A 114805-nucleotide genomic window follows, 5' to 3' on the forward strand; every position below is an offset into this window, starting at 1 on the left:
GTCGATCTATCCCCGAGCCTCGTCGGACAAGGCAAATCAGGCTTCGGAAGCCGCTGAACAGCAAGCTTCTATCGAGGAAATCCGAGCCAGCCTGCGCGAATTCCGCGAAGCCGTTCGCGAACTCACCGAAAGCCGATCGCACCGCCGCTATTTCTGAGCGCCGAATAAAAGCCATCGGTTTCGAGTTAACGGCATAAGACGGCGCTTTGACGGGATTGCCCGGCCGGATTTTCGTGAAAATGCCGCCCGAAGAAGAATGATGTCGAAGGTGCTTCATGGCCGAGTTGATTGACGGAAAACGCATCGCCGAAGACGTGGTGCAGCGTGTCAAGGCCTTGACTGTCGAGCTGATGGAAAAGGGTGCGCGGAAGCCGGGTCTCGCCGTGGTCATCGTCGGCGAGGATCCGGCGAGCCAGGTTTACGTCGCCTCCAAATCCCGCACCGCCAAGGAATGCGGCTTTCATTCGGTCCAGCACACGCTGCCGGCCGAGATCTCCGAACAGGAGCTGCTTGATATCATCGGCGAGCTCAACGCCGATCCGGCCATCAACGGCATCCTGGTGCAGCTGCCGCTGCCTGGCCATATCGATGCCGGCAAGGTTATCCAGACCATCGCGCCGCAAAAGGATGTCGACGGCTTCCACTTCATCAATGTCGGCAAGCTCGGCACCGGCGAACTGGAGACGGCGTTCGTGCCTTGCACACCGGCCGGCTCGATGCTGCTGATCGAGCGCGTGCGCGGCAAGGATCTTTCCGGACTCAATGCGGTGGTCGTCGGCCGCTCCAACATTGTCGGCAAGCCGATGGCCAATCTTTTGCTCGCCGCCAACTGCACCGTCACCATCGCGCACAGCCGCACGAAGGACCTGGCTGCACTGGCGCGCACCGCCGACATTCTCGTTGCCGCTGTCGGAAGACCTGAAATGGTCAGGGGTGATTGGGTCAAATCCGGTGCTACCGTCATCGACGTCGGCATCAACCGCATCGCGGCGCCCGAAAAGGGCGAGGGCAAGACCCGCCTGGTCGGTGACGTCGCCTATGCGGAAGCGGCGAAGACGGCCGGCGCCATCACGCCGGTGCCTGGCGGCGTCGGACCGATGACCATTGCCATGCTGATGGCCAACACGCTAGCTTCTGCCTATCTCGCGGCCGGGTTGAAACGGCCCTCCTTCTGATCCTGGAAAGCGCAGCTTTGCCGAACCTCACTGTTCCCTCAGAGCGGCCGGTCACGAACGATCCCGTTCAAGGCGGCCGGCAGTTCGGGTTCCTGCTGGTCGACAAGTTTTCCATGTTCTCGCTGGCCGCCGCAATCGACACGTTCCGGTCGGCGAACCGGCTGCTCGGCCGCGACTTCTATGGCTGGACGACGGTGTCGGCCGACGGCGATGCCGTCATGGCCTCCAACGGCCTGCCGCTCAAGATCGACTACGCTGTCGCCGATCTGCCGCCGGTCGATATCCTTTTCGTCTCGGTCGGGCTGACGACGGAGTTTCCCGGCAAGAGCAAGGTGCTGGCAGCGCTGCGCAGCTGGGGCCGACGCGGCAACGCGCTCGGCGCGCTCTCGGTCGGCTCCTATCTGCTCGCCGAGGCAGGCCAGCTCGAAGGCTATCGCTGCACCATCCACTGGGAAAACCGCGCCGGCTTCGTAGAGCGGTTTCCCGACATCAACTGCACCGGCAATGTCTTCGAGATCGACCGCAAGCGCTACACCTGCGCCGGCGGCACCACCTCCATCGACCTGATGCTGGAGATCGTGCGCGGCGATTTCGGCTCGAGCCTCGCCAACGGCGTCGCCAACCAGTTCCAGCACGAGCGCATCCGCTCCGCCGGCGATCGCCAGCGCGTCGGCCCTGAGCGCGACCTGACCGGCAAATCGGAAAAGCTGCGGCGCATCGTCGAGCTGATGGCCGATCATCTCGACGAGCCGCTGTCGGCGGTGCAACTCGCCAAGTCGGCGGGTCTGTCGGTGCGCCAGGTCGAGCGCCTGTTCCTGCGTCACCTCACAGTGACGCCCGGTCGCTATTATATGCGGCTCAGGCTTGAGCGCGCGCGCGAATTGCTGCGCCAGACCAACATGCCGATCCTCGACGTGGCGATCGCCACCGGCTTCACCTCACACTCATATTTTGCCCAGAGCTATCGGCTGCAGTTCGGCCGGCCGCCTTCCGAAGAGCGGCGCACGACGTATTGAGGAGTTTGGCTCAAGGGCCGACCTCCCACACCCTGCGTCCGGGCTTGTGTCCTAGTGCCGCGTCAAATAGCTTCCCGGAACTGACGGTGACTGACTGGGGGAGATTTTCATGGCGGGACTTGCACGGAGCCTCGCCGCGGCGATCCTCCTGTTGTGGATGACGACGCCCGGCCTTGCCGCCGACCGTGTCGTCATCGTTCTCGACGCTTCCGGCTCCATGTGGGCGCAGATCGACGGCAAGCTCAAGCTCGAAATTGCCCGCGAATCGCTCCGAACCGTGCTGCAGTCGGTCCCCGCCGACAAGGAAATCGGCTTCATGGCCTATGGTCATCGCGAGAAGGGCAGTTGCGAGGACATCGAGCTCATCGTGCCGCCGCAGGCCGGCTCGGCAGGTGCTGTTTCCGCTGCCGCCGACAGCCTGAAATTCATCGGCAAGACGCCGCTGACATCAGCCGTCAAGCAGGCGGCCGAGGCGCTGAAATACACCGAGGACAAGGCCACCGTCATCCTGATCACCGACGGGCTCGAGACCTGCAATGGCGACCCGTGCGCGCTCGGCAAGGAGCTGAAGGCTGCCGGCGTCGACTTCACCGTCGACGTCGTCGGCTTCGGCCTGACCGCGGACGAGGGCAGGCAGGTCGCTTGCCTCGCCGACAACACCGGCGGCAAATACATCCAGGCGTCCGACGAGCAAGCGCTACAGAACGCATTGGTCGAAACTATCGCCGCCGCGCCTGCACCGGCGCCCGAACCAGCGCCTGCGCCGCAACCGGCGCCGGCTCTCGAGCCGGAAAAGCCAGAGTTCAACTTCGTGCCGACCGTGGTGCTAGCCGAGGGTGGCGATCCCGTCACCGACGGCAATTCCTGGGAGATCTACAAGGCGAGCTCCGACGGCACGCGCGGCGATTACGTCACCACCGAATACGGCGCCTACAAGGGCAATCTGGAACCCGACGACTACATAATTGTCGCACGCGATGGCGAGGCCAGGACCGAACAGAAGCTCAAGGTCGAGGCGGGGCAGGTCTATAAGCCTCTCTTCGCGCTGAATGCCGGCACGCTCATCATTCACCCGCGGCCAAGTGAGGGAGCGGATGTGGCCGATGGCGCAGCTGTCGTGATCGCCTATCCGGGCGTCGATACGCCCCCGACTTATTATGGCGACACGAAAGTCGTGTTGCCGGCCGGCGACCAGAAAGTGACGGTCACGATTGGGCAGGGCGAGGTTACCGAAACCATCTCGCTCACGGCCGGCAGGGTCATCGACAAGGATATCATCGTCGGCGTCGGCCACGTCGTCGCCAACGCCTACTATGTCGCCGGCGGCGACAAGGCCGACGGTTCGGGCATCGGCTTCAAGGTGTTCAAGGCAAAAAAGAAGATCAACGGAACGAGGGAAGAGGTGACTTATGCCTATGGTCCCGACAGCAAGTTCGATCTGCCGCCCGATGACTATGTGTTGATGGCGACGGTCGACCTCGCCGTCGCCGAGCAGCCGTTCAGCGTCAAGGCCGGTGAGAACCAGGATCTGAAAATCGCCATCAATGCCGGCGTGCTGGCGATCACCGCGCCAGGGGCCTCGAAGATCGAGATATTCGATCCGAAAAAGGACATCAACGGCAACCGCAAATCGCTCGGTTACGCCTATGACGAGAAGTATCAGGCGGCGCTGCCGGCCGGCGACTATGCAGTCGTCTCGGAGAAGTTGGACAACAGCTCAAGGGAAAGCACAGTGACGATCAAGGCCGGCGAGCGAACCGAGCTGACGGTGCAGTAGGGACGTAATTCGACGCCGGCAAAAGGGCGGCCCGCCAGCCACGGCATTGCGCCGCCCTTTTTTCACTGCAGTGCGAGTTCCGCCACGTTGTTTCCGAAGGCGCTGGCGCCGTGATCGGCACGGCCGACCATTTGCCGGAACCCAGCGAAAAGCTCGCGGCCGAAGCCGAATTCATTGGCGATAAGATCGCTGTCCGCCGCCCGTCGCAGTGCGAAATCGCCGGCCGGCACCAGCACTTCCAGCGTTCCGGCCTCGGCGTCGAGCCTGATGATATCGCCCTCATGGATCCTGGCGATCGGCCCGTCCTCGACCGCTTCCGGCGTCACGTGGATGGCCGCCGGCACCTTGCCGCTCGCGCCCGACATGCGCCCGTCAGTGACCAGCGCCACATGCTGGCCGCGATCCTGCAGGACGCCAAGCACGGTGGTCAGCCTGTGCAGCTCCGGCATGCCATTGGCTTTCGGCCCCTGGAAGCGGATGACGGCGATGAAATCGCCTGTCAATGTGCCTGCCTTGAACGCCTCGTTGAGCCCTTGCTGGCTGTCGAAAACCTTCGCCGGCGCCTCGATGATGCGCCGCTCCGGTTTCACGGCGGAAGTCTTGATGACGGCGTGGCCGAGATTGCCCGAGAGCATTTTCAGTCCGCCCGTCGGCTGGAACGCCTTCTTGAACGGCGCCAGCACCTTCTCGTCGCCGCTTTCGCGGGGTGAGGCCTCGCGCACCACGCCGCCATCGGCGCCGAGCTTTGCTTCGACCGCATAAGGACGCAGCCCTTCGCCCCAGACCGTCTGGACGTCCTCATGCAGGATGCCTTCGTCGAGCAGTTCGCGGATCAGGAAGCCGAGCCCGCCGGCCGCATGGAAATGGTTCACGTCGGCAAGGCCGTTCGGATAGACCCGCGCCAGCAGCGGCACGGCTTCCGAAAGGTCCGAAATATCCTGCCAGGTGATGGCGATGCCGGCCGCGGCCGCCATGGCGAGCAGATGGATGGTGTGATTGGTCGATCCGCCGGTGGCGTGCAGGCCGACGATGCCGTTGACGATCGAGCGCTCGTCGATCATCCGGCCGACCGGCGTGTAGGCGTTGCCGAGCGCGGTGATCGCCAGCGCCCGCTTCGTCGCCTCTCGGGTCAGCGCGTCGCGCAACGGCGTGCCGGGGTTGACGAAGGAGGCGCCCGGCGTGTGCAGGCCCATGATCTCCATCAGCATCTGGTTGGAGTTCGCCGTGCCGTAGAAGGTGCAGGTTCCTGGTCCGTGATAGGATTTGGACTCGGCCTCGAGCAGTTCTTCCCTTCCTGCCTTGCCTTCGGCATAGAGCTGGCGCACTTTGGCCTTCTCGTCATTGGGCAGGCCCGTCGTCATCGGCCCGGCTGGGATGAACACCGCCGGCAGATGGCCGAAAGTCAGGGCTGCGATTACCAGCCCCGGCACGATCTTGTCGCAGACGCCGAGATAGACGGCCGCGTCGAACATGTTGTGCGACAGGCCGATCGCCGCGGCCATGGCGATCACGTCGCGCGAGAACAGCGACAGCTCCATGCCGGGCTGGCCCTGCGTGACGCCGTCGCACATCGCCGGCACGCCGCCGGCGACTTGGGCAATGCCGCCGGCCTCGCGCGCCGCGTCCTTGATCAGCGCCGGAAAGGTCTCGAAAGGCTGATGCGCCGACAGCATGTCGTTATAGGAGGTGATGATGCCGAGGTTCGGCACTCGGTCGCCGCCAAGTGCCACCTTCTCCGAAGGGCTGCAGACGGCAAAGCCATGGGCGAGGTTGCCGCAGGAAAGCACGGCCCGGTTGGCAGTGCGGTTCGAGGCCTCGGCGATGCGGCCGAGATAGGCCTCGCGACCAGGTCTGGAGCGTTGGCGGATGCGCTCGGTGATGGCTTCGATGTCGCGTCTCGCGGTCATGACGTCGGTCCTTTCAGGCGAGGTCCCGCAAACACCTTCCGGCTATCTGCCGGGACCCTCGGCAAGTTGAAATCAGGGTGCCCAGAAAACCTCTACGGGCCTCTCGGCTGCGTCGAGCACGGCGCGAATGGGCTTTTGTGTTGCCGATGCCATCGCGCTCTCGAATGTCTTGCGCTTGTCCTCGCCCTCGATATGCAGTGCGATGAAGCCGGCTTCGACGATCCGCGCCAGCGACAGCGTCAGGCGCGGCTCGTCGGCGCTTGCCGCGTGAACCGGGAGCACGACCCTTTCCGAGGACGGATCGAGCAGTTTTTCCAGATTGTCGGCGTCAGGAAAGAACGATGCGGTATGGCCATCGGTTCCCATGCCAAGCACGACTACATCGAGCGGCCAGGGCAGCGACCGCAACATCCTGCTATCGGACTCCGACGTATCGCCAACGCTTGCTACCTCTTCGTAGAGCGGCACGAAACGTGCGGCTGCAGCCGCGTTTTGCAAGAGATTAGCGGCGACCAGCCCGGCGTTGGAGCGCGGAGAGGAGGCCGGCACGCAACGCTCGTCGACCAGCGTCACCGTCACCTTGTTCCAGGCGATCGGGATATTCGAAAGCGATGCGAAAAATCTCGCCGGCGTCGTGCCGCCGGAAACAGCGAGCAGCCCTGTGCCGCGCTCAGCGATTGCATTGGTCAGGCGGCCTGCGACGTGGCCGGCAAGTGCTGCCGCCAGGTCCTGGCGTCCGGCAAACGCGTGCCAGTTGTAGGCGGCGCTGTTCAATTGCTCTCGTGCCATGTCCGCCCGTCGCGTTCGATCAGCGCAATCGAGGCCGAGGGGCCCCATGTGCCGGCCGTGTAGCCCTGTGCCTCTTGCCTTCCGCTTTCCCAGGCATCCTGGATCGGGTCGATCCATTTCCACGCCGCCTCGACCTCGTCGCGGCGCATGAACAGCGTCTGGTTGCCGCGGATCACATCCATGATCAGGCGCTCATAGGCATCGGGCGCGCGGCCGTCGAAGGATTGCGCGAAGCTCATGTCGAGCGGGATCTGGCGCAGCCGCATGCCGCCCGGCCCCGGATCCTTGATCATGATGAACTGCTTGACACCTTCGTCGGGCTGCAGCCTGATGACCAGCTGGTTGGCGGAGATCGGTCCGGCGCTGTCGCCGAAGATCGAGTGCGGGATCGGCTTGAATTCGATGACGATCTCCGAGACGCGGGTCGCCAGCCGCTTGCCCGTCCTGAGGTAGAACGGCACGCCAGCCCAGCGCCAGTTGCCGATTTCGGCCTTGAGCGCAACGAATGTCTCGGTGTTGCTGTTCTTGCCGAGCTCCTCGACATAGCCTTTCACCGGCCCGCCGGCCGAGGCCCCGGCACGGTACTGCCCGCGCACCGTGTGCTTGGGCGCTTCGTTGCCGTTGATGCGTTTCAGCGCGCGCAACACTTTCAGCTTTTCGTCGCGCACGGCATCGGCATCCATCGACGACGGTGCCTCCATGGCGACGAGACAGAGAAGCTGCAGCATGTGGTTCTGCACCATGTCGCGCAACGCGCCGGCCTTGTCGTAATAGGTGACGCGATCCTCGAGGCCGACCGTCTCGGCGACGGTGATCTGGACATGGTCGACATTGGCGGAATTCCACAGCGGCTCGTAGAGCGCGTTGGCAAAGCGCAGCGCCATCAGATTCTGCACCGTCTCCTTGCCGAGATAGTGGTCGATGCGGAAGATCTGGCTTTCATGGAAATCATCGCCGACCAGATCGTTGAGCGCGCGCGCCGAGGCGAGATCGCGCCCGATCGGTTTCTCCAGCACGATGCGCGAGTTCGGCGTGATCAGCCCGTTCTCTTTCAGCTTGTGCGAGATGTCGCCGAACAGCGCCGGCGCGACTGCCAGGTAGAAGGCGCGGATGCATTCGCTTTCGCCGATCGCCTTCTTCAATTTGTCGAAGCCCGCGCCAGTGGTCGCATCGGCCGAGACGTAGGAAAGCCGGGCAAGGAACGTCTTCAGCTCCGCGGCGTCGATATCGGCCGGTCTCACATGGTCGGAAATCGCCTGCCTGGCGAAATCCCGAAATTCCTCGTCGGTCATTTTCGAGCGCGACGTGCCGATGATGCGCGTCGGTTCGGAAAACTGATGGTCGCGCTGGCGATGGTAGAGCGACGGCAAAAGCTTGCGTTCCGACAGATCGCCGGTGCCGCCGAAAATGATGAAGTCGAAAGGGTCGACGGGAATGATCTGGCTGGTCATGGTCTGTCCGCTTTGACGCCGGTCGCTGTGACGCGGCTGATATAATCTAATCGATTTAGATTTTCCAGTGCCACGGCGTCACACTCCAAGGCCAATCGGCCTTTGCCGATTGGTCCTGATGTGTGCCCTTGACACTGGCGCAACCCGGACGCTTGTCGGCGAGGTGGTTCCGGGAGGCCTTCGCAGATGCAGCATAAAGCGGGACCGAGCTGAAAGCCAAAGGAGAAATCGAGAGTATATTGATCTTTCGGCCGCCATCGCCGGCGGTTGGCCGAGCCATCGTCTTCAATCATGAGTGAGAAAACCATGCGCCTGGAAAACAAAGTTGCCATCATCACCGGTGCCGCGTCAGGTTTCGGCGAAGGCATGGCCAAGCGTTTTGCCGAAGAGGGCGCGAGCGTCGTTGTCGCCGACCTCAACGCCAAGGGCGCCGAACGCGTCGCCAACGAGATCGGCCGCGCGGCGATCTGGACCCAGACCGACGTCTCGTTGCGTTCCGAGTTCGACGAGATGGTCCATGCGGCAAAGAGTGCCTTCGGCCGCATCGACATCATGGTCAACAATGCCGGCTACACCCATCGCAACGGCGACATGCTGGATGTCGACGAGACGACCTTCGACCTGATCACGGCTGTCAACATGAAGGCGATCTACCACGCCGCTCTGGCGGTCGTGCCGATCATGGATCGGCAGGGCGGCGGCGTCATCCTGACCACGGCCTCGACGGCCGGCATCAGGCCGCGGCCCGGCCTTACCTGGTACAACGCGTCGAAGGGCTGGGCGATCACCGCGACCAAGTCGATGGCGGTGGAGCTCGCGCCCAAGAACATCCGCGTCAACTGCCTGTGTCCGGTCGCCGGCGAGACCGGCATGCTGGGAAAATTCATGGGCGCCGACACGCCGGAAATCCGCGAGAAATTTCGCGCGTCGATCCCGCTTGGCCGGCTTTCGACGCCGCTCGACATAGCCAACGCGGCGCTCTGGCTGGCGTCGGACGAGGCGGCTTTCATCACCGGCGTGGCGTTGGAGGTCGATGGTGGACGTTGCATCTGAGCCGTCCGGCCATATCGGGCTTCAACTTGCCTGGCTTCAATTGACTTGACCATCCAGCGAAAGGCATAAGACGGCAATAGGGTGGGGGTTTGGTGGCGCGATGAACGCTAGATTGCGGAAAGTTCGCGAAGACCTGGGGCAACGTCTCAGAGTCTATAAAGCAAGACGCGCTCGGGCAAAAAGCAGCGCGACTTTCATCGGCATTACTGGCAGTTCGGGTAAGTCGACGGCAGCTAGTTTGCTCGGACACATACTGGCCAGCCATGGCTCAGTCTATGCACAGGTTCTCGCCAACACGATCAAGTCGCTGGTAAGCACACTTTACAAGCGCATGAAGACTGATGGTGAGGTCGACTACGTCGTTTTCGAAGCCGGAGCCCATGGGCCCGATACGCTCAAGCCGATGGCGGATATGTTGCAGCCGCATGTGGCTGTGGTCACCATGGTGCGCCTCGAACATTTTACAGCTTTCAGGACCCTGGAGAACGTCGCCGGGGAAAAGCGCGCATTGGTCGATGCGCTGCAGCCGGGCGGCTTCGCTCTGCTCAATGCGGATGATCCCCATGTGATCGGCATGGCTTCCGCCACTCCGCATCGCGTCGTCACTTTCGGCCTGTCGGAACAGGCCGACTACCGCGTGACTAATGTCCATGCCGCCTATCCGGATAGGCTGGAGCTGGCCGTCCATTGGCGTGGCGGCGTGCTAGAGCTGAAGACGCCGTTCCCAGCCGAACATTTTTGGCTGCCGACCGCCGCAGCAGTCAGCGTAGCGCTGGAGCTTGGCGTTCCTCCCGAAAAAGTGGCGGCAAGGGTGGCGACATTTCAGCCGCTGCCAAATCGATGCCAGGTGCTCGTCACCAATGGCGGTCCGCAATTCATCGTCGACGCCGCCAAGTCGCCCTGGCATTCGATCAATCTTGCGTTCGACATGATGGCCAAGGCCACTGTCGAGCGGAAGCGCATCGTTCTGGGGCAGATTTCAGACTATGCAGGCTCGACCAGAAAGTACCATTACGCCTACAAGACCGCGCGGGAAATCGCAGACCAGGTCATCTATGTCGGCGACAATGCGCATCGCTCGGGAGCCGGGCAAGACGATCGTGACGCCGGCCGCTTTCACGAATTGCGTATGCCCAAGGAGGTCTCGGACCACATCAAGCGGACGGCCGTCGCCGGTGAGCTCATTTTACTCAAGAGCTCGTCCCGTCTTCACCTAGAGAGGATCGCGCTGGCCTGGAAGCACGACGTCAAATGCTGGGTTCCCGTCTGCGGCAAGCGGGAAGGCTGCGATACGTGCGGTCTGTTCGAAGTGCCGTTCGAAGAGCATCGCAGCCATGTCAGGGAACGCAGGCATGCCAGACGATGGCAACGCTTTCGGCGTCTGCTCGGCCGCCAACCATAGTACGGAAGCCATCTGAACCCGACCAGCCCTAGAGCAATTCCAGGAAAAGTGTGAAACGGTTTTCCGTCCGGAATTGCGCAAAAACAAAGAGATAGAGCGGTTCGGCGTTTCGTAAAACGATGAACCGCTCTAAGCGCCAGTCTTGATAAAGCTCTTGTAGATCCAGCCGCGTTTGCCGTTGTAGACGATCTGGCACCATTTCTTGCAGCCCATCACCTGAACCGAGGTCTTGGCGGGAACGGTGACTATGGGGGCCGCATTCTTCTTCGGTCCGGTGCGCATGGTGACGGCCCTTAGTATGCGTCCGGTGTCTGCCGCGCTCACTTTCTTGGCCTCGACCTTGGCTTGGGTGCCATCGTTCTGCGTCGCCGCCGGCAATTGCGGCTTAGCAGTGGGAATGGCGGCGGTTTGCGCACCGTCCGGCGCCGTCTTGTTGGGAGCCGCGACTTTGGCAAGCAATGCTGCGGCTTTGTTTTTCGCTGCCGGATCGGCGAATGCCGCCGCAGTGGACGGCTTGTCTGCCGTTGGTTCGACTTGGCCCGCCATCTGGCCGGATGCGGTCTTCTGCCTCGATCCTGTCCAGCGAGGATCATTGGGCGCCAGCGCCGGTATCTCGGCCTCAGCCGCAACCACCGCCGGCGAAACCGCATCGGCCTTGCCCGTGGCCGGCTGCACCGCGGCGACCGTCGAGGCAGCAGCCGGCACGATCTTCGTCGTTTTTACCGGAACGCTTGGAACGATCTGCTCGGGGCTCGCGACAGCTTGTCTCTCATTGGCCGGCAATGCCAGCCATAGCGCCACCGCGGCCACGCCAAGCAGCGCTGCTGTGCCAAGCGCGGCGATTACCAGATGCAAGTTCGACCGGACTTTCTGCCAAAACCTGGGCCTCATGTCGTAGCCAAACTGCATCGCAAAGCGCCGTCGTTCCGGCGCGCCGAAACTGAAGGGCTCTCTCACTCTTGCAACCTCCATTTGCGGGCCGACGTTCAATCGGAAAACCGGCGTTAGATCGGTCCCAAAACCAAAAGCGGGCAGGCCCGCAAATTCCCCCGTTTAACTGCCCACGGCCCTCATCTTTTGCCTGCGATTGTGGCATCACTGCGCCCTTGCACGGGATTCTGCATGTTCGCGAGGGATTCTGCAACCTGTGGTTAGATCCGGTGTAACCTGTGGTTAGATCCGGTCCCTCAAGGCATACCAATTGAGCGCAAGAAAGAGCAGGGGTGCGCGGAAGCGACGGCCACCGGGAAAGGCCGGGATTTTTAGATCCTCTATCAGCCTCAGCCGGTCCCGGTTGCCGGCAACGGTTTCGGCATAGAGCTTGCCGAAAAAGTTCGACAGCATGACGCCGTGGCCGGAATAGCCGCCCACCGAGATCACATTGGGCATCACCTCGCGCACAAAGGGTTTTCTCGGCATCGTGATGCCGACATAGCCGCCCCAGCCATGGGAGATCTCGACATCCCTGAGGTCAGGGTAAAGCTCGGCGATCTGCCGGCGGATGTGGACATGGATGTCTTTCGGATCGTTGACGGCGTAGATCTCGCGCCCGCCGAACAGCAGCCGCCCATCCGTCGATTTGCGGAAGTAGCGCACGACGAAGCGGGAATCATCGACCGCCTCACCGCCCGGCAGCACTTTTGTGTCGGCCCCGAGCGGCACCGTCGCGCCGATGAAGGAGCCGATCGGCATGATGTGCGCGGCACTGATCGGCTCGAGCGTGCCGCCATGGGCGTTGACGCCGATCAGACATTTCTCGGCCGATATCGTGCCTTTCGGCGTCGTCACTTTCACCTTGCCGCCAAGGGACGCGATGCCGGTCGCCGGCGTCTGCTCGAACAGCTGCGCGCCCGCCTGCGCCGCCACCTTTGCCGTGCCGATCGCCAGCTTCAGCGGATGGATGTGCCCTGTGCCGGTGTCACGGGTGCCGCCGAAGTAGCGCGTCGAGCCCAACCGCTCCGCCGTCTCCCTCGCGTCCATGAAGGTGATGTGCGGATAGCCGAAGCGGTTCGCCATGATCTCGGCATGCGCCTTATAGTCGTCGACATAGCGCTGCTTGTGCGCCACCGACATCTGGCCGGGCATGTAGTCGATCTCGATCTTGTTGACGGCGGCGAATTCGAGGAGATGCGCCTTGGCCTCTTCGGCCAGGTCGAACAGCGCCTTGGCACGGGAAAAGCCGTATTCCGCTTCCAGTTCCTCGGCCCAGGCGCGCTGGCCGGTGCCGAGCTGGCCGCCATTGCGGCCCGATGCGCCGTCGCCGAAACGATGCGCTTCGATCAGCACGACATTGCTGCCGGCCTTGGCGAGGTGCGCCGCCGCCGACAGGCCGGTGAAGCCGCCGCCGACGATGACGACATCGCATGTCCGATCGCCGTCGAGCGCCGGATATTCGGGCCGTGGGCCGGCCGTGTCCTCGTACCAGGAGCGGCCGGGGGAGATTGGGGATTGGTAGGGCATGATGACCGAGTAGGGGAGTAGGGGAGTAGGGCAGTAGGGCAGTAGGGCAGTAGGGCAGTAGGGCAGTAGGGCAGTAGGGCAGTAGGGCAGTAGGGCAGTAGGGCAGTAGGGCAGTAGGGCAGTAGGGCAGTAGGGCAGTAGGGAAGCTATTCGGCTGACAGTTTGCGGATTAGAAGTCGAAGAAGCTTTCCCACACTTTCGGTGCTCGCCAACAATGAAGCCGCCGTCGCATTCGGTGCGATACCGATACGCTCAGCGATCATAAGCTGAGTTTCTAGTTCTTTCAGTGATCCTTGAGCAATACGGAGAAATTGTTGATAGGAGCCTCGGACCTCTCTGCCATAGCCTTCCGCTATGTTCGCCGGCACCGAGCTTGCGGCGCGCCGCACTTGGCTGGTCAGTCCATAAAGTTACTCTTTCGGCCAGGATTTCGTCGCGCCGTAAACCGCCACCGCAAGGTCCATTGCCTGCTGCCAAACAATTAGATCCTTGTAGGAACCCGTTTTCTCAGCCATTTCCCCTACTCCCCTATTCCCCTACTCCCCTAAACATTTAGCAGCAGATACTCCCGCTCCCACGGGCTGATCACTTCCATGAAGGTCTCGAATTCCGCCCGCTTGATCGCCGCATAGGTCGCGGCAAACGACTTGCCGAGCAGCGCGCAGAGTTCCTCGTCGGCTTCCAATAGGTCGACGGCTTCGAGCAGGCTGCGCGGCAGGTCGATCTCGGCATCGTTGGCGGTGGTGAGGACAGGCGGCTCGGCCTTGATCTTGTTGGTCATGCCGATCAGCCCGCAGGCGAGCGATGCGGCCAGCGCCAGATAGGGATTGGCGTCGGAAGAGGGGATGCGGTTCTCGACGCGCCTGGCCGCCGGGTCGGAACGCGGAACGCGGAAGGCGGTGGTGCGGTTGTCGTAGCCCCATTTGTTGTTGACCGGCGCCGAAGCCGACTGGGTCAGCCGGCGGTAGGAATTGACATAGGGCGCAAACATCACCAGCGCGTTCGGCACGTGTTTCTGCATGCCGCCGATGAAATGAAAGAAGGCCTCGGTTTCCGAGCCGTCCTCGGCAGAAAAGACATTCCTGCCAGTTTTCTTGTCGATGATCGACTGGTGGATATGCATGGCCGACCCAGGCTGCCCCTGGATCGGCTTGGCCATGAAGGTAGCATAGATATCGTGCTTCAGCGCTGCCTCGCGGATGGTGCGCTTGAACATGAACACCTGGTCGGCGAGCTCGATCGGATCGCCATGGCGCAGATTGATCTCGAGCTGGCCGGCGCCTTCCTCGTGGATCAGCGTATCGATTTCCAGGCCCTGGCTTTCGGAGAAATGATAGATGTCGTCGATCAGTTCGTCGAACTCGTTGACGCCGGCGATCGAATAGCCGGCGCCGCCGCCGATCGCTCGTCCCGAACGCCCGACCGGCGGCGTCAGCGGGTAGTCCGGATCGGGATTCTTGCGCACGAGGTAGAACTCGATCTCGGGCGCCACCACCGGCTTCAGCCCGCGCTTGTCGTAAGCTGCAAGCACGCGCTTCAGCACGTTGCGCGGCGTGAACTCGACCGAGCGGCCGTCCTGGTGGACGAGGTCGCAGATGACCGCCGCCGTAGGGTCCTCTTCCCACGGCACCACGGTCAGTGTCGAAAGATCCGGCATCAGCTTGAGGTCACCGTCGTCCTCCGGATAGTGGAAGCCGTTGCCGTCCTCCGGATAGCCGCCGGAGATCGTCGTCATGAACACCGCCGAGGGCAGCGCCAGCGAGGTGTTTGAGGTGAATTTCTTCGACGGCATCATCTTGCCGCGCGCAACACCCGCCTGATCGGGCGTGATGCACTCGATATCCTCGATGCCGCGCCACTCCAGCCAGGCGCTGACTTCCTTCCAGTTCTTCACGCCGCGCTGATTTTTCACGAAGGCAGGCGTGCGGATACGTCCTCCGCGGCTCGACGGACGGACTTCCTTTTTTGCAGGCGGCATCATTCACCAGATTGGGTTGCGGATTTTGGAGTATAGCCGTGGGCGGTGATGGAAGGGAAGGGGAGCCGGCCCTGCGTTCGTCTGGCAGTTGAAAACCGCTCCGAGCAGCTTAGGTTCGACGCAAATTAAATGACCTCGGTGAAGACGTCGAATGCAGAACAATCATGAATTGACCACTATCGGCTTCGATGCCGACGATACGCTCTGGCAGAACGAGCAGTTCTTCCGCATCACCGAGAGGCGCTTTGCCGCGCTGCTCGCCGATCATGCCGAGGAGGGGCACATCTCGGCAAGATTGTTGGAGGCGGAGAAGCGCAACCTCGCCGTCTACGGCTTCGGCATCAAGGGGTTTACCCTGTCGATGATCGAAACGGCGATCGAGATTACCGGGGGCCGGGCGCCAGCCTCGGTCATCGCCGAAATTCTTGCCGCAGGCCGCGAGATGCTCGGCCATCCGATCGAGCCGCTGCCCCATGCGCGCGAAACCGTGGAAAAGCTGGCGAGCGCATATCGCCTGGTGCTGATCACCAAGGGCGACCTCTTCGATCAGGAGCGCAAGCTGGCGCAATCGGGCCTTGGCGACCTGTTCGACGCCGTCGAGATCGTCAGCGACAAGAGCCCTGCCACTTATACCAGGATCTTCGGCCGCCATGGTGATGGCGCGGAAAAAAGCATGATGGTCGGCAATTCGCTCAAGTCGGATGTGGTGCCGGCCATCGAGGCGGGCAGTTGGGGCATCCACGTGCCGCATGAATTGACCTGGGTGCTGGAACATGTCGAGCCGCCGGTCACCGCGCCTCGCTTCCGCCAGATAGCCGATCTCTCGGAACTGCCCCGGCTGATCGAAAACATCGGGAAAGCCGGCTGATCGTCATGGCGTCGGGCCGGGTGCTGGCTAGTTACGTCCGAGTTCGACCAGGCGGTCGATCACCGGCTGCAGTCGTTCGGTCGTGATCGGTTTGACGACCACCGCATCGACGACGCTCGACAGACCGAGGCTCTCTGGTGTGCCGTTCTTGGTCGAAAGCAGGATCACCGAGGGGAGCGACTTGCCAGAAGTGCGTCGCAGCGCGTCGATACCCGACATCAGCGCGTCGCAGTCCTTGTTGTCCGCGCCGCCGTCGAGGACGACAGCTCCGGGAATGAGCGATCGCAACGTCGTTGCTGCCGTCTCGGGCGATTCCGAGATCGGCTTGAGCCCGGATCGTTCGACGATTTTCGAAACCACCACCCGGTTGACCGGCGACTTTCCGACGACGAGCACGCGGGTGAAATCCGTGAGCATCTCGGGATCCACATTCCGGCTCACCAAACTCAGGTGGTTTACAGTCTTGGTATCGCGATTCACGGGGCGCATGAGCGGGGCGGGCACTCGACTGGTTTCAATGCAGGGTTGAAACTTTAGAGACAATTGCCGTGAGATCGCTGCCTATGTCAAGCTGAAATGGCGAACATCGAGAATATCGCAAGAAACGTTAAAATTTAAAGCAAGTTCTGTTTTTTGCCCGTATGCAAACTGGCCGTGCAAACGCAAATCACCTGCGCAGAGACTGCGCAGGTGATTCCGGATCCACAATAGGCTTTGCTTGGACTTCGGTCAGCCGTGGCTCCGCTGCGTGACGATCACCGGGATCAGCAGATCGCCCCAGTTGCCGTCGCCGCCATGGTGCCGTGCCGAGCGCACGAGCTCAACCGACACACCGGCCTCGACCGCCTTCATCACCGACTGGTTGAGCCTGTGCAGGTCGTTCGCAAGCATGCGGATGGTTGCTTGCTGGTCGACGCTCATGGTGGTGGCCTGTTCTTCGGCCCGTTCCTTGACGCGGCTTATCGATGCCATTGGTCTTCTCCTTCTGCGTATTTATACCCCTTCGGGGGCGTTCCTCTGTTCGTTGCGTTCCTGCTATTCCGCCGCCGGTTTGAACTGGGCGTGCTCGGTCGATTCATGCATGGCCGTGGTTGAAGACCGGCCACCGGTGATCGCCATCGACACGGCGTCGAAATAGCCGGTGCCGACTTCGCGCTGGTGCTTGGTCGCGGTGTAGCCGTGGGCTTCCGCCGCGAATTCAGCCTCCTGCAACTCGGAATAAGCCGCCATCTGCCGCGCCTTGTAGCCGCGGGCGAGTTCGAACATGCCGAAATTGAGCTGGTGGAAGCCGGCCAGCGTGATGAACTGGAACTTGTAGCCCATGGCGCCGAGCTCCCTCTGGAACTTGGCGATCGTGGCGTCGTCGAGGTTTTTCTTCCAGTTGAACGACGGCGAGCAATTATAGGCGAGAAGTTTGCCGGGATGATGCCTGTGCACGCCCTCGGCGAACTTCTTGGCCTGCGCCAGATCGGGCTTGGAGGTCTCGCACCAGATCAGGTCGGCGTAGGGCGCGTAGGCGACGGCCCGCGCAATGCAAGGCTCGATGCCGTTCCTGACTTGATAGAAGCCCTCCACCGTGCGGCCGGCGCCATAGTCGACGAAGGGCTGGTCGCGCTCGTCGATGTCGGAGGTGAGCAGCTTTGCCGCTTCCGCATCGGTGCGCGCGACGACCAGCGTCGGCGTGCCCATGACGTCGGCAGCAAGCCGCGCGGCGTTGAGGTTGCGGATGTGTGCGGCGGTCGGGATCAGCACCTTGCCGCCGAGATGGCCGCATTTCTTTTCCGACGCCAGTTGGTCCTCGTAGTGGACGCCGGCGGCACCCGCCTCGATGAAGGCTTTCATGATCTCGAAGGCATTGAGCGGCCCGCCGAAACCGGCTTCCGCATCGGCGACAACAGGCGCGAACCAGGTGTCGACCGAAAGCCCCTTGCCTTCGGAGGTCTCGATCTGGTCCGCACGCTGCAGCGTGCGGTTGATGCGCTTGACCAGTTCGGGCGCGGCATTGGCGGGATAAAGCGACTGGTCCGGATACATGGCGGAGGCGGTGTTGGCGTCGGCGGCGACCTGCCATCCAGACAGGTAGATCGCCTTCAGCCCGGCCCGGACCTGCTGCATCGCCTGGTTGCCCGACATGGCGCCGAGCGCGTTGACAAAGTCCTCCTCGTGGATGAGCTGCCAAAGCCGGTTGGCGCCCATTTCGGCGAGGCTCTGCCGGATCTGGACCGAACCGCGCAGTCGCTTCACATCGTCTGGCGAATAGGGCCGCTCGATGCCGTCGAAGCGGCCTTCCGGCGCCGAGGGGACGAGGTTGTAAAAATCGGTCATTGGTCGCTCCGGATAATCGTTACTGGGATAGAGAACGCCGCCTCATGCAGATTTCGCGCCGTTTTGGTGTGACAGCATTTACATTTCGGCGCGAAACAGGCGAGAGAAACCGTAGATTTGGCTGAGGAATAAGAGAAAACCTGTGTTGCGTTTGACAGCCAGGCGCTGTAAATTTGTTATGATTGTAAAGACCGGCGTGACATCGCCGTGCAGAAGCAATGTAAATTTCTGTCAAGGACAGTCGAGTGGCCGATCAAAAGATCTTCGCCGGGCCGCGCATCCGCCGTATCCGCAGCGCCAAGGGCCTGACCCAGACGGCGATGGCCGAAGGGCTCGGCATCTCGCCGTCCTATCTCAATCTCATCGAGCGTAACCAACGGCCGCTGACGGTCCAGCTGATCCTAAAGCTGGCATCTGTCTACAAGGTCGACCCGCATGAATTGCAGGGCGAGGCGAGGGGGTCGGTCGCCGCCCTGAAGGAAGTGTTTTCAGACCCGCTGCTGGTCGGCGAATTGCCTGGTGACCAGGAGCTGATCGAGCTTGCCGAGGCAGCGCCCAACGCTTCCGCCGCGGTGATAAAACTGTTTCGCGCCTATCGCGAGCAGGCCGAGCGCCTTTCCGACCTCAACGAGCTTCTCGCGCGTGAGGGCAAAGCGACGGCACTCTCCGGCGCCCGCTTGCCGATTGACGAGGTGCACGAGATTTTCGAGCGCCGGCCGAACCATTTTGCCGCGCTCGAAGAGGAGGCCGAGGCATTCACGTCGGTGCTCGATCCCGGCGACGATCTGCTCGGTGCGCTCAAGGCCTGGCTAAAGCGCGAATACGGCATCGTGGTCAAGGTGCTGCCGGTCGCCACCATGCCGAACTGGCGCCGCCGTTACGACCGCCACTCGCAGCGTCTGTTTCTGTCCGAGCGCCTGTCGCCGTTCGACCAGTTGCGCGAGGTGGCGATGGAGGCCTGCCTGATCCGCATGACGGTCGCGGTGGCAGGCGAGATCCAGGCGCTGAAGCTGACCACGGATGAGGCCCGCCGGCTCGCCCGCTTCGAGCTTGGCCGCTACGCCGCCCACGCGCTGATGATGCCCTACCAGTCCTTCCATGCGGCCGCGACCCGCGCGCGGTACGACATCGACGTGCTGCGCTCGCGCTTCGGCGTCTCCTTCGAGCAGGCGGCGAACCGCCTGACCATGCTGCAGCGGCCGGGCACGCCGGGCGTCCCGTTCTTCATGCTCGAGGTCGACAGTGCCGGCAACCGCTTCCGTAAGGCGGGCAGCCAGGGTTTTCCCCAGAGCCGCTTCGGCGGCGGCTGTCCGAAGCTCCCCGTGCATGCCGCCTTTACCCAGCCCGGCCAGGTCTTCGTCGAGGCGGTGGAAATGCCCGATGGCGCCGAGTTCCTCTGCGTCGCCCGCACGCTCGAAGGGCCGCAAGGCTCGTTTTCGGAGCGCCCGCGCCGTACCGCGCTTCTGCTCGGCTGCGACATCGGCTTTCGTGACGAGATCGTCTACGGCACGGCACTGCCGGGGCCAGCCGCCGCAACGACAGGAAAAGCCGGACAGGGCATCAATCCGGCCACACCGATAGGCCCGGCCTGCCGGCTGTGTGAGCGCATCGGCTGCCTCGCCCGCGCCGAGCCGCCGGTGACGCGCCCGCTCGGCCTCGACGAAATGGTGACCGGGCTGAGCGCCTTCGATTTCCAGTGAGGCCCCAGACAACCGACTGCCGCCTTTGCCACAACCGTCGCCGCCCGGTGGACCACGCTCCGCTGCTGCCTTTGCGCTACGCGAATGAAGCACGCTCTTGTCGTCCGTTGCGCATCGTGCCGCCCTGAAATCGTCGACAGTCGCGCCAATGACCGATACCGCATCATCACCGATTGCAGTCTCGCCGCGCGAGGAGCGCGTCGGCTTCCTGTTGATATTTCTGTCGGCGCTGATGTGGAGTTTCGGCGGCGCCATCGCCCGCTTCATCGAAGCGGGCGACAGCTGGACGGTGGTGTTCTGGCGCTCGGTCTGGGCCGCCGCCTTCCTGGTCTGCTTCATGATCTGGCGCGACGGCTGGCACGGCACGGTGAAGCTGTTCCGCGGCATGGGCCTGCCCGGCCTTGCCGTGGCGTTCTGCTTCGCCACTGCATCGACTTGCTTTGTCGTGGCGCTTGCCTACACCACCGTCGCCAACATCCTTTTGATGCAGGCCGGCGTGCCGCTGCTGGCGGCGCTGTTTGCGTGGGTGCTGTTTCGCGAACGGGTCGGCATGGCGACCTGGGTAGCGATTGCAGCCGTCATTGCCGGCGTTGCCATCATGGTATCGGAATCGCTCGATGGCGCCGTGTCGCCCATCGGCGACGGCTTGGCGCTGCTCATCGCGGTGATGTTTTCGATCGCCACCGTCATCACGCGGCGCTTTGCCCATGTGCGCATGACGCCAGCGACCTGCCTCGGCACGATGCTTGCCGCCGCATTCGCGGCGTCCCAGGCATCGCAATTCGGCGTTTCCAGCAGCGACATGGGCTTCCTGTTTGCGTTCGGCGTGGTCAATCTGGGTCTCGGCCTTGCCTTCTTCGCCACCGGCGCCCGGCTTGTTCCGGCGGCGGTCGCGGCACTCCTCGGCACCTTCGAGCCGATCCTCGGCCCGATCTGGGTCTGGCTCATCCATTCCGAGGTGCCGTCGGGACGCACCATCGTAGGCGGCGCGGTGGTGGTCACGGCGCTGCTCGTCCATATCGGCCTCGAATTCAAGCGTCAGGCGCGGCCCGTGCGGCCGGGTGTCACCGGCATGCCGTCGCCTAATTGATGCAGCGCACGCGCCAAAGCGAGATGAGCCATTGACAACGCCGCAGCCGCGCGGGCAGGCTGCCAATACGGCAACAACAAGACAGGCGTATCTTGCCAAGTCTCCCCTCCGGCCCGATCGAGACCGGACAACATCGTCGTATCCCTGCCCGCGTCGTGGCGAGAGCCTCTGACGGCGCCAGAACGCCATCCGGATCACGACATGGGAACGGGAGCCTTGGCCGCTGCACATCGAACCATCAAGGTGTCGGCGGTTCGTGCTTGTCGCTTGCCGGAAAGCCCAATAATCTGAAGCAAATGTCCAGCCGCGCAGCCCCGCGACGAGCTGGCGATGGAACACTCATCAAAGGAGAGACTCAATGACCCGCAAAGCGTTCTGGCTTTCGGCGACCTCGGCATTTCTGACGCTTTTCACCCTCGGCGCTCATGCCCAGGACCGTGTCGTCAACGTCTATAACTGGTCGGATTACATCGACAGCTCGATTATCGAGGATTTCACCAAGGAAACGGGCATCAAGGTCACCTACGACACGTTCGATTCCAATGAGCTCCTGGAGACGAAACTGCTTGCCGGCGGCAGCGGCTACGACGTTGTCGTGCCGACCGCCAATTTCCTCGCACGCCAGATCCAGGCAAGTGTGTTCCAGAAGCTCGACAAGTCGAAGCTGCCCAACATTTCCAACATGTGGGACATCGTCTCGGAGCGCACAGCCAAGTACGATCCGGGCAACGAATATTCGATCAACTACATGTGGGGCACGGTCGGCCTCGGCTATAACGTCAAGAAAGTGCAGGAAGCGCTCGGGACCGACAAGATCGACAGCTGGGACGTGTTCTTCAATCCGGAAAAACTGGCCAAGCTGAAGGATTGCGGCGTCTATGTCCTCGACTCCCCGAGCGACATCCTCCCAAACGCCTTCAAATATCTGGGCATCGATCCCGAGACCACGTCGCTGGACGATTTCGCCAAGGCGGAAGAACTGATGCTTAAGATCAGGCCTTACATCCGCAAGTTCCACTCGTCGGAATATATCAACGCACTGGCCAATGGCGACATCTGCCTGGCAGTTGGCTGGTCGGGCGACGTGTTCCAGGCGCGCGACCGTGCGACCGAGGCCAACCATGGCGTCGAGATCAGCTATTCCGTGCCGAAGGAAGGTGCCGAAATGTGGTTCGACCAGATGGCAATCCCGGCCGATGCGCCGCATGTCGCCGAGGCGCATGAATTCCTGAACTACATGATGAAGCCGGAAGTGATCGCCAAGTCGAGCAACTATGTCTTCTACGCCAACGGCAACAAGGCATCGCAGCAGTTCATCAGCAAGGAGATACTCGAGGACCCGGCGATCTACCCGGACGAGGCGACGCTGGCGAAGCTGTTCACCATCTCCCCTTACGATTCCAAGACCCAGCGCGTGGTCACCCGCACCTGGACCAGGATCGTCACCGGGCAATAAGAGACGATCAAGGACCCCGGCACAGCGTGCCGGGGTCAAATCTTTTTTGGGGATAGAACCAGGACGGAGTGGGACATGAAATCGCTTGGCAGCATCCGCAGGGATTTCGCGCCATGGAACGATCCGAACGCCAAGCCATACATCCAGTTCGACAAGGTCACCAAGAAGTTCGGTGACTTCACCGCCGTCAATAATTTGTCGCTGACCATATTCGAGCGCGAGTTCTTTGCCCTGCTCGGGGCGTCGGGTTGCGGAAAATCGACGCTTCTGCGGATGCTCGCCGGCTTCGAGGAGCCGACCGCCGGCCGCATTCTGCTCGATGGCCAGGATCTGCGCGGCATCCCGCCATACCGGCGGCCGGTCAATATGATGTTCCAGTCCTACGCGTTGTTCCCGCATATGACGGTCGAGAACAACATCGCTTTCGGCCTCAAGCAGGACGGCATGCCGAAGCCCGAGATCGCGGCGCGCGTTGGAGAGATGCTGAAGCTGGTCAAGCTCGAGCAGTTTGCCAAGCGCAAGCCGCACCAATTGTCCGGCGGCCAGCGCCAGCGCGTCGCGCTTGCCCGCTCGGTCGCCAAAAGGCCGAAGGTGCTTCTGCTCGACGAGCCGCTTGGCGCGCTGGACAAGAAGCTGCGCGAGGAAACACAGTTCGAGCTGATGGATCTGCAGCAGTCACTCGGCCTCACCTTCGTCGTCGTCACCCACGACCAGGAAGAGGCGATGACCATGGCCGACCGCATTGCCATCATCGACAAGGGCGAGGTGATGCAGGTGGCGACGCCGGCGGAGGTCTACGAGGCGCCGGGTTCCCGCTTCGTCGCTGGGTTTGTCGGCAACGTCAACATGTTCGAAGGCAAGATCGCGCGTGGCGAGGCCGGCGCGGCAAGCATCGACGCCGGCAACGGCATCACCATCCGGACCGAGAATGCCGGCGATGCCGCCACCGGCGCGGCCGTCGCTTTCGCGATCAGGCCGGAGAAGATCAAGATATCGTCGAAGAAGCCGGCCGGAGCCGTCAACGCCATCGAAGGCGAGGTCTACGATATCGCCTATCTCGGCGACATGACCGTCTATCACGTCAGGCTCGACGACGGCCACGTGGTGCGGGCAAGCACGATGAACGCGGCCCGCATCACCGAGGATCCGCTGAGCTGGAACGACCGTGCCTGGGTGTCGTTCCGGCCGGACGCCGGCGTTGTGCTGACGCGATAGGGGACGGTCATGTCGAATGCCGCTGTCACCGCCGCAGCAACCTCTCAGGCCACCGATGCTGGCAAATCCGCCTTGGCCAGATTGAGTGCCGCCTTCATTGGCCGTCTCGTCATCATCATCCCGTATCTCTGGCTGGTGTTCTTCTTCCTCATTCCCTTCGTCATCGTCTTCAAGATTTCGCTGTCGCAGACGGCAATCGCCATACCGCCCTACACGCCGGTGCTTGACTTCGGCGACGGCCTTTCCGGTTTTCTCGCCCAGCTGAAACAGCTCAGCATCGAGAACTACACATGGCTGACGCAAGATGCGCTGTACTTCAATGCCTATGTGACGAGTGTCATCGTCGCCGCCATCTCGACGGTGCTGACATTGCTTGTGGGCTACCCGATCGCCTATGGCATGGCCCGCGCGCCGGCGACGCTTCGTCCGACTTTGCTGATGCTGGTGATCCTGCCCTTCTGGACCTCGTTCCTGATCCGCGTCTACGCCTGGATCGGCATTCTCAAGCCCGAGGGGCTGCTCAATCAGCTGCTGCTCGCCACCGGCGTCATCAGCCAGCCGCTCATCGTCCTCAACACCTACACGGCGATCTTCATCGGCATCGTCTATTCCTATCTGCCGTTCATGGTGCTGCCGCTCTATTCGTCCTTGGAAAAGATGGATTACTCGCTGATCGAAGCGGCCAAGGATCTTGGCTGCCCGCCGACCAGCGCGTTCTGGAAGATCACCTTTCCGCTGTCGGTGCCCGGCGTCATCGCCGGCTGCCTCCTGGTGTTCATCCCCGCCGTCGGCGAGTTCGTCATTCCCGACCTGCTCGGCGGATCGCAGACGCTGATGATCGGCAAGACGCTGTGGAACGAGTTCTTCGCCAATCGCGACTGGCCGGTGTCGTCGGCGGTCGCGGTCATCCTGCTGTTGCTGCTGATCGTGCCGATCATGCTCTTCCAGCGGGCGCAGGCCCGCGCCCAGGAACAAGACAAATGAACCCGACCTGGAGCCGTTTCAACATCACCTCGATCGTGCTGGGCTTTGCCTTTCTTTACCTGCCGATTGTCCTGCTCATCGTCTTCTCCTTCAACGAGTCGAAACTGGTCACCGTCTGGGGCGGTTTCTCGACCAAATGGTACGTCGCGCTGTTCCACAACCAGGGCCTCATGGACGCCACCTGGGTAACGGCCCGCGTCGCCGTCATCTCGGCCACCGTGGCAACCGTGCTCGGCACACTGGCGGCTCTCACCTTGACACGCTACACGCGCTTCAAGGGCCGGATGCTGTTTTCCGGCATGGTCTTTGCGCCGCTGGTCATGCCGGAAGTCATCACCGGCCTGTCGCTGCTGCTGCTCTTCGTCGCCGTCGGTCTCGACCGCGGCTTCCTCACCGTCACGCTTGCCCACATCACCCTGACGATGTGCTTCGTCGCCGTCGTCGTGCAGTCGCGCCTGGTCACCTTCGACCGCTCGCTGGAAGAAGCCGCGATGGATCTTGGCGCGCCGCCGGTGAAGACCTTCTTTCAGATCACTCTGCCCGTCATCATGCCTGCGATCGTGTCGGGCTGGATGCTGGCGTTCACATTGTCACTCGACGATCTGGTCATCGCCAGCTTCACCTCAGGGCCTGGCGCCACCACGCTGCCGATGAAGATCTACAGCCAGGTTCGTCTCGGTGTGACGCCGGAGATCAACGCCGCCTGCACCATCCTGATCGCGGTCGTGGCGGTTGGGGTCATCATCGCCTCGCTCGCCAACAAGCGTCGCGAGGTGCAGCGCCAGCGCGACGAGCAGGCCGCTCAGCGGGGGTGACGAAAGAAGCGGCAACCCAGAAAAAGCCGGCAGGACGCACTTCCGACGACGACCGCAGCAGCCTCGTTGCCTATTCTCCGGAAACCCCGCGGCTTATCGGCGAAATGAACGGCGTGCTCCACGTTCCGCCGACGAAGAACGAAGATTGGTTGGGACCCTGGTTGTTTGTCTGCGTGGCTGGCTGGTCCGCCTGAATGATGCCGCCGGACAGCGCCAGCCCGCGCCCGGCGTAGGAGGCGATGCCGGAAAGCCAGACCTTGTACTTCGCCGAATTCGCTTCGGCCTTGTCGATCCTCGCCACACCGTTCGAAATGCTCGCCTTGAGTTCGGCCCCGTCGATCGGCAGCGTTCCGTCGGAGACATCGTCGAGCGCGAAGAACCCGCCCTGTTCGTTGTGCTTGAGAAACGCCGGCAGGTCGAGCCGGCTCAAGGCGCCCTGGCCGAATTTCGCCGAAACCGAGCCGTCGGCGTTTTCGAAAATGGAATCCCAGGTTCTGCCCGGGCCCTTGAGGATGACCGAAACGGTTCCCCTGCCGATCGGCACCAGCCGCGTCATTCCGGCTGCGGTGCCAAAAGCGCCGCCATCGACATCGGAGGCGAGCAGCCTGATCTCGACCTGCGTGCCCCCCGGCTTGCGGTCGAAACGAAGACTGCTCTGGATGTTGCCGCCAAAGGCCGATGCATCGGAAATATCGAAGACGGCAAGACCGTCCTTGACCTGGGCGGTGGCGGCGACGTCGGCAAGCTGGATGGTGCCTGCGGTGGCCTGCGCTGCCGACAACCTGAGATCGAGATCGATCCGGTCGGCGACGCTTATGTCGATTTCGCCGGGACCAGCGCCGTCCGCAGGCGCCAAGGGTGTGAAGGCGGAGAGAAACGATCGCAAGTCGAGCGTGTCGAAGGCGAGCGTGCCGGCGATCACCGGCCGCGCCTCGCCAAAGGAGAAGTCCAGCGCACCCATCCCTGGATTGTCGTCCAGAGCGATCTCGGTGTTTTCGAGTTTAATGCGGCCGGAGGTCGCGGTGACCTTGCTGGAAACGGAAACCGAGCCGATTGCCGCGCCCGGCGCGATGCCGGCCCGCGACCATTCGAGCACGCGCCTGAGCGAGGGCGCGGCAAATTTCGCCTGGCCGTCGAAATAGGCGTTCTCGGACATGCTGGCCACGCCGTCGAACGAAAAACTGGCAGGGGCCGCCTTGAAGGAAAGCGTCATCGGCGCAGCACCGCCCCCAAACAGCACCAGCGGGTTCGACGAAGCGGCGTCCACGGCGACGCTTTCGCCGCGCCAGATCCCGGTCGCCGACAGCGTCGCATTGCTGTTCATTGCGGCCCAGTTCGCCTGTCCGCTCAGGCTGCTCAGTATCTCAGTGTCCTTGCCATCGACGGAGGTCACCACGCGGCCGTTCCTGAACTCCACGGTGCCGAACGGATCTGCCGGCAGCTTGCTCAAGTCCGGCTTGGCTGGATTGGCGCTGACCACGGCGCGAGCGGTGTCGATGGAACGCGTGATGCGCCCGCCCGACGGCAAGGCGGGCAGGAAAAGCCCATTTGCTGCGCGTTGAACCCTGATCGTCGGCCGGATCAGCCGCGCCGTCGAGAACACCACGTCGCCACGCAATGCCGCCATGGCCGAGAGATTGACCTCGACCCGTTCGGCTTCGATCACAGGCGGCGCGTCGGTCTCTGTCCACTGCGAGAGCGTCACGTCGGCCAGGATGGCTCGAAAATTCGGCCAGACCTCGATCCGCGGCGCGCCGTCAATGGTGACCCTGAAACCGCTCCACGCACTCATTTCCCAGGCGATGCGATCGCGCACGATGCGGGTCGAGGCGACGAGCGGCAGCGCGGCGACGGCCAGCGCGATGACGAGCACGGCAACGCCGATCGCCCATATTCCGCGCCGGATCAAAGATGATGACATGTCGCCCCGTATGCTTCCGTTCCGACAAAATCGCCCGACGGGTGTAACCCACGGCTGACGCATTTCAAGTCTTTATGGCCCAGCGATGGCATTTGCGCACATCCACATCGCTCGGCCGAACAAAATCTTGCTCTGCTGACCTGCGATATGCATAAGCGACGGTGACCGCGGGAGGATTGATCATGGCTGGCGAAGCACCGCTCTGGGCACCGACGAAAGACCAGGTCGACGCGGCGCCGATGACCGCCTTTAAGACGGCCGCCGCGGCTGGAACCGGCAAGGTTTTTTCATCCTATGCCGATCTACACCGCTGGTCGATCGACGATCGCGAGGCATTCTGGAGCCTGGTCTGGGATTTTTGCGGGATCGTGGGCGACAAGGGCACCAGCGGGGGCGAGCGCGTGCTCGTCGATGGCGATAAGATGCCCGGCGCCGCGTTTTTTCCCGACGCGAAGCTGAACTTCGCCGAGAACCTCCTGAAGAAGACCGGCCCCAGTGACGCTATCGTCTTTCGCGGCGAGGACAAGGTCGAGCGCCGGCTCTCCTGGAATGAGCTGCATGCGCTGACCTCGCGGCTGCAGCAGCTTTTCCTGTCGCTTGGGGTGAAAAAGGGCGACCGCATCGCCGCCATGATGCCCAACATGCCGGAGACCGTCGCCGCCCTGCTGGCGACAGCCTCGATTGGCGCGGTCTGGTCGTCCTGCTCTCCAGATTTCGGCGAACAGGGCGTGCTGGACCGGTTCGGCCAGATCGAGCCTGTCGTCTTCATCGCGCCCGACGGCTATTGGTACAATGGCAAGGCGATCGAGGTCGCCGACAAGATCGCGGCCGTTGCGGCAAAGCTTCCCACCGTCCGCAAGGTCCTGATCGTCGACTATCTCGGCACTTCGAGCGATGTCGCGGCGACCGTCGAGAAGGCTGCGGCGCTGGACGAGGCACTCTCATCCTTCGCGGCCAAGGCGGTCGCTTTCGAACGGTTGCCGTTCGCGCATCCGCTCTACATCCTGTTTTCTTCCGGAACGACCGGCATCCCTAAATGCATCGTCCATTCGGCCGGCGGAACGCTGATCCAGCATGTCAAGGAAGAGCGGCTTCATGCCGGCCTGCTCGACGGCGACCGCTTCTTCTATTTCACCACCTGCGGCTGGATGATGTGGAACTGGCTGGTGTCCGGCCTCGCGTCGGGCGCAACCCTTCTGCTTTATGATGGCTCGCCCTTCTACCCCGACGGCAATGTGCTGTTCGATTTTGCCGACGCCGAGAAGATGACCTATTTCGGCACCTCGGCCAAATTCATCGATTCCGTGCGCAAGGCCGGCCTCAAACCGATCCGCACGCATGATCTTTCCACCGTGCGCACGATCTCCTCCACCGGCTCGCCATTGTCGCCGGAAGATTTTCGCTTCGTCTATGAGGGCATTAAGCACGACGTGCATCTCGCCTCGATCTCCGGCGGCACCGACATCGTATCCTGTTTCGTGCTCGGCGTGCCGACGGAACCGGTGTGGACCGGAGAGATCCAGGGACCCGGTCTCGGTCTCGCCGTCGATGTCTGGGATGACGATGGCCGCCCGCTCAGGCAGGAGAAGGGTGAGCTCGTCTGCACCAAGGCGTTTCCTGCTATGCCAATCGGTTTCTGGAACGATCCCGAAGGCAAGAAATACCACGCAGCCTATTTCGAGCGCTTCGACAATATCTGGTGCCACGGCGACTTCGCCGAATGGACCGCCCATGGCGGCCTGATCATCCATGGTCGCTCCGACGCGACGCTCAATCCGGGCGGTGTGCGGATCGGCACGGCGGAGATCTACAATCAGGTCGAGCAGATGCCGGAAATCCTGGAAGCGCTGTGCATCGGCCAGGATTTCGACAATGACGTGCGCGTTGTGCTGTTCGTGCGGCTGGCTGCCGGCGTTGAGCTCGACGCCGAGCTGGAAAAACGTATCCGGGCGAAAATCCGCAGCGGGGCGAGCCCGCGCCACGTTCCCGCCAGGATCGTCGCCGTCGCCGACATCCCACGCACCAAATCGGGCAAGATCACCGAACTCGCGGTGCGCGACATGGTGCATGGCCGCGCCGTCAAGAACAAGGAGGCGCTGGCCAATCCAGAAGCGCTCGAGCTGTTCCGCGATTTGCCGCAGCTTGCCGACTAAGCAAACAGAGCGGCGCCGCCATTCGGCTTGATAGGTGCTGGTCGAGCATGGTTAACGAAATATCTCGCTCGAATTTACCTAGATTTCATGAGTGGTACACATTGGTAAATTTTCGGCGACGCCGGTAAGGTTTTGTTAAGGGCCGGCACCGATAGTCGTGCGTAACTTGAGGGAGAAATCCCGTTCCTCGAAATCCCCAGAGGATCTGAATTCGCTCAAGCCCCCGTTGTAACAGCAATCCCATCATTCAAGGCGTCCTGTTGGACGCCTTTTCTTTTAGATCAATCCGCGAGCACGCGGGTCGACGGAAAAGCGACTTCGACCAGAGTGCCCTCGCCGGGCGTCGAATTGATGGTGAATCGAGCGCGGTTCGCCTCGACCATGGCCTTGGTCAGCGGCAGCCCGAGACCGGTGCCGTCGCCGCGCCCGCGCTTCAGCGCGTTGATCTGCTTGAACGGCTTCAGCGCTTGCTCGATCTCGGACTGGCTCATGCCGATGCCGGTGTCGCGCACCCGCATCACGACGTCGCCGGAGATCTCATAGGCGGTCGACACGATTACCTGGCCGCCGGCCTGCGTGTAGCGGATGGCATTCGACAGGATGTTCAGCGCGATCTGGCGCACGCTGCGCAGGTCGGCCACCACTTCCGGCAGCCGTGAGGCGAAACTGGAGCGGATGATGACACGTTCGCGGTTGGCTTGCGGCTGCATCATCGCCACCGTCTCGGCCAGCGTGTCGTTGAGCGACACCGCCTCATAGGCCATCTCCTGCTGGCCGGCCTCGATCTTCGAGATGTCGAGCAGGTCGTTGACCAGGTCGAGCACGTGGTTGCCCGACCGGTTGATGTCGCGCAGATAGTCGCGGTAGCGGTCATTGGCGACCGGTCCGAATTTCTCGTCGACCATCAGCTCGGAAAACCCGATGATGGCGTTGAGCGGCGTGCGGATCTCGTGGCTGATGCGGGCGAGGAAGTCGGTCTTCTGCGAGGAGGCGCGCTCGGCCACGGCGCGCGCCTGGGTCAGATCCTCTTCGGCCCGCTTCCACTGGGTGATGTCGCGCACCACCGCGCAGAACCCGCTGTCGTTGGGCAGCCTGCCGATGGTCATGAACAGCGGAATGAAACGCCCCTGTGCCTCGCGTCCGATCACCTCGCGGCCGTCATTCATCACGCTCGCCACGCCGGGCTCGGACAGTCCGTCGAGATAGTCGCGCGCCGCGCGCTGGCTTTCGATCGCAAACAGCGAAAAGAAGGGTTTGCCGGTCACCTCATCGCTGTCAAAACCGAACAGCGCTTCCGCCGGGCGGCTGATCGAGCGGATCGTTCCGTCACGGCCGATCAGCACGACGCCGTCGGTCGCGGTGTCGATGATGGTGCGCATCTCGGCGATGCGCGCCTTGAGCTCGGAAACATCAGGCTGCGTCTGGTCGTCGGCGCCACCCTGCGGAATAGCCGCTGCCTCGTCGTCGCCGGAACGGCGCACGACCAGCATCAGCGCCTTGCCGCCACGCCACGGTACCGAGCGCAGAATAGCCTCGATCGGGAACTCCTGACCGTCATGTGTCTTCAACCGCAGCGCGTGATCGGTGCCATCGGAGGCGCTGTCGTCATAAGGATCGGCAAACAGCGCGCCGAGGCCACCTGCATCCTCCAGATCGTCGAGCGTGTCATAGCCGGTCAGGCTGAGGAATTCCTCATTCGCATAGTGAAGATCGTCACCGGAATGGATGAGCAGGGGCACCGGCAGCTTGCCGAGAATCGAAATGTCCGCAGCGTTGTTGTCGTCTGCGGTCGAAAAAGCCGATGGCACGAACCCTTCGAGCTTGAGCGACGGCACCTGCAGGCGCGGCCGCTCGACGGGCGCCGGCTCCATGTCACCGGCATGGCCGATGTCATCGGCTGACGAATGGGTTTCATCGTCATCGGACCGCGCCCAGTCTTCGCTGTCTTCTGCGTCACGGAAATCGGCAGCCGTCATGCTGTCGTCGTCTTCGGCGGCGATCGATCGACTGTCCGAGTCAGCGATTTCCTGCGTCGCCCTGTCCGGCTCTGCAACCGGCGCACCGCCGCTGTTGTCGGCGACATTATCCCGGTCGGCATAGTCGAGCAGCGAGCCTGAGATGTCGCGCACGGTTGATTCCGGCTGCTCGCCTTCGAGCCTTGCGACATCCTTCTCGTCTTCGCCATCGGTTTCGGTCGGTTCCGCCGCAGCCGGTTCTGCCGGCTTTGCAGCGTCGGGCTGTTCGGTCGGCGGATTGTCCTTCTTGAGCCGCTCGCCGATTTCACGGAATGCACTGCGTTCCAGCGTCGACAGGCCTTTGTCATTGGCCGGCTGCCTGTGCTCGGCCAACCGGATCACCTTGTCGGCAAAGCGCCGCTCCGGCTTCGGCACGATGGTCAGCGCCGGCACCTCGCCCTTGAATGGGTCGGTGTCCTCAGGCGTTTCGGCGACTTCCGGCTCGACGGCTGCGGGGGTTTCGGCATTAGGGACAAGCGCCATGCCGATCGCTTCCGGATCGACCACCGCATCGCTGGAGCGGGCCACGCCGAAACCACGAAAACCTTCGAAGGCACGGCTTCGGCTGTAGACAGGCAGCGCCGCCAGGTCGACGGGTATCTTGAAATCGGTGCCGGCAACCGGCCACAGCACCGAGCGGCCGGACCAGGTGTCGCGTCGATCGAGCAGGCCCGCGATCTCGCCGGACGCATCGAGGTCGAAGGTGGCCGCGACGTCCCTGAAGCGCCGGCCGATCACATCGGCGGCAGGCTTGCCGACGAGTTCCGCGAATTCCGGCGACAGGGCACTGAACCTGCCCTCGGCGTCGGTGCGCCAGACGAAACGCAGGGGCGCCGCCGCGCGGTCGATCGGGGGGATGGCACGGTCGGCCGGGGAGGCGGCCCTGGTGGCATCCTGCGCGGTATTCTCCGCCGAAGCGTCCGACGCGGCCGGTGCCTCGACAGGCCCGGATGCGTTCGGTCGGCCCGGCTCTTGTGTCTCATCCTCGCTGGCGCTGAAATACCAATGGTCAAGCTGCGTGGGGGCTCCGCCGGCCGCAGGGCGGGCGCTATCGGCTGCTTCCGGGCTCTGCTCGGTCGCATCGGGCCCAGTCGCATCGAGTTGGGGCGAACTGGGAATGTCATGCTCCACCGACACCGCAGTGTCTTCGCCGGCTGCCGGAGCAGTCTCCGCTGCCGCATCCGCCTTCGCGACTGTTGCCGGCGCGTTGTCCTGTTCTGCTTTTGGCTGGACTACGGCATCGGCCGCAGCGCCATAGGTGTGCTCGCCAGCGGAGGCTTCTTCGGAGTCAAGCTGGTTCTCGTCGATCACCACCAGCAGGTGCCGCTCATCCGTCAGCCGGGCGAGACCGGCCGGATAGGAAGTGGTGCCGCCTGGAACGAGGCGTTTGACGATGCGATCGCTCTCGTTCGCCACATCGGCCACGAGCGCTGCCAGCGTCTCGGGCAAGATGCCGAGCGCCGAAAAACCATCGGAAGCGGCCTCGATATTGCCCTTGGCGTCGACGAAGGCGATGAAATGACCGTCTTCGGTAAAGCCGCTGATGGCCCGAGCGGCGATCTCGGCAGCGCTGCGCGAGCCGGTCTGTGCCGCCGGCACCGCCAGCATGATCGCGTTTTCGCCGTCAGGCATGGTCACGGCGCTGGCCAGAAAGCCAACCGCGCGGCTGGTTAGGCCGGTTGCCAGCCGCACCGTGATGGCGCGGTCGCGGCCGATCTGTGGAAAACCGCTTGTCGCCATGATCTGGCGCCGGGCGATCAGTGGCAGCCCTGTCGAGGCGCCGATGATGGCCTCGATGTCGGGGTAGCCGAACGCCGCCGCCCCTGGTCCGTTTGCCCAGATCACCTGTTCGAGATCTGCCGACAGAAGGGCGATCGCGTCGCCTGCGGCAAAGCGCTGGCGGACCGCGTCGAGCACGGCGACGTCGAGGAAGGAGTAGTTTTCGGACGGCATGCGCTTGGCGGACCCTCACGGAACGGGCAGTTTTTCCAGTTAACGTTTTGTTAATAAAAGCCGACGGCGCGAAGGTCCACAAGCCATAGCGTGCAACCGCTGGAATCTCTGGGCTCGTGGTTAACGCAGGGAAAGAATTTTATGGTGCACTGCAACAAGGATATTGCAATGCACAAAAATTGCCTTTATATTGCCATCATACATGAACGAGACGGCTTTCTGTCAAAGCCGCTGCCACTGCAAAGGATGGAAAATGTCCAGGACCAAGACTGCTGAAACGATCGAAAACGTTGAATTCCCGAGCTTCGATGCTTCCAAGGCCACCGACCAGATCCGCGCTTTCGCCGAAAAGGGCGTCGAGCAGTCGAAAGAGGCCTATGCCAAGCTGAAGACCGGTGCGGAAGAGACCCAGAAGGCTCTGGAGTCGACCTTTGAGACCGCCAAGACCGTTTCCAACGACCTGTCGCTCAAGACCATCGCTGCTCTGCGCGCCAATACCGAAGCCGGCTTTTCGCATTTCGAAGCCCTGATCGGCGCCAAGTCGCTGTCGGAAGTCGTCGAGCTGCAGACCGCATTCCTGCGCAAGCGCGTCGAGATGGCCGTCGAGCAGGCAAAGGATTTCCAGACCGTCACCTCCAAGGCGGCCGAAGACGTCTCCAAGCCGATAAAGACCGCCTTCGAGAAGGCGATGAAGGAAATTAAGGCCGCCTAATATTTGCGCATATTTCGAAGATGCAACAAAAGGTCGCATTTCTTCGAATAGGATTATGTGAAATATAGTGGTCAAGCGAAATACCCGGTGGGTGGAACCTCCTCCCTCTGCTCTCCGGGGTGACCAGCCAGCACCTCCTCCCGCTGGCTCGTAACAGGAAAAGGCCGGCACCTCCTCCCGCCGGCCTTTTTCTTTGCCCGGCGAAAAGGCGACGCCGTTGCCGGAGCGATCTTTGCCTACAGCACCGCGCGTCCTCTTGGAGGCGCACAGGACGGCGTAGAACTTTGGATTTTGCGCGTGATCCTTTCCGAAAATCGATTCTGATTTTCGGGGTCATGCGCGGCCAAAAGCCTTGAATTAAACTCCGATAGCCCGTATGGACGCATCGCCGAACGACAGAGCGGGTCCCGGAGAATGAACGGTCCACCTCGATCCCGCTCGGGCAAACGTGCCGTTGTAGCTCAGATGGTTAGAGCGCCGGATTGTGGATCCGGAGGTCGCTGGTTCGATCCCAGCCAACGGTACCATCGGCTTGTCGGTTAAATCACTGAATTTGTTAGGGCGGCTGCGCTGCCTATGTGTCAGCCGCAATCGTCGCCTTTAGCCACTGCGTGATGGCATCGAAAGCGATCGGTTTGGTCGTGTCGACGTCAAGCAGCGGTCCGCGCCGCAGCGGCGCGGCACGCTTGGCCAGTTCGATCAGTTCGGGGATGTAGGCCGCGCCGGGATGGCCGGCGGGGCGCTGGTCGAGCCGTGCGCGATAGCGCTCGGCCAGAACCTCGCCGGGCGCGTGACACCAGATTTCGGCGGTCTGCTCGACGCCAGCCCTGCGCAGGTGATCCTCGAGCACCTGGCGCGGCTGGAAACCGAACCAGGCATCGACGATAACTGTGGTGCCCGCCGGAGCTTCGCCGACGATCGACCAGATCGCCTCGTAACTGGCGCGGCCGAGCGTGCGGTTGAATTCACGGTCGCCGCCGCCGAGCGCTTCGAGGAACGGGTTCTTGACCGTATCAAGCGTGAGCAACGGCCATCCCATCCGGTCGGCGATACCGCGCGAGACCATGCTTTTGCCGCTGGCAGGGATGCCGTTGACCAGCACGGCGCGCCTGGTGGGCACGGCACGCCGGCCGGGATCGAGCCGAGCGGACGGCAGGGACACCGGCGACGCCTGCGTGACCGTCGCCTCGGCGGCGAGCGCTTGCAGACCGGCGCCGATGACGCCGGCATCGTCGCCAAGTTGCGCCGGTTCCACCGGGCATTGGTACCAGGGAGCCAAAGCCGGGGCGTTGGCAAGTGCCCTGTGGGCCGCCAGGCCAAGTCCGCCGCCGAGCAGGACTAGATCGGGGGCGAACATGGCCACGGCCGAATCGATTGCGGCACGCAGCGGCCTGGCCCAGGCTTCGAGTATGCCGCGCGCCAGCGTGTCACCGCCCGCATCCCGGGCAAAAAGCTGATCGACCGAAACATCCGGACCGAGGCCTGCCCGCGCGATGTGACGGCCAAGCGCGGTGCCTGAGCTGGTGGTTTCAACGCAGCCGCGCCGGCCGCAGACGCACGCTTCGCCTGATATGTCGACAGTGATATGGCCGAGCTGCCCAGCCGTCCCCTTGCCGCGGACGATCTGCCGATCTAGAGCCACGGCACCACCAATGCCGGTCCCGATCGTGAACATGACGATGCTTTCATGGCCTCTGGCGGCGCCGAGAGCCATTTCCGCGACCAGTGCCATGTTGCAATCATTGTCGATCAAGACGGGCTTGCCTGCCAGGCTTTCCAGTCGTTGCGCCAGGGGGATCGAGGCGAGGTTGACGTAGCCTCCGGACAAGACCGCGCCAAGCCGGGCATCGATGCGTCCGGGGACGCCGATGCCGATGGCGGCAACTTCGGGAGAATCGAGCCGGCGCACCATTTCGGCGATCCGGGAGAGCACAAGCTCCGGATCCGGCGCGCTCTTCTCGGAAATACGATCGAGGATTTCGCCTGTGCCGGAAATACGGGCGGCGCGCAGATTGGTGCCGCCGATATCGATTCCTATGGCCATCGAACTAGAGCCTGTTCCATTTCGACTAAATCGAAATGGGGCTCTATCTTGCTGTTTGACCATGATCTTTTCCGAAAACCGGTCCCCACTTTTCGGGATCATGGTCTGAGGCATGACGTCCCGTGCGTGCTTGGTGTGAACGCCGAATGGCTAGGCTGCTTTCTGCCTGTGGTTTCCGATCACCGCCTGAAGCTCGCGCAATCTCGCCACTGCGATGGTCTTAAGCCTTTCCCGCTGAATGTCACGGTCAAGCGAGATGCAGTCCTTCCACAGCGACCGGCCGGCGATGACGCCTGACGCGCCGTTTTTCATCGCGATCTCGACCTGGCCCAGGAAGGTTGCGTGGTTGACGCCGGCGGAGAGGACCGCCCATGGCACTTGGCCGGCCATGCTGGTGATCCTTGCGCAGGCTTCCGGCGTTCCGGGATAAGGAAGCTTGAGCACCTTTGCTCCGCATTCCAGTGAAATCCGGGTGCCCTCTTCGACTAGCCAGGGGATCTTGGCCGTATAGTCTTCAAGGCGTTCTCCTTCGACCTGATAGGTCAGGAACTCGACGACAAGCAGGAGGTCTTCTTGCGCGAAGTCGGCGATGCATTGGCGCAGAATGGCGACATTGTGCTCATTCGCCTCAGGCCTGTCTGCCCTGAGATAGACCATGATCTTGCCGCCGGTGCCGCCGAGCTCGCGGACGCGGCGCGCGTCGATGCCGGGAACGAGGCGCGACAGGCGGTAGCCGGCGGGCGAGACGTCGAAGCCCGAGGCGTCGAGGCCGATGAGCAGCGCCGTATCGCGGTTCAGCACCCCTTCATCGACAACCCGCGGCACCGCGCAGAGCGGGTCGAGCAGCACGCAGGACGCCTGGCTGGCCAAGTATCGCGTGATGTCCGACTTGGTGTCGCCCAGCATGTCGTTGGTGATCTTGGCCTGTTCTGCAGGGTCCGACGCAAGCAAGGTACGCATGCCGCCGCGCTGGTCACAGGCGATGGCCATCATGGCCCCATCCTTGCCGCATATCTGCTGGTAGCCGCGCAACTCTGCGGTCGTCATCTTTGTCATGGTCTTCTGTCCGATGTTGGCGCCCATTCACCAGGGCGCAGATCCGTGGAACAAGAAAGGTTCAGTCTTTACCTGCCTGTCGCAGGGAGGTTTGCCGTTTTGATGCGTTATCGAACCGAGAAATCTGGCCTTGGCCCGCCATCTGCCGTGGAAACGGGCCCACGTTGCGAGGCGGCCGAATTTGCGCGATAACTCCCATCCATCGATGGGTCTGTAACACATTGCTGAAAGGAATTGCAAGCTGTCTGTCCCTCCCGCACAAGATGCAGCCGCCGCATCGCGGACGATGCTGCATACGGTCGCCAAACTGCACTACGAGGCGGAGATGTCGCAGGTCGATATCGCGCGGCGGCTTGGTGTCTCCACCGCGACCATATCGCGTCTTCTGCAGCGGGCGAGGGCAGAGGGCATCGTGCGGATCGAGGTTCTCGATCTTGCAACGCCCGAAGGCATCACCACGCAGCTGGTCGAAGGGCTGGGACTTCGCGACGCGGCGGTCATCGAAACGCCGGCAGCCGGTGCGCTGACGGCGCTCGCCGCGCCGCTCGGCGCCTTGCTTAAGCAAGCGGAACTGACGGCCGGGTCGGTGGTCGCCATCGGCTGGGGGCGAGCCATTCGCGAGGTGATCCGGGCAGGCCTGCCGCGCATTCCCGGCGTTCTTACCGTCGCTGCCACCGGCGGCATGCAGCAGCAGGCGCCGCATTTTCAGATCAACGAGTTTGTGCGGCTTGCCGCCGAAGAGTTCGGCGGGACGCCGCATTTCATCCATGCGCCCTATCTGCCGTCCACCGAGTTGCGTGAGGTCTTCCTCGGCGATGCGGCCATCCGCGACAGCGTCGCGCTTTGGGACCGGACCGACGTTGCGATCGTCGGCATCGGCCTGCCCCATGCCATCAATCCGCCCGAGGCGAGCGCGGCCACGCTGAGCGAGCAAGCCCTGTTCCACGCGGCTGGAGACGTTATCAGGCATTATTTCGACGCCGCAGGTTCCCTTATCCCGTGGGAAGGGGAGAGCCGGATGATCGCTATGTCGCCGGCCCAGCTTCGAGCCGTCCCCCTGGTGATCGGTGTTGCCGCCTCGCCGGAGAAGGCGACGGCCATCATCGGTGCCGTCCGCGCCAGGCTTATCAATGCTCTGGTAACGGATACCAAGACGGCCCAGGCCATTCTCGAGGCTCTCTTGCCTCAATAGAGGCGGGCGCGCCGATCGGCACACCTGATCGACCCCAAACGCGGCTCGCCAGCCCGCCGCCGTGAAATCATCAGTTGTGCCGTCAAAGCGTTGGGGCAATAGTCTGCGTAAGGGGCTCTGCGGAGCAGACAAATGTCGTCCGGTTTGAAAGCGTTTCCAGCCAGGAAATACTAGGTTGCAATTTCTTTCAGCAAAGTGTTACAACTTTGCGGCTAGGCACGCATGTGCGCCGAGCGGCGCTATTCCCTCGACCTTGCGGAGGCTAGGAACGGGACTGCGCGCATCAGGCTGGTCGGGTTTCGACTGGCTGATCTAACGACTGGGGGGCGCTCGGGAGGAAGCTGCCCATAACAGCAAGCAGGCGAAACCCGTTTCTCGCCGCCAGCATTTCACTTAGCCGGAACGGATTGACGGCCATGTCAATGTCAATCGCAACGGCAAATCTGCCAACATTATGAGGAGGATGTTATGAAGAAGATTGTTGCCGCCCTTGCGGCTCTCGCCATCTGCGCGACGGCGCTGATCACGCCCGCTTTGGCGCAGGACAAGAAGTTCACCGTTGCTCTCGTCCCCGGCCTTACCACCGACGGCTTTTACATTACCATGCGCAAGGGAGCCCAGGCAGCGGCCGATGCCCTTGGCGTGACCCTGGTTTTCCAGGGCGCCCCGGATTTCAATCCGGTGACGCAAGTCCCCGTGCTTGACGCGGTCATCGCCAAGAAGCCGGACGCTATCCTGATTGCGCCGACCGACAAGGTTCAGTTGGTCGAGCCGCTTCGCAAGGCCAATGATGCCGGCATCCCGGTGATCACCGTCGACACCTTCATCGGCAGCGGCGTCTATCAGACCGGTGCCGGCGAGGCGGATTTCCCGCTGTCCTATATCGCTTCGGACAACATTCTCGGCGGCGAGATCGCCGCCCGGGCATTGGCCAAGGCCATAGGCGACAAGGGCAAGGTCTACGTTTCGAACGTCAAGCCTGGCATTTCGACCACCGATCAGCGTGAAGAGGGCTTCAAGAAGGAGATGGCGGCCAATCATCCCGGCATCACCGTCCTCGAAACCCAGTTCAACGACAACGACGCCAACAAGGCCGCCTCGCAGCTGCAGGCTGTGTTCGCGCGCAACTCCGATCTCGTTGGCGTGTTCGGTGCAAACCTGTTCTCGGCGCTCGGCGCGGCGAATGGCGTCCAGCAAGCTGGGCAGACCGGCACCATCAAGGTCGTGGCGTTCGACGCGCCGACCAGCATCGTCGACAACATCAACACCGGCTTGGTGGACGTGGCGATTGCCCAGCATCCGGCTGAGATCGGCTATTTTGGTGTCGTTTCGGCCTATGCCCACCTGACAGGCCAGTCGATCCCGGTTGCGATCGGCACCGGCTTCACGATCATGGACAAGTCGAACATCGCCGATCCGAACATCTCAAAGTACCTCTATTCCGAATGAGTCCAAACCAGCTTGATCTCCTTCCGGCTTGCCGGGAGGAGATCTGCGCCGGGTCTCTGGGACCCTGTTGACGGAGGCCGCGCCGCGGATCGGATATATCAATGACCTCAACATCACCAATCGAGCAAAGCGAAACGCATGTCGCCCCTCAGGCCGACCATGGTGATCCGGCCAGGACCTGGCTCGGACGCATCGCTGAAGGGCGCGCCTGGCTGTTTCTCGCCGGCCTGATCATCTGTTTCGAGGTTTGGTCGAGGCTCTCCTTCGGCGCGACCTTCGTGCTCAATCCGTTCAACGTGCAATCCATCGCGATATTTGCCGTGGCGCCGCTGCTGCTTGCGACCGGACAGACATTCGTAATCATTTCGGGAGGCATCGACCTCTCGCTGGGCTTCATCATGGGCCTTGCGGCCGTCGTTGCGGCCCACGCTACGAACATGGCGGGAGCCGTAATCCCGCTGCCACTGGCAATGCTGGCGGGTATTCTGGCGGCCGTGATTGTCGCAGGCTTGCCTGGTGTCATCAACGGCTTGCTGATCTCGCGCCTGAGAGTTCCGCCTTTTATCGGCACGCTCGGCATGTTCGGCGTGGCGCGCGGCGTTGCTTTCCTGTTGGCCGGCGGCACGACGGTGCCGGTCCAGAATTCCTGGTTCGCGCTGCTCGGCAACGGCAGGTTCTACGGCGTGCCTTATCTCGTCATCATCGCCGCCGTTTTCGTTGTCGTGATGCACTACATCCTGAGCCAGACCCGATTCGGTCAGCACAACTACGCTATCGGCGCCAATGTGCAGGCAGCGCGTCGTGCCGGCATCGACATCAGGGGCCATACCCTGCGTCTTTATGTGCTTTCGGCGATGTGCGCAGGCCTCGGTGGCGCGCTCTATGCAGCGCGCTTCACTGCGGGCGCGGCACAGGCCGGCGAGCCGTTGCTGCTCGACAGCGTCGCAGCTGTCGTGATCGGTGGCGCCAGCCTGTTCGGCGGATCCGGCACCATCTTCGGGACGGTCGCCGGAGCGCTGGTGATCGCGGTCATCCAATACGGACTGGTTTTCGTCAATGTCGAGCCGTTCTGGCAATTCATCGCCGTCGGCTTCGTCATCATCATTTCCGTTCTCATCGACCAGGCGCAGCGCCGGTTCAGTGGAGCCCGTCAGGATGAATAGCCCAGCCCAAACCACCCCCCTCTTGGAAGTCCGGAACCTTTCCAAGCACTTCGGCGCCGTCCGCGCGCTCAACGATTTCTCCATGGTCGTGCGGCCGGGCGAAGTGGTGGCCCTGGCGGGCGACAACGGCGCCGGCAAGACGACGCTGATCAAGGCGATATCGGGCGTCTTTCAGCCGACGGGCGGTGAAATTCTGCTGAGGGGTCAACCGGTGACATTTGCGACGCCGCATGAGGCGCGCGAAAAAGGCATCGAAACCATCTATCAGGATCTCGCTCTCGCCGACAATTTGTCCATCGGCGCCAATATCTTTCTCGGCCGTGAACCCATGCGCAAGGCCTTCGGCTTCCTGCCGGTGCTCGATCGCAAGGCCATGGCGGTTGCCGCCAAGCAGACCATGGGCCGGCTGGATTTCCATGTCAGTCGGCTCGACGCCCCGGTCAGCAATTTCTCCGGCGGTCAGCGGCAGGCCGTTGCCATCGGCCGGGCCGTCTATTGGGACGCGCAGATCCTGATCATGGACGAACCGACTGCGGCCCTCGGCGTTCCCGAGCAGCGCAAGGTCATCTCGCTCATCCACCAGCTCAAGGCGCAAGGCAGAGGCGTGATCTTCATCTCGCACAATCTGCAGGACATTTTCGCCGTTTCCGACCGCATCGTCGTGCTGCGCCGAGGCATTCAGGCCGGCGAGCGCAAGATCTCGGAAACCAACCATGACGAAGTCGTCAAGCTCATGGTTGGCGGATAGGCCGAACTTTTCGATTGCTGAAACAACGCACTTCCCGAGCAAATCAGCTTTCCGGGTGGCGAGCCGGCCAAGCCGCGACAGGATCGCTGGCACAGCTACCGCGCCTAGCCGCTCAGCATCTCAATGCGCCCGGTCGATTTCCGGCGAAATATGCTCGCCCCCAACGATGACAAAATGCCATCCAGAGACGCTCGGCGCAGTGGAAATAAGCAGGATGGCGAGCAGAGTCGACATTGCCTGAGGATGTCACTATATAGCGGCGGCTTTGGCCGCGTACCCTAGGGTTGCGCAGCGAACGGCGCCGCAAACCTGCTACGTATTATGAGACCTATTGTCATACAAATTGACTGGAATACCGGAAAAAAGCAAGTAGAAACAATGGCGCGATCCGGGACTTGATCCCAGCCAACGGTGCCAATCTCCCAAGAAAATAGAATCTCCTCAAGAATTAGAATGTGCTCCTTGAACCTTCGATTTCCTTCAGCTCTGTGGAGCTTGGGCAAGATCGGCTTGCCGGGTGACGACGACTCGGTTGGAATGGGAGCGTGCATCTTTCCGGGGATACCGGCGTTTATGATTACCAACCGGCGCAGCCGCCAGGGAACAGCAGTATGAGTGAACACGCGATCGAGTTCTTGCAGGAATGGATCGGCGAAAAGGTCCACTGCCACGCCTCGCCGGACAGGATCGAGAAGCAAGCCGAGACCCTCGCCAGGGAATGTGCCGCCAAGGCGGCTGAGGCCGGCATACCGCTGGAGGATATCCAGGAAGAGGTCGGCGATATCAAGGAGCTTATAGCGTCGAAGCTGGAAGAGGCGGCTGAGGCCGACCAGGACGAAAAGAATTCGGACAAGCCTGCCGGGTGATCTGCCGACCCGGCGAAAGGCCGGGGAAAGCATTATTGACCCGGCTCAACCATATGCAAGACCGGTGCGGCGCGTGTGACGCGCCAGGCAGTCTTACGTCCCCTGACGACTTGCATCGAATCTGCCCTCGAGCCATGCCTTCGGCAGCGCCGGCACGAAATTGCCGTCGCGCCCGGTCATGTCGTCATTGGCGACCAGCGCATTGAGGATCGCTTCCTCCACGCCTTCGATCACGGCGTCGAAGAACGGATCGATCTCGCTATCCGGGACAAAATCGGCGCTGGCGATGCGGCCTGACGGCGCCAATGCCGCCTCGCGGTTGGCGGTCGAAAAGCCCAGGAAAATATCGCCCGAGCTATGATAGCCGAAGCCGCCGGTCATGGCGACGCCGAGCGGCACCCGGCGGGCCAGCCGCTTCACTTGATGCGGCAGGAACGGCGCATCGGTGGCGACGATCCCGATGATAGAACCCTTCTCGGCGCGCGGCGTGCTTTCGCGGATCGCCGGTTCCACGAGATCGGGCCCGGCGCGCAGGCCGCGAATGGTAAAATTGCTCCGCTTGCCGAAATTCGCCTGCACGAACGCACCGACCGTGTAGCGCTGGTCTTGCCATTCGACGATGCGCGATGCCGTGCCGGAGCCGGCCTTGAAACCGAAGGCGATCATGCCGGTGCCGCCGCCGACGCTGCCTTCCTCGATCGATCCGCTGGTCGCGCCATCGAGCGCCGCAGCAACATGCTCGAACCTGAGATGGTGGCCGTTGATATCGTTCAGGAAGCCGTCGTAGGTTTCCGCCGCCACCGGCAGGCCCCAGGCGCTGTCGAGCGCGGCCGGTAGCACGCGCTGCATCCAGTGCAGCGTCGCGTCGCGTGAAACGCCGCAGGAGTGCGTGTTGGTGATGGTGATCGGGAAATTGAAGGCACCCGTCTCCTCGATGATGTGCGAGCCGGTCAATTCGCCATTGCCGTTCTGGCTGAAGATCCCGGCAAAGACCGGCGTGGCGAGATCTGCGCGCGGTCTGGGCAGGATAGCGGTCACGCCGGTGCGCACCGGTCCCTTGCCGACCACCAGCGCACCATCGCCCGAAATCAGCGTCGAATAACCGACCGCAACGCCAGGCACATCGGTGATGGCGTTGAACGGTCCGGGCGTGCCGTCAAAACTTATGCCGAAGGCTCTCGCGCGCGGCTTGCCGGAAGGCGTCGTCTGGTGATGATTGTCGGTCATTGCCATTCAGAAAGTCATGCGCGCTCAGAATTCATGGGCGCTCGGAAATAATGGCCACTCAAAACAGAGAGCCTTGATTGCCAGGCTCCTTGGCTTTGGCGGCCGGCTTTGCAATTGTTTTCGGCCGTGCGGCACCGCTGGTCGCAACCGCATCGGCGGTTCCGTCGGCGAACTCCAGCGAAAGTGCCATGCCCGACGTCACTTCCGCCGCTTGCTTGATCACCGCACCGTCGGCGTCTTTCACCAAGGCAAAGCCCCGCGCCAGCACCGCCTTATGCGACAGCGTCGCCAGCAGCCGGTCGGCCTGGGTCAGTTTCCCGCGCAAGCGTTCGAGCCGCACCGAAATCATCCGGTCCTGTCGCCGCGACAGTGCCGCCAAGATATCTACCTGCAATTTCTGCCGCCTTGCGATCGGCGCGGGCGACAGCCGTGCGGCGGCGCGCGAAAACCGCGTTCGCCGCTCGCGCACGATGGCGAAGAACGCCGCTTGCGCGCGGGCGAGATCGCGGCCGGCCAATGTACGGGCCTCGTTCATGCGTCGCGACAGAGTGGCCGGCGTCAGCCGCTGTGCCTGAAGCCTGGCTCGCTTGCGTTGGACGCTGACGGACAGCGCCCGGCCAAGCCGGCTCGTCGCCTCGTCGAAGCGCCGGCGCGGCAGCGCCAGCAACTGGTCGGGCGAAGGCAGTGCACGGGCGGCGGCACGGACCGCCTGGCGCTTGCGTTCGAAATTGCGCGATACCGCGGTCTTGAGCCGCGCACCAAGGCCGGCAAGCGTCACTTCGAGGTCGGCCCGCACGGGCACGGCGATCTCGGCGGCACCCGTCGGTGTCGGCGCCCGCACATCCGCCGCCAGGTCGATCAGCGTCCAGTCGGTTTCATGGCCGACGGCGGAGATCACCGGAATACGCGAGGCGGCGACGGCACGAGCCAGCGCCTCGTCATTGAACCCCCAAAGATCCTCGAGGCTGCCGCCGCCGCGCGCCACGATCAACAGGTCGGGCTGCGGGATGACGCCATCGTGCGCCAGCGCGTTGAAGCCGTTGACGGCGGCGGTCACTTCCTTGGCCGTCGTCTCGCCCTGCACCCGCACCGGCCAGACGAGCACATGCAGCGGAAACCGGTCCTTGATCCGGTGGATGATGTCGCGAATGACCGAGCCGGTCGGCGAGGTGACGACGCCGATGACGCGCGGCATGAATGGCAGCAAGCGCTTGCGGCCGGCATCGAACAGGCCTTCGGCCTGCAGCCGGCGCTTGCGCTCTTCCAGCAGCGCCATCAGCGCCCCGGCGCCGGCCGGCTCCAGATTGTCGATGACGATCTGGTAGTTGGACTTTCCGGGGTAGGTGGTGAGCTTGCCGGTGGCGATCACCTCCATGCCTTCTTCGGGGCGGAATTTCAGTCGGCCCATAGTGCCCTTCCACACCACGGCGTCGAGCCGCGCGCGGTCGTCCTTCAGGCAGAAATAAGCATGACCGGAGGAATGCGGCCCGCGATAGCCGGATATTTCGCCGCGCACCCGCACATTGCCGAAGACGTCCTCGACCGTGCGCTTCAGCGCGCCGGAAATCTCGCTCACCGTGTATTCGGTGGCGTTGGTGCGTGATTCGGATGCTGCGTCGCTCATTGGCCGATTGGGGGGCGGTTGTGCGTCCGCGTCAAGCCGTAGGTGCTCAGCGCCGACCCCCAGGTCCTTCACCAGCCCGGCAGGATCTGGTTCGGCTTGTTCCGCTTCATCTTCGAAAAGGCGAGTGCGGCGAAGTCGAAGGTTCCCGTCTCTTCGCCGAGCGGCACGGAAATATTATCGAGGCTTTCCGAAATGTGACGGGCTAGCGCGTCGACGATCTCCGGCCGCGACGTCTGGCCGCGCATGATGCCGATGCGGCAATCGGGCAGGGCGCCGAACCCGTCGGCGTCGCCCAAAACTCGCATGCCGGGCCGCAGCGCACATTCCGGCAGCACCGAGATCGCCAGGCCGGAAAGCACCGCAGCTGTGATGACGGTGGCCGAGAAGCTGGTGAACAGGATGCGGTAGTCGCGGTTCTGCCGGTCGAGCACGTCGACAGCAGCCCGCCGCCAGATGCAGTTCGGCCGGCCGAAAGCCATCGGCAATGTGTCCTGCTCATGTGTCGCGTGGTTGGCCGAAGTGACCCACAGCAGCGGTTCGCGCCGCACCACTTCCGACTGGCCGTGCGCGTCATTGTGCGTCACCAGCGCCAGATCGAGATTGCCGCGCTTGATATGGTCGACCAGCCCGGGTGTTGGCTCGCAGATGACCGTCAGCTCGACACGTGGATTGGAACGGGCGAAGCGGGCCATGATCTCGGGCAGGAAGCGATCGGCATAGTCGTCCGGCGTGCCGATGCGGATCGTGCCTTCGAGCCGCCGGTCGTCGAAGGCGGCCAGCGTTTCCCGATTGAGGAACAGCAGCCGTCTTGCGTAGGAGAGCAGCCTGTCGCCATCTTCGGTCAGCCTGTTGGTGCGCCCGTCCTTTTCGAACAGCGGCTTGCCGATCCGTTCTTCCAGCCGGCGCATCTGCATGGACACCGCCGACTGCGTCCGATGCACCTCTTCCGCCGCGCGGGTAAAGCTGCCGGTGTCGACGATCGAGACGAAGGTCTGCAACTGATCGAGATCGAGTGGCGCTTTCATCGGTCCAATCCATCATTAGTGTTGATGCTAAAGATTAGAAACATTCGTTGGATTAATCAATCAAGCGGTGGCAGATTCAGCATTGTCCACATCAAGGCAGTGCATGTCGCCTAAGTGGTCACCGTTTTTGGGACGACGACGTGCATCTTCTACGTGGATCGGGACCGGAACGGCCGCTGTTGCCAGCGCCGATCGCCCCGTTTCGTCCGTTCAAATATGAAGGAGGCTGATATGGCTACGTTCGACTTCGCCACCGAGACTTCGCGCATCACGTCGCGTCCGGCTATTGCGACGCGCGCGGCCAATGCCATTTCCAACGTCTACCGCGCCTGGAAAAACCGCCGCGCTTTCTATCGCCTTGGCGAGATGTCGGACTCCGAACTCGCCGACATCGGCTTGACGCGCGCCGATCTCCACGTCGCCATCGAGGTACCGTTTGGCCGCGATCCGACCGAAAGGCTACGCGTCATCGCGACCGATCGCATGGACACGATCGAGGATCTTGCCCGCAAGGTGGCCTAAGGGGCGCGCTGTAGGATTTCGCAGGCGCCCACTCCCTGCCGGTTCCCCGCCGGCCCGCCTGCACACTGCCCGGCCCTCTCGAGGGCTGGGCATTTTTCTTTTTGGGCGGCGCTGACCTGATGTTGGCCTACCGCCGATCCATGCCTCGCTTGAACTGATCGAAGATCGATTCCATGCCCTTCTGGTAATCGTCGCGCTGCTGCGCGCCTGTCTCGAACATCTTGCCGAACAAATCGTCGAACGGATTCTGTGGCCTGCCGCTTGGGCTGGCCTGCGGCTGCGGCGCCTGGCGCTGCTGGGGCGCCTGACGCGGCTGCGGCTGAGACTGCTGCGCGCCACCGCCGAACATATCCTGCAGTACCTTGCCGAGCGGATTGTCGCCGCCATAGGGATTGGGTGCCTGCTGCGGCTGGGTTTGCTGCGGCTGCTGCGTGCCGCCGCCAAACATATCCTGCAGCACCTTGCCAAGTGGATTGTCGCCACTGGGATTTTGCGTCTGCTGTGGCTGGCCTTGCGGCTGCTGTGCGCCGCCGCCGAACATGTCCTGCAGCACCTTGCCGAGCGGATTGTCGCCCATGGGGTTCTGTGTCTGCTGTGGCTGGCCTTGCGGCTGCTGACCACCGCCGCCGAATATGTCCTGCAGCACTTTGCCAAGCGGATTGTCGGCTGGGCCTGCAGGCTGCGGCGCCTGGCGCTGCTGTGGTGCCGGCGCCTGTGCGCCTCCACCGGCCTGCCGCATCATCTGCTCGATGATCTCGCCGAGCGGATTGCTGCCGCCGCCGAATCCGCCTGCTGCCTGCATCTGATTTGTGGTCTGCTTGAACAGGCCGCCCATCACCATCGAAGCCACCGCCGGCAGCATCTGCTGCAAAACCTGCTGGCTGACGCCGCTCGCCTGCGCAGCCTGGCTGGCAACGGCGCGGGACAGGTCCTTGGAGCCGAACAGATGCCCCAGAATGCCATTGCCTTCATCGACGCCCTGCGGCGAGAAAGCCCGGCTCGCGTCCTCGAAATACTTGGCGTGCTGGCCGCTGGCCATTGCCGTCATGAACGAGCCGAGCCCGTAAGGGTCGGACGTGTTGCGCTTCAGCCCCTGTGAAAAGGCCGGCAGCAGCGCCTCGACCGCCGATTGCGTTTGCTGCTGGGAAAGCCCGAACCGTTGGGCCAGGGCCTGCATGCCGTTGCCGTTCTGCGCCTGCGTCAGAATGTCGAACAAGGAAGGCATTGGCTTCTCCTCGAAAATCCGCGCCTGCAGAAACCTAGCCCCTTTCCCGCGTTTGTTGAAGGGGTACAGCGAGCGTGCGTGCTGCATCTCTTTGTCGAACTTCAAACATCCTGAATGAAGTTCTGACATCGGTATGCACGGATGCCTTGGAAGTAGTGGACTTGAGCTCCGGCGGCGCCCTCTGCGTCAGGAACAGTCCGAAATCACAGCCCCATGTCATTAGTTGGGTAACATGACCTTGAAGTGATAATTGCGTCTTGCTCCATATTCCGAAACGATGCGAGAACGAAAAGGCGGGCAATCCGGTATTTGATCGAGCCGACCATGCATCATGATTACTTTGCCGAAAAGTCCTTCTCGCATGACTGGACATCTACGCATATCCCGAAATGGCAGCGCTTGTTCAAGGATATCAAGAAAAGAAATCTTGAAATACTTGAGATAGGCTCGTTCGAGGGTCTGTCGGCTGTGTTTTTCCTTTCGTTTTTCAAACGGTCGAAGATTTGCTGTGTCGACACATTCGCCGGGAGCAAGGAACACGTGACGAGCGGTTCTGAGTATGAGGCGGATATGAGTTCCGTCGAATCAAGGTTCGACAAGAATCTCGCTCCCTTCGGAAGCAGGCTGGAGAAGCTCAAGGGGCTATCGATCGAAATCCTGCCGAAGCTTCGTCGTGAAGGCCGGACATTCGGGCTGGTCTATGTCGACGGCGACCACCACGCCGCCAGCAGCTTTGCCGATGCGTCGCTGGCCTGGCAGATTCTGGAAACGGGCGGCATCATGATTCTGGACGACTATGTCTGGATGCCGGATCGACCTGCCGCGGATCGGCCGCAGGCTGGCATCGATGCGTTCCTTGGGTCGATAGAAGGCCAGTTCGAGGAGCTGCGGCGAGGTTATCAGATCATTATTCGCAAGACGCCATCGCAAGCCCGCCTGGCCGGTTCGGATTTGTTCGGATCCCGGCCGCGGGAAATCATGACTGGCGGGGCCGTCGAATTGACCTTGGCAGGGCGTCTTCGTGCAGCTTTAAAATTCGGGAAACGCTAAGTCGCCTCCTCCGACACAAACCCTTAATACGCATACTCCATGAACACCGGCTCGATCGAGCCGCCCCAGCGCGTATGATAGGCGGAGAGCAGCTCTTCGGCGCTGGTGGTGCCGCGCGCGACGACTTCGTCCAGCGTGCTGAGGAACGAAGTTTCGTCGTAGCCATCGCGGTTCTTGCGGCCGCGGTTCTTCAGCCCCATGCGCGAGATGACGAGCACGTCGCGGGCGATCTCGCGCAGTGTCGTGTTGCGGAACGGCGCCGAAATGCCCTGTTCCGGCACGGCGTTGCGCATCGCCAGCACTTCTTCATAGCTCCAGCTCGAGGTCAGCGCCTCGGCCGCGTCGAGCGCCGCCGCATCATAGAGCAGCCCGACCCAGAAGGCCGGCAGCGCGCAGATGCGCCGCCACGGTCCGCCATCGGCGCCGCGCATTTCAAGGAAACGCTTCAATCGCACGTCGGGAAACAGCGTCGACAGATGGTTCGCCCAATCGCCCATCGTCGGCAGCCCGTCGGGAATCTCGTTGCGGGCAGCGCCTGCCATGAACTGACGGAAGGTGACGTGCGTCATGTCGTGGTAGTGGCCGTCGCGGATGACGAAGTACATCGGCACGTCGAGCGCCCAATCGACATAGTCGGCGAAGCCGAAGTCGGGCGAGAAGCAGAATTCGAGCAGGCCCGAGCGCTGGTTGTCGGTGTCGCGCCAGATGTCGCCGCGCCAGCTCTGGAATCCGTTGGGCCGACCCTCGGTGAAGGGCGAGTTGGCGAACAGCGCCGTCGACAGCGGCTGCAGCTTCAGTGACACCTGCATCTTGCGGCGCATGTCGGCCTCGCTCTCGAAGTCGAGATTCACCTGGATGGTGCAGGTGCGGTACATCATGTCGAGGCCTTTGGTGCCGACCTTGGGCATGTAGCGCGTCATGATCTCGTAGCGCGATTTCGGCATTCTCGGCGTCTCGGCCAGCGACCATTTCGGGCTGCCGCCGAGGCCGAGGAAGCGGATGCCCATCGGTTCGGCGATCTCGCGCACCTGTGCCAGATGTGCATTGCCTTCGCGGCAGGTCTGGTGGATCGTCTCCAGCGGCGCGCCGGACAGCTCGAACTGGCCGCCGGGCTCCAGCGAGATCGCGCCCTGGCCGGTCGGCTCGACCAGGCCAATGATGCGACCGGCATCCATGATCGGATCCCAGCCGAGTTTCTCCTGCATGCCTTCGAGAATGGCGCGGATGCCGCGCTCGCCGCCATAGGGCACCGGCGCATTGCCGTCGACATAGAACGGGAATTTCTCGTGTTCGGTGCCGATGCGCCATTTGTCGCGCGGTTTGTTGCCTTCGGCCAGATGCTCGACAAGCTCGTCGACGCCTTCGATGGGCCGGAAATCGGTTGTGTCGCGCGCCATTACAAGTCCTCTGCAGCGGCCGGACGACCGCCGGCGCTAGATGGACGAAATGTCAGTAGACGATCAAGCGAAAAATCCTGAGCCACAGGGTAACTGGAATTGATCACCAATCCCCGACCGTCGCCTGTATCACCGCCAGTGCCGCCACTGCAGCCGTATCGGCGCGCAAGATGCGCGGACCGAGCGGGATGGCGGTTACGAAAGGCAGCGCCCTCAGCATCCTTCGTTCCTCGTCGGAAAACCCGCCTTCAGGCCCGACCAGCAGCCCGAATTTCTTCTCCCGCACCGCTTGCAGCGCGGGCAGAGGATTGTTGGTCGAGGCATCCTCATCGCAGAAGATCAACCGCCGCTCCTTGTCCCAGCCTGTCAGCAGGCGTTCGAACTTTTCCGCTTCGCGCACGTCCGGCACCGCCAGGATGCCGCATTGTTCGGCAGCCTCGACGACATTGGCGCGCAGGCGCTCGATGCCGGGCTTTGCCACTTGCGTGTGCTGGGTGATGACCGGCTGCAGGACGCCGGCGCCCATCTCGACCGCCTTCTGCACCAGATAATCGACCCGTCCCTGTTTCAATGGCGCAAAGCAATAGACGAGATCGGGCAGCGGCGGCTGCGGCCGCTGCAAGGTAAGCACCTTCAGGCGTACCGCCTTCTTGGATCTGGCGGCGATTGCCGCCGACCATTCGCCGTCACGGCCGTTGAACAACAGGATTTCGGCGCCCTCGCCGAGCCGCAGCACATGCATCAGGTAGTGGCCCTGCTGCGGGCTCGCCTCGAACTCGATATCCGGTCCGAGGTCGTCCGGCACGAACAGCCGCTGCATCTTGTAATTGGCGCGCATCGCCGAGGAATGGGCGAGCCGGCTCTTGGCGTCAAGTCTCGGCCGAGGGATGCCAAACCGGCTCGTAGCCTTGCCTCAGCACGGAAACGGTGGTTATCGGCGTGAGCAGGCGAATTGGACGGCCTGCAAAACCGCCGAACCCCACCGGTTCGCCATAGCCGGCGAACGACCAGCGCAATACCTCGCCGCCCCGTATCGCATAGGCGCTGCCGCCGTCCGCAACCATGGCGCCGTCCGGCAACCCGGCAAGGTCTTCTGCGGATACGACGGGTGCCCGCCCACCTGCGGCGAGCCGCTCCTTATGCAGCCGCTTGTCGACCTGCGGTGCGCGCGGCTCGGCAATGCCGAAGGATACGCCGAAGCGCTGGACAAAATCTCTGGCCCGCTCGCGCCGGCAGAAGAAGCAGGGCCGATGGCCGGCAGAGAGCGCGGTCACCTCGTCCAGGAAAAACAATTCGGTCCAGCCGGGTTTTCCCCCTGGCCTGTTGCGGCCCATCGGCTCGCGCCGCACATCGCGGAATTCGCAGACGCAGATGATCCAGGCATGCAGCGCCCAGCGCTTTTTCAGCAGTGTCTTCGTTTCGGGGTCATGGATGATGCCGCGGTTGCCCATGAACAGGCCGCGCTCCGGCACGGCATGGAGGACGCCGAACGGGTCTACGCGGTTCTGCAGTGGCATAGCTTTCTCCCCGGACACGCATCTTGGCTGGAATGATGACGGCATGATATCGCTCGTCGCATCATTTTCATGTCAGCAGGTTTTTCAATGCGGGTGCTGGTGGTCCAGAATTTCGACAATGAGGGCCTTGGCCAGATCGGCGCAGCTCTTGTCGAGGCGGGTGCCGACATCGATCTGCGCCGGCCCTATTGTGGCGAGACGCTGCCGCAGGACAGCGATGCGCACGACGCCATGGTCGTGCTCGGCGGCGCCCAGAATGCGTTGGACGACGAGATTTGCCCGTATTTTCCGGGGTTGCTCGACCTGACGCGCGATTTCGCCGACAAGGATCGCGCCGTTCTCGGTATCTGCCTTGGCAGCCAACTGGTCGCGCGCGCCTTTGGCGGCGAGAACCGGATCGGCGGCGCCTCGGAATTCGGCTGGCATAAGGTCTCGCTCACTCCGGCCGCCAAGGCCGATCCGGTGCTCGGCGCGCTACCCGAAAATTTCCCCATCTTCGAATGGCACGATGACACCTTTGCACTGCCTGAAAACGCTGTGCGGCTCGCCGGCAACGACGTCGCCGAGAACCAGGCGTTTCGCATCGGCCGCGCCGTCTATGGCTTTCAGTTCCATTTCGAGGCGGACCGGCCGATGGTCCGCGACTGGAGCAGGTCCTTTGCCCCGCTCATAGCCGAGCGGCATCCTGACTGGAGTGACCGGCTCGACGACGAAATGGCCCGCAACGGAGCGGATGCGGATGCCGCCGGGCTGGCCATCGCCCGCGCCTGGGTGGCGACGATCTGACGGCTTGTCAGGGGCCGACGTTGCATATTTGGCACGCTGACAAAAATCCGCTGTGGACAGCTTGTTTCGTCCTTGGCTTGTGGCCGGCCGCCACCCTAGAAGGCACGCGCTCTGCATCTTCCGTGCAACCGCGATGAACCCTTTGTGTCACTCGCGCGACACATCGCCGATACAGAACATCCCTAGAAGCGCGAAATCGTATTTTCGTTTCAACCCATTGGTAACCCGCCTCGTGCACAGATGCAGAAAGCTCAACAAGAGATGACGTCCGTGAAAGCAGCGCTTCTGTCCTTTGCCATGTTGTCGGCCATCGTGTTGTGCGGCCTCGGCACTTATTCCGGCGACGCAGCCGCCAACCACAACGCCGTCGACGGCTACGGCGTCACCGCCGCGCTTCGCTAGCGCGTCCCACCCAGAAGCCTGCCTTTGGGCTTGACCCGAGGGTGCGCAGCGGTTTTGGGATAACGACATAAACAAACTAAGACTTGAAGCGCGACCCGCCTTAAGCCCTCTCACCTGACACCACCAGGATACGCTTGTCGGCGCCGTCCACGACGAGCGCGGTGAGGTTTCCCGTCTGGTAGGCGAGCGTGTCGATATTGACGCGGTTGATCATCACCTCGGCCTCCGGCACCGGTGTGTGGCCATGCACCACAATCTTCGGATGGAGGCCTGGATGGTTGTGGAAGATATCGCGGATCCAGATCAGGTCCTGCGTGGTCTGACTTTCCAGCGCAATGCCTGGCCGGATGCCGGCATGGCAAAAGAAGAAGTCGCCGAACGTCAGTGAAAACGGCAGCGACTGCAAGAAGTCGACATGGCTTTTCGGCACGGCCTCGACAAGTGCTGCATGGCCTTGCCGCAGTGCCGCCTCGGACCTGCCAAACCACGCGCCGCCGCCTTCATTGATCGCCACCCCGTAGGATTGCGCGGTCTGGATGCCGCCATAGCGCATGAAAAGTCCGTCTGCGTCGGGGGCATCGAGGAAGTCGAGGAAGCCGATGTCGTGGTTGCCCGCGAGCATCAGGTGACGCGGGTCGCGTTTTCGCGCTTCGATCAGGAAATCAAGGACCCCCTTGGAGTCCGGGCCGCGGTCGACATAGTCGCCGAGATAGATGACACGCCAGTCGGCTGGTCGCGCCTGGATGATCTCGGCCGCAATCCGGCGGTACATGGCGACCAGCAGATCGAACCGGCCATGCACATCGCCGACCGCATAAAGGCGCATGCCTTCCGGTCCGCGCGCGTCGAGAAAGTGGATGCCGGGGGCGGTCAATGCTTCCATCTCCGTGATCATGCCGTCACGGGAGTCTAACGCCGAAGCTGATCCTTGCCCATGTCGGTTACCAGACGCTTTCCGCACAGCGCCAGCGTTATGTCCATCTCCTTGCGGATAATTTCCAAGGCTTTTGTAACCCCATCCTTGCCGAGCGCGCCCAGGCCGTAAAGGAAAGGCCGGCCGATATAGGTGCCCTTGGCGCCGAGGCACAGCGCTTTCAGCACATCCTGGCCCGAGCGGATGCCGCCATCCATATGGACCTCGATCGTGTCGCCGACCGCGTCGGCGATCTCTTCCAGCACTCCGATCGATGACGACGCACCGTCGAGCTGGCGTCCGCCATGATTGGAGACGATGATCGCGTCGGCGCCCGTCTTGGCTGCCATCAGCGCGTCTTCCTTGTCGAGGATGCCCTTCAGGATCAGCTTGCCGCCCCAGCGTTCCTTGATCCAGGCAACGTCCTTCCACGACAGATGCGGGTCGAACTGCTCCGTCGTCCATGACGACAGCGAGGTGAGGTCGCCGACGCCCTTGGCGTGACCGACGATGTTGCGGAAGGTCCGACGCTTGGTGCCCGCCATGCCAATGCACCAGCCCGGCCTGGTCGCCATCTGCCAGATGTGTTTCGGCGTGAAGCGCGGCGGCGCCGAAAGCCCGTTGCGGATATCCTTGTGGCGCTGGCCGAGGATCTGCAGGTCGAGCGTCAGCACCAGTGCCGAGCATTTCGCAGCCTTCGCCCTGTCGATGAGATCGAGGACGAAATCCTTGTCGCGCAGCACGTAGAGCTGGAACCAGAACGGCTTCTTGGTCACGGATGCGACATCCTCGATCGAGCAGATGCTCATCGTCGACAGCGTGAACGGCACTCCGAATTCCTCGGCCGCCTGCGCCGCCAGCATCTCGCCGTCGGGGTGCTGCATGCCGGTCATGCCGGTCGGCGCCAGCGCCACCGGCATCGCCACCTTCTCGCCGATCATGGTCGATTCCAGCGAGCGGTTGCTCATGTCGACCAGCACGCGCTGGCGGAATTTGATCTTTTGGAAATCCTCCTCGTTGGCCCGGTAGGTGCTTTCGGTCCATCCACCTGAATCGGCATAGTCGAAGAACATCTTCGGCACGCGGCGGCGCGCCAGGTCCTTGAGATCGGCGATGGTGAGGATCATGCTCATGGGCTTCCCGCTGGTTCTCGCTAATTCGTCGTTGTTGATTTTGTCTGCCCGGCGCTCACGTGCGTTTCCTTGCCGGCTCGCCGTCGCCGGCTTCGGAGCGCTGCATGAGCCTCAGCCGCGACACGCGCTGCCAGTCGCCGCTGCGCTCCGCCTGGGCCATGGCGCGTTCGACATGGGTGATGTGGTCCATCGCCGCCTGCCGTGCGGCCGCCGGATCGCCGGCCTTGACCGCCGCGTAGATCGCCCGGTGCTGCGAAAGCAGCGCCTCGCGCGCGCCCGGCACGTTGAACACCAAGAGCCGGTTCTGGAACACGCCCTCCGACAGCAGCCGGTAGCACGAGCGCAGCGTGTGCAGTAGGATGATGTTGTGCGCGCATTCGCAGATCGCGTGGTGGAACTCGACGTCGATTTCCGCCTCGTCGTCGAAGTTGCCGGTCCGGTGCGCCTCGTCCATGCGCGCCATGATGCGGTCGAGCAGCGCCAAGTCGTCGGCTGTGGCGCGCCGCGCCGCATACTCGGCGGCCACCGCCTCGATCTCACGACGGTATTCCAGATAGTCGGTCGCCGCCTTGCGGTGCATGGAGATCAGGTCAGTCACCGGCTTGGTGAACAATTGGCCGATGACGTCGGCGACATGGGTACCGCCGCCGGGCCGCGTCGTCAGCAAACCGCGTCCTTCCAGCGCCTTCAGCGCGTCGCGCAGGATCGGCCGCGACACCTCGAACTGGCGTGCCAGCTCGCGTTCGCCCGGCAGCCTGTCGCCGGTGCGCAGAACGCCTTCGAGGATCAGGCTCTCGATCTGCTGCACCACCTCGTCGGCGGTGCGGGAATGCTCGATCCTGGAGAAAATGTCGCTCAACGGGGATGCCTGGGGATTGAAGCGGTGTCGCAAGATAAAGCCAGCGTCGCCAACTGGTCAAATTATTTATCCAATTTTCCCGACCGAGTCGGTTTCGCTGCTGTCGCCGCATATCGCGTTCGGCTAACTTGTTGTTTGCGTCCCCTTGCAATTGGCTCTAGAGGGACGCGATTGCACAAGCCCGGGGGACCAGCCGTGGCAGATGACCCGTCCAAGCTCGAATTTCAGCCCCGCGTCAAGGGCAGCGTCATGGGCTTTCCGGCGCATGAGGGACGGCCTGGCGCGCTTGGCGAGGTTCACGCCCGTCCGCATCCGCTGGTCGAGAAACCGCGCGTGCTGGTGCAGCTTTCCTTCATGACCGAAGCCGGATCCGGCGTCGACCAGGCGGTGCTTTCCGAACTGTCGCGACGCCTCGGCATCGCCGCGCCCGACCCCCACGCCCGCCACCACGCGATGAAGTGGGGCAAGGGCTCGCTGCGCTGGGAACGGCACACGGAATTCTCGACCTATCTGTGGGAAGGGCCGCTCGCCGCGAGCGGCCAGCGCCAGGAAGATTCGCCTTTCGGCAACGGGTTTTCGCCGCCGGGAACGGTGATATCCGGCATCAGGCTCGAAATACGCAAATGGACGCAGGCGAGCGAAAAGCTGATCGCCGGCTTCGACCCGACCAGCCTGTGCTATTCGCTGGTCGAGCGCGGCAACGCCGCTATCGTCACCGATTTCCGCCAGGACGGCGACGGCATGACCCGCATGCTGGTGCTCGACCGCGGCCTGACGCCGGCACGCACCGGCGCGCTGGCGCAACGGCTGATCGATATCGAAACCTACCGCACGCTGGCCATGCTTGGCCTGCCGCTGGCGCTGACCTTGTCCGGTCGCGCCCGCCGCATCGAAGACAGGCTGGCTCAGACCACGCTGGAAATGAAGGTCGCCGAGACCCGCGACAGCCAGACGCTGCTTGCCGACCTGACCGAGCTGGCCGCCGAGCTGGAGGCCGACGCAGCCTCCAGCCTCTACCGCTTCGGCGCCAGCCGCGCCTATGACGGCATCGTCCGCGAGCGCCTGGAGGCGCTGGAGGAGGAGGCGGTGCCCGGTTACGACACCTGGGGCGGGTTCCTGCAGCGTCGCGTCGCCCCCGCCATGCGCACCTGCCGTTCGGTCGAGGAGCGTCAGGCCAATCTGTCGACGAAGCTCACCCGCGCCACCACGCTGCTGCGCACCTGGGTCGACGTCGAGGTCGAGAAGCAGAACCGCGGTCTGCTGGCGTCGATGAACAACCGCGCCCGTCTGCAATTGCGCCTGCAGCAGACGGTGGAAGGTCTCTCGGTCGCTGCTGTCTCCTATTATGTCGTCGGCCTCATCGGCTACGTCGCCAAGGGCGTTTCGATCTTCGGCCATGTCTTTGCGCCGGAGGTCGTCACTGCCGCCTCGGTGCCGCTTGCCATCCTGCTTGTCTGGTGGGGCGTGCGCCGTGTCCGCCGCATGCACTCAGAACCGGCGAAGCATCCAGGCGAGTAGTCTCCCCCCTTGAGGGGGAGATGTCGCCGAAGGCGACAGAGGGGATCGCCTCGCGTGGAGCGCCAACGCTCTACCGACAAGAAATGACGTTGGCACCTTACGCGCCTGGACCCCTCTGACCGCTTCGCGGCCATCTCCCCCTCAAGGGGGGAGAAAGCCAGCGGCAGATTGCCGCCGCAGAAGCCGGTCCCGGCGTCGGCTTCCGATTTCGGCCAAGCAGGATTTGCAACACGCACCCGCCACTGGTAAAAGATTTTTACCAGTCAATCGAAGGAGGCTGTTGATGTCCGGCCTGCTGATGCCGAAGCCAGACGACACCACGATGCGCCGGCGCGACGAGATCGTTGCCGATATGCGCATGATCGTGCCCGGCGAAGGCGTGGTCGACGCTGCCAATTCAATGCGCGCCTTCGAGAGCGACGGCCTCACCGCCTATCGGCAATTGCCGCTGGTCGTGGTGCTGCCCGAAACGGTGGCGCAGGTTTCCCGCGTCCTGAAATATTGCAACGACCGCAACATCCGCGTCGTGCCGCGCGGTTCAGGCACGTCCTTGTCCGGCGGGGCGCTGCCGCTCGAAGATGCCGTGTTGCTGGTCATGAGCCGCTTCAACCGCATTCTCGAGATCGATTTTCCCAACCGCATCGTCGTCGCCCAGCCGGGCGTCACCAATCTCGGCATCACCACCGCCGTCGAGCAGGAGGGTTTTTACTACGCCCCCGATCCATCCTCCCAGATCGCCTGCTCGATCGGCGGCAATGTCGCGGAAAATTCCGGTGGCGTGCATTGCCTGAAATATGGCCTTACCGCCAACAATGTGCTCGGTATCGAGATGGTGTTGATGAATGGCGAGGTGGTGCGGCTCGGCGGCAAGCATCTCGACGCGGAAGGCTACGACCTGCTCGGGGTCATGACCGGTTCCGAAGGGCTGCTGGGTGTCGTCACCGAGGTTACCGTGCGCATCCTGAAGAAGCCGGAGACGGCGCGCGCGCTTTTGATCGGCTTCCCGACCAGCGAGCAGGGCGGCCAATGCGTCGCCGACATCATTGGCGCCGGCATCATCCCGGGCGGCATGGAGATGATGGACCGCCCGGCGATCCACGCAGCCGAGGATTTCGTCCATGCCGGCTATCCCTTGGATGTCGAGGCGCTGCTGATCGTCGAGCTCGACGGGCCGGGCGTCGAGGTCGATCATTTGATCGGCCTTGTCGAAGCCATCGCCTACAGGAACGGCTCGACCACCTGCCGCATTTCGCAGTCGGAGCAGGAGCGGCTGAGCTTCTGGGCCGGCCGCAAGGCAGCCTTCCCGGCGGTCGGCCGCATCTCACCCGACTATTACTGCATGGACGGCACCATCCCGCGCAAGGAACTGCCGCGCGTGCTCGCCGGCATGCGCGAGCTCTCCGAGAAATACGGGCTCGGCGTCGCCAATGTCTTCCATGCCGGCGACGGCAACCTGCATCCGCTCATCCTCTATGACGCCAACATGCCGGGCGAGCTCGACAAGGCGGAAAGCTTCGGCGCCGACATCCTGCGGCTCTGCGTCAAGGTCGGCGGCGTGCTGACCGGCGAGCACGGGGTAGGGGTGGAGAAGCGCGACCTGATGCCGGAAATGTTCAACCAGATCGACCTCGACCAGCAGATGCGGGTCAAATGCGCTTTCGATCCCAACCATCTGCTCAATCCGGGCAAGGTGTTTCCGCAGCTGCGCCGCTGCGCCGAGCTCGGACGCATGCACGTGCATCGCGGGCAAATGGCGTTTCCGGACATTCCGAGGTTTTGAGGTGATGAGGTCTCACCTCTCCACGTCGGCGTTCCTTCGCGCCCCCCTCTGTCCTGCCGGACATCTCCCCCACAAGGAGGGAGATTGGCCGTCATTTTCGCTTTCGCCAATCCCCAACGTTGCTGAACGAGCGCCGGCGGCGAAGCTGGCAATCTCCCCCCAAGTGGGGGAGATGTCCGGCAGGACAGAGGGGGGCGCGAAGGAACTCGACTTATTTTCCTTCGAGGTGGTTATGTCGCCATGACCACCTTCACCCCCTCGACCGCAGCCGAAGTCCTCTCCACCGTCGCCTGGGCCGCGGCAGAAGAATCGCCGCTCGAAATCCTCGGCCATGGCTCCAAGCGCGGCATCGGCCGTCCGCTGCAAACCGAGCACACGCTCGACCTGTCGAAACTGTCCGGCGTCACGCTTTACGAGCCGGCCGAACTGGTGCTGTCGGCGAAGGCCGGCACGCCGCTCGCCGAGATCGAAAAATTGCTTGCCGAAAACGGCCAGCAGCTGGCCTTCGAGCCGCTGGACTATGGCCCGCTGCTCGGCGGCGAAAAGGGAAAAGGCACGATCGGCGGCGTGCTGGCCTCGAACCTGTCCGGCCCGCGCCGGCTGAAGGCGGGGGCGGCGCGCGACCACATCCTCGGCATAGCAGCCGTTTCCGGGCGCGGCGAGGCGTTCAAGTCCGGTGGCCGCGTGGTCAAGAACGTCACCGGCTATGACCTGTCCAAACTCATGGCCAACAGCTGGGGCACGCTGGCTGTATTCACCGACGTCACCTTCAAGGTGCTGCCAGCCGCCGAGACCGAAGTCACGCTCACTCTGCGCGGCCTGCTCGACGATCACGCCGCAGCCGCCATGGCGCTGGCGCTCGGCTCCAGTGCCGAAGTGTCGAGCGCTGCCCATCTTCCCGAACGCGTTGCCGGACGGGTCGCCGGTGGCAGTCTCGGCAGCGCTGCCGCTACATTGCTGCGCGTCGAGGGTTTCGGTCCGTCGGTCGCCTACCGCATTACTGCGCTGAAAGATCTGCTCAGGAATGCCGGCCCGCTCGAGGAAATTTCGGGCGATATCTCGTATTCTGTCTGGCGCGATATCAGAGATTGTGCGCCTTTCGTCGACGGCCTGGCAAAGCCGGTATGGCGCGTCTCGATGGCGCCGGCGCAAGGCCACCAGATGGTGTTGGCGCTGCGCATGCAGGCGGCGGTCGATGCCTTCTATGACTGGCAGGGCGGATTGATCTGGCTGCGCATGGAGCATGGCGATCCCGAAGCCGATCTTCTGCGCGGACTGGTGAGACAGCATGGCGGCGGCCATGCGACGCTGGTGCGCGCCGCCCCGTCGCATCGCGCCGCTTTGCCGGTGTTCGAGCCGCAGGCGCCGCAACTGGCGGCGTTGGCGGCGCGGCTCAAAGCCGAGTTCGATCCTAAGAATATCCTCAATCCCGGCCGTATGGCGTCGGCTGCAAGCTCTGTTACTCTCGGCCCGGCAACCGAGGGAGGAGCATCATGAGCGACATCAATCCAGGCCCGACCGACTCAAGCAAACCCGCGCCGCGCCAGACCGACCGCTGGCTGGAGCCCGGTCCGACCAACGCACTGATCATTTACATTCTGTATCTCGCCGGCCTGGTGATCGGCGTCACCGGCCTTGTCGGCATCGTTCTTGCCTATATCAACCGCGGCAAATCGGGCGGCTTCGTCGAGAGCCACTACACATTCCTGATCCGCACCTTCTGGATCGGCCTGCTCTACGCGCTGATCTCGGTTGTGCTGATGATGGTGGCGATAGGCGTCGTGCTGATGTTCGCCGTCGCCGTCTGGTTCATCGCCCGCTGCATTCTCGGCCTGCAGGCGCTGCAGCGCGGCGAGCCGGTCAAAAACCCGGAAAGCTGGTTCCTCGGACTTTAGAGCATGATCCCGAAAAGTGGGAACCGGTTTTCGGAAAAGATCATGCTCAAACGGTAAGGACTCTTTGCGTGCAGACCAATTTTTCGCTTGCCCAGCTTGCCGATCCGCATGTCGCGGAATCGGAAAAGATCCTGCGCAAATGCGTGCATTGCGGCTTCTGCACAGCCACCTGCCCGACCTACGTGACGCTTGGCAACGAGCTGGATTCGCCGCGCGGGCGGATCTACCTGATCAAGGACATGCTGGAGAACAGTCGCCCCGCCGACAAGGAGATCGTCACCCATATCGACCGCTGCCTGTCCTGCCTCGCCTGCATGACCACCTGTCCGTCGGGCGTCAATTACATGCATCTGGTCGATCATGCCCGCGCCCATATCGAAGAGACCTACAAGCGCCCGCTGCTCGATCGCCTGACACGCGCCATGCTGGCTTTTGTCCTGCCTTATCCCAAGCGCTTTCGCGCTGCGCTCAAGCTGGCGAAGCTCGGCCAGCCATTCGCCGGACTGTTCGAAAAGATCCCGGCGCTGAAGCCGCTGGGCGCGATGCTCAAGCTCGCTCCGGCATCAGTCCCGGCGGCCTCGCCAATGGCTTCGCCGGGCATCCATGCCGGGCAGGGCACGAGAAAAATAGGCCGCGTCGCCATACTCACCGGCTGCGCGCAATCCGTGCTCGATCCCGCCATCAACGACACGACGATCGCGCTGCTGACGCGGCTGGGCGTCGAGGTCGTGGTCCCCGAGGGCGAGGGCTGCTGCGGCGCGCTGGTGCATCACATGGGCCGCGAGGAGGCAGCGCTTGCCTCGGCCAGGCAGAATGTCGACGCCTGGACGCGAGCCATCGACCAAGGCGGCCTTGACGCCATCGTCATCACCGCGTCCGGCTGCGGCACCACGATCAAGGATTATGGTTTCATGCTGCGCCTCGATCCGGCCTATGCCGACAAGGCGGCGCGGGTATCGGAGTTGGCCAGGGACATCACCGAATATCTGGCGAGCCTCGACCTGCCGGAACCCGTTCGCAAGCCGGGCACCATCGTCGCCTATCACTCCGCGTGCTCGATGCAGCATGGCCAAAAAATCACCCGCCAGCCGAAGGAGCTTCTGGCCAAAGCCGGCTTCGTCGTGCGCGAGCCGCGCGAGGGCCATCTCTGCTGCGGCTCGGCCGGCACCTACAACATCCTGCAGTCCGAGATTTCGGTTCAGCTGCGTGACCGCAAGGTCAGGAATATCGAGGCAACGGGTGCTGAAATCGTCGCCACCGGCAACATCGGCTGCATCACCCAGATCGCTTCGGCGGCGAAGATGCCGGTGGTGCACACGATAAAACTGCTCGACTGGGCCTATGGCGGACCGCAGCCGGAGGGCGTTACGGACAGCAGGGCAGTCGTGGCAGCGGAATGACGTGGTTCAGGCTGCTTTCTACTCAGCAGCGAGCTTGTCCACCACACCGTAGGTCGCCTGGTAGCGTGCGCGCTGGCGGCTGAGCGCCACCATCGTATTGCGCAAAAGAATCGCCACGGTGATCGGACCGACGCCGCCCGGCACCGGTGTGATCCAGGACGCCACCTCCTTGACGCTCTCGGTATCGACGTCGCCGACGATGCGGCTCTCCCCGTCGGGTCCCGTCTCGGCATTGATGCCGATGTCGATGACGGCCGCCCCGGGCTTGACCATGTCGGCCTTGATCAGCCGCGGCTTGCCGACCGCGACGAACAGCGCGTCGGCGCGGCGGGCATGCGCTGCCACCGAGCGCGTCATGTGGTGGCAGACCGTCACTGTCGCGCCCTCGCTCATCAGCAGGAAGGCGATCGGCTTGCCGACGATCTCGGAGTGACCGACGATGACGACCTCGAGCCCCTTGAGATCGAGGCCGGTTTCCTTAAGCAGCTCGACCGAAGCGGCGGCCGTGCACGGCGCGAGGTCTAGCTGGTTGTAGACGATGTTGCCGATAGAAGCTGGATGCATGCCCTCGACGTCCTTGAGCGGATGCACCGCCGCCTGAAGGGTCTTGATCGGGATATGCGCCGGCACCGGCCGCTGGATGATGATGCCGGTGACGCGCGGATCGGCATTAAGGCCGTGGATCGCCGCTTCCAGTTCGCCGGCGGTGATGTCGGCGGCAAACCGCCTTTCCTCGAAGCCGATGCCGGCCAATGCTGCCTTGGCGCGCTGGTTCCGGACATAGACATCCACCGCAGCTGTGTCGCCGACGGTGATCGATATCAGTTTGGGCGGAAAGCCTTCGGCGGTGGCGATCGCTGCATCCTCACGCACGGAGGCGATGATGCGTTGGGCGACCGGGCCGCCCCTGAGATAGCGGCTGTCATCGGACAGGGACATGCGTGAACCTTCTGTCTGAAAGTGTTGCTGCCGACATAGCAAAACTCTTGGGATAATGGCAGCTCGAAAGCGAACCGCTATGACTGTCGCGCGACGTACCGGCGCGAAGATATGCCCGCCAAGGGATGTCAGCAGAAACAAAAAGGGCAGCACGGCTTGCCGCGCTGCCCTTTCGTGACTGGCCGCATCCCCACACGGCCCGTCCCCCGTTGTTCTTTCGTCCGGCCTCAAAAAGCCAAAGCTAATGTCTTTCTAGCCGAGATGATTCGTGACCGCAACTATATCACCACAACCGTTGTGCCAACATTGACCCGTTCATAGAGGTCGACAACATCTTCGTTGCGCATGCGGATGCAGCCCGACGACACCGCGCCGCCGATCGTCCATGGCTGGTTGGTGCCGTGGATGCGGTAGAGGGTCGAGCCGAGATAAAGCGCGCGTGCCCCGAGCGGATTCTCGGCGCCGCCGGCGACATAGGTGGGCAGATAACGGCCCTTGGCGGCCTCGCGCGTGATCATCTCCGCCGGCGGCCGCCATTCGGGCCAGACCTTCTTCTGCGAGATCTTGTGCTTGCCGGCCCATTCGAAGCCCGGCTTGCCGGTCCCGACGCCATAGCGCCGTGCCTTGCCGTTGTTCTCGACCAGATAGAGAAAATTCTCTGTCGTATCGATGACGATCGTGCCCGGTTTGTGCGGACCGTCATAGGCGACTTCCTGCGGCAGGTAGATCGGGTCGATCTGCGGGCGCGCGACCATGCGCTTCTTGGACGGCGCCTGCACCGCGGCCGTATGCAGCTGAGCCGGTTGCGCCTGCCGTTGAGAACGGCGCTGCGGCTTTTGCATCTCTTGCCGGTTTTGGCGGACGATGCCCGGCGCGCGGCCAAGCTGCAGCACCCAAGGCGCCGAAAGGTCGGGGCTCACCATCACCGGCGGCCTGTCGGCATAACGGTCATTGGCGCTGGAGGATGTTGCGGCAGCGGCCAGCGCGGCTGCGGCGCCGAGCAGCGGAAACAAAAATGTCTTCATTGGAACGCACCTTGATCGTCGAACATCCAGGGGCGCAAAAGCGTCCCCGATTTCGTGGACCTTGGGCGCGGAGCGGCAACCGAAACGTGAATCGGAATGCGTAAAATGCTCCATTGTCAGTAAACCTTTCGGTGTGGTTACTGGCCGGTTCAGGAATCTGGTAAAGCCGGAGTAAAAGGCGCGCTAAGGCGCATTAACGAATGGAATTCCGCCATGGATGAGAAGACAGGCCTGCTCGCCGGCCCCGATGGTATCGCGCGCTGCTTCTGGCACGGCAATCTGCCGGATTATCTGCACTACCACGACCATGAATGGGGCCGGCCGGTCACCGATGAACGCAGACTGTTCGAAAAGATCTGCCTCGAAGGCTTTCAGTCGGGTCTGTCCTGGCTGACCATATTGCGCAAGCGCGAGAATTTCCGCGAGGCGTTCGCCGGCTTCGATATCGACAAGATCGCCGCCTTCACCGACGAGGATGTCGAGCGCCTGCTCGGCAATGCCGGCATCATCCGCCACCGCGGCAAGATCGTCTCCACCATCAACAACGCCAAGCGCGCGCGTGAAATGGCGGACGAGGCCGGCTCGCTGGCCGCCTGGTTCTGGAAGTTCGAACCCGGCCCGGACGAACGGCCCGAAATCGTCGATCTCGCCCATCTGCGCGCCAATCCGACCACGGCGGTTTCTGTGCGGATTTCGAAGGAGCTGAAGAAACGCGGCTGGAGCTTTGTCGGCCCGACCACCGTCTACGCCTTCATGCAGGCCATGGGGCTGGTCAACGACCATCTCGAGGGCTGCGTCTGCCGCGAGCAAGTCGAGGCGGAGCGGAAGGCGTTCAAGCGGCCGAAGTAGCTCCTTCTTGCCTTCTCCCCTTGTGGGAGAAGGTGGATCGGCGCGCAGCGCCGAGACGGAAGAGGGGTGTTGGACGGAGTGCTGTCGCAGCCAAGCTGGAACACCCCTCATCCGACCGAGCTTCGCTCGGCCACCTTCTCCCACAGGGAGAGAAGGAAAGGGGCACTCAAAAACTCAAGCGCCGCTGGCGCCGGCCAGGAAAAGTCCGGCGACAATGGCCGCAAGCGTGGCAAAAGCCGGATAGATCACCAGCAGGCTGGTCACCAGCGCATCACGCATGGTCGGTCCCTTGCGCTCGTCCGCCGCGACCTCGAATGGTCCCGCCGTTTGGCCTGCCGGTCTCGGCGCATGGCCGTCGGCCGGCCGCAAACGAGCGGGCAGCTCGCGGGCGCCACTGTCGATGATATCGAATTGCCGTGCCGTGGTCATGGCCCGAACCCCTTGTTTCGGCGCGCTTTATCGGCTGCGATTGTGTCGGCACGATGCCGCGCTTATGGCGGAATTGTTTCGTTTTGGGTCCGGTTTGTTTCAGGAAACGTGCAAACGCTTGCCGCTCCCGGCTGCATCGGTTAGGACACCCGCGCTGTGGAGTTCAGGAGTTTTGCCGATCCACGGAGCGCCACGAAACACCGAGTACCCATGCCATGGCCGACAAATCGGAAAAGACGAAAGCGCGGCTGCCGCGCGGCTTTGCCGACCGCAGCGCCGACGACATCCGCGCTGTCGAAAAGATGATGGCGACGATCCGTGGCGTCTACGAGCTTTACGGCTTCGAGCCCGTCGAGCAGCCGCTGATCGAATACACCGATGCGCTGGGCAAATTCCTGCCTGACCAGGACCGGCCGAACGAAGGCGTGTTCTCGTTCCAGGACGATGACGACCAGTGGCTGTCGCTGCGCTACGACCTGACCGCGCCGACGGCGCGTTTCGTCGCCGAGAATTATGACAGGCTGCCGAAGCCGTATCGCAGCTATCGCTCCGGCTGGGTGTTCCGCAACGAAAAGCCCGGTCCCGGCCGCTTCCGCCAGTTCATGCAGTTCGACGCCGACACGGTCGGCACGCCGGGCGTCGCGGCCGATGCCGAAATGGCGATGATGATGGCCGACGTGATGGAAGCGCTCGGCATCAAGCGCGGCGACTACGTCATCAGGGTCAACAACCGCAAGGTGCTGGACGGCGTGCTGGAGGCGATCGGCCTTGGTGGCGACGAGAACATCGGACGCCGGCTGACCGTGCTGCGGGCGATCGACAAGCTGGATAAATTGGGTGTCGAAGGCGTGCGCCTACTGCTTGGCACCGGACGCAAGGACGAGAGCGGTGATTTCACCAAGGGCGCCGGGCTGGACAACGTTCAAGCTGAGGCCGTTCTTTACGCTACAGCGAAGCCTGAGCTAGGTGATTTAGGGCACCCGGATTCCACGGTGAAAGCCAGCCAGTCCTTCAACGAAGGCGTTGCCGAACTATCAATCATTGAAGACTTGGTAAGGGCAGCTGGATATGGCGAAGACCGCATAATTATGGATCGTTCCGTCGTCCGCGGCCTAGAATACTACACCGGCCCGGTTTACGAGGCCGAGCTTCTGGCTGAAATCCCCAATGAGGATGGCCAGATCGTGCGCTTCGGCTCGGTCGGCGGCGGTGGGCGCTATGACGGCCTCGTCTCGCGCTTCCGTGGTGAGCCGGTGCCGGCAACCGGCTTTTCCATCGGCGTCTCCAGGCTGATGACCGCGCTGAAGAACCTCGGCAAGCTCGACACCTCTGATGTCATCGCTCCGGTCGTCGTGCTCACCATGGACAAGGACACCGAAAGCCTCGGCCGCTACCAGAAGATGGTCGCCGAACTGCGCGCCGCCGGTATCCGCTCCGAAATGTATCTCGGCGGCGCCGGCATGAAGGCGCAGCTCAAATATGCGGACCGCCGCGGCAGCCCGGTCGCCATCATCCAGGGCGGCGACGAGCGCGCCAAGGGCGAGGTGCAGATCAAGGATTTGATCGAAGGCGCCAGGATGTCGGCGGAGATTGTGGACAACGCCGAATGGCGCGCGGCACGCCCGGCGCAGGTGACGGTGGCGGAAAGCGAGCTGGTTGCCGAGGTGAGGAAGATACTTGCGGCGCAGGCCGAGGAGCGGGCGCGTGGCAACTAGGGCGCCGCTCCCTTCTCCCCTTGTGGGAGAAGGTGGCCGAGCGAAGCTCGGTCGGATGAGGGGTGTTCCAGGGAACGCCGACGCCTCATTTCTTCCAGCACCCCTCATCCGTCTTGGCGCTGCGCGCCAATCCACCTTCTCCCACAGGGGGAGAAGGGAAGGGCGCCTGCCATGACCTCCCGCTACCCCGCCATCGCATCAGACATCACCAATCTCTTCGCCGCGCGCAACACCCATGCGGTGGAAGTCGCGGTGCTGCAGCCGGCCGACCCGTTCCTCGACATGGCGGGAGAGGATCTGCGCCGGCGTATTTTTCTCACCGAAAGCGAGACCGGCCAGACGCTTTGCCTGCGGCCTGAATTCACCATTCCGGTCTGCCTCGACCACATTGCCAGCCAGGCCGGCACGCCGCGCCGTTATTCCTATCTCGGCGAGGTGTTTCGCCAGCGCCGCGAGGGCGGCAATGAGTTTTTCCAGGCCGGCATCGAGGATCTCGGCGACCGCGACACGGCCGCTGCCGATGCCCGTTCGCTGGCCGATGCGCATGCGCTGCTTTCGCTGGTGCTGCCGGGCCAGGTCCTGGCGGTGACGCTCGGCGACCAGACCATATTCGAAGCGGTGCTGGCAGCCCTCGGCCTGCCGCGCGGCTGGCGGATGCGGCTGGCCCGCGCCTTCGGTTCGGCACCGATGCTGGAGGCAGCACTTGCCGATCTCGCCAACCCGCCGCGCAATGGCCAGCTTTCCGGCTCGGTCGCGGCCCTTGTCCTCGACGGTGATCTGGAAGCGCTTTCCTCGCACATCGCCGGCGGCATGGAGCAGGCGGGTCTGTCGGCGTCGGCCGGGCGCTCGCCGACCGACATTGCGCGGCGTCTGATCGAGAAGGCCGAGCTGCGCAGCGTGCGGCTGTCGAACGAGGCGTTTTCGGCGCTGAAGACTTTTTTGGCGATCGACGTGCCGCTCGACGGCGCAGCAAAAGCGCTCGAAACCTTCGCGGCCGGTTCTGGTCTCTCGTTGGGAGCGGCGCTGGACAGTTTCGGGGCCCGCGCCAAGGCGATCGAAGCGCATGGCCTGCCAGTCAAAAAAATCCGCTACGATGCCGCCTTCGGCCGCCCGCTCGACTACTACACCGGTCTGGTGTTCGAGATCGCGGCGGAAGACGGCGACCGGCCGCTGGCCGGCGGCGGCCGCTATGACCGGCTGCTGACACTGCTCGGCGCGAAAACGCCGATCCCCGGCGTCGGCTTTTCCGTCTGGCTCGACCGCATCGAAGCGTTGCGGGAGCAGGCGCAATGATCACGCTGGCGATCCCGTCGAAAGGTCGGCTCAAGGAGCAGGCGCTGGAAGTGCTGGCGAGCGCTAGGCTTGCCGTCAGCCTGTCCGGCGACGAGCGCAAATACCGCGCCCGCATCGAAGGCGAGGAAGCCGTTGAGGTGGTGTTCCTGTCGGCGTCCGAAATCGCAGGCGAGATCGGCCAGGGTTCGGTCGATCTCGGCATCACCGGCGAGGATCTGTTGCGCGAAAGCCTCGCCGACTGGGAGGCGCGCGCCGAGATCGTCGCCCGCCTCGGCTTCGGCAATGCCGATGTCGTGGTGGCGGTGCCCGACATCTGGCTCGATGTCGACACGATGGCCGATCTCGACGACGTCGCCGCCGATTTCCGCCAGCGCCACGGCAGGCGGCTCAGGATCGCCACCAAATACTGGCGGCTGACCCAGCAATTCTTTTCGCAAAAGCACGGCATCCAGGTCTATCGCATCGTCGAAAGCCTGGGCGCTACCGAAGGCGCGCCGGCGGCGGGATTGGCCGATGTCGTCGTCGACATCACCACATCAGGCTCGACGCTGCGCGCCAACCATCTGAAGGTACTGGCCGACGGCCTCATCCTGCGCTCGCAGGCCTGCCTTGTTTCATCGAGGAAGACGCGTGCGGCTGCGGATGAAGCAGTGTTGCGCGACATCGCCGCGAAGATGGCTTCGGTGGCGTAAATCTCTTTCCCTTGTGGGGAGCTGCGGCAGAGGGGTGGGAAGGATCGTCCTGGGGCAGAGCATATTTGTTCTTGCTTTGTGCCGGCACTTATGCTACCAAACTCCGCATGGTGCTGATTTGCGCCGCCACCCGCCGTCGAGGCGGGTTTTTTGTTTTCCGGAGCTATCCTCACCGGACTCCGAACCGACTTGGCGGCGCGACCTGACTTCGAAGCTCCGGCCATACCATCGACGGGATTTCCACCACCCCGGCAGGCTGATAGACTCGGTCGCCTGCGGAGGAGACGGCGATGCCGATCAATCTCGACGAGTTGAAGAATGCCACCAATCTGCGCAGCCGCCGCCCGCGCAATGGCGCCTCGTTTGTCGCGCCGGTAGACGGCAGGGCGCATGTGTCGGGCGAGCGCACCGTGCCGCTGCTGCAGCAGACGATCCCGGCGTTGCTTTCCGACACCGTCAGCAAATACGGCACGCTCGATGCCGCCGTCTTCGTCGAGCAGGACAAGCGCTTCACCTGGAGCGAGCTTTCAGACACGGTGGACGCGCTGGCCGCCGGCTTCCTGGCGCTCGGCCTGGCAAAAGGCGACAGGGTCGGCATCTGGTCACCCAACCGTTGGGAATGGCTGGTGACGCAGTTCGCCACCGCGCGCATCGGCCTTATCCTGGTCAACATCAACCCAGCCTATCGGCTGGTCGAGCTGGACTATGCCTTGAACAAGGTCGGCTGCAAGGCGCTGGTCACAGCCGCCAGTTTCAAGAGCTCCGACTATCTCGGTATGATCGAGACGCTAGCGCCGGAGATCGCGACAGCGACACCGGGCAAGCTCGAAGCAAAAAAATTGCCGGCGCTGAAAATCGTCATCCGCATGGGCGAGGAGAATTCGCCCGGCATGTTCAATTTCGCCGACGTGCTGGCGATGGCCGGGCGCGACGAGCATGACAGCCTCGACCGCATCTCCGAGGGGCTGAAGCCCGGCGACGCCATCAACATCCAGTTCACGTCAGGCACTACAGGCGCACCCAAGGGCGCGACGCTGACGCACAACAACATCGTCAACAATGGCAATTTCGTCACCTCGGCGATCAGGCTGACCGCCGACGACCGGCTGTGCATCCCGGTGCCGCTTTATCACTGCTTCGGCATGTCGATGGGCACGATCGGTTGCGTCACCAAGGGCGCGACCATGGTTTTCCCCGGCGAGGGGTTCGATGCCGGCGCCACACTGAAAGCGGTGGCGGGCGAACGCTGCACCGGTCTTTACGGCGTGCCGACCATGTTTGTCGGCCTGCTCGACCATCCGGATTTCCAGTCCTTCGATCTCACCAGCCTGCGCACCGGCATCATGGCCGGCTCGCCGTGCCCGATCGAGGTGATGAAGAAGGTGGTGTCGCTGATGCACATGGCAGAGGTGACCATCGCCTATGGCATGACCGAGACCAGCCCGGTCTCTTTCCAGAGCAGCGTCGACGACCCGCTGGAAAAGCGCGTCTCGACCGTCGGGCGCGTCCACCCCCATGTCGAGGTCAAGGCCATCGATGCCGACGGCGCGACTGTTGCGGTCGGCGCGCCGGGCGAGCTCTGCACGCGCGGCTATTCCGTGATGAAGGGCTATTGGGACGACGAGGAAAAGACCCGCGAGGCGATCGACGCCGACGGCTGGATGCACACTGGCGATCTCGCCACCATCGATGCCGAGGGCTATTGCAACATTGTCGGCCGGGTCAAGGATATGGTCATCCGCGGCGGCGAGAACGTCTATCCGCGCGAGGTCGAGGAGTTCCTCTATCGCCATCCCAAGGTCAGGGAAGTGCAGGTGTTCGGAATTCCCGACCCGAAATATGGCGAGGAGCTTTGCGCCTGGATCGTGCTCAAGCCCGGCCAGATCGCCACCGAGCAGGAGATCAAGGCCTTCTGTACGGACCAGATCGCCCACTACAAGATCCCGCGCCACATCCGCTTCCGCACCGAATTGCCGATGACGGTGACCGGCAAGCCGCAGAAATTTCTCATGCGCAAGGCGATGGTCGAGGAGCTGGGGCTGGTGGCGGCGAAGACGGCTTGAGGGGGGCAGGAGCGCGCCCTCGCAACCTACTTCAGAATCGCAGCGAGTTCGATCAAGTTATTTGCCATGTATTCCCAACCACCGAGCGGCTCGATGGCGGCAGCCTTTGACGGGTCGTGCGCATTTAAGCGAACGACATATGCCGTCTTCAATCCGCATCGACGCGCGGCGTCCAGATCGTAGTCGTGGGCGGCAACCAGCATCGCCCTGTTCGGCTCCACGCCCAGCAGCTCGCAGGCACGAAGATACACCTGTGGCATCGGCTTATAGGTCTCGGAGACATCAGCGCCCAGGATCGTATCCCATGGCAGCCCGGCATGTTTTGCCACGTCCACCAGAAGTCGGGTGTTCCCATCGGACAGCGGCGCGACGATGAAGCGTTCCTTCAATCTGGAGAGGCCTTCCACCGAATCCGGCCACGGCTTGAGGCGGTGCCAGGCCAGATTGAGGTCTTCCAGTTCGGCGCTCGGAAAAGCCGATGGCGTCAGCCCGAACCCCTTCAGGCACGCTTCCAGGTTTTCCATATTGAGCAGATCGAGCGGGACAAAGGGCCGCTGACCACTCCGGACGGCTTCAACCGATGGGTCATAGCGTCCAACCCAAGCATCGGCAAAAGCACCGGCATCGATATGCAGGGCGTCATGGCGCTTAAGAAACGAACTCGCCTCCGCCGCTATGCTGCCGCGCCAATCGACAACGGTTCCCAAGACGTCGAAGAACAATACCTCAACTTTCGTCACTTTTAGCTCTCCATGCTCGTCGGTCTGGTGGTCCGCCAGTCGCGGTAAGAGGGATCGATCTTGTTGCCGCTTGAAATAGTCGAAATGCGTGAAAGCCTGATAGTTGTAAAGCAGCCAGCCGTCCGCTGTTTTCAGCGCCAGATCGTCGGACATGACCCAGATCGCCGGACATGACATTGAGCGGTTGCCAGTCGGTCGGCCTCCCAGTACTGATTCGATCTATCGGCCGCTGCGAATACCTTGAGCGCGTCGGAAACATCGGCGGCGACGGCGAGGCCCTCGCTAGCCTTGCTTTCGATTTCCGCTGTCAACTGGCTGAGCGCGTTTGTGGCGGGCGAGCAGAGGCGCCGGTGACCACCGTTGTCATTCCGCTTTCAATCCGACGGCGCCAGGTCGGTGTTGGCAAAGTCTAAACCGCCGGTCCTTCGAGCCCGCTTCTCTCGTGCGATTTCCACAGGAACCAGCCGAGGACGGCGCCGAAGAAGAATGTGTGGGCAACGAACTGCAGGACCGGGCTTGCTTGCAGGAACCACGGGAATGCGATCGGCGCGATCACATAAAAATTGACGAGCCACAAGGCGAGGCCAAAGACGCTGCCGAGACCAATGAAGGCGGCGGATCCTCGCAGCATTGAGGCAATCTCCCCGAACACGATACCGTAGATGATGGCCAGGATCAGATGCACGATCACGCCGGCAATGCTGGCCGTCAGGAGCGAATAGCCAGGATCGAGAGCTTCCGGTCCAAGCGCGATGGCGCCGATCATGCGCAGGGGCATGAAAAACGCTTCCGCCCCCATCATGAACGCACTCGCCGTCATTTCGAACGCCGCAAAGACGAGGCCGGCGACAATGCCCGCAACGGCCCCCTGTTGGAGTCCCCATCGGATGTCGCGCGGCGTCACTGGTGTGTGGATGTAATCACGGTAAGCCATGATACTGCTCCCTTCTGGAACGCAGACTCCTCCAGAAAACCAATGCGGGATGCGCGTCGGCGGTTCCGGCCGTTCGGCGCAATTCACGGGGATTTGATTGAAGTTGGGGTTTTCTCAGGCCGAACGGGTGCAGCGATGGGCCAGCAGACTTTCCGCCAGATAATACAGTGCGTCTCGCCTCAGGCCGCCAGCACCGCCGCATCCAGCCCGCGAATAATCTTCGCCAGCTCCACACACTCGTCGTGGCGTACCTTGTTGCGCCGCCAGGCGAGGCAGACCGTGCGCTGCGGCATCGGTTCTTGGAATGGCACGATCTTCAGATCGGGGATAGTGCTGGCTGGTCCTGCCGCCATTTCCGGAATGAGCGTGACGCCGAGCCCGTGCGCCACCATCTGCAGCAACGTCGTCAAGCTGGTCGCGCCGTAGCTTGCCATTGCCACCGGCCGCACGCTGCCGCAGACGGCAAGCGCCTGTTCGCGCAGGCAATGGCCTTCCTCCAGCAGCATCAGCCTTTCCAGCGCCGGGCTTTCCGGCGGAACCGGCGGCGAGGCGAAGGCGGGATCGCCGGCCGGCACGGCAAGGAAGAACCGGTCGGAGAAAAGCGCCTCGGTGATCAGCCCGGGCTGATCGAGGGGAAGGGCCGCGATGAAGGCGTCGAGCTTTCCCAAAGCGGTGTCCTCGACCAGCGATGCGGTCACCGCTTCGCGCAATTCGAGCTGCAAGGCCGGAAAATGCCGTCTCAGCTCCGGCAGCACATGCGGCAGGAGATAGGGCGCCACCGTCGGGATTATGCCGAGCCGGAAGCGTCCTTCCATGGCGGGACGCCCACGCCGGGCCGTGGTCTCGATCTCGCGGATATCGGCAAGAATACGCTCGATGCGCGGCAGCATAGCCTGCGCCTCGTCGGTCATCCGAACCGATTTGCCGCCGCGCTCGAACAGCCGGCAGTTGAGCCGCAGCTCCATCTCCGCAATCTGCGAGGACAGCGCCGGCTGGCTGACGCCGGCGAGCTTCGCGGCGCGGCCGAAATGCAGCGTCTGTGCCAGCGCCTCGAAATATTGCATCTGTCGGACAGTGAGACCTATCATAAGGAAAACCTATCGTAACAAACAGGAAAGGCAATTTGTTTTTATCGGCAATGCGGCCTAGTCTGGAACCATTCCAGAATGGCGTGGCTCAAGGCCCGTCCGGAAAATCAACAAATCCCGGAAATCAACAAATCGGAGAGAACGATGGACGCAAAGACCGATGACAATAGCGCGGGAAAATGCCCGGTCGCGCATGGATCGGCCGGCAGGACCAACCGTGACTGGTGGCCAAACCAGCTTGACCTTGCCGTTCTCCACCAGCAGTCGAGCCTCTCGGATCCGATGGGCGAGAACTTCGACTACGCCGAGGAATTCAAGAGCCTCGATCTCGATGCGGTGATCAAGGACCTGCACCAGGTGATGACCGATTCGCAAGATTGGTGGCCGGCCGATTTCGGCCATTACGGCCCGCTCTTCATCCGCATGGCCTGGCACAGCGCCGGCACCTATCGCATAGGCGATGGCCGTGGCGGCGCCGGCGCCGGCCAGCAGCGTTTCGCGCCGCTCAACAGCTGGCCGGACAACGCCAATCTCGACAAGGCACGCCGGCTGCTGTGGCCGATCAAGCAGAAATACGGCAGGAAGATCTCCTGGGCCGATCTGTTGATCCTCACCGGCAACGTCGCGCTGGAATCGATGGGCTTCAAGACGTTCGGCTTCGCCGGCGGGCGCGCCGATGTCTGGGAGCCCGAGCAGGACGTGGACTGGGGGTCGGAAACCAAGTGGCTCGGCGACGAGCGTTATTCCGGCGACCGCGAACTTCGGGGCCATCTCGGCGCCGTGCAGATGGGGCTGATCTACGTCAACCCGGAAGGGCCGAATGGCACGCCCGATCCGTTGGCCTCGGCACGCGACATCCGTGAAACCTTCGCACGCATGGCTATGAACGACGAGGAAACCGTGGCGCTCATCGCCGGCGGTCACACCTTCGGCAAGACCCACGGCGCCGGCGATGCATCGCTGGTGGGGCCGGAGCCGGAAGGCGCCGGCATCGAGGCGCAGGGCCTCGGCTGGTCGAGCAAGCACGCCACCGGCATTGCCGGCGACGCCATCACCTCGGGCCTCGAAGTGACCTGGACCACGACGCCGACCAAATGGAGCAACAACTTCTTCGATAATCTGTTCAACTACGAATGGGAACTGACCAAGAGCCCGGCTGGCGCCCATCAATGGACGCCGAAGGGCGGCGCCGGTACAGGCTCGGTGCCGGACGCGCACGATCCGTCGAAGCGCCGCGCGCCGGCGATGCTGACCACCGACCTCGCGCTGCGGGTCGACCCGGCCTATGAGAAGATCTCGCGGCGTTTCCACGAGAATCCGGATCAGTTCGCCGATGCCTTCGCCCGCGCCTGGTTCAAGCTGACCCATCGCGACATGGGGCCGGTTGTCCGCTATCTCGGCCCGCTCGTGCCGAAGGAAGAGCTGATCTGGCAGGACCCTATCCCGGCCGTCGATCACGAACTGATCAGCGAGCAGGACATCGCCTCGCTGAAGGCGAAGATACTGACCTCTGGCCTGTCCGTTTCCGAACTGGTCTCGACCGCCTGGGCCTCGGCCTCGACGTTCCGCGGTTCCGACAAGCGCGGCGGCGCCAACGGCGCACGCATCCGTCTGGCGCCGCAGAAGGACTGGGAAGTCAATCAGCCGACCGAACTGTCGAAGGTGCTTGCGCAGCTCGAAGGCGTCCAGAGCGAGTTCAACGCCGGGCAGACGGGCGACAAGAAGGTCTCGCTTGCCGACCTGATCGTTCTCGGCGGCGTCGCCGCGATCGAGAAGGCCGCCAAGGACGGCGGCCATGACGTGGAGGTGCCTTTCACGCCAGGCCGCATGGACGCCTCGCAAGAGCAGACGGACGTCCAGTCCTTTGCCGCGATCGAGCCAAAAGTCGATGGCTTCCGCAATTATGTCAGGGGCAAGCAGCCGATGTCGGTCGAAGCGATGCTGGTCGATCAGGCGCAGCTGCTGACCTTGACGGCGCCCGAGATGACGGTGCTCGTCGGCGGGTTGCGGGTGCTCGGCGCCAACACCGGCAAGTCGAAGCACGGGGTGTTCACCGACAGGCCGGGCACGTTGACCAACGATTTCTTCGTCAACCTGCTCAGCATGAACACGGTCTGGGATCCGGCCGCCGGCTCCGATGAAGTCTACGAAGCGCGCGACCGCAAGACCAAGGCGGTCAAGTGGATCGGCACCCGCGCAGATCTGATCTTCGGCTCGCACGCGCAGTTGCGTGCGCTTGCCGAGGTCTACGGGTCGGCGGACGCCGGGCAGAAGTTCGTTAGGGATTTCGTCGCGGCCTGGACCAAGGTGATGAACGCCGACCGCTTCGATCTTGCCCGGGGCTGAGGCGGCAAGTGATTCTCCAATTTAACAAAAAGGCGCGGGCCTTGACCCGCGCCTTTTTGTATTGAAGCCTTCGAAAATCAGTCTTTCTCGAAGATGCGGGTCTTGGCGACCACGCCGGCGATGGCGCCGCCGATCAGCGGTGCGACAATGAACAGCCAGAGCTGGCCAATCGCGACACTTCCTGAAAACAGCGCCGGGCCGATCGAGCGGGCCGGATTGAGCGACGTGCCGGTCACCGGGATGATGGCGAAGTGCAGCCCCGCCAGCGTCAGGCCGATGACAAGGCCGGCAAAGGCTGTCGTGTGGCTGCCGCTGGTGACGCCGAGGATCACCGTCACGAAGGTGAAGGTTCCGATCAGCTCCCACAGGAACGCCGAGCTGACGCCCCATTTCGTCGCATCCCAGCCATTGGCGCCGAAGCCGCCGGTGTGTCCGCCGACCTGTCCGGAGACGATGATCCACAGCGCCAGCGACGCGATGATGGCGCCGATGATCTGCGCGATCCAATAGGGGATGACGTCCTTGGCCTGCATTCGGCCGGCAAGGAACACGCCGAGCGTCACCGCCGGGTTGAGATGCGCGCCCGAGATCGGGCCGATCGCATAGGCAGCCGCAATCAAGCCGATGCCGAATGCAAGACCGATGCCTTCCTGGCCGAGCGGCAGCGCGCCGCCGAAGCCGCCCGTCACCACCGAAGCCGTGCCGATGAACACCAGTAGAAATGTTCCTAGAACTTCCGCCAGATAAGTCTTCATTGCCCTCTCCTCGTAATTTTCCCGCCGATCCGCTTGCAGTTCTTGGCGAATCACGCAGCGAAAGAGTATCGCAACTTCAAAAGTTTGGAAGCACAAGCATTGCGCCGACTACAGCGCCGCGCGTCCTTTGGGACGCGCAAAGGACGCTGTAGCAGTTTGATTTTGCGCATGATCCCTTACCGAAAAATCGATTCCGATTTTCGGGGTCGTGCGCTAGAGCTGTGGGTGCCGACATATCTGCGCTCGATCTGGTGTCCGAGGCTCTCCCCGCTTGTGTGCGCCAGTCGCGCGCTTTAGAGCAGGGCGGAAGTAATTTGCTGAATAACGGAATAAGAAGATGCGACTGGGCGGACGGCTGGCGGCGGCCATCGAAGTGCTGGAGGATATCGGCCGGCGGCACCGACCGGTCGCCGATGCGCTGAAGGACTGGGGCCTGTCGCATCGCTTCGCCGGCGGCGGCGATCGCGCTGCGATCGGCAACATCGTCTATGACGCGCTGCGCCGGAAGCGCTCGGCCGGCTTTTTGCTGGGCGAGGACACGCCGCGCGCCATCGGCTTCGGCGCGCTGCTGCTCGAATGGAACCAGACCGCGCAGTCGCTGAACGAAGCGCTCGACGGCGACAAATTCGCGCCGCCGCTGCTTAGCGCCGACGAGCTGAAGGCGGTCGCCGATAGTAGGCTTGCCGATGCGCCGCCCGCGGTGCGCGCCGACATTCCGGACTGGTGCGAACCGCTTTTCGAACGGGCCTTCGGCGCCAGCTGGGTCGATGAAGGCGCTGCACTTGCGACGCGTCCGCCGCTCGACCTCAGGGTCAACACGCTGCGGGCCGATCGCAGCAAGGTGCTCGCCGAACTGGCCGAGACCGATGCCAAGGCTGCACGGATCGCGCCGCACGGCATCCGCATCCCGCCGATCGCAGGTGACGGCAGGCATCCGAACGTGCAGGCGGAACCGGCCTTCCAGAAAGGCTGGTTCGAGGTTCAGGACGAAGGCTCGCAGATCGCCGCCACGCTGGCTGGCGCGGAGGCTGGGATGCAGGTCCTCGACTTTTGCGCCGGCGCCGGCGGCAAGACGCTGGCACTGTCGGCGGCGATGGACAATCGCGGCCAGGTGTTTGCCCATGATGTCGAAAAGGCGCGGCTGGCGCCGATCTTCGACCGCATCCGCCGCTCGGAAAACCGCAACGTGCAAATCGTCACCAAGCCGACGGAGCTCAGCACCCTCTCGGGCCACATGGATATCGTCCTGGTCGACGCACCGTGCACCGGCAGCGGCACTTGGCGGCGCCGGCCCGATGCCAAATGGCGGCTGACGCAGAGACAGCTCGATGCACGCAAAGGCGAGCAATCGGCGATCCTCGACGCGGCCAACGCCTTCGTCAAACCGGGCGGGCTGCTGGTCTATATCACCTGCTCGGTGTTCGACGAGGAGAATGGAGAACAGGTCGCAGCCTTCCAGGATCGTAACAGCGACTTTATTCCAGTCGATCACCGCCAGCTCTGGGACAGCCGCTTTCCGGGCCACGAGGCGGCCGCGTGGATCGGCGCCGCAGGCGGCATTTCGCTGTCGCCGGCGCTGAGCGGTACCGATGGGTTTTATGTCTGCGCGCTACGCAAGGGCGGCTGAATCTTGCCAGCGGACTTGATTGTTGCAGTGCAGCAATAGCGATTGCCTGCCGCTCATGCCTCTGCAATAAGCTTTTCAGACAGGAGCGTGACAAGCCATGGCTGCAAAGATCGTACCCGCCCCCGACTATGAGGATCGCGTCAGGACGTCCTTCGCGCGGCAGAACGCCATGATGACCATCGGCGCCGAGCTGACGCTGGTGACGCCCGGCATCATCGAGATCGAGATGCCCTATTCGGCGGCGCTGACCCAGCAGCATGGCTTCCTCCATGCCGGCGTCATTTCGACGGCGCTGGACTCGGCCTGCGGCTATGCAGCATTCTCGCTGATGCCGGAGAACTCCGGCGTGCTGACCATCGAGTTCAAGGTCAACCTGCTGGCGCCGGGCCGGGGCGAGCGCTTCCTGTTCCGCGGCTCGGTGACAAAGCCCGGCCGCACCATCATCGTCGCCGACGGCCAGGCCTATGCCTTCGCTGTCGACGGCGAGGCCAAGCTGATCGCCACTATGACCGGAACGATGATGACGGTGGTCGGTCGCGATGGCATCGAAGGCTGATCCGATGCGCAAGGCGGTCAGGATTGCGGGTAGGGACGTCCTCTTCGTGATGGCGGCGCAGGCCGAATACGGTCCGCATCTGCAGCGGCTTTTCACGCCTGTCATGACAGGGGTGGGGCCGGTCGAGGCGGGTGTCAGGCTGGGCGCGGAACTGTCATGGCTGAAGTCTGAAAAGGCGCTGCCGGACCTCGTCGTGTCGCTCGGTTCGGCTGGGAGCCGGACGCTGGAGCAGACGGAAATCTACCAGGCCGTTTCGGTCGCCTACCGCGACATCGACGCCTCGCCACTGGGGTTCGAGAAGGGCGCGACGCCGTTTCTCGACCTGCCGGTGACCGTGCCGCTGCCGTTCAGGATTCCTGATATAAGAGAGGCGACGCTGTCGACCGGCGCGGCGATCATTTCCGGCAGCGCCTACGATGCGATTGCGCAGGACATGGTCGACATGGAGACCTTCGCCTGCCTGCGTGCCTGCCAACTGTTCGGCGTGCCGCTCGTCGGCCTGCGCGGCATTTCCGACGGGGCTGCCGATCTCAGGCATGTCGGCGACTGGAAGGAGTATCTCCACGTCATCGACGAGAAGCTGGCGGATGCGGTCATGCGGCTGGAACAGGCGATCGGGTCCGGCGCGCTGGAATTCGGACCATCGCATGAGGACGCGAAATCGGATTGAGAGCCGCCTCTCAGCCCATTGCGCCGACTCGTTTCTTTCTCTAAACGCTCGCCATGAAGATAGCCAATCATCCCGACACCGTCCTGATTGTCGATTTCGGCAGCCAGTTCACGCAGCTCATCGCCAGGCGCATCCGCGAGGCCGGCGTGTTTTCCGAGATCGTGCCGTTCCAGTCGGCCGAAGCGGCGTTCAAGCGCATCAAGCCGAAGGCGGTGATCCTGTCCGGCGGCCCGGCCTCGACCGGCGACATCGGCAGCCCGCGCGCCCCGCAGATCGTCTTCGATGCCGGTGTGCCGGTGCTCGGCATCTGCTATGGCCAGATGGCCATGTGCGTGCAGATGGGCGGCGTCGCCGAAAGCTCCGACCATCGCGAATTCGGTCGCGCCTTCGTCGAGATCCAGAAGGACAGCCCGCTGTTCGAGGGCCTGTGGGCGCCCGGCCAGCGCCATCAGGTGTGGATGAGCCACGGCGACCGCGTCATCTCCTTGCCCAAGGGCTTCGAGGTGTTCGGAAAATCGGAAGGCTCGCCCTTCGCCATCTTCGGCAATATCGAGCGCAAGATGTACGGCATCATGTTCCACCCCGAAGTGGTGCACACGCCGGACGGCGCCCGGCTGCTCCAAAACTTCGTCCACAAGATCGCCGGCATCGAAGGCGACTGGACCATGCGCGCCTACCGCGAGCACGCGGTCGAGACGATCCGTAAGCAGGTCGGCAAGGGCAAGGTCATCTGCGCGCTTTCGGGCGGCGTCGATTCCTCGGTCGCAGCACTCCTGATCCACGAGGCGGTCGGCGATCAGCTTACCTGTATCCTCGTCGACCACGGGCTGATGCGCAAGGACGAGGCTGCTGGCGTGGTGGAGATGTTTCGCCAGCACTACAATCTGCCGCTCATCCTTGTCGACGCTTCGGACCGTTTTATCGGCGCGCTCGAAGGCGAGTCGGACCCGGAAAAGAAGCGCAAGACCATCGGCCGGCTGTTCATCGAGGTGTTCGAGGAAGAGGCCGAGAAACTCGGCGGCGCCGATTTCCTGGCGCAGGGCACGCTCTATCCCGATGTCATCGAAAGCGTCTCCTTCACCGGCGGCCCCTCGGTGACGATCAAGTCGCACCACAATGTCGGCGGCCTGCCCGAGCGCATGAACATGCAGCTCGTCGAGCCGCTGCGCGAACTGTTCAAGGACGAGGTGAGGGCGCTCGGCAAGGAGCTCGGCCTGCCCGAAAGCTTCATCGGCCGGCATCCGTTTCCAGGTCCCGGTCTCGCCATCCGCTGCCCGGGCGGCATCTCTCGCGAAAAGCTGGAGATACTGCGCGAGGCCGACGCCATCTATCTCGATGAGATCCGCAAGGCCGGCCTTTACGACGCCATCTGGCAGGCTTTCGTCGTGCTGCTGCCGGTGCAGACAGTCGGCGTGATGGGCGATGGCCGCACCTATGAATTCGTCTGCGCGCTGCGCGCCGTCACCTCGGTCGACGGCATGACCGCGGATTTCTACCACTACGACATGGCGTTCCTGGGCGCCGCCGCCACCCGCATCATCAACGAGGTGCGCGGCATCAACCGCGTCGTCTACGACGTGACCAGCAAGCCGCCCGGCACAATCGAGTGGGAGTGAGGGATAAAAACGGCGGCAATAGCGTAGTTTCGGCGGTGCTTTTCGCCTCCGCTTAATTGCCGCTCCCATCCGTCTTTCACTTCCATTGAATTCGCCTACTCCATTTCTTTCCTACAGGATCGATCTGCGCCCGCTTCAGGATGGTGTAAAGCCGCTTCCATCGGCGGGAGTGCTCTGGCGTAGAATAGCGTGCACAAAGGCGGGTCTGCTTCGAGCCCCGTTGTTGTCGTCGGTCAGGAGTGTGCACGGCGATCCCGAAACCGGCCGTTCCGCATGCGGCCTGAGAAGCGGTACACTCACGTTTTCAGCTTGGACTTTGCAGCCATTCCCGCTTGCACCGTTGCACGTCGGTTTGCGACAGAAGCCGACGTTCCCGCATTTACCCCCATTCTTCCCCTAAACGAGCAAGACCCGGCAAGCGTCGCCGCGATCTACTGCGCGTCAGTCGCGCGATATGGACAGCCCCGCTAAAAGTGGGGCGTAGGCGGCGAGTCTGCGGGATACGAACTCGGTGAAGAGCCGCACGCGCTTCGTCTTGCGTGTCTCCCCCTGAGTGAGAACCCAGATCGGTCCATACAGGTGTAGGTTGGTACCTGGCACCCTCTCCAATAAGGGATCGGCATCTCCGACGAAACACGGGAGCGTCGTGATGCCTATACCTTGCCGGACCGCCGCGATCTGCGCTTCGAAATCCATAGTCCGGAACGGAGTCCCAGTCGTGCGGAGTTCTCCCTGGCGGGTCCAGTCCGGTACTCCATGACCACTTATGGCGATCCACCTGGGATCCGGCCCGCCCGCCTGCCACTCGGCCAGTCGATCGCCGGACATGTAGAAGCCGCCGTACAGCTCCGGTCCCTTCAGACCGTGAAGATTGAGCGGCAAGGCTTCGCGGTCATAGACGACACGGATCGCCACGTCGGCCTCTCGGTTGGTCAGATTTGCCAGCTCGCCGGACGACAGGATTTCCATCTCGATGTCCGGATGCAGGCGTACGAAATCCGCGAAGTTCGGCATTAGCAGGTGTGCTGCGAGGGGCGCCGGCAGCGTCACCCGCAGAAGCCCGCGCACGCTTTGATCGCGCCCCAAGACGCGCGTTTCCAGCTGGTGCGACGACGCTTGCATCTGGTCCGCGAACTCGAGGACCTCCTCGCCCGCAGCTGTTAAGCGGTAGCCCGAAGGCAGCTTTTCGAACATCTGCGCCCCGAGGCGGTCCTCGAGCTGGGCGATGCGTCGCAGCACGGTCGCGTGGTTCACTCCGAGACGTTTGGCGGCGGCCCGCACTGAGCCTCCTTGCGCGGCGGCGAGAAAGTAGCGAACGTCATCCCAGTCGATCATGGTGCATTCCCGCGCCGCGCAGTGAGGCTTCCGAAGCTCACTCTAACATACAGAGTCGGATTTTGCGCGAACATCGCGGCGTCTGGTTATCGGTATGGATCGTTTTCGCACCACCGATGTGTGCGATTGCTCACTGCCTGGCTGACTTCGGCAGGGCCATGTTGAGCCTCTCGGAAAGACCTCCCGTACAGCCAAAGTCCCGAGATGGCGAAACGAAGGATACACGATATGACCAGATTGAATGGAAAGACCGCCGTCATCACCGGAGGCGCCACCGGCATCGGCCTCGCCGCTGCAAAGCGCTTCATCGAGGAGGGCGCTTTCGTCTTCATCTTCGGCCGTCGGCAGGATGCGCTCGACGCCGCCCTCGTCGAGCTCGGGTCCAATGCCCGCGCGGTGCAGGGCTCGGTCTCCGATGAGGCCGATCTCGACAAGCTTTACGCGGCGGTGAAGACCGAGCGTGGAACCCTCGACATCGTCTTTGCGAACGCCGGGGTAGGAAGCCAGCTTAAGCTCGGCGAGATCACCGCCGAGCACATCGACGAAACCTTCGACGTCAATGTGAAGGGTACGATCTTCACCATCCAGAAGGCGCTGCCGCTGATGGGCGAAGGCGGCTCGATCATCCTGACCGGATCGAGCGCAGGCACCACGGGCGCCCCGGCATTCACTGCCTACAGCGCGAGCAAGGCGGCAGTGCGCAACCTCGCGCGGACCTGGGCGGAGGATCTGAAGGGCACCGGCATCCGCGTAAACGTGCTGTCGCCCGGGGCGATAGCGACCGAACTCGCGACCGAAGCGTTGGGCGAGGAGGGCCTGAAGGCCTACGGCTCGATGACTGCATTCCAGCGCATGGGCAATCCGACGGAGCTCGGGGCGGCTGCTGCCTTCCTCGCCTCATCGGACAGCAGCTTCATGACCGCCAGCGAGGTAGCCGTTGACGGCGGCCTAGCGCAACTCTGACGCGCTACACTTGGACGGGTTCCGTTCGATACTCGGAGCCCGACCGGCGTGGGAAAATAAAGGAGAATAAATATGAGCTACGCAATTGTCGGCTTCGGCAATATCGGCAAGGCCCTAGCCAAGGCATTTGCCCGCAAGGGCATCGAAGTATCCGTCGCAACCACGCGCGACCCGGAAAGCTTTGCATCCGATGCGGCCGCGATCGGGCCTACGATCATTCCCAAAAAGCTGGCGGAAGCGGTCAAGGCAGACATCATCTTTTTGGCCGTGCGTTTCGAGTCGCACCCGGACGTCGCGAAGGCACTTCCCACCTGGCAGGGGAAGACCATCGTCGATGTGACCAATGCCTACGGCGTGCCCCCTGAGCAACTGGGCGGACAGCCTTCTTCCAAGTTCATTGCGCAGGCCTTCTCAGGTGCAGAACTGGTCAAGGGCTTCAACCATTTGATCGCCGCGGTCCTTGACCAGGATCCGGCCGTAAAGGGTGGCAGGAGAGTCATATTCCTCGCGAGCGATGATGAAGGCGCTGCAGTGCAGATTGGTACACTCGCGGAAAATCTCGGCTTCGCGCCGATCAAACTAGGCGGGCTTTCGGAAGGCGGACTGCTCGTGCAGGCGCGCGGGAACAGCTGGGGCCGGCTGATCTTCAAGGACCTGGTCAAGTTCGACTGATGAACATGACGTCCCCACCGGCAGGGACACGATGCACGCATCGGATCGTGCTCGATCCGATGCGTGCGGCCGAGGTGACGCCTGGAAGCAAAGGATGAAGTGCTCCGCCTCTCGTCAGCAGTATGATGGATACTCAGTTTTGACGGTCGAGCGCAGCAGAAGCCGATCCGGTCGACGGGTTCGCCAGAATGGCGCCCGTAATGATGCGAAAGAGATGATCGGCCCGCGGCGCGAATGAGGGTTGGTCGACCGCCCAGCCGAGAGCCGTCATCAGGGCGAACAGGTCATCCCCATTCATGTCGGGCCGCGCCGCGCCTTCGGCCTGTGCACGGAGCAGCAGTCGCGCGCTCGCCGAGTGCACCGCAGCGCATGAAGCATAAAGAGCGGAGTCCGGGTTCGTGTGGGCGGCGGCCATCATGGCGACGACGCCCCTATAGCTTTGGGCGAACACCAACCATTCCTGGAACCAGGAGATGAGCGCTTCGTCAGGTGAGTTCGACGTTTCGAGTTCATCTGCCCTCTTAGTCAGTGCGTCCAGATTCGTACACAGCAACGCTTCGAACAAGGCTTCTCGCGTCGGGAAATGACGCAGCAGCGTGGCCAACCCGACGTCGGCCCGGCGGGCGATATCGCGCATGGACGCATTGATACCGTGCTCGGTGACGACGTCACGCGCGACCGCGAGGATATGGTTGTAATTTTTTTTTGCGTCGGCTCGCATGAGATGCCTTGATAACCGGATCGGTGATCCGTATATGTGGATCGGTGATCCGATTGTTAAGCGGATCGGTGAACCACTAAATAGAGTGCGTCTGCACAAATGGCAACAAAGGCGCTGCCCGCCCCGCGAGGAAAATGAACATGAGCACCATCAGCATCATCGGCTCAGGCGGTATGGCCGCAGCGATCGGCGGCCTTGCCGCCAAAGCCGGACACAGCGTCGAGGTGATGAGTCGCGACGCCGCCAAGGCGGGGGCGCTGGCCGAGCAGGTTGGAGCCGGCGCGACGACCGGAACGTTTGGCGCCGCTCCGGTCGGGGACATCGTCATCTTGGCGGTGCCTTTTTCGGCCGTTCTCGACGTGGTGAAGCAGTACGGCGAGAAGCTGGCAGGCAAGCTCCTCGTCGACATCACCAACCCCATCAAATCCGACTTCAGGGTTTTCTTGACTCCTGAAGACAGTTTCGGCGCGCAGGAGATCGCCAAGGTTGCTCCTGCCAATGCCACTATCGTCAAGGCGTTCAACACCCAGAACGCCCAGGTCCTGGCTGTCGGTCCAATCGGGGGCCATCCATTGGACGTGTTCATCGCCGGGGACGACTCTCAGGCGAAGGCGCGCGTCTCGGCGTTCATCGACAGCCTCGGACTACGTCCGATGGATACCGGGCGGCTGATTATGGCGCGGACGTTAGAGCACGCCTGCATGCTGTGGCTGGGCCTCATGACCCACTCCATCAAACACACCAACTTCTCAATCCGCGTCAGCCTCCTCGGCTGAGCCCACGGCACCACGTCTCGCATCACATTACCCAAGGAGCAGCAGTATGCGCGTTTTAGTTACTGGCGGGACCGGCCATATCGGTTCGTATATCATCCCCGAGCTCATCGCGGCCGGACATGAGGTCATTGGCCTGGCCCGATCGGACACATCCGCGACTGCGGTGTCGGCGCTCGGCGCCAAGGCACGTCGCGGGGATATCACCGACCTCGACGGGCTCAAGGCCGCGGCGGCGGAGTCCGACGGCGTCATCCACGTCGCGCACCGGCAAGACCTGCTGCCCTCTGGCGGGATCGACGCCGTGGCCGCCGCGGAACTCCAGATCATGCTCGCCTACGGCGAGGCGCTGGCGGGGACCGGAAAGCCGCTCGTCGTCTCGGGGAGCATCGGCTCGCCGGGGTGGGAAAACCTGGGCCGGCCAGCCACCGAGGAAGATCCGGCTCTTCCCGGCGGCGATGCATACAAGGGCACCCTGCGGGTTCGTAACGCCGTGGAACTCGCCGTGATCGGCTTAGCGGGACGGGGCGTGCGGTCTTCGGTCGTCCGAATTCCTCCCATCGCGCACAGCACGACCGATGCCGGCTTCCTCCAGCTGCTGATCGGTCTCGCGAAGGAGAAGGGCGTTATCGGTTACCCCGGAGACGGCGCGAACCTCTGGCCGGCTGTGCATGCCCGCGACTTGGCCTCCCTGTTCCGCCTGGCGCTGGAGAAGGGGCCGGCTGGCAAATATTGGCACGGGATTGAGCGCGACGGCATCCGGTTCCGCGAGATCGCTGAGGCCATTGGCAGCCGTATGAGCGTACCCGCCGTGCCTATCCCTGCGGACGTACTGATGTTGCCTGGCTTCTTCGGCTTTCTCGCGAATTTGGTCACGCTGAACCTTCCGGCGTCCAACGCCATCACCCGCCAGACTCTCGGCTGGGATCCAGTTCAGCCGGGCCTGATCGAGGACCTCGACAACGGCCATTACTTCCCGGCGGGCCGTATCGCGATCCCGTAATTCGTCAAACCAATAAACGGGATCCCCCGTCTAGAGACCACCAGCAATAACCCCATCTCAATAGGAGACTGCACATGAGCATTATCAGCATCATTGGCTCTGGAACTATGGCCACGGCGATTGCCGGCCGTGTCGCCAAGGCTGGACACACTGTCGAGGTGGTCGGCCGCGACCCCGCCAAGGCGCGGGCGCTCGCCGACCAACTTGGAGCCGGAGCGACCACTGGGACATACGGAGCCGCCCCCGCGGGCGACATCGTCATCCTCGCCGTGCCGTACAGCGGTGCAGCGGCGGCGGTGGCCGACTTTGGGAAAGCGCTCGATGGCAAGGTGATCGTCGACATCGCCAACCCGGTTGCCCCCGACCTCTCGGGCCTCGTCACGCCCCACGGCAGTTCTGGCGCGCAGGAGACCGCAAAGGGCCTCCCCGCCGGCGCGCATGTTGTGAAGGCGTTCAACACGATCTTTGGTCACGTGCTTGCGAAGGGTGGACGCCTCGACGCTTTCATCGCAGCCGACGATGCGGAGGCGAAAGCGCGCGTCTCGACGTTCCTCGAAAGTCTCGGGCTGCGTCCGCTCGACGTGGGCGGCTTGCACATGGCCCAGACGCTGGAGGCGCTCGGTTTGATGATGATTGGCCTCGCCAAAAACGGCGCTGGCACCTGGGACTTCGCCATGAACGTCGATATCGGCTGAATCACCGACATCAGCCCTCACCGGCAGATCCGCAACACCACTGGAAGCAAGTCATCCGATGGCTGTCGTCACCCGATGAGTCGGGCGTACTGTCGGGTGCCATGTGGTTCGCATGGTCAATGCGGCTCGGAAACACATAGTCGGCAATAGCACCGCCCGACGTTCGAGCCATGCTAATAGGCTGAAGCGCACATCGGAGGTCAATTCGAATTAGACCGGTCGGCCGGTCTTCTGCTGCACTACAGCCAAGGAATCGATCATGATCACTGCCTTCCAGATTCCCTATGATGCGGACCAGGCCGCTGACCTTCGTAGCCGCCTCGCACGGACGCGTTGGGCCGACGCAGTAACTGACGACTGGACCATGGGAACCGAGCGCGGCGTCCTCAACCAGTTCATCGATTTCTGGCGTGACGGCTATGACTGGGCGCAGCGGCGAGACCGGCTTAACCAGCTTCCCCATTTCTGGACGACGGTCGACGGCCATGGCATACACTTTCTGCATTTTCGCAGCGGACAAAGTGGATCTATCCCGCTACTGCTGATGAACGGGTGGCCGTCCAGCTTCGTGGAGTTTCAGCGCATAGCGCCGCTGCTTACCCAGGGAACGCCGGCATTCGATGTCGTGATCCCCACCATGCCCGGCTTCGGCTACTCGGACAGGCCAATCCGGCCCTACGAGGCGGAGCCCAGTGACCTTTATCCGAAGCTAATGACGATGCTGGGCTATGGGCGGTTCGTCGTGGCCGGGACTGACATCGGCTCCGGCCTTGCCACCCGGATAGCCCTTCGGCATGCGGCGCGTTTGCTGGCTCTGCATGTCTCGGCGGTCGCGCTAAAGCCGATTCCAGAAGATGCGTCGCCCCTGTCGAAAGCCGAGATCGACTATGACGAGCGCCTCCAACTGTGGAGCCGGGAGGAAGGGGGCTATCAGGCGATCCAGAGCTCGAGGCCACAAACTCTCGCCTTTGGGCTTGCCGACAGTCCTGTTGGCCTCGCCTCGTGGATTGTCGAGAAATTTCGGGCCTGGACGGACTGCGATGGCGACATCCTCTCTGTCTGGCCACTCGAAGCCTTGACTGACACTCTGACGATCTACTGGATGACCAACACGATCGGGTCGTCTGTCCGCTACTATTACGACGCCGCCCGGCTGCGGCCGCCGCTGCGGGCAGATGACTTCGTGCATGTCCCCACCGCCGTCGCTATGTGGCCACATGATCTGACGCTCGCGCCGCGCGAGCGGGCCGAGCGGCTCTACAATGTGCGGAGCTACACCGTCTTTCCGCGGCGGGCATTTTCCGGCCTGGGAAACGCCGGAACTCTACGCCGACGATTTGCGAAAGATCGCGCTCGCCGCGATCTGAACGAACAAGCGTGTTCCGCTTCACTCACGAGCGGGCACGGCTCGTGGAGATTGCCCGCCAGCGGTGTGCCGAGCAGGCGCGGCTGGCCAAGCTCGAAGAACAGCGGGTGGAATATCTCGATCGCAAGCTCGCGCAGGCAGAGCCGCGTGATCGACTACGGACGTTTCTGACGACGCTTCCCGCTGACCCCGTCTCCGAGGAAGCGTCCGCCTTTCATGCTTTCATCGAATGGGCCCGACCGCGGCTGAAGAAGATGGACGCCCAACTGCAACTCGCGACGATTGCCGCTGAGGCGGCGGAAATGGAAGCCTTCGCACCAACTGACGATGCCAACGGTCTGCAACGATAAGCCATCGCATCCATGGGATGCGATGGCTTCAGTCTTAGTCCGATGACCTATCAGTCTGTTTGACCGGCCGGGCTTTGCGCTGATGGACATCCGGCCCGGGCGCGATCTTCGCTCGGCCCTCAAGACAGGTCTGGCGGCGCTGCTCCAGCCACGCTTCGACCTCCTCCAGGTCCCACACGATGCATCGCGGCGTGAGATTGAAGCGGCGAGGGAATTCCTCGCGTTTTTCCATTTCATAGATCGTGCTGTCGGCGAGCGGTACGATGAGCCGGAGCTCATTCCGTCGGATGTTTCGTGGTAGCCCGGTCAGCACGGTGGCGGGACCGGAATATCCCACCGGGTCTTTGTCGTCGTAATCCTGATACGGTATCGTCAGGATGCGAACGCGATCTGGCTTCTTGGTCATGTTTATCCTCCGTGGTTGAAGGATGTTTGATGCCGCTGCGGCTTTGCCTGGTCGCGTAGCTATCGTTGGTCGGGAACCTGACGGTACTTTTGGGTGTGCTCACGTTTCGAATGTCAGGCCTGGAAAGGCAGGCCGAGAGCCAATAGTAGTCGATAGATCGCTCGTGGGGGTTGGCCAAAATTCGCCAACTAAATCAGAACGGTAGGATCCTGACGGGTCCTAGGCCGGTAGTATTTGGACCGAAAAAATATTTTCTTGGGAAAATTCAATTAGTTAGCATAGGGCCGAACGATCGAGTGGGAGTGAAGTACCGTGGAGTAGATTGGAGTACTGTCGGATACATTCGGAAATTGTTGGTCCCCGATAGTGGGCGATAGTTCGCGGGCGATTCTGCAAGAACGAGCAGCAGTTTTGCAGATCGGCGATAGACCTTGCGATTGTGTGTCGAGATGTTCAAGGGGATCGATACACCGCGCCGTTCACGGCACATGCTTCGGATTGGGATTGGAGCGCCGATAAAAATCCTCGGACAATAGACCTCATGTTCCGGGGATTTGTATCAGGGTCTAAGCCCGGTCGAGACCAACGAGACGAGCACAAGGCCGCCGAGCACAGCGAAAAGGGCGCCATAGCTGAATACGCTCTCGTGCCCCCGTAGTTCCAGAGTGCTCCCGCAATGAGGCTGGCGACGAGCTGCATGACGCCGACCGTCGTGCTGTACCAGCCAATGCCGCTTGCCCGCAGATGCTGGCACAAAATCCGCGGCGAACGTTGAAGTCGGCAACCGCGGCATCAGGCCTTAAAGAAGGCCAGCAGGTCCGCCTTGATGATGTCTGCGTGGGGCGTGGGCTGCCGTGCGGCAGATCCTTGTAGACCTTCGGCGTGCCGTTCTTCAGCAGCTTGGCCGACGGCGGACCTAAGTCGGCGAGCGGAACAATTTGGCGTCCTGCTACGCGACGAAACGGACCACGCCGCCATCCACCCGTAAAGCCGCGCCGGTTGTCGCCGAAGCCTGCTCCGAGCATGCGTAGATGATCATGTTGGCTACCTCGTCGGTGGTCGCGAAGCGTTGGATGAGGGTGGTCGGACGCATCGCCTTCAGGAAGCCCTGCTCGGCTTCCTGAAGCGTGATCCCGTTTGCGTCAGCCTGCTTCGCCATGAAGTCGCCCAGGATCTCAGAGCGGGTGGGTCCCGGCAGGACGGCGTTGACGGTGACGCCCGTGCCCGCGACCGCCTCGGCAAGCCCGCGCGAGACCGCGAGTTGAGCTGTCTTAGTCATGCCGTAGTCAAGCATTTCCTTGGGGATGTTGACTGCGGACTCGCTACTTACAAACACGACGCGGCCCCAGCCTTTCGCCACCATCCGCGGCAGATAATGACGGGTCACGCGCACGCCACTCATTACATTCAACTGGAAGAGACCAAGCCAGTCCTCGTCCGGGATCTTCGCGATGTCCTCGACGCCACTGTAGCCCCGGATGTGAGCCGTGCCCACGTTGTTCACAAGGATATCGGCGTCCGGCGCCTGCGCGATCAAGGCTTCGGCACCCTCCGTTGTCGCAAGATCGGCGGCGATACCCGAGATGTCGCTTCCGGGAAAGGCCTGTCGCATCTGCCGTACCGCCTCGTCAATCCGGACGTATCCACGGCCGTTGATGACGACCGATGCGCCGGCACGGGCTAGTCCCTCCGCGGTAGCACGGCCGATGCCTGCCGTTGACCCCGTAACGATCGCCTTGCGGCCCTTCAGTTCGATATTCATGTTATTTCATCTCCAAATTATAGGTGAACAAGGCGATCGATCCACTGATCCAGGCTGGAAGCGCAGATTGTCGCCCGTCGAGTACGGGCAACATCCGGACGAAGGCAGCGTTGGGAAGCGTGGATAGCGCCAGGACAGGGGCGTCAGCTCGCTTTCTTTGTTGCTTCAGCCTCCGCTGCGCGGGCGAGGCTTTCGACCCACTCCTGATGATAGCGGTAGAGCGCGCCGGGATGCTTGTGCCCGAGAAGGTCCAGAAACCAGGCTCCCTGTTGCGTCTCCTCGGTCAGGACATGGCAGCCATCGTTAGTCGGCGTGATAACCCAGCCGTGATATGCGCTCGAGCCGGTCTCATCGCCGTCGACTGTCGTCGCCCAAGCGAGCCGGCGCAAGGGCTCGAACTCGGTCACGACAAGGCTCATCGGGAATCCGACGGTGACTCGACTGTACGTGGTTCCGAGCGCCAGTTCCGCCTCACCTGTCAGGATCTTGACCTGGTCTTCGGCAGGAAAGTAGCTCAGCCAATTCTCGGCATCGACGAGCAGCTTCCAGACCACTTCAGGCGGCGCCTTAACGTCGATGTCGTTCAGCGCATAGATGGCCGACGTTCTGGGGTCATACCGCTCCGGCCAGATTACATGGTCGTACATGGTTCATTTGTCCTTTTTGAACAGGTCCTGGAAGATCAATGGCGCCCAGCTCTTGTCCCGCGCCTGCACTAGCTGACCGCCTTCCGCGATCTTGCCGAGGCTAACCGGCCCATACGCCGTCAGGCCCAGCCCAACCTTCGCGACTTTGTGGCGTTCAAATATTCGGTCGCGCGCTGCTCGAAGAAATTGGCGCGCGCGACCAGTTCTCGGCGCCGATCGCACGGTCGTAGATCGATTACTGCTCCTTCTTGAACAAATCCTGGAAGATGAGCTGGCCCCAAGTGCGGCCGCGTGCGTGCACCAGCGCGCCACCCTCGTTGAGCTTTCCCAGCTTGACGGGTGCGAACCCGAGTTGTTTGGCCAAGGTCGCCACGGGAGCGATCGCGTCCTCGTCGTCGCTCGACAGAAAGACGACCCTGTGGCCGCCCTCGACGATCGGATCGGCAGCCAAGGTGGCCGCAATCAGGTGATTGAAACCTTTCACGAATTTGGCGCCGGTGAACGCCTTCGCGACGAAGGCGGAGGATGGGAGACCGTCCAGTTCCTCGGGGGGAACTAACGCGTTCATCGCGTCGATGACTGTCTTGCCTTCCCAGCTCGGCAGGGCTTTCGCAACCTCGCGATGCTCCCCGAACGGGACCGCCAAGATGATTGTGTCGGCCTCAAGCGCATCCCGCAGCGACTTGGCGACGACCGTGGGTCCGATCGCCCGAGCTTGCGGCGCCAACGCCTCGGGCGGACGGCGGCTCGCGACGGTCACCTTGATGTTTTTACGGGCAAAGGCGTGGGCGAGGGCCTGGCCTACCTTACCGAATCCTACAATTGCGTAGCTCATAATACTTCTCCGATCCGTGTTGGTATTGATTCCCCGGCCTTCAACGGCGCTGGGTTATCCGTTCTGCTGTGTGGCGACCTTTGCGTAGACGTCTCGCCGTGAACCATGGACACGCTAGTTCCCGCCGATCAGCCGCTTCCCGCGATCCGGCGCGATTTCAGATGGCCGAGAAGCCGCCGTCGACAGACAACTCCACCCCATTCACAAAGCTCGAATCGTCTGAAGCAAGAAACAGCGCGGCCGCGGCAACTTCCTCAGGACGCCCCATCTTTCCCCGCGGGATCAGGGATTCGAACATCTGCTTCGCCTCCTCGGTGAGAACTTGGTCCTGCATCGGTGTGGCGATCGGCCCCGGGTGCAGCACGTTCACCCGGATATTCCTGCCCTTGAGCTCGTTGAGCCACCCGCGTGCGAATGCGTGCAGCGCCGCCTTGCTCGCCGCATACACGCTGTAACCAGGAAAACCTTTGATCGAAGCAACTGACCCGGTCATGAAGATCGATCCGCCATCGTTGAACAGCGGCAACAACTTCTGAACCGTAAACAGCGTGCCACGCGAATTCAGCCCGAAGGTCGCATCGAAATGCTGCTCGGTAATCTCGCCCAGTGGGACGGCTTCGCCCGTGCCGGCGCTCGCGTACAGGATGTCGATCTTGCCCTTTTCCCGCTTGACTGTATCGAACAGGCGGTCGAGGTCGTCGAGATTGGCAGCGTCGCCGCGCACGCCGGTCACGTTCCGGCCGATCAGCTTGACGGCCTCGTCCAGCGCCTCCTGTCTCCGGCCCGTGATGAAAACATAGGCGCCTTCTTCGACGAACCGCTTGGCGCTCGCCAGCGCCATGCCGCTCGATCCACCCGTGATGACTGCAACCTTACCCTCGAGCTTTCCCATGACTTCTCCTGTCGTGGTGTCGGGACAGCATCTGCCTCCGAGACCCTCGAAATGGGTCCGCCGGCGTCAGTTGTTGAGTGCGGAAGCGCGCACATCGGTGGTGCAAAATCGATCCGGCTGGACGACCGACGCCAGCCGCGACGATCGGTGTCCGCTTTTCGCAATTGGGCCGCGCTCGTCGACATAGGCTATGATGACCGCCTGTATTGCTGTTCGATGTGTTAGATACAGACTTTGGAAGGCGCACCGCGCGGTGCCGGATTGCACCATGATCGACTGGGATGACATTCGCTACTTTCTTGCCGTCGCGCGCGGAGGCTCAGTGCGGGCTGCCGCCGAGCGCCTCGGGGTGAATCACTCGACCGTGCTGCGACGCATCGCTCAGCTCGAGGAACGCCTCGGGGCGCAGATGTTCGAAAAGCTGCCTTCGGGCTACCGCCTGACGGCTGCGGGCGAGGAGGTCCTCGAGCTCGCGAACCAGATGGAAGCGTCGTCGCACCAGTTGGAGACGCGCGTCTTCGGTCGCGACCAGAGCGTGCGCGGGCTTCTGCGGGTGACGTTGGCTCCGACCCTTGCGACACACCTGCTCATGCCGGACTTCGCCGATTTCGCGCGTCTGCATCCGGACATCGAGATGGAAATCCTGTCGTCCGGCGAGCTGGCAAATCTGACCAACCGAGAGGCCGATGTCGCGATCCGCGTCGTTTACGACCGCAAAACCCTGCCGCTCAATCTTCACGGCCTGAAGGGACCGGAGGTGTTCGGCGGCGTCTACATGTCCCGGGATAGACTAGCCGCATGGCGTGCGGGCGCGCTTGATCCCATCCGGTGGATCGTCATAAGCATGCATGGAATTCCGGATTGGGCCAGCGAGGGTGAGGTTCGCACCACGGAGGTTCCGTTCAGGACTACGGGCGCCGACGCGCAGATCGTTGCTGTACGGCAGGGCCTCGGGATCACGACACTGCCGTGCTTCGTCGGAGATGCCGACCCCCTGCTGGTGAGGGTGCCGGGCACAGACCTGCACATGTACGGAACGCTCTGGCTTCTCACACAGGGGGAAACACGCAAGACGAAGCGCGTGCGGCTCTTCACGGAGTTCGTATCCCGCAGGCTCGCCGCGTACGCTCCGCTTCTCACGGGGCTGTCCATATCGCGCGACTGACGCCCGGCAGGTCGCCGGCGACGCTTGCCGTAGTCCGGTCGGAAGCCGAGCTGCGATCGCTTGAAGCGGCGTCGTTCAATCCGCGAATGGTGCGCCGTATCGCAACCGGCGCGAGGGCCACACTACCGACGGACGACGGACTTCATCATCGCTGACGGTTTTTTTGCCAGGCTGGAGACGCCGCTTTTGCGGAGGACTCCGAGGAGAATAGACCAACCGATATCGATAGTTTGTGAAACCGAGCGGATCGCCGAAATTCTCCTTTGAATTCAAGAGCGAGAATTTCTGACGGATCCGGGATACGGTTCTTCATCGTCAGCGGAAAGATTTTCCTCGATGGATCAATGCGTTCTGATGCTTCAGAACAATCGAGTGGAGTAGGGGGAATCGGCGGCGATAGTGTAGGTTCGGCGGACTTTAAGCTCCGTTCCGTCCGCATCTCGGCTGTTCTTAGCGTTCTTGTATTTCTGGAGCTGCTGAAAGCTGATGCCGATGGATCGAGCAAGCTGCGCTCCAGGGTCGGCACTGCCAAGCGGCAAATCAGGCCGGGAGCCGCCACATTCGTACACGACCTGTACCACGCAATTCCGTTTCCGCGAGTGGGTCGCAAGCAAAATCCGGTCCAAGCAGTTTGTGAGTTGCATCCGAAATACGGATTTCATCGGGCTCCGCGGACGTTTGAATACGTGCTGCGAGATTAACGGTCTCGCCCCACAGGTCGTAGGCAAACCGCCTTTTGCCTATGACGCCCGCGACGATTGGTCCTGAGTGAATTCCAATTCTGAGTCTTAGCGGTTCTCCTGCGAAGCGCTCGAGCTTAACCGCCTTCCGCAGTTCAAGTGCATAGTGCGCAAGGGCTTCCGCATGATCGGATCGCGCGACGGGGAGGCCAGCGACCACCATCACACAATCGCCAATTGTCTTGATCTTTTCGCAGCCGTATCGTTCCGAGAGCAGATCCGCCGCCTTGAAGAAGTAATTTAAAATAGCGAGCGTTGTCTCGGCTCCGACGCTCCGCGCTCTTTCCGTAAAGCCGACGATGTCGGCAAAAAGCACACTCACCTCAGCGTGGTTGTCTGCAATTTGTTCGTCCGCTTTTAACCGCTCCGCGATCGACGCTGGAAGAATGTTGAGGAGTAGGCTTTCGGCGCGCTGGTATTCACGCGACAATCCCTCTTGGCTCTGCCTCAACGCCTCGTTCGTCAATTGTAATTTTTCGTTGAGTTGACGCTCCCTCTCTTGCAGGAGTGTCATTTCATAAGCCTTCTGTTGAAGCCGCTGCCTATTGTCGCGTTCGGCAGTGGCGTCAAGAAAAAGCAGCCACACGCAGGCATTGTCAGCAAAAAGATGAAGGTCCGCGACACGCCCGCTGGGCAGTTCGACCATGGCCATATGATATGGCAGCTCCGGGCAAGGCAGTAAACCCTCCATGAATTCGAGCTGCTCGGCAACAGGCCTACCAATGCGAAGTGATGAGAGTCCGTAATGTTCAACACTACCGCCCTTCGCAGCGATGCAAAGCTGGGCGTCAATTTTCAGATATGCGACAGAGTGCTCGTTGTAGAAGAAATCGTAAATCCAGTTTCTGACTTCTCTTGGCAATCCATGCATGGTTTATTTGGTGACCATCGAAGCAAGCTGACGAAATGCATCATCAACATGTTCACCCGAAAGCGCGCTTGTTAGATAGATTTGCCATCCAAGTTGCCTCAGTTCGTTAATCTCACTATCCGTTATTGCCCACCGATCGGCCAGATCGGATTTGTTGAACAGCAATACAAACGGCATAGCGCCGAATTCGGCCTCGGCCCGCTCGCGCAGCGTGAGCGCCACGGCAAGTGTAGCGGCGCGGGTTCCATCGACGACAAGCACGAGCCCGCTCGCACCTCGCACATAGCTGACGCGAAATGAGCCGATATCGTCTTCGCCGGCCAAATCCCACAGAATCAGATCCACGGTTTTGTCTGGGAATGCGACGCTCTTCTTGTCGATTTTCACTCCCACCGTGGTCAAGTAGGTTTCTGAAAAGATGCTTTGCACAAACCTGCGAACCAGACTCGTCTTTCCGACAGCGAACCCGCCCAACATGCAGATCTTCTTTTGCAATATCCTGGGCTCCGCCTAGTGGAAGTTTACCGTAACCGAAACTCTGCGATTGGCGGAGCTCCCGGTTCGGCTATTCTCAGTCTCCGCCGGCTCAAAGGTGCCCGCGCCGCGAACCAAAAGCGATTCCGGAGCGACGCCGCGCTTCTTGAGAAGCGCACGAACTGTCTCGGCGCGGGCGGCGCTGATTGACGCGTTGGTCGTCTCACGGCCCACGGCGTCCGAATGGCCAGTCAACATGAACTGTGCTGTTACGCCCGCCTTGCGGGCGTCCTTGGCCAATTCCTTCAACTGATTCGCCAATTTGTCGAGAACTGGCAGTTGCTCTGGTCCCGGTACAGCCTTGCCAGAATCGAAGAAAATGTCGACCGCTTGGATAGCCTCCCTCAAACGAGTGAGTTCCTGAGGGGTCAACTCGCGCAGCTCGGAAATTTCTAGAGAGAGTCCGTCCGCGGCCAGTTGTTGGGCGGCGACCCGCGCCCGATCTATCCAGGCGGCAGGAGCCTCACCCACGAGAACGATGCGATCCTTGATGATCGAAAATCGTACTGAATCCGGCGGGGCCAGCGATGCCATCAGCCGCTTCACCACGAACTTCGGATCAAGGCTCTGATAGAATTGCCACTGCGAATGAACGCGAGCCGGATCAACCCCTGTTCCGGACAGCAGAGCCTGCGGGTCGGCGGCCTGCGGGTCTCTCAGGCCGGAAATGTAGAAATGTCCGCCCCTCGCCGTTTGTTGGGCGACGATGATCCCCGCTTGGGCCTCAAGTCGCGACACATAATGCTGCCAGTGCTCCGCCGCGCGTGCTTCGGGGCTCACATCACGAACCTTGGAGATGTCGAATTCCGGTCCGCCTGCCGAAAGCTGCCGGGCCGCTGCGCGTGCCCGATCTATCCAGGTGTCGGGAGCCTCACCCTCGGCAATGATGCGATCATTGACGATCGAAAGTCGAACTGATTTCGGTGGGGTCAGCGACTCCGTTAGCCGCTTCAGCACGAACTCCGGCTCAAGGCTCTGATAGAATTGCCACTGCGAATGAACGCGAGCGGGATCGACCTGCGTTCCGGACAACAGCGACTGCGGGTCGGCGGCAAGCGGGTCTCTCAGGCCGGCAATATAGAATTGGCCATCGCGCACCTTTTGTTCGGCAACGATGATGCCCGGCTGGGTACTCAGCCGCGACACATAGGCCTGCCAGCGCTCCGCCGCGCGTGCTTCGGGGCTCACATCACGAACCTTGGAGATGTCGAATACCGGTCCGCCTGCCGAAAGCTGTCGGGCCGCTGCGCGTGCCCGATCTATCCAGGTGTCGGGAGCCTCACCCTCGGCAATGATGCGATCATTGACGATCGAAAGTCGTACTGAATCCAGCGGAGCCAGCGACGCCGTCAGCCGCTTCAGCACGAACTCCGGCTCAAGGCTCTGATAGAATTGCCAGTGTGAATGAACGCGGGCGGGATCGACCTGCGTTCCGGACAACAGTGACTGCGGGTCGGCGGCAAGCGGGTCTCTCAGGCCGGCAATATAGAATTGGCCATCGCGCATTTTTTGTTCGGCAACGATGATGCCCGGCTGGGTACTCAGCCGCGACACATAGGCCTGCCAGCGCTGCCCGGATTGCCAGGAAAGAAAGAACCAACCGCCTGCCGGAATCAAAACCAGCAGGACTGCAGCCACCACCAGCCACGGAAATCCCTGGTTTGAGTCCTCCTGCTTCAGTTCAACGCAGGTCTGCAACTGCATCTCTACGCCGGCCAGCTGCGAACTGTCGCCGTCAAACTGCTCTAAAGCCTGTGAGCATTCATCATGGATGCGAAGCAACACATCGCGAATTATTTCATGTAATTCCTCTGGCGGATTTCCCCGGATCACCGCAACCAACGTCGCAAACGGTCCAACTTCTGACCAGAGACGAAGCTCCCCAAAACGGATAGTGTCCAGGCCGCTCTGTTCTTTCTCGTTAAATGAATCTTTCACAAAATCTTGAATTGCACTAAGCATCGAAGAAATGAGTTGAGGATCTTCGCTAGTTGCATTATCGGCAGTTACATGCGCTATCAAAAGCCCGGAATTGCGGTTAATGAGAAAGACATGTTCTACACGGTAGACAAGTGAATGCTTAAGAACAACTTCTGAGAAGCTTGCACCAGTTCTCCAAGCTTCAAATCTCCACTTGAGCCCATGCCAGGTAAATATATGTCTTAAAGTTTCATTCAGCGACTGAAAGGTCTGATCGATCTTTTCCCCGATCGACTTGCGAATTGCCGGCAGAAACACCGGGTATAATATATCCGTAAGCGTGCGCGGGCTCTTCTGGATGGACCGTTGCACGGCCCTCTCGACAGCTGGCGCAAGGGCCTCGCCGAGTTGCGCATAAGGCGCGCGTGCGGCTGCACTGGGGAGAACACCCCCAACTGCAGACGCAAGCTGCTCAGGTTCGTCGAGCAGGTGCGTAACTCGTGAAAGCTCCGAAATTTCGCGGCCGACCAGCAACTGGCGCAGCGTTTCCATGCGAGGATCGGCGGTTGGAACTCCGTCGAAACGCGCACGATAGTCCGGATCAACGTTCCGGGCAATTTCGACCAAAAGACTAGCCAGAGCCTCGCGATCAATCTCTGTATCGTTCGAAGCCGCTTGAGGAAGGCTGATTGGGTCGACGGTCGACGTCAAGTTCCGATCAACTCACTTTCCAGCTACGTTCCGAGTTGCTCTTGCTGCCGACGGGATCCTGATTTAGACATTTTGCAACCTCGACAAACAGGCCAGCCAAAAGATTTCGGTCGGTCTTGACGTTGCTGAGATCGGAAAACATTTTCTCCATTACCATCTGAATGGTTTCATTCTTTTGCTTGATTTCCTCACGCAGCAATTGATCGCTTCGATTTATCCGGTCCGCAACTTCGCGCTCAAGCTCGCTCAATTGATCCGACAACGCGCGCACCTGCTTTTCAAGCGCCTGATTTTGCTCGCGAAGATTCCGGTCAATCTCCTTGTCGGCCTCGGCTCGTGCATCTTTTTCGTTCCGCAATTGCCCCGCAAGCGATTCGACCTGCTTTTTTGCATTTGACTCGTACATTTCAAGATTGCGCTTGGCCTCGGATTCGACATCCTTGAAGCGCTGCAAGAACCGTTCTTCAAGCTTGGAAAAACGGCGGTCATAGTCCTGCATCTGGTTGCCGAACAGCAGATCACGTATCTTGTCGACACCTACAGCGTCGCCGGGGCCTCCGCTCTCGCGAGCCTGGGCCGCCATGAAGGCCAGCCCGTTTCCGTCTGCATTACCTATTAGATTTACGTCCGCTTTATTTGCTGGAGATGCGCTATTCGAAGATTCCTTGGCCATCCTTATGCCCCTTCTTTTGAACAACTGCCACAGTGCGAAACTCAGAAACGGATAAGAATGTCAGCAAAATACCCGGCTCGCAAGCCGGAATCTTCTTGGCTTAAACCAATTCGTGCGTCCCTTTTACATCTCTTGGACTAGCAGCAAATAAACGAGTTCCGACTGGTGTAGCTTTCGCATCTCTTGTTATAGAGGCCATAATCGGCTAGTCTAATCAACCACTGGATGAAATCTACTATCGAAATGAGCAATACAATATCGGGCTATAGCTACTGGAGTGCAATTAAGTAGCGCGGACTCATTAGAAATATCTAAATTAGATGACATGGCGGTACACATACTGCCTCGCGTCCGGCTGTATACTGCGACGATCAGCTTCCGGTGCGGGCCCAACGGTAGAAGGAAGGTGTTCTTCGCACGGAGAATGGCTGTTCGAGAGTGCACCTCGGTATCGAGGCATTTCGGTCGATAAGAGGGGAGCAGTAGTCCCGATAACTGCAGTCATTCACACCAAGGCTTCAGTGGCTTGCTTTAATGCGCCCCCCGATTGCAAAGGACGTCAGTTTGCCATAGCTATTGCAGTCGTACGGCGCCAGGGACCGCAGCTTTTGGTCATGGCGCCGATTCCGGGGATCGACATGAGTATGCGGCGTGCTTGCTTTGACGTGCATCTGCGACAGCTGGCGCCCAAGCTCGGCGGCACGGATGCGAATGCTGCGCCAGGCTTCCAACATCAGTAGCACGACAGGAGCAAGCTCGCTCTGCAGCCAAATGGCGGCGTCGCGGCGGCTCGGAAGAGTTCGCAGGAGACTGTTTGGACGCAGCGTGCCTGAGGACCGTTCCCTTTGGCAAGAAATCGCCGGCTATGTTTCGGGACTCTCGTTGTATCTTCGGCGCGGGTAAGACGGCGTGGCGCATAATCCCTTGGTTTCAATCGTGGTTCCTGCGCACAACGCGGAGGCAACGCTGGCGCGCGCACTCGATTGCCTTCTCGATCAGGAAATAGTGGATTGGGAGGCGATCATCATCGACGACGCCTCCACTGACCGCACCTCCGCGATCATCGCCGGTTATGTGGAGCGCGATGCCCGATTTCGGACATTGAACTCTTGCGCGTATAGCGCCGCCGGCGCGCGCAATAGCGGGATTTCGACAGCGCGCGGCCATTGGCTGATGTTTCTGGATGCGGACGATTGGGTGGATGCCAGCTTCCTTGCGAAGATGCTGGCCGCGCTGAAAACAGCTCCCGATGCAGTGGCGGCCTATTGCGGTTCTCGGCGCGTGATGCCCGATGGCGAACTCACCCCGCCGAGCATCTCGACGGAGGTTGCGACCCAGCCCTTCGAAACACTCGCCCGCCGGTGTGCCATCCGCACTCACGCGCTGCTAGTCGACCGGGAGACAATTGTCGAGTTGGGCGGTTTCGATGTGTCGCTGCGCACCTGCGAGGACTGGGATCTGTGGCAGCGCCTCGCGCGTCTAGGCAAAAATTGGGTGATGGTCGACAAGCCGCTCGCTTTCTATCGAGCCAGCCCCAACTCGCTCAGCCGCAATTCGGCGCAGATGCTGGTAGATGCGGAAATCGTGATCACCCGCGGCTTTTCTCCTGATCCCAGGGTTAAACACCCAGCATCAGCACACGCCAATGGAGCGATCGAGGCGAGCGGCCACACCGCTTCCGAGGCACTCGCGTGGTTCGCGTTGTGGAACGCCGCGTCGGATTGCGGCTGCGGCTCACGCTCGATCAACCCGCAGTCGCTGCGCGCGCTCCCGGCAGGACGTAAGTGGGCGCGTGAGATCGCCAAGGTGGCCTTCGATGGCCTTATGGTAGGAAGCTTATCGGTGCCAGCGCAATTGGCTGCCAGGTGGGACAGGTTCGGCGGCTCCTTCACCGAGTTGATCATCGAACTCGGCAAGCTCTGGGACAACCCCGTCGCGGGTCGCCGCGTCCAGTATCACCTTGAGCAAATGCTTCTCGACGTCGACGATCTTGCCGCGCCGCGCAGGCTGGCGCGGACACTTGGAATTCGCGTCGACGGTCGAAATCCGGCCTCGACCGAAATTCCGCAAGGAATCGATCAAATCTATGCCTATCTGATGATGGATGGCCAGATCGCGGCTGTCGTGCAATTCGGCGTGCTCGGGACAGTGACAAGGCGTCATTGGATTGAATTGCTCCTGAATGTCGTGCCCCCTGAGCGGCTTGAACGCCGGTCCGATCCGGACAGTCACTTCGGCAGACTCGCCCAATTGGCCGAGGAAGCGCGGGAGCTGGTTAGGTCGAGCGCCGAACCTGCAGAGCCTCCCGCGGCGCCGCGCCGCGCACGGGTCAGGCACGACAAGGATCGCACGTCGTTCTGGAATGGCTATTTCGCGACCGAGGATCCCTGGAACTACGGTTCGCCCTATGAGCAGGAAAAATATCAGCGGCAACTCGAAATTCTGCCTGCCGGTCCCATCGAACGGGCGCTTGAGCTGGCCTGCGCGGAGGGCCATTTCACGCGGCAGCTGGCGCCGCGAGTGGGCCATTTGACCGCAACCGACATCTCCGCCATAGCCATCGAACGGGCCCGCGCGCGATGCGGCGATCAGCCGAATATTGAATTCGGCGTACTGGATTTCTCTGCCGACACGCTGCCGGGTGAGATGGATCTGATCTTCTGTTCGGAAGTGCTTTACTATCTGGATGATCTGGCCGAGTTGCGGCGCATCGCCAAAAAATTCGCAGAGGCGTTGGCGCCTGGCGGCAGTTTCATCAGCGCACACGCATTCGTGCTGCGTGACAATGTTGAAAGGACGGGCTTCGACTGGAACACATTCGGTGCACAAGCGATCTCGGAGACGCTGGCAGCGACTGAAGGCCTCGTCTTGGAGCAATCGATCCAGACCGAGCTCTATCGCATAGACCGCTTCCGCCGCCTGTCACCCGACGACGTGGCGACGGAACCGATGATAGATCATGTGCCAATCCGCGCGCGCATCGAAATCGGGGTCGCGCGAAATATCGTCTGGGGCGGCGCGCGGGCCTTGCGCCGCGACGTTGCGCGTAGCGAGCGGCGGCAGCGTATTCCTGTCCTCATGTATCACAGCGTCTCCGATGATGGTCCGGCCGCTCTCGCCCGTTTTCGGCTCACGCCCGCCGCATTCGCCAGCCAGATGGCATGGCTGCGCTCCAATGGCTTTCACGCGATTGGGTCTGAGCAGTTGGAAGAGTTCATCGCCAACCGTCGCCCTTTCGTTGGTCGCCCAGTGCTCGTCACCTTCGATGACGGCTTCCAGAACTTTGCCGACCACGCCTGGCCGACCTTGCGCGCGAACGACCTGACCGCGGAAGTGTTCCTGGTGACGGACTTGGTGGGTGAAAGTGCACAGTGGGACGCCTATACCGGTCCGCCGACGCAGCTTATGGACGCCGGGACTGTGCGGCGCCTCTCCGCCGAAGGTGCGTTCTTCGGAAGCCATCTGGCGACGCATCGCGCAATCGATGGTCTGTCGAGTTCTGACTTGGCCGCTGAGCTCCTGCGCTCTCGTATGTTTATCGAACGGTGGACCGGTCGGCCAACCACGGCGTTCGCGGCACCCTTCTCTGTCACCGACCGACGGCTTGGCAGGCTGGCCAAGGAGTGCGGCTATCGAATCGGCTTCGGCGGCAGACACGGGTCGGCGGGCCTCGACTGCGATCCCATCGACCTTCCGCGCATCGAGATTCGCGGAGACCGCTCACTCGATGACTTTGTTGCCATTGTCGAGGCTGTGCTCGAAGAGCGGTGAACTTGTCAGTGTCATTTCAGTGTCCCGCTCGTTTACCTCGTTCGCGAATCTATTGGGCGACTTGGGACACGGCTGACATCAGCTCCTGCGGGTTTGGCGCCCCAAACATGTATCGCCCACCCTCTGGAACCTCCGTGAAGCTCCAGCGGACGATCCCCTGCCGGTCCAGCAGGAACTGACCGACCAGTTGTCCGTGTCCCGTTGCCATCATCTGCTCGTCGGCTTCGGTCATTTCGTAATTGTCCTTCTTGTCGAGGATTTCGCCGGCCGCAAGAGGATCCATAGGACCGGGCAACTCGCTTGGTATGTCGACCCGCATATCCATTACCGCTGCCATCGAGACCTTGTACGGCCATTTCGTCTCGTTTTGGGTGAATTCGAGATTGGGCAGTCCAAAAGCACGATGTGAAGCGCGTTCAGGGTCGGAGGCCGCGAGCAGATTCGGTATCGGGTGGTAGCGGAAATAGAGACGCGCCCGTTCGATCGGCGTGTTGACCACCGTCAGGCTCTCCACGCCCTTTTCGCGCAGTTCCGGATCAAGCCGCGCCTGGGCGGCGATATGGCGCCGGCAAAACGCACAATGCAGACCTCGAAACAGGCCGACCAGCACCGGTTTTTGTCCGCGAAAGTCGTCAAGCGCAATCTTGCCTTCCTGGGTAATGGCGTCGAGAACCAAGTTCGGCGCACGGTCGCCCGGCTGAAGCGGTACCAAGTCACCACGCGCGGACATTTCCAACCTCCAACCCGGCTAGTCGAGAAAAGGCAGCACCACAAGCGCTTCCGGGTCGAGCCCGTGCTGGGCGCATATTCCCTGCGCCAGGGAAAAGTAGCGTTCGGCCTCGGCCAGATTGTCGAGGTCGAGATTAAGCGTTGCGAGCCCATCATAGCACGGAAACAGCAGTTGGGGCTCGCCCGTTTCGCGGGCTACGTCGAGTGCTTCGTGGAACAAGCCAATCGCCAGCTCCGGACGGCCGTTGCACTGGTGGATCTGCCCAAGCACGATCAACGGCACCGGCAGGTGCTCGCGCTGGTCGAGCGCCCGGTCGATCTCGATGGCCTTCTCGGCAGCAGGCACGCCCTCCCTTGGGCAGCGATCCGTGAAAGTACAACAAGCGACCGCCAGATTGGCGAGGAGGCGCGCCTGGAAACCCAAATCACCAATATGGCGCGCCACTTCAAGACCGCGCATACAGACCTCCATCGCCTGTGCCGGATCGATGGTCGTATAAAGCACGCCGAGATTGGTGTAGCCGCGGCACGCCGCGCCCAGTAGACCGGCGGCTTCGGCCAATTCAATGCTACGCTCAACCTGACGCACGGCTTCACGGTTTTGCCCAAGGCGAGCCAGCGCAACAGCCTTGGTATTAAGTGCCTCGGCGGTCACGAGAGTGGCATCACACCCTACCTCGGAGACATGCTCCGTTGTCAGAGTGCGTACGCAATCCAGCGCCGCGTCCGCCCATTTTGCCGCGAGAGCGTGATCTCCGCTACGGAACGCCTGTCGGCCACGTTCTTGCCAGAGATGCGCCTGCTCGATCGGGGCATCCGCTCCATCGAGGAGCGCTGCCGCTTCAGCATAGCGGGATTCTGCGTTGTCCCGCTTGCCGACGTCCCAGAGCAGCCGACCGATCTTGCGTAAAACGCGCGCCGAAGCGACACGATTGGCTGACTCGCGGTATGCCTGCAACACCGTCTCGTAGTGGTGGTGCGCGATCTCGCGGCGGCCTACCGGGCCGCTCAAATCGGCAATGCGCTCTGCAATTGCCAGTTTCAGCGGTGTTTGCCCGATCGCGCCCAACGCAGTCAGTGCTCGCTCGTAAAAACGAAGGGCGTCGTCGTTGGCGTATATCATGCGAGCGCGATCGCCCGCCGCCTGCAGGTAATGCGCGCCCCTCTCCCGCTCGGCGCTCTGTGCGAAATGATGACCGAGCACGGTCAAATCCTCGAGCCGTTCCGGCTTGTCGCCGCACAGTTGCTCCAAGGCAGCACCGACCCGCCCATGGATGTCGGTCCGGCGTTGCAGGAGCAGATTCTGGTAGATCACGTCCTGCAGCAATGTTTGCGTAAAGCGGTAGCTTTGCGACGAGACCGAGCCTGATCCGGCAACTTCCTCGATGATTTCCGCATCGCAAAGCAGTTCGCAGCCGGCTTCTAGCCGACCGGGGTCGGCTGTCACGGCTTTCAGAAGTGTGGCATCGAAGCGCGGGCCGATTACCGCGGCTTCCTGGGCCAACCGGCGCACTTCTTGGGGCAGCCGGTCGACGCGAGCAAGCAACATTGCCTGGATAGTGGCGGGAATGCCGGTTGCGACTTCGCCTGCCACAGTCCGCCATCGCTGGCCCTCGCGCATCAGTACACCGCGATCGATAAGGCCGCGAACGATCTCCTCTACAAAAAGGGGGTTGCCGCCCGCGCGCTCGAGGATCTGGTCGAGAAGCCCTCCTGCGGAGTTTACCCAGCTCTCGCCGAAAAGCGCCGCCAGCAGGCTGCGTCCGTCATCATTGTTGAGCGGCGAAAGCCTGAGCGCTGTGTGACTGACCCGACTAGAGTCGAGCTGGCCGTTGTCCGGCGCCGGACGATGCGTGACCAGCAACATCAACCGCGTGCGTTCCAACCTGTCCATCACGAAACGTAGTGCCTCGAGCGACACGGCGTCGGCCCAGTGCAGGTCTTCGACGACAATTAACAGCGGCGACAACGCAAGCCGCCGTTCGATGATTGTGCGGACTGCGTAGAGAATTTGCCGCCGCAACTGCTCGGGCTCGACATGCTGCAAGGTGGCGTCCGGGTCGCCAAGGCCGAGCACATGGTAGAGCAAAGGCATCAGCCGCTTCGCCTCCTCGCCCTGTAGGCCGAGATCGGTAAGCAAGCCTGCGAGCTTCCCCCGCACTTCGTCCCCACTGTCATTTTGCATCATCCCGGCAGCGCTGCGCACCACTGCGCCCAAGGCGCCAAATGATTGTTCGCCCAGCGGTGAGCAGGTGGCCAGCCGCACGGCGACGTTGCGAAAACGATCGTCGTCGCCGACGCGGGCGACGAACTCCTTCACCAGCCGCGATTTCCCGATACCGGCTTCTCCGACGAGGCGGACAAGTTGGGCCGAGCCGCCGCAGGCCTGGTCAAGGCTCGCCAGCATTCTATTGAACTCCGCACCACGACCTATTATCGGCGCACTGAGGCCGAGCGCCTCGAGCCCACGCGCTGCACGCGGCGCCGCAAGCGGTGCATCCAGTCGATGGACGAGCACACTGCCAGCCTTGCCGCGAAACACGACATCACCCAGCGGCTCGTAAGAGAAGGCATGCCGGGTCAGCCTGTGAGTGAGCTCGCCCACCAGCACCTCACCCGGTGCGGCCAGCGATTGCAGGCGTTGCGCCGTATTCACTGTGTCGCCGGTCACCGAATAGGATTTGGCGGTGCCGATGCCCAATCCACCAGTAACGACCGGACCAGTGTTTATGCCGATGTGGAGTAACAGAGGCGAGCCGGAGTGGGGGGTGCTTTCGCCGAGCCGCGCCGTCCGGGCGATCATGTCGAGAGCGGCGCGAAGCGCACGTTCCGGATCGTCCTCATGCGCAACCGGCGCACCGAACAAGGCGAGCAGTGCATCGCCGATGAATTTGTCGACGAAACCACCAAAGTTTCGCACGGCCGCCGTCCATTCCTTGAACAGTTCGTTCTGCAGCGCTTGCATGACCTCGGGGTCGAGCTGCTCGCTGAGTGTCGTGAAGCCGCAAAGGTCGGCGAACAGGACTGTTACCGTCCGGCGATCGGCGTCAGAGACGGGATGCAGCCCATCTTCGCTTTCGATGTTCGGAAGCAGCGACGGAGTTCGAGAAGGCGGCACAACGGTCCGGCTTGGTGTAGGAGCAGGCCGTTCGACGGTTTTTGCGGGCGCACCGACGCTTGCCCCGCATTTCGGACAGAACTCGAAATCAGGTGCGCAGGGGTAGCCGCAACTGGCGCATGGCACGGGCTGGCGCCTGCCACACCTCGGACAGAAAGCGTAACCGCCCTCAACCTCGAAACCGCAGCCCGAGCAGTCCATAGGGACGAGACCTCACTAGGGGCCGTGCCGGCGTGATCTCACTACGCACTTCACGGCCAGGGTATTTCACAAGGATGAACCGATAACCGTCGACCAGCAAGCGGCAGCGCAAATGGGCATCGAACGGTCAGTGTGGGTCCGGTGGCAGAGCGCTGCCGATCAAGGCGGAAGCCGTCGTCGAAATCCCGAAAGGCATCAGCGTCAAGGAAGCGGCCGGATCAGACACCAGAGGCTCACCCATAGATCGCCGTCGCTTGGGGTTGCGGACCAGAAAATCAACCTGAAGCGAGGCTCAGCTCGCCTTGATCTCTGCCTGGCCGATCTTGCGCCATCGGGCGTTTTCGCGAACCAGTTTCAGGTCGTCGGTCGTCTCGGCAAGCGTCCGCAAACGGTATTGCCGGAGCAGGTCCGGGAAGAGCGCCCCTTCCGGTAGGCCGGCAAGCTGCTCGCGGACCGAGATCTTTTCATCGATGACCCGCATGCCCCAGGCATTTTCCCGAACGTGCAGCTCCGCAGCCAGATCGCGCTCTTCCGGCGAGTTTTCATCTAGCGCAGCCAGCAGGATAGAGTGGAAAAGCGCTACATAACCAATCTGTCTCAGGCCGCCCACAACCCGCACGCGCGGCAATATGGCAAGGACGAGGAACATCAGGAACAAGTTCGGCAGCAGCACGCCGTCCAGCAGCGCCTGCCTGAGATGCGGCCGCTCGAACGGGATGGAAAGACCATTCGGCCTGTCAGGCTCGATCAGGTGCCCGTTCTCGAGGACGAGCTTGCGCACGCGCTCCTCGCGGATGCCCCAGAAATAGGCCGTGGCATTGGGCAGGAATCTGCCAAATGGGCTCGATGCGGCCGCTTGCAAGGCACATTCCAGACGCTGGCGCCTTGCGGGCTCAATGAGCAGCCCGGAAAGAAGGCTGCCATCATGTTCTAGATGCCGCGCCACGGCAGCCGCGGCGAGCCGATCATCGATGAAAACCGGCAGGGCCATGCCGGAACGATCCCAATCGGCGACCAGATCCTCGTTGAGGGCTGTCAGCGCATCGGCGGCGGTTCCAAACACCTTGTCCTGGCTGGCAAGCAGTGTGCCCAGCCAGCGGCTGGCATCCGTTTCGTCGCCCACCGCTTCGAGCGCGCGCTTGTTGAGGGTGACGGGACCGACCACGCAGGCGCTTTTGCGGCACAGTTTGTGGCGCCCCATGCCAAACAGGTTGACCTTGTCGTCACCGACATCGAGCCATCCCGGCCCCTCCCGGCCAATTGTCTCCATGGTCATCGTCGTTCCCATGAAGCTGAAGAAGGCCGAGAGCCCGTTTTCGACCGCGCCGAGCCAGGCAAGCAGGAGGGCATCGAAGGTGATCCGGTCCATCAGAAGCAGGCAGTGCAGGCCGGACTGAATCACCGGTCTGTGCTCGAACTCTTCGAGGGCCTTGCCGATCTCTTCAGGCTGCATGATCACCCCAAGGCGCTGACGCAGGACTTCGCGCAGGATCGAGCGGGCAGCGATCGCCGGGCCCGATGCAGGCCTTGCCACCGGCCGCCACAGATGGCGGGCATAATCGGAAACCGGTGCATTCCAGTTCTGCTCTATGTCACGCACAACTTCCGGGCAGAGCAGCGACAGCACTGCCAGAATTTCCACCGGAGGCGTAGGGGTTGGGTCAAAGACAGCGGTCATTGGTCCCGTCTAGCCACTTGCGGCGCAAACGCCAAGGGAGACCAGACTTGCTGGATGCAGCCGGCCCACACGTAGATTGTCAACTCGATCAAAATGGTGTGAGACGAAATTGACCGTATCCTACGGAGCTCTCCATGAGCAATCACCTGTTCGCCGGCACGAATTGTTAGATTGGCCAAACAGTTAAGGCCAAACAGCGGATCTCAGAACCGCAGCCGGGCCATGCTCAGGAGGTCGTGGTACTGCCCGTCGGTAAAGCCGGCCTTCACATGCCGGCCTTCGACCTCGAAGCCGTGGCTTGTGTAGAGACGGACGGCCGGTTCGTTGTCGGCATAGACGGTCAATTCGACCCGCTTCAGGGCGCGCCAGTTGTCGGCCACGTCAAGCAGCGCGCCAAGTATGGCAGAGCCGATGCCCTTGCCGACAAAGGCATCGTCAAGGCCGATATTGATCTCGCCGATATGCGAACGGCGCGGCGAACCCTGCACGACCAGGCTGCCATGGCCGACGACCTTGCCGTCCAACTCGGCAACGATCCAGGTGGTTTCCTGGCCGGACTTGGCGATGCGCCGCTCCACCTGCTCCACCATCTCGAAGGGCATCCTGAGCGTGCCCCAGCGGAAGCCCGGCATGTTGAAGATAGCGCAGAGCGCCTCCGCATCGCTTGGCCGGACGGCCCGGAGCTGCGGCTGGATCTTCTCGGAGGATGGCGAGGTCGTGCTGGTCATGGCGCTCCCGGCAAAGCAATCGGCCCGGCACGATGCACCGGACGTCACCTAAAAATCCAGCCGTCTCCGCAACCTATGCCGATTGCGAGCTAATATACCGGGAGGCGGCGTAGAGTTTGAAGACGCCGCTGATGCCGATCCAGCCGAAAAGGGCGAGCCAGCGCAATGTCCCGGTCGCCGTCCAGTCGATCCGGTGCACCGCAGCGTCGGTGATGACGAGGCCAAGGATGGCAAGCAGGCCAACCAGAAACTGCGCCAAGCCGAGCACCAGCAGTTCCTCGCGCGGCGCGCTTCTCCAGACGAGATACACACCGCCCGCACCGGCGAGGAAGATAGCGCTGTAGACCTGAGCGTGGAAGGCATCGATCGGCCATGGCCAGAAGCCGCTGAATGTCAGGGGAAACAGCAACAGGCCGACTCCATAGAGCCCAAGGATCGCCGATTCCACCGGCATGTAGCCGCGCCATGCGGGGTTTAAGATCACGCCTTTTGCAGAAGGACGGGCCCTGGCCCGCCACAGGAACAGCCCGGATACCGCGACCGAAGCAAGATAGACCAAAAACCAGAGCCAGGGCGCTTTGCGCTCGAAGTTGAAATAGCCGAGATTGATGAACGAAGCCACCGACACGATGACGGTGAAGATGAAGGCCATGACGAGCACGAGCCTGCCGGGCGACCAGCGGTTCCAGACCAGCAACGCCACCATCATGACCATTTCGGCGGTGTAGAAGCCGCCGAGGAAGCGGGCATTGAACGGCGTGACGGCCCAAGGCCAGCGCGGCTTGACCAGCACAGGCGCAAAAAACAGGCCGGCGCCTACGATCAGGACGATGATGACCACCACCGAGAAAAGGCGCAGAGCCGCGGGAAATGGCGGGTTGTCGGATGTCGGCATGGGAGAAAGTCCGAAAGATGAATGCCTCATGGACCCATCATAGTGCCGCTTGCGGCCGGTGAAAATCCGCCCGAATGGAAATTGAGCTGTCACCGGCTTATCCATTCGAATGGCCGTACGGTCCGTTTCGAAGTAAGATGGAGCGCTCGGACCGAAACCCGGTCCGGCCAACACGCCTCTAGGGTGCATTTCCCGGAGCCTGCACGATGAACGAAGCTCAGGATCTGTTCTCGCTTCTGCGGCAATCGACCGATGTCGATCTACTGGCAATCGACGCGATCAAGCGAACCATCGAGGAGGGCAACGACCGCGAGCTTTGTCGCATCAATGTGCCAGCCTTCGCCAGCAAGCATGGCCTCGACGAGGAGCGCGCCATAAGCGCCTTTCTCCATGCGGCACGGGTGGGCATCTTCGACATTTCCTGGAATGTTCTATGCCCCGGCTGTGGCGGCGTGCTCGACACCAACGCCACGCTGAAAACCTTGCAGAAGGACGAATACACCTGCGCGCTATGCTCCGAGGGCTATTCGCCGACCCTCGACGAGATGGTCGAGGTGACATTCACCGTCAGCCCCCGCGTGCGCAGGATTGCCGCTCACAATCCACACGAATTGCCGTTGATGGAATATTTTCGCCAGATCTACTGGGCGTCCGGCGTCGATCTGCCGGAAGAGGATTTCGCGAAGAAGATGGAAGCATTCTCGCTGGAGGATATCGAGCTTGCCCCTGGTGAAAAGGCGGTTCTGCCCATACAGCTTCCGTCTGAATTCGTCATCGTCTTCGAGCCGGTCACCCATTCAGTGCAGTTCATCGACGGGAAGGGCGAACCAACAAAAGAGCGCCGAAGCCTCTCTTTGGTGTTCGACCGCGACCATGTCCAGAACCAGACGCTGGAGATGCAACCCGGCCCGTTGCGCATTTCGCTGGAGAACAGGACCGATGCCCGCGTGCTGCCGACGGTCTTCATCGCCGGCCAGGAATTGCATGATTTCTTGGGCAAACGCCGGCCCTTCCTGACCGCCAAGCGCCTGCTCACCAACCAGACTTTTCGCGATCTCTATCGCACGGATACGCTCGACATCAACCAGCGCCTGAAAATCACCAGCCTGACCTTCCTGTTCACCGACCTGCGCGGATCGACCGAGCTTTACGAGCGGGTGGGCGATCTTTCAGCCTTCGATCTCGTGCGCGAGCATTTCCAGGTTCTGCATGAGATCGTCGCGGCGGAGGCAGGCGCGGTGGTGAAGACGATCGGTGATGCGGTGATGGCGACCTTCGCGACGCCTGATCGTGCGATTGCCGCGGCCCTCAGGATGCGCGATGCCATGCGTGAGCTCAACGACAAGAGCGGGCGCGAGGATCTGCTGCTCAAGATCGGAGTCCATGCCGGCCCCTGCATCGCCGTGTCCATGAACGAGCGACAGGACTATTTCGGCCAGACGGTCAACATTGCTTCACGGGTTCAGAACCTTGCCAACGCACAGGCGATCTTCGCCACTCGTGCGGTGGTCGACGACAATCTCACCGCCGATCTGTTGCACAGGAACGCGCTGACGCCCGTGCCCCACGAGGTCTCGCTGCGCGGCATTGAGCGGGAGATAGCAGTCTATACGATCCCCTGAAGACTTGGCCCCTGAAGACTTGGCCCCTGAAGACTTGGCCCCTGAAGATTTGGCCCCTGAAGATTTGGGTCGTCTCGGCCCCTCAGACGCGCCTGCAGAGGAAATAACGATCGGCGGGCTCCGAAGTCGGCGGCGGGAGGCGTTGCAGCAGCGGGTGATCGAGCGGCGTGCCACTGACCGCGAAGCCGCCGACGCGAAGCAGGCGCGCAATCAGATCGGGAAGCCAGGTAGCGGTCACTGCATCGCGATCGTCATAGCCGGTGCCGATGTCGGCATGAACAAGAGCGGCGTCGATGCCAATGAACTTGCGGGCCGTCTCGCGTATTTCGCCGAGCACGAGGTTTTCAGCTTCGGGAATTGAGCTGGCGTGTGCGCCAACTTCGCGGTCGAACACCACGATCCGGCGCCCGGGCAGGCGCTCGCGCAGATGGTGGAACGTCCGGCCATTGCCGAGGCCGAGCTCGAGCACAAGCCCCTCCATCTTCGCCACCTCGGGGCAGATTTGATTGAGAATGTCGCGCTGTGCGGTCATCCTGCTGATGAAATTATCAAGGCGACTCATATGCGATTTATGTCCTGAACCAGCAGCCCCGATCGAGGCTTGCCGCATATAGAGGCGAACGACAAACCCTGCAATAACCCAACCGGCCGCCGACAAGCGTCATACCGGGTGGGGTCGTCGGCAG

The 114805-nt window shown here is 62.3% G+C and carries 96 protein-coding genes, 1 tRNA gene and 1 pseudogene (1 of these 98 cut by a window edge); 50 read left to right on the forward strand and 48 right to left on the reverse strand.

The genetic code is table 11. The features are described 5' to 3' along the window. From RPG13_RS10595 to RPG13_RS10610, 4 genes are all read left to right on the forward strand, one after another. Positions 1-157: the end of a GumC family protein gene (locus RPG13_RS10595; protein WP_337127005.1), read on the forward strand. It extends 2249 nt beyond the left edge of the window; only the last 157 of its 2406 coding nucleotides appear in the window; the start codon falls outside the window, past its left edge; its stop codon occupies positions 155-157. A 118-nt stretch (positions 158-275) separates the two neighbouring features. Continuing rightward, complete coding sequence (gene folD / locus RPG13_RS10600; RefSeq protein WP_292623363.1) at positions 276-1175, forward strand: bifunctional methylenetetrahydrofolate dehydrogenase/methenyltetrahydrofolate cyclohydrolase FolD; 900 nt, start codon at positions 276-278, stop codon at positions 1173-1175. A gap of 17 nt (positions 1176-1192) precedes the next feature. Then, a complete protein-coding gene (locus tag RPG13_RS10605) occupies positions 1193-2191 on the forward strand; it encodes a GlxA family transcriptional regulator (RefSeq protein WP_095483530.1) in 999 nt (332 codons plus the stop codon). 109 nt (positions 2192-2300) lie between these two features. Then, entirely contained in the window at positions 2301-3968 is a 1668-nt protein-coding gene (locus tag RPG13_RS10610; protein WP_337124998.1) for a vWA domain-containing protein, read from the forward strand. Between the two features lie 62 nt (positions 3969-4030). Here RPG13_RS10610 and edd read toward each other — a convergent pair whose 3' ends face one another. The 3 genes from edd to zwf form a co-directional block, all read right to left on the reverse strand. Further along, positions 4031-5875: a phosphogluconate dehydratase gene (gene edd / locus RPG13_RS10615; RefSeq protein ID WP_337124999.1), complete on the reverse strand. Its 1845-nt coding sequence runs from the start codon at positions 5873-5875 to the stop codon at positions 4031-4033. Positions 5876-5947: 72 nt separating this feature from the next. Then, a complete protein-coding gene (gene pgl / locus RPG13_RS10620; protein ID WP_095483533.1) occupies positions 5948-6664 on the reverse strand; it encodes a 6-phosphogluconolactonase in 717 nt (238 codons plus the stop codon). Further along, positions 6646-8115: a glucose-6-phosphate dehydrogenase gene (gene zwf, locus RPG13_RS10625; protein ID WP_095483534.1), complete on the reverse strand. Its 1470-nt coding sequence runs from the start codon at positions 8113-8115 to the stop codon at positions 6646-6648. Before zwf ends, pgl begins: the two co-directional genes overlap by 19 nt. A gap of 306 nt (positions 8116-8421) precedes the next feature. Between zwf and RPG13_RS10630 the strand changes: the two genes are divergently transcribed. After that, positions 8422-9168, forward strand: a complete 747-nt coding sequence (locus RPG13_RS10630) for an SDR family oxidoreductase (RefSeq protein WP_126103654.1) — start codon at positions 8422-8424, stop codon at positions 9166-9168. Positions 9169-9268: 100 nt separating this feature from the next. After that, positions 9269-10570: a Mur ligase family protein gene (locus tag RPG13_RS10635; protein WP_127290413.1), complete on the forward strand. Its 1302-nt coding sequence runs from the start codon at positions 9269-9271 to the stop codon at positions 10568-10570. 129 nt (positions 10571-10699) lie between these two features. On the opposite strand, the gene RPG13_RS10640 is transcribed toward RPG13_RS10635, so the two are convergent. The 4 genes and pseudogenes from RPG13_RS10640 to RPG13_RS10655 form a co-directional block, all read right to left on the reverse strand. Further along, entirely contained in the window at positions 10700-11527 is an 828-nt protein-coding gene (locus RPG13_RS10640) for an SH3 domain-containing protein (RefSeq protein ID WP_164759002.1), read from the reverse strand. A 216-nt stretch (positions 11528-11743) separates the two neighbouring features. Further along, positions 11744-13030, reverse strand: a complete 1287-nt coding sequence (locus RPG13_RS10645; protein WP_337125000.1) for an NAD(P)/FAD-dependent oxidoreductase — start codon at positions 13028-13030, stop codon at positions 11744-11746. Positions 13031-13176: 146 nt separating this feature from the next. Then, positions 13177-13545: pseudogene (locus RPG13_RS10650) on the reverse strand (four helix bundle protein). A 29-nt stretch (positions 13546-13574) separates the two neighbouring features. Then, entirely contained in the window at positions 13575-15011 is a 1437-nt protein-coding gene (locus tag RPG13_RS10655; RefSeq protein WP_164547036.1) for a glutamine synthetase family protein, read from the reverse strand. A 148-nt stretch (positions 15012-15159) separates the two neighbouring features. On the opposite strand from RPG13_RS10655, the gene RPG13_RS10660 reads away from it, so the two are divergent. Next, positions 15160-15876: an HAD family hydrolase gene (locus RPG13_RS10660; RefSeq protein WP_126103649.1), complete on the forward strand. Its 717-nt coding sequence runs from the start codon at positions 15160-15162 to the stop codon at positions 15874-15876. A gap of 27 nt (positions 15877-15903) precedes the next feature. On the opposite strand, the gene RPG13_RS10665 is transcribed toward RPG13_RS10660, so the two are convergent. The 3 genes from RPG13_RS10665 to aceA form a co-directional block, all read right to left on the reverse strand. After that, entirely contained in the window at positions 15904-16293 is a 390-nt protein-coding gene (locus tag RPG13_RS10665; RefSeq protein WP_245465510.1) for a response regulator, read from the reverse strand. Between the two features lie 312 nt (positions 16294-16605). After that, positions 16606-16848, reverse strand: a complete 243-nt coding sequence (locus RPG13_RS10670) for an SMc00767 family acetate metabolism repressor (protein WP_095483542.1) — start codon at positions 16846-16848, stop codon at positions 16606-16608. 63 nt (positions 16849-16911) lie between these two features. Beyond that, positions 16912-18201: an isocitrate lyase gene (gene aceA, locus RPG13_RS10675; protein WP_095483543.1), complete on the reverse strand. Its 1290-nt coding sequence runs from the start codon at positions 18199-18201 to the stop codon at positions 16912-16914. Between the two features lie 245 nt (positions 18202-18446). On the opposite strand from aceA, the gene RPG13_RS10680 reads away from it, so the two are divergent. The 6 genes from RPG13_RS10680 to RPG13_RS10705 all read left to right on the forward strand — a co-directional run bounded on the left by RPG13_RS10680 (position 18447) and on the right by RPG13_RS10705 (position 25461). Beyond that, entirely contained in the window at positions 18447-19901 is a 1455-nt protein-coding gene (locus RPG13_RS10680; RefSeq protein WP_337125001.1) for a helix-turn-helix domain-containing protein, read from the forward strand. A gap of 148 nt (positions 19902-20049) precedes the next feature. Next, positions 20050-20991: a DMT family transporter gene (locus RPG13_RS10685; protein ID WP_095483545.1), complete on the forward strand. Its 942-nt coding sequence runs from the start codon at positions 20050-20052 to the stop codon at positions 20989-20991. 358 nt (positions 20992-21349) lie between these two features. After that, positions 21350-22447, forward strand: a complete 1098-nt coding sequence (locus RPG13_RS10690) for a polyamine ABC transporter substrate-binding protein (RefSeq protein WP_095483546.1) — start codon at positions 21350-21352, stop codon at positions 22445-22447. A gap of 75 nt (positions 22448-22522) precedes the next feature. Beyond that, positions 22523-23662, forward strand: a complete 1140-nt coding sequence (locus RPG13_RS10695) for an ABC transporter ATP-binding protein (RefSeq protein ID WP_095483547.1) — start codon at positions 22523-22525, stop codon at positions 23660-23662. A 9-nt stretch (positions 23663-23671) separates the two neighbouring features. Beyond that, a complete protein-coding gene (locus RPG13_RS10700) occupies positions 23672-24646 on the forward strand; it encodes an ABC transporter permease subunit (RefSeq protein WP_337125002.1) in 975 nt (324 codons plus the stop codon). Beyond that, the gene (locus RPG13_RS10705) at positions 24643-25461 is read left to right on the forward strand and encodes an ABC transporter permease (RefSeq protein ID WP_126103645.1); all 819 of its coding nucleotides are present in this window, start codon (positions 24643-24645) and stop codon (positions 25459-25461) included. Before RPG13_RS10700 ends, RPG13_RS10705 begins: the two co-directional genes overlap by 4 nt. A 70-nt stretch (positions 25462-25531) precedes the next feature. On the opposite strand, the gene RPG13_RS10710 is transcribed toward RPG13_RS10705, so the two are convergent. Next, positions 25532-27382: an AsmA family protein gene (locus RPG13_RS10710; RefSeq protein WP_095483550.1), complete on the reverse strand. Its 1851-nt coding sequence runs from the start codon at positions 27380-27382 to the stop codon at positions 25532-25534. A 182-nt stretch (positions 27383-27564) separates the two neighbouring features. Here RPG13_RS10710 and RPG13_RS10715 point away from each other — a divergent pair, with 182 nt between their 5' ends. After that, positions 27565-29535 (forward strand): acetoacetate--CoA ligase, encoded by a 1971-nt coding sequence (locus tag RPG13_RS10715; RefSeq protein ID WP_337125003.1) that lies wholly within the window; start codon positions 27565-27567, stop codon positions 29533-29535. A 281-nt stretch (positions 29536-29816) separates the two neighbouring features. Here RPG13_RS10715 and RPG13_RS10720 read toward each other — a convergent pair whose 3' ends face one another. Beyond that, complete coding sequence (locus tag RPG13_RS10720) at positions 29817-33503, reverse strand: PAS domain S-box protein (protein ID WP_337125004.1); 3687 nt, start codon at positions 33501-33503, stop codon at positions 29817-29819. A gap of 253 nt (positions 33504-33756) precedes the next feature. Between RPG13_RS10720 and RPG13_RS10725 the strand changes: the two genes are divergently transcribed. Together RPG13_RS10725 and RPG13_RS10730 are read left to right on the forward strand one after the other, a co-directional pair. Next, positions 33757-34215: a phasin gene (locus RPG13_RS10725; protein WP_095483553.1), complete on the forward strand. Its 459-nt coding sequence runs from the start codon at positions 33757-33759 to the stop codon at positions 34213-34215. Between the two features lie 450 nt (positions 34216-34665). Continuing rightward, positions 34666-34742 (forward strand) — tRNA-His (locus tag RPG13_RS10730). 47 nt (positions 34743-34789) lie between these two features. Here RPG13_RS10730 and RPG13_RS10735 read toward each other — a convergent pair. Both RPG13_RS10735 and RPG13_RS10740 read right to left on the reverse strand, forming a co-directional pair. Further along, complete coding sequence (locus RPG13_RS10735; protein WP_337125005.1) at positions 34790-36259, reverse strand: ROK family protein; 1470 nt, start codon at positions 36257-36259, stop codon at positions 34790-34792. Between the two features lie 150 nt (positions 36260-36409). Beyond that, positions 36410-37315, reverse strand: coding sequence for a tagatose-bisphosphate aldolase (locus RPG13_RS10740; RefSeq protein ID WP_337125006.1), 906 nt, complete (start codon positions 37313-37315; stop codon positions 36410-36412). Positions 37316-37601: 286 nt separating this feature from the next. On the opposite strand from RPG13_RS10740, the gene RPG13_RS10745 reads away from it, so the two are divergent. The 5 genes from RPG13_RS10745 (at position 37602) to RPG13_RS10765 (ending at position 42733) form a co-directional block, all read left to right on the forward strand. Continuing rightward, entirely contained in the window at positions 37602-38507 is a 906-nt protein-coding gene (locus RPG13_RS10745; RefSeq protein ID WP_337125007.1) for a sugar-binding transcriptional regulator, read from the forward strand. 468 nt (positions 38508-38975) lie between these two features. Then, positions 38976-39956 carry an ABC transporter substrate-binding protein gene (locus RPG13_RS10750; protein ID WP_095483556.1) on the forward strand — a complete coding sequence of 327 codons (981 nt, stop codon included), beginning with the start codon at positions 38976-38978 and terminating at the stop codon, positions 39954-39956. Positions 39957-40057: 101 nt separating this feature from the next. Beyond that, positions 40058-41119: an ABC transporter permease subunit gene (locus RPG13_RS10755; RefSeq protein ID WP_095483557.1), complete on the forward strand. Its 1062-nt coding sequence runs from the start codon at positions 40058-40060 to the stop codon at positions 41117-41119. Beyond that, a complete protein-coding gene (locus RPG13_RS10760) occupies positions 41112-41867 on the forward strand; it encodes an ATP-binding cassette domain-containing protein (protein ID WP_128285335.1) in 756 nt (251 codons plus the stop codon). Before RPG13_RS10755 ends, RPG13_RS10760 begins: the two co-directional genes overlap by 8 nt. A 611-nt stretch (positions 41868-42478) precedes the next feature. Beyond that, the gene (locus tag RPG13_RS10765; RefSeq protein WP_095483559.1) at positions 42479-42733 is read left to right on the forward strand and encodes a DUF768 domain-containing protein; all 255 of its coding nucleotides are present in this window, start codon (positions 42479-42481) and stop codon (positions 42731-42733) included. Between the two features lie 93 nt (positions 42734-42826). Here RPG13_RS10765 and RPG13_RS10770 read toward each other — a convergent pair whose 3' ends face one another. The 3 genes from RPG13_RS10770 to RPG13_RS10780 all read right to left on the reverse strand — a co-directional run bounded on the left by RPG13_RS10770 (position 42827) and on the right by RPG13_RS10780 (position 46609). Then, complete coding sequence (locus tag RPG13_RS10770) at positions 42827-43960, reverse strand: DmpA family aminopeptidase (protein WP_337127006.1); 1134 nt, start codon at positions 43958-43960, stop codon at positions 42827-42829. A gap of 58 nt (positions 43961-44018) precedes the next feature. Then, the gene (gene xseA, locus RPG13_RS10775) at positions 44019-45584 is read right to left on the reverse strand and encodes an exodeoxyribonuclease VII large subunit (protein ID WP_126103637.1); all 1566 of its coding nucleotides are present in this window, start codon (positions 45582-45584) and stop codon (positions 44019-44021) included. 68 nt (positions 45585-45652) lie between these two features. Further along, positions 45653-46609: a LysR substrate-binding domain-containing protein gene (locus RPG13_RS10780; RefSeq protein ID WP_126103636.1), complete on the reverse strand. Its 957-nt coding sequence runs from the start codon at positions 46607-46609 to the stop codon at positions 45653-45655. A 231-nt stretch (positions 46610-46840) separates the two neighbouring features. On the opposite strand from RPG13_RS10780, the gene RPG13_RS10785 reads away from it, so the two are divergent. Next, positions 46841-47131, forward strand: coding sequence for a DUF1127 domain-containing protein (locus RPG13_RS10785; RefSeq protein WP_126103635.1), 291 nt, complete (start codon positions 46841-46843; stop codon positions 47129-47131). Between the two features lie 127 nt (positions 47132-47258). Here RPG13_RS10785 and RPG13_RS10790 read toward each other — a convergent pair whose 3' ends face one another. Further along, positions 47259-48356, reverse strand: coding sequence for a DUF937 domain-containing protein (locus RPG13_RS10790; protein ID WP_126103634.1), 1098 nt, complete (start codon positions 48354-48356; stop codon positions 47259-47261). Positions 48357-48665: 309 nt separating this feature from the next. Here RPG13_RS10790 and RPG13_RS10795 point away from each other — a divergent pair, with 309 nt between their 5' ends. Next, positions 48666-49406, forward strand: coding sequence for a class I SAM-dependent methyltransferase (locus tag RPG13_RS10795; protein WP_126103633.1), 741 nt, complete (start codon positions 48666-48668; stop codon positions 49404-49406). Positions 49407-49429: 23 nt separating this feature from the next. On the opposite strand, the gene RPG13_RS10800 is transcribed toward RPG13_RS10795, so the two are convergent. The 3 genes from RPG13_RS10800 to RPG13_RS10810 all read right to left on the reverse strand — a co-directional run bounded on the left by RPG13_RS10800 (position 49430) and on the right by RPG13_RS10810 (position 52320). Beyond that, positions 49430-50803 carry a glutamate--cysteine ligase gene (locus RPG13_RS10800; protein WP_337125008.1) on the reverse strand — a complete coding sequence of 458 codons (1374 nt, stop codon included), beginning with the start codon at positions 50801-50803 and terminating at the stop codon, positions 49430-49432. 103 nt (positions 50804-50906) lie between these two features. Continuing rightward, positions 50907-51641: a 16S rRNA (uracil(1498)-N(3))-methyltransferase gene (locus tag RPG13_RS10805; RefSeq protein WP_126103632.1), complete on the reverse strand. Its 735-nt coding sequence runs from the start codon at positions 51639-51641 to the stop codon at positions 50907-50909. Between the two features lie 31 nt (positions 51642-51672). After that, positions 51673-52320 carry a hypothetical protein gene (locus RPG13_RS10810; protein ID WP_126103631.1) on the reverse strand — a complete coding sequence of 216 codons (648 nt, stop codon included), beginning with the start codon at positions 52318-52320 and terminating at the stop codon, positions 51673-51675. 87 nt (positions 52321-52407) lie between these two features. On the opposite strand from RPG13_RS10810, the gene RPG13_RS10815 reads away from it, so the two are divergent. Both RPG13_RS10815 and RPG13_RS10820 read left to right on the forward strand, forming a co-directional pair. Next, on the forward strand, positions 52408-53106 hold the full coding sequence (locus RPG13_RS10815; protein WP_126107243.1) for a type 1 glutamine amidotransferase: 699 nt from the start codon (positions 52408-52410) through the stop codon (positions 53104-53106). A 270-nt stretch (positions 53107-53376) separates the two neighbouring features. Next, positions 53377-53508: a hypothetical protein gene (locus tag RPG13_RS10820; protein ID WP_280953354.1), complete on the forward strand. Its 132-nt coding sequence runs from the start codon at positions 53377-53379 to the stop codon at positions 53506-53508. 100 nt (positions 53509-53608) lie between these two features. Here the strand turns inward: RPG13_RS10820 and RPG13_RS10825 are convergent, their stop codons facing one another. The 3 genes from RPG13_RS10825 to RPG13_RS10835 are packed head-to-tail and all read right to left on the reverse strand — an operon-like array spanning position 53609 to position 56413. Next, a complete protein-coding gene (locus RPG13_RS10825; protein WP_126107242.1) occupies positions 53609-54382 on the reverse strand; it encodes a metallophosphoesterase family protein in 774 nt (257 codons plus the stop codon). Positions 54383-54417: 35 nt separating this feature from the next. Next, the gene (locus RPG13_RS10830) at positions 54418-55554 is read right to left on the reverse strand and encodes an alpha-hydroxy acid oxidase (RefSeq protein ID WP_095483569.1); all 1137 of its coding nucleotides are present in this window, start codon (positions 55552-55554) and stop codon (positions 54418-54420) included. Between the two features lie 55 nt (positions 55555-55609). Continuing rightward, a complete protein-coding gene (locus tag RPG13_RS10835) occupies positions 55610-56413 on the reverse strand; it encodes a FadR/GntR family transcriptional regulator (protein ID WP_126103630.1) in 804 nt (267 codons plus the stop codon). A 195-nt stretch (positions 56414-56608) separates the two neighbouring features. Between RPG13_RS10835 and RPG13_RS10840 the strand changes: the two genes are divergently transcribed. The 5 genes from RPG13_RS10840 (at position 56609) to glcF (ending at position 63006) form a co-directional block, all read left to right on the forward strand. Further along, a complete protein-coding gene (locus tag RPG13_RS10840) occupies positions 56609-57931 on the forward strand; it encodes a DUF3422 family protein (RefSeq protein WP_127289254.1) in 1323 nt (440 codons plus the stop codon). 283 nt (positions 57932-58214) lie between these two features. Further along, entirely contained in the window at positions 58215-59711 is a 1497-nt protein-coding gene (locus tag RPG13_RS10845; RefSeq protein ID WP_337125009.1) for an FAD-linked oxidase C-terminal domain-containing protein, read from the forward strand. A gap of 240 nt (positions 59712-59951) precedes the next feature. Continuing rightward, positions 59952-61208 carry an FAD-binding protein gene (locus RPG13_RS10850; protein WP_337125010.1) on the forward strand — a complete coding sequence of 419 codons (1257 nt, stop codon included), beginning with the start codon at positions 59952-59954 and terminating at the stop codon, positions 61206-61208. Continuing rightward, positions 61205-61606, forward strand: coding sequence for a DUF4870 family protein (locus RPG13_RS10855; protein WP_127289258.1), 402 nt, complete (start codon positions 61205-61207; stop codon positions 61604-61606). The genes RPG13_RS10850 and RPG13_RS10855 overlap by 4 nt, the downstream gene beginning before the upstream one ends. Positions 61607-61674: 68 nt before the next feature. Then, positions 61675-63006: a glycolate oxidase subunit GlcF gene (gene glcF / locus RPG13_RS10860; RefSeq protein WP_127289260.1), complete on the forward strand. Its 1332-nt coding sequence runs from the start codon at positions 61675-61677 to the stop codon at positions 63004-63006. An 18-nt stretch (positions 63007-63024) separates the two neighbouring features. Here glcF and RPG13_RS10865 read toward each other — a convergent pair whose 3' ends face one another. Then, positions 63025-63945 (reverse strand): bifunctional 5,10-methylenetetrahydrofolate dehydrogenase/5,10-methenyltetrahydrofolate cyclohydrolase, encoded by a 921-nt coding sequence (locus tag RPG13_RS10865; RefSeq protein WP_128285326.1) that lies wholly within the window; start codon positions 63943-63945, stop codon positions 63025-63027. Positions 63946-64223: 278 nt separating this feature from the next. Next, positions 64224-64970, reverse strand: a complete 747-nt coding sequence (locus tag RPG13_RS10870) for a L,D-transpeptidase (protein WP_126103623.1) — start codon at positions 64968-64970, stop codon at positions 64224-64226. Positions 64971-65183: 213 nt separating this feature from the next. Here RPG13_RS10870 and RPG13_RS10875 point away from each other — a divergent pair, with 213 nt between their 5' ends. Further along, complete coding sequence (locus RPG13_RS10875; protein ID WP_337125011.1) at positions 65184-65819, forward strand: DNA-3-methyladenine glycosylase I; 636 nt, start codon at positions 65184-65186, stop codon at positions 65817-65819. A gap of 174 nt (positions 65820-65993) precedes the next feature. Here the strand turns inward: RPG13_RS10875 and RPG13_RS10880 are convergent, their stop codons facing one another. After that, complete coding sequence (locus RPG13_RS10880) at positions 65994-66248, reverse strand: hypothetical protein (RefSeq protein ID WP_095483579.1); 255 nt, start codon at positions 66246-66248, stop codon at positions 65994-65996. A gap of 215 nt (positions 66249-66463) precedes the next feature. Here RPG13_RS10880 and hisS point away from each other — a divergent pair, with 215 nt between their 5' ends. The 4 genes from hisS to RPG13_RS10900 all read left to right on the forward strand — a co-directional run bounded on the left by hisS (position 66464) and on the right by RPG13_RS10900 (position 72011). Further along, the gene (gene hisS / locus RPG13_RS10885) at positions 66464-67963 is read left to right on the forward strand and encodes a histidine--tRNA ligase (protein WP_337125012.1); all 1500 of its coding nucleotides are present in this window, start codon (positions 66464-66466) and stop codon (positions 67961-67963) included. Between the two features lie 171 nt (positions 67964-68134). Then, positions 68135-69256 (forward strand): ATP phosphoribosyltransferase regulatory subunit, encoded by a 1122-nt coding sequence (locus tag RPG13_RS10890; protein ID WP_337125013.1) that lies wholly within the window; start codon positions 68135-68137, stop codon positions 69254-69256. Further along, positions 69253-69948 carry an ATP phosphoribosyltransferase gene (hisG, locus tag RPG13_RS10895; protein WP_337125014.1) on the forward strand — a complete coding sequence of 232 codons (696 nt, stop codon included), beginning with the start codon at positions 69253-69255 and terminating at the stop codon, positions 69946-69948. The genes RPG13_RS10890 and hisG overlap by 4 nt, the downstream gene beginning before the upstream one ends. Positions 69949-70238: 290 nt before the next feature. Further along, positions 70239-72011: an AMP-binding protein gene (locus RPG13_RS10900; protein WP_126103617.1), complete on the forward strand. Its 1773-nt coding sequence runs from the start codon at positions 70239-70241 to the stop codon at positions 72009-72011. 26 nt (positions 72012-72037) lie between these two features. Here RPG13_RS10900 and RPG13_RS10905 read toward each other — a convergent pair whose 3' ends face one another. The 3 genes from RPG13_RS10905 to RPG13_RS10915 form a co-directional block, all read right to left on the reverse strand. Next, a complete protein-coding gene (locus tag RPG13_RS10905) occupies positions 72038-72904 on the reverse strand; it encodes a haloacid dehalogenase type II (protein WP_126103616.1) in 867 nt (288 codons plus the stop codon). A gap of 256 nt (positions 72905-73160) precedes the next feature. Further along, complete coding sequence (locus RPG13_RS10910; protein ID WP_126103615.1) at positions 73161-73685, reverse strand: hypothetical protein; 525 nt, start codon at positions 73683-73685, stop codon at positions 73161-73163. Positions 73686-73864: 179 nt separating this feature from the next. Beyond that, positions 73865-74773 carry a hydrogen peroxide-inducible genes activator gene (locus RPG13_RS10915; RefSeq protein WP_126103614.1) on the reverse strand — a complete coding sequence of 303 codons (909 nt, stop codon included), beginning with the start codon at positions 74771-74773 and terminating at the stop codon, positions 73865-73867. A 144-nt stretch (positions 74774-74917) separates the two neighbouring features. On the opposite strand from RPG13_RS10915, the gene katG reads away from it, so the two are divergent. After that, the gene (katG, locus tag RPG13_RS10920) at positions 74918-77119 is read left to right on the forward strand and encodes a catalase/peroxidase HPI (RefSeq protein ID WP_126103613.1); all 2202 of its coding nucleotides are present in this window, start codon (positions 74918-74920) and stop codon (positions 77117-77119) included. A gap of 77 nt (positions 77120-77196) precedes the next feature. Here katG and RPG13_RS10925 read toward each other — a convergent pair whose 3' ends face one another. Then, positions 77197-77874, reverse strand: a complete 678-nt coding sequence (locus RPG13_RS10925) for an MIP/aquaporin family protein (RefSeq protein WP_095483588.1) — start codon at positions 77872-77874, stop codon at positions 77197-77199. A 337-nt stretch (positions 77875-78211) separates the two neighbouring features. Here RPG13_RS10925 and RPG13_RS10930 point away from each other — a divergent pair, with 337 nt between their 5' ends. From RPG13_RS10930 to guaA, 4 genes are all read left to right on the forward strand, one after another. After that, positions 78212-79501, forward strand: coding sequence for an RsmB/NOP family class I SAM-dependent RNA methyltransferase (locus RPG13_RS10930; protein WP_337125015.1), 1290 nt, complete (start codon positions 78212-78214; stop codon positions 79499-79501). Positions 79502-79598: 97 nt separating this feature from the next. Then, positions 79599-80057 carry a PaaI family thioesterase gene (locus tag RPG13_RS10935; RefSeq protein ID WP_126103611.1) on the forward strand — a complete coding sequence of 153 codons (459 nt, stop codon included), beginning with the start codon at positions 79599-79601 and terminating at the stop codon, positions 80055-80057. Positions 80058-80061: 4 nt separating this feature from the next. Beyond that, positions 80062-80727 (forward strand): 5'-methylthioadenosine/S-adenosylhomocysteine nucleosidase, encoded by a 666-nt coding sequence (locus tag RPG13_RS10940; protein WP_126107241.1) that lies wholly within the window; start codon positions 80062-80064, stop codon positions 80725-80727. Positions 80728-80780: 53 nt separating this feature from the next. After that, entirely contained in the window at positions 80781-82343 is a 1563-nt protein-coding gene (guaA, locus tag RPG13_RS10945; RefSeq protein WP_095483591.1) for a glutamine-hydrolyzing GMP synthase, read from the forward strand. A gap of 441 nt (positions 82344-82784) precedes the next feature. On the opposite strand, the gene RPG13_RS10950 is transcribed toward guaA, so the two are convergent. Further along, complete coding sequence (locus tag RPG13_RS10950) at positions 82785-83678, reverse strand: LysR family transcriptional regulator (RefSeq protein ID WP_095483592.1); 894 nt, start codon at positions 83676-83678, stop codon at positions 82785-82787. A gap of 228 nt (positions 83679-83906) precedes the next feature. Here RPG13_RS10950 and RPG13_RS10955 point away from each other — a divergent pair, with 228 nt between their 5' ends. Both RPG13_RS10955 and RPG13_RS10960 read left to right on the forward strand, forming a co-directional pair. Beyond that, positions 83907-84641: an SDR family NAD(P)-dependent oxidoreductase gene (locus RPG13_RS10955; RefSeq protein ID WP_095483593.1), complete on the forward strand. Its 735-nt coding sequence runs from the start codon at positions 83907-83909 to the stop codon at positions 84639-84641. Between the two features lie 72 nt (positions 84642-84713). Continuing rightward, positions 84714-85313 carry an NADPH-dependent F420 reductase gene (locus tag RPG13_RS10960; RefSeq protein ID WP_126103610.1) on the forward strand — a complete coding sequence of 200 codons (600 nt, stop codon included), beginning with the start codon at positions 84714-84716 and terminating at the stop codon, positions 85311-85313. 133 nt (positions 85314-85446) lie between these two features. On the opposite strand, the gene RPG13_RS10965 is transcribed toward RPG13_RS10960, so the two are convergent. Beyond that, positions 85447-86034, reverse strand: coding sequence for a TetR/AcrR family transcriptional regulator (locus RPG13_RS10965; protein ID WP_126103609.1), 588 nt, complete (start codon positions 86032-86034; stop codon positions 85447-85449). A 140-nt stretch (positions 86035-86174) separates the two neighbouring features. On the opposite strand from RPG13_RS10965, the gene RPG13_RS10970 reads away from it, so the two are divergent. From RPG13_RS10970 to RPG13_RS10990, 5 genes are all read left to right on the forward strand, one after another. After that, positions 86175-86810: an NADPH-dependent F420 reductase gene (locus RPG13_RS10970; RefSeq protein ID WP_337125016.1), complete on the forward strand. Its 636-nt coding sequence runs from the start codon at positions 86175-86177 to the stop codon at positions 86808-86810. Between the two features lie 46 nt (positions 86811-86856). Further along, the gene (locus RPG13_RS10975; protein WP_337125017.1) at positions 86857-87810 is read left to right on the forward strand and encodes an SDR family oxidoreductase; all 954 of its coding nucleotides are present in this window, start codon (positions 86857-86859) and stop codon (positions 87808-87810) included. A 74-nt stretch (positions 87811-87884) separates the two neighbouring features. Beyond that, positions 87885-88505: an NADPH-dependent F420 reductase gene (locus tag RPG13_RS10980; RefSeq protein ID WP_027152442.1), complete on the forward strand. Its 621-nt coding sequence runs from the start codon at positions 87885-87887 to the stop codon at positions 88503-88505. Positions 88506-88764: 259 nt separating this feature from the next. Continuing rightward, positions 88765-90042 (forward strand): epoxide hydrolase family protein, encoded by a 1278-nt coding sequence (locus RPG13_RS10985; RefSeq protein ID WP_337125018.1) that lies wholly within the window; start codon positions 88765-88767, stop codon positions 90040-90042. Next, on the forward strand, positions 89979-90221 hold the full coding sequence (locus RPG13_RS10990) for a hypothetical protein (RefSeq protein ID WP_337125019.1): 243 nt from the start codon (positions 89979-89981) through the stop codon (positions 90219-90221). The genes RPG13_RS10985 and RPG13_RS10990 overlap by 64 nt, the downstream gene beginning before the upstream one ends. A gap of 34 nt (positions 90222-90255) precedes the next feature. Here RPG13_RS10990 and RPG13_RS10995 read toward each other — a convergent pair whose 3' ends face one another. From RPG13_RS10995 to RPG13_RS11015, 5 genes are all read right to left on the reverse strand, one after another. Next, complete coding sequence (locus RPG13_RS10995) at positions 90256-90627, reverse strand: helix-turn-helix transcriptional regulator (RefSeq protein WP_126103606.1); 372 nt, start codon at positions 90625-90627, stop codon at positions 90256-90258. Between the two features lie 949 nt (positions 90628-91576). Continuing rightward, positions 91577-92389 (reverse strand): SDR family NAD(P)-dependent oxidoreductase, encoded by an 813-nt coding sequence (locus RPG13_RS11000; RefSeq protein WP_126103605.1) that lies wholly within the window; start codon positions 92387-92389, stop codon positions 91577-91579. Between the two features lie 143 nt (positions 92390-92532). Then, on the reverse strand, positions 92533-93036 hold the full coding sequence (locus RPG13_RS11005; protein WP_126103604.1) for an SRPBCC domain-containing protein: 504 nt from the start codon (positions 93034-93036) through the stop codon (positions 92533-92535). A gap of 235 nt (positions 93037-93271) precedes the next feature. After that, on the reverse strand, positions 93272-93871 hold the full coding sequence (locus RPG13_RS11010) for an NADPH-dependent F420 reductase (protein WP_245458106.1): 600 nt from the start codon (positions 93869-93871) through the stop codon (positions 93272-93274). 157 nt (positions 93872-94028) lie between these two features. Continuing rightward, entirely contained in the window at positions 94029-94763 is a 735-nt protein-coding gene (locus tag RPG13_RS11015; RefSeq protein ID WP_126103602.1) for an SDR family NAD(P)-dependent oxidoreductase, read from the reverse strand. A 268-nt stretch (positions 94764-95031) separates the two neighbouring features. On the opposite strand from RPG13_RS11015, the gene RPG13_RS11020 reads away from it, so the two are divergent. Beyond that, positions 95032-95928: a LysR family transcriptional regulator gene (locus tag RPG13_RS11020; protein ID WP_126103601.1), complete on the forward strand. Its 897-nt coding sequence runs from the start codon at positions 95032-95034 to the stop codon at positions 95926-95928. Between the two features lie 540 nt (positions 95929-96468). On the opposite strand, the gene RPG13_RS11025 is transcribed toward RPG13_RS11020, so the two are convergent. Genes RPG13_RS11025 through RPG13_RS11040 form a run of 4 tightly spaced genes read right to left on the reverse strand, consistent with a single transcriptional unit; the run spans position 96469 to position 101377 of the window. Next, positions 96469-97539 carry an adenylate/guanylate cyclase domain-containing protein gene (locus RPG13_RS11025; protein WP_126103600.1) on the reverse strand — a complete coding sequence of 357 codons (1071 nt, stop codon included), beginning with the start codon at positions 97537-97539 and terminating at the stop codon, positions 96469-96471. Between the two features lie 3 nt (positions 97540-97542). Continuing rightward, a complete protein-coding gene (locus tag RPG13_RS11030; RefSeq protein WP_245458105.1) occupies positions 97543-98034 on the reverse strand; it encodes a Rab family GTPase in 492 nt (163 codons plus the stop codon). A 15-nt stretch (positions 98035-98049) separates the two neighbouring features. Then, a complete protein-coding gene (locus tag RPG13_RS11035) occupies positions 98050-100704 on the reverse strand; it encodes an OmpA family protein (RefSeq protein ID WP_337125020.1) in 2655 nt (884 codons plus the stop codon). A 7-nt stretch (positions 100705-100711) separates the two neighbouring features. After that, on the reverse strand, positions 100712-101377 hold the full coding sequence (locus RPG13_RS11040) for a hypothetical protein (protein ID WP_095483607.1): 666 nt from the start codon (positions 101375-101377) through the stop codon (positions 100712-100714). A 909-nt stretch (positions 101378-102286) separates the two neighbouring features. Between RPG13_RS11040 and RPG13_RS11045 the strand changes: the two genes are divergently transcribed. After that, the gene (locus RPG13_RS11045) at positions 102287-105148 is read left to right on the forward strand and encodes a trifunctional glycosyltransferase/class I SAM-dependent methyltransferase/polysaccharide deacetylase (protein ID WP_337125021.1); all 2862 of its coding nucleotides are present in this window, start codon (positions 102287-102289) and stop codon (positions 105146-105148) included. 49 nt (positions 105149-105197) lie between these two features. Here RPG13_RS11045 and RPG13_RS11050 read toward each other — a convergent pair whose 3' ends face one another. From RPG13_RS11050 to RPG13_RS11070, 5 genes are all read right to left on the reverse strand, one after another. Beyond that, the gene (locus tag RPG13_RS11050; protein WP_337125022.1) at positions 105198-105878 is read right to left on the reverse strand and encodes a redoxin domain-containing protein; all 681 of its coding nucleotides are present in this window, start codon (positions 105876-105878) and stop codon (positions 105198-105200) included. An 18-nt stretch (positions 105879-105896) separates the two neighbouring features. Further along, positions 105897-109196 (reverse strand): ATP-binding protein, encoded by a 3300-nt coding sequence (locus RPG13_RS11055; RefSeq protein ID WP_337125023.1) that lies wholly within the window; start codon positions 109194-109196, stop codon positions 105897-105899. 292 nt (positions 109197-109488) lie between these two features. Then, positions 109489-110874 (reverse strand): hypothetical protein, encoded by a 1386-nt coding sequence (locus tag RPG13_RS11060; protein ID WP_337125024.1) that lies wholly within the window; start codon positions 110872-110874, stop codon positions 109489-109491. A gap of 203 nt (positions 110875-111077) precedes the next feature. Further along, positions 111078-111602, reverse strand: a complete 525-nt coding sequence (locus RPG13_RS11065) for a GNAT family N-acetyltransferase (protein ID WP_128241304.1) — start codon at positions 111600-111602, stop codon at positions 111078-111080. Between the two features lie 73 nt (positions 111603-111675). Continuing rightward, a complete protein-coding gene (locus RPG13_RS11070; protein ID WP_337125025.1) occupies positions 111676-112497 on the reverse strand; it encodes a hypothetical protein in 822 nt (273 codons plus the stop codon). 206 nt (positions 112498-112703) lie between these two features. Between RPG13_RS11070 and RPG13_RS11075 the strand changes: the two genes are divergently transcribed. Further along, a complete protein-coding gene (locus RPG13_RS11075) occupies positions 112704-114119 on the forward strand; it encodes an adenylate/guanylate cyclase domain-containing protein (protein WP_095483614.1) in 1416 nt (471 codons plus the stop codon). Between the two features lie 82 nt (positions 114120-114201). Here RPG13_RS11075 and RPG13_RS11080 read toward each other — a convergent pair whose 3' ends face one another. After that, complete coding sequence (locus RPG13_RS11080; protein ID WP_095483615.1) at positions 114202-114681, reverse strand: class I SAM-dependent methyltransferase; 480 nt, start codon at positions 114679-114681, stop codon at positions 114202-114204. Between the last annotated feature and the right edge of the window lie 124 nt (positions 114682-114805).

The sequence above is a fragment of the Mesorhizobium sp. ISC15 genome (genome assembly GCF_037162615.1).
Classification (GTDB): Bacteria; Pseudomonadota; Alphaproteobacteria; order Rhizobiales; family Rhizobiaceae; genus Mesorhizobium; species Mesorhizobium mediterraneum.

What these genes read in the sequence shown, in the direction of transcription:
- RPG13_RS10760 (WP_128285335.1), top strand. Translation starts at nt 41,112, where the DNA reads ATGAATAGCCCAGCCCAAACCACCCCCCTCTTGGAAGTCCGGAACCTT.
- katG (WP_126103613.1), top strand. Translation starts at nt 74,918, where the DNA reads ATGGACGCAAAGACCGATGACAATAGCGCGGGAAAATGCCCGGTCGCG.
- RPG13_RS10655 (WP_164547036.1), bottom strand. Translation starts at nt 15,011, where the DNA reads ATGATGCCGCCTGCAAAAAAGGAAGTCCGTCCGTCGAGCCGCGGAGGA.
- RPG13_RS10770 (WP_337127006.1), bottom strand. Translation starts at nt 43,960, where the DNA reads ATGACCGACAATCATCACCAGACGACGCCTTCCGGCAAGCCGCGCGCG.
- pgl (WP_095483533.1), bottom strand. Translation starts at nt 6,664, where the DNA reads ATGGCACGAGAGCAATTGAACAGCGCCGCCTACAACTGGCACGCGTTT.
- RPG13_RS10690 (WP_095483546.1), top strand. Translation starts at nt 21,350, where the DNA reads ATGACCCGCAAAGCGTTCTGGCTTTCGGCGACCTCGGCATTTCTGACG.
- RPG13_RS10665 (WP_245465510.1), bottom strand. Translation starts at nt 16,293, where the DNA reads ATGCTCACGGATTTCACCCGCGTGCTCGTCGTCGGAAAGTCGCCGGTC.
- RPG13_RS10610 (WP_337124998.1), top strand. Translation starts at nt 2,301, where the DNA reads ATGGCGGGACTTGCACGGAGCCTCGCCGCGGCGATCCTCCTGTTGTGG.
- RPG13_RS10815 (WP_126107243.1), top strand. Translation starts at nt 52,408, where the DNA reads ATGCGGGTGCTGGTGGTCCAGAATTTCGACAATGAGGGCCTTGGCCAG.
- RPG13_RS10830 (WP_095483569.1), bottom strand. Translation starts at nt 55,554, where the DNA reads ATGAGCATGATCCTCACCATCGCCGATCTCAAGGACCTGGCGCGCCGC.
- RPG13_RS11010 (WP_245458106.1), bottom strand. Translation starts at nt 93,871, where the DNA reads ATGAGCTACGCAATTGTAGGATTCGGTAAGGTAGGCCAGGCCCTCGCC.
- RPG13_RS10740 (WP_337125006.1), bottom strand. Translation starts at nt 37,315, where the DNA reads ATGACAAAGATGACGACCGCAGAGTTGCGCGGCTACCAGCAGATATGC.
- edd (WP_337124999.1), bottom strand. Translation starts at nt 5,875, where the DNA reads ATGACCGCGAGACGCGACATCGAAGCCATCACCGAGCGCATCCGCCAA.
- RPG13_RS10930 (WP_337125015.1), top strand. Translation starts at nt 78,212, where the DNA reads ATGCGACTGGGCGGACGGCTGGCGGCGGCCATCGAAGTGCTGGAGGAT.
- RPG13_RS10980 (WP_027152442.1), top strand. Translation starts at nt 87,885, where the DNA reads ATGAGCATTATCAGCATCATTGGCTCTGGAACTATGGCCACGGCGATT.
- RPG13_RS10720 (WP_337125004.1), bottom strand. Translation starts at nt 33,503, where the DNA reads ATGCCGTCCGAAAACTACTCCTTCCTCGACGTCGCCGTGCTCGACGCG.
- RPG13_RS10800 (WP_337125008.1), bottom strand. Translation starts at nt 50,803, where the DNA reads ATGGCGCGCGACACAACCGATTTCCGGCCCATCGAAGGCGTCGACGAG.
- RPG13_RS10805 (WP_126103632.1), bottom strand. Translation starts at nt 51,641, where the DNA reads ATGCGCGCCAATTACAAGATGCAGCGGCTGTTCGTGCCGGACGACCTC.
- RPG13_RS10890 (WP_337125013.1), top strand. Translation starts at nt 68,135, where the DNA reads ATGACCTCCCGCTACCCCGCCATCGCATCAGACATCACCAATCTCTTC.
- RPG13_RS10965 (WP_126103609.1), bottom strand. Translation starts at nt 86,034, where the DNA reads ATGCGAGCCGACGCAAAAAAAAATTACAACCATATCCTCGCGGTCGCG.
- RPG13_RS11025 (WP_126103600.1), bottom strand. Translation starts at nt 97,539, where the DNA reads ATGCATGGATTGCCAAGAGAAGTCAGAAACTGGATTTACGATTTCTTC.
- RPG13_RS10940 (WP_126107241.1), top strand. Translation starts at nt 80,062, where the DNA reads ATGCGCAAGGCGGTCAGGATTGCGGGTAGGGACGTCCTCTTCGTGATG.
- RPG13_RS10845 (WP_337125009.1), top strand. Translation starts at nt 58,215, where the DNA reads ATGTCCGGCCTGCTGATGCCGAAGCCAGACGACACCACGATGCGCCGG.
- RPG13_RS10995 (WP_126103606.1), bottom strand. Translation starts at nt 90,627, where the DNA reads ATGACCAAGAAGCCAGATCGCGTTCGCATCCTGACGATACCGTATCAG.
- RPG13_RS10755 (WP_095483557.1), top strand. Translation starts at nt 40,058, where the DNA reads ATGACCTCAACATCACCAATCGAGCAAAGCGAAACGCATGTCGCCCCT.
- xseA (WP_126103637.1), bottom strand. Translation starts at nt 45,584, where the DNA reads ATGAGCGACGCAGCATCCGAATCACGCACCAACGCCACCGAATACACG.
- RPG13_RS10790 (WP_126103634.1), bottom strand. Translation starts at nt 48,356, where the DNA reads ATGCCTTCCTTGTTCGACATTCTGACGCAGGCGCAGAACGGCAACGGC.
- RPG13_RS10735 (WP_337125005.1), bottom strand. Translation starts at nt 36,259, where the DNA reads ATGGCCATAGGAATCGATATCGGCGGCACCAATCTGCGCGCCGCCCGT.
- RPG13_RS10950 (WP_095483592.1), bottom strand. Translation starts at nt 83,678, where the DNA reads ATGATCGACTGGGATGACGTTCGCTACTTTCTCGCCGCCGCGCAAGGA.
- RPG13_RS11055 (WP_337125023.1), bottom strand. Translation starts at nt 109,196, where the DNA reads ATGGACTGCTCGGGCTGCGGTTTCGAGGTTGAGGGCGGTTACGCTTTC.
- hisS (WP_337125012.1), top strand. Translation starts at nt 66,464, where the DNA reads ATGGCCGACAAATCGGAAAAGACGAAAGCGCGGCTGCCGCGCGGCTTT.
- RPG13_RS11075 (WP_095483614.1), top strand. Translation starts at nt 112,704, where the DNA reads ATGAACGAAGCTCAGGATCTGTTCTCGCTTCTGCGGCAATCGACCGAT.
- RPG13_RS10630 (WP_126103654.1), top strand. Translation starts at nt 8,422, where the DNA reads ATGCGCCTGGAAAACAAAGTTGCCATCATCACCGGTGCCGCGTCAGGT.
- RPG13_RS10785 (WP_126103635.1), top strand. Translation starts at nt 46,841, where the DNA reads ATGGCTACGTTCGACTTCGCCACCGAGACTTCGCGCATCACGTCGCGT.
- RPG13_RS11080 (WP_095483615.1), bottom strand. Translation starts at nt 114,681, where the DNA reads ATGAGTCGCCTTGATAATTTCATCAGCAGGATGACCGCACAGCGCGAC.
- RPG13_RS10985 (WP_337125018.1), top strand. Translation starts at nt 88,765, where the DNA reads ATGATCACTGCCTTCCAGATTCCCTATGATGCGGACCAGGCCGCTGAC.
- RPG13_RS10970 (WP_337125016.1), top strand. Translation starts at nt 86,175, where the DNA reads ATGAGCACCATCAGCATCATCGGCTCAGGCGGTATGGCCGCAGCGATC.
- RPG13_RS10880 (WP_095483579.1), bottom strand. Translation starts at nt 66,248, where the DNA reads ATGACCACGGCACGGCAATTCGATATCATCGACAGTGGCGCCCGCGAG.
- RPG13_RS11005 (WP_126103604.1), bottom strand. Translation starts at nt 93,036, where the DNA reads ATGTACGACCATGTAATCTGGCCGGAGCGGTATGACCCCAGAACGTCG.
- RPG13_RS10700 (WP_337125002.1), top strand. Translation starts at nt 23,672, where the DNA reads ATGTCGAATGCCGCTGTCACCGCCGCAGCAACCTCTCAGGCCACCGAT.
- RPG13_RS10660 (WP_126103649.1), top strand. Translation starts at nt 15,160, where the DNA reads ATGCAGAACAATCATGAATTGACCACTATCGGCTTCGATGCCGACGAT.
- RPG13_RS10750 (WP_095483556.1), top strand. Translation starts at nt 38,976, where the DNA reads ATGAAGAAGATTGTTGCCGCCCTTGCGGCTCTCGCCATCTGCGCGACG.
- RPG13_RS10855 (WP_127289258.1), top strand. Translation starts at nt 61,205, where the DNA reads ATGAGCGACATCAATCCAGGCCCGACCGACTCAAGCAAACCCGCGCCG.
- RPG13_RS11070 (WP_337125025.1), bottom strand. Translation starts at nt 112,497, where the DNA reads ATGCCGACATCCGACAACCCGCCATTTCCCGCGGCTCTGCGCCTTTTC.
- RPG13_RS10765 (WP_095483559.1), top strand. Translation starts at nt 42,479, where the DNA reads ATGAGTGAACACGCGATCGAGTTCTTGCAGGAATGGATCGGCGAAAAG.
- RPG13_RS10975 (WP_337125017.1), top strand. Translation starts at nt 86,857, where the DNA reads ATGCGCGTTTTAGTTACTGGCGGGACCGGCCATATCGGTTCGTATATC.
- folD (WP_292623363.1), top strand. Translation starts at nt 276, where the DNA reads ATGGCCGAGTTGATTGACGGAAAACGCATCGCCGAAGACGTGGTGCAG.
- RPG13_RS10955 (WP_095483593.1), top strand. Translation starts at nt 83,907, where the DNA reads ATGACCAGATTGAATGGAAAGACCGCCGTCATCACCGGAGGCGCCACC.
- RPG13_RS10705 (WP_126103645.1), top strand. Translation starts at nt 24,643, where the DNA reads ATGAACCCGACCTGGAGCCGTTTCAACATCACCTCGATCGTGCTGGGC.
- RPG13_RS10850 (WP_337125010.1), top strand. Translation starts at nt 59,952, where the DNA reads ATGACCACCTTCACCCCCTCGACCGCAGCCGAAGTCCTCTCCACCGTC.
- RPG13_RS10870 (WP_126103623.1), bottom strand. Translation starts at nt 64,970, where the DNA reads ATGAAGACATTTTTGTTTCCGCTGCTCGGCGCCGCAGCCGCGCTGGCC.
- RPG13_RS11060 (WP_337125024.1), bottom strand. Translation starts at nt 110,874, where the DNA reads ATGACCGCTGTCTTTGACCCAACCCCTACGCCTCCGGTGGAAATTCTG.
- RPG13_RS10900 (WP_126103617.1), top strand. Translation starts at nt 70,239, where the DNA reads ATGCCGATCAATCTCGACGAGTTGAAGAATGCCACCAATCTGCGCAGC.
- RPG13_RS10685 (WP_095483545.1), top strand. Translation starts at nt 20,050, where the DNA reads ATGACCGATACCGCATCATCACCGATTGCAGTCTCGCCGCGCGAGGAG.
- RPG13_RS10865 (WP_128285326.1), bottom strand. Translation starts at nt 63,945, where the DNA reads ATGTCCCTGTCCGATGACAGCCGCTATCTCAGGGGCGGCCCGGTCGCC.
- RPG13_RS11050 (WP_337125022.1), bottom strand. Translation starts at nt 105,878, where the DNA reads ATGTCCGCGCGTGGTGACTTGGTACCGCTTCAGCCGGGCGACCGTGCG.
- RPG13_RS10910 (WP_126103615.1), bottom strand. Translation starts at nt 73,685, where the DNA reads ATGGCTTACCGTGATTACATCCACACACCAGTGACGCCGCGCGACATC.
- aceA (WP_095483543.1), bottom strand. Translation starts at nt 18,201, where the DNA reads ATGACCGATTTTTACAACCTCGTCCCCTCGGCGCCGGAAGGCCGCTTC.
- RPG13_RS10670 (WP_095483542.1), bottom strand. Translation starts at nt 16,848, where the DNA reads ATGGCATCGATAAGCCGCGTCAAGGAACGGGCCGAAGAACAGGCCACC.
- RPG13_RS10725 (WP_095483553.1), top strand. Translation starts at nt 33,757, where the DNA reads ATGTCCAGGACCAAGACTGCTGAAACGATCGAAAACGTTGAATTCCCG.
- RPG13_RS10695 (WP_095483547.1), top strand. Translation starts at nt 22,523, where the DNA reads ATGAAATCGCTTGGCAGCATCCGCAGGGATTTCGCGCCATGGAACGAT.
- RPG13_RS10875 (WP_337125011.1), top strand. Translation starts at nt 65,184, where the DNA reads ATGGATGAGAAGACAGGCCTGCTCGCCGGCCCCGATGGTATCGCGCGC.
- RPG13_RS10960 (WP_126103610.1), top strand. Translation starts at nt 84,714, where the DNA reads ATGAGCTACGCAATTGTCGGCTTCGGCAATATCGGCAAGGCCCTAGCC.
- RPG13_RS10710 (WP_095483550.1), bottom strand. Translation starts at nt 27,382, where the DNA reads ATGTCATCATCTTTGATCCGGCGCGGAATATGGGCGATCGGCGTTGCC.
- RPG13_RS10810 (WP_126103631.1), bottom strand. Translation starts at nt 52,320, where the DNA reads ATGCCACTGCAGAACCGCGTAGACCCGTTCGGCGTCCTCCATGCCGTG.
- RPG13_RS10715 (WP_337125003.1), top strand. Translation starts at nt 27,565, where the DNA reads ATGGCTGGCGAAGCACCGCTCTGGGCACCGACGAAAGACCAGGTCGAC.
- RPG13_RS11065 (WP_128241304.1), bottom strand. Translation starts at nt 111,602, where the DNA reads ATGACCAGCACGACCTCGCCATCCTCCGAGAAGATCCAGCCGCAGCTC.
- RPG13_RS10925 (WP_095483588.1), bottom strand. Translation starts at nt 77,874, where the DNA reads ATGAAGACTTATCTGGCGGAAGTTCTAGGAACATTTCTACTGGTGTTC.
- guaA (WP_095483591.1), top strand. Translation starts at nt 80,781, where the DNA reads ATGAAGATAGCCAATCATCCCGACACCGTCCTGATTGTCGATTTCGGC.
- RPG13_RS10745 (WP_337125007.1), top strand. Translation starts at nt 37,602, where the DNA reads ATGCTGCATACGGTCGCCAAACTGCACTACGAGGCGGAGATGTCGCAG.
- RPG13_RS10635 (WP_127290413.1), top strand. Translation starts at nt 9,269, where the DNA reads ATGAACGCTAGATTGCGGAAAGTTCGCGAAGACCTGGGGCAACGTCTC.
- RPG13_RS10905 (WP_126103616.1), bottom strand. Translation starts at nt 72,904, where the DNA reads ATGTCCGACGATCTGGCGCTGAAAACAGCGGACGGCTGGCTGCTTTAC.
- RPG13_RS11040 (WP_095483607.1), bottom strand. Translation starts at nt 101,377, where the DNA reads ATGGCCAAGGAATCTTCGAATAGCGCATCTCCAGCAAATAAAGCGGAC.
- RPG13_RS11000 (WP_126103605.1), bottom strand. Translation starts at nt 92,389, where the DNA reads ATGAATATCGAACTGAAGGGCCGCAAGGCGATCGTTACGGGGTCAACG.
- RPG13_RS10780 (WP_126103636.1), bottom strand. Translation starts at nt 46,609, where the DNA reads ATGAAAGCGCCACTCGATCTCGATCAGTTGCAGACCTTCGTCTCGATC.
- RPG13_RS11015 (WP_126103602.1), bottom strand. Translation starts at nt 94,763, where the DNA reads ATGGGAAAGCTCGAGGGTAAGGTTGCAGTCATCACGGGTGGATCGAGC.
- RPG13_RS10645 (WP_337125000.1), bottom strand. Translation starts at nt 13,030, where the DNA reads ATGCCCTACCAATCCCCAATCTCCCCCGGCCGCTCCTGGTACGAGGAC.
- RPG13_RS10915 (WP_126103614.1), bottom strand. Translation starts at nt 74,773, where the DNA reads ATGATAGGTCTCACTGTCCGACAGATGCAATATTTCGAGGCGCTGGCA.
- RPG13_RS10935 (WP_126103611.1), top strand. Translation starts at nt 79,599, where the DNA reads ATGGCTGCAAAGATCGTACCCGCCCCCGACTATGAGGATCGCGTCAGG.
- zwf (WP_095483534.1), bottom strand. Translation starts at nt 8,115, where the DNA reads ATGACCAGCCAGATCATTCCCGTCGACCCTTTCGACTTCATCATTTTC.
- hisG (WP_337125014.1), top strand. Translation starts at nt 69,253, where the DNA reads ATGATCACGCTGGCGATCCCGTCGAAAGGTCGGCTCAAGGAGCAGGCG.
- RPG13_RS11020 (WP_126103601.1), top strand. Translation starts at nt 95,032, where the DNA reads ATGATCGACTGGGATGACATTCGCTACTTTCTTGCCGTCGCGCGCGGA.